This window comes from Acinetobacter lwoffii (genome assembly GCF_019343495.1).
GTDB lineage: Bacteria > Pseudomonadota > Gammaproteobacteria > Pseudomonadales > Moraxellaceae > Acinetobacter > Acinetobacter lwoffii_P.
Genome location: NZ_CP072550.1, coordinates 114,139 through 229,481 on the forward strand (window position 1 = coordinate 114,139; position 115,343 = coordinate 229,481).

At 36.8% G+C, this 115,343-nt stretch carries 83 protein-coding genes and 2 pseudogenes (2 of these 85 only partly in view); 41 read left to right on the forward strand and 44 right to left on the reverse strand.

The window, feature by feature from the left end; all coding sequences use genetic code 11:
* The 12 genes from J7649_RS14940 to J7649_RS14995 all read right to left on the reverse strand — a co-directional run.
* Nucleotides 1-1,760: the 5' portion of a hypothetical protein gene (locus J7649_RS14940; RefSeq protein WP_005005919.1), read on the reverse strand. It extends 1,033 nt beyond the left edge of the window; the window shows 1,760 of its 2,793 coding nt (coding positions 1-1,760); its start codon is at nt 1,758-1,760; the stop codon falls past the left edge of the window.
* A 122-nt stretch (nt 1,761-1,882) separates the two neighbouring features.
* Entirely contained in the window at nt 1,883-5,065 is a 3,183-nt protein-coding gene (locus J7649_RS14945; protein ID WP_005028612.1) for a hypothetical protein, read from the reverse strand.
* A gap of 61 nt (nt 5,066-5,126) precedes the next feature.
* Nucleotides 5,127-6,326, reverse strand: coding sequence for a hypothetical protein (locus tag J7649_RS14950; protein ID WP_005028615.1), 1,200 nt, complete (start codon nt 6,324-6,326; stop codon nt 5,127-5,129).
* A gap of 10 nt (nt 6,327-6,336) precedes the next feature.
* Nucleotides 6,337-7,224 (reverse strand): HNH endonuclease signature motif containing protein, encoded by an 888-nt coding sequence (locus J7649_RS14955; RefSeq protein WP_024160797.1) that lies wholly within the window; start codon nt 7,222-7,224, stop codon nt 6,337-6,339.
* A 110-nt stretch (nt 7,225-7,334) separates the two neighbouring features.
* Entirely contained in the window at nt 7,335-7,748 is a 414-nt protein-coding gene (locus tag J7649_RS14960; protein ID WP_024160796.1) for a hypothetical protein, read from the reverse strand.
* 167 nt (nt 7,749-7,915) lie between these two features.
* Nucleotides 7,916-8,491, reverse strand: a complete 576-nt coding sequence (locus tag J7649_RS14965) for a hypothetical protein (protein ID WP_024160795.1) — start codon at nt 8,489-8,491, stop codon at nt 7,916-7,918.
* A gap of 10 nt (nt 8,492-8,501) precedes the next feature.
* On the reverse strand, nt 8,502-9,383 hold the full coding sequence (locus tag J7649_RS14970; protein WP_024160794.1) for a hypothetical protein: 882 nt from the start codon (nt 9,381-9,383) through the stop codon (nt 8,502-8,504).
* Between the two features lie 5 nt (nt 9,384-9,388).
* A complete protein-coding gene (locus J7649_RS14975) occupies nt 9,389-10,900 on the reverse strand; it encodes a DotG/IcmE/VirB10 family type IV secretion system protein (protein ID WP_024160793.1) in 1,512 nt (503 codons plus the stop codon).
* Nucleotides 10,901-10,921: 21 nt separating this feature from the next.
* Nucleotides 10,922-11,869 carry a DotH/IcmK family type IV secretion protein gene (locus J7649_RS14980; protein WP_005005900.1) on the reverse strand — a complete coding sequence of 316 codons (948 nt, stop codon included), beginning with the start codon at nt 11,867-11,869 and terminating at the stop codon, nt 10,922-10,924.
* Between the two features lie 13 nt (nt 11,870-11,882).
* Nucleotides 11,883-12,566 carry a DotI/IcmL family type IV secretion protein gene (locus J7649_RS14985; protein WP_005005897.1) on the reverse strand — a complete coding sequence of 228 codons (684 nt, stop codon included), beginning with the start codon at nt 12,564-12,566 and terminating at the stop codon, nt 11,883-11,885.
* Nucleotides 12,567-12,576: 10 nt separating this feature from the next.
* Complete coding sequence (locus J7649_RS14990; RefSeq protein ID WP_024160792.1) at nt 12,577-12,864, reverse strand: hypothetical protein; 288 nt, start codon at nt 12,862-12,864, stop codon at nt 12,577-12,579.
* Nucleotides 12,865-14,085 carry a hypothetical protein gene (locus J7649_RS14995; RefSeq protein ID WP_228199015.1) on the reverse strand — a complete coding sequence of 407 codons (1,221 nt, stop codon included), beginning with the start codon at nt 14,083-14,085 and terminating at the stop codon, nt 12,865-12,867. It abuts the gene before it with no gap.
* Between the two features lie 1,087 nt (nt 14,086-15,172).
* Between J7649_RS14995 and J7649_RS15000 the strand changes: the two genes are divergently transcribed.
* The 5 genes from J7649_RS15000 (at nt 15,173) to J7649_RS15020 (ending at nt 20,025) form a co-directional block, all read left to right on the forward strand.
* On the forward strand, nt 15,173-15,619 hold the full coding sequence (locus J7649_RS15000; protein ID WP_219310158.1) for a DotD/TraH family lipoprotein: 447 nt from the start codon (nt 15,173-15,175) through the stop codon (nt 15,617-15,619).
* Between the two features lie 37 nt (nt 15,620-15,656).
* On the forward strand, nt 15,657-16,466 hold the full coding sequence (locus tag J7649_RS15005) for a type IV secretory system conjugative DNA transfer family protein (RefSeq protein WP_024160789.1): 810 nt from the start codon (nt 15,657-15,659) through the stop codon (nt 16,464-16,466).
* A gap of 27 nt (nt 16,467-16,493) precedes the next feature.
* A complete protein-coding gene (locus J7649_RS15010; protein WP_024160788.1) occupies nt 16,494-17,789 on the forward strand; it encodes an ATPase, T2SS/T4P/T4SS family in 1,296 nt (431 codons plus the stop codon).
* 305 nt (nt 17,790-18,094) lie between these two features.
* Nucleotides 18,095-19,201, forward strand: a complete 1,107-nt coding sequence (locus tag J7649_RS15015) for a ParM/StbA family protein (RefSeq protein WP_024160787.1) — start codon at nt 18,095-18,097, stop codon at nt 19,199-19,201.
* Nucleotides 19,198-20,025, forward strand: coding sequence for a hypothetical protein (locus J7649_RS15020; protein WP_024160786.1), 828 nt, complete (start codon nt 19,198-19,200; stop codon nt 20,023-20,025). The genes J7649_RS15015 and J7649_RS15020 overlap by 4 nt, the downstream gene beginning before the upstream one ends.
* Nucleotides 20,026-20,070: 45 nt before the next feature.
* Here the strand turns inward: J7649_RS15020 and J7649_RS15025 are convergent, their stop codons facing one another.
* Both J7649_RS15025 and J7649_RS15030 read right to left on the reverse strand, forming a co-directional pair.
* Nucleotides 20,071-21,132 carry a ParB/RepB/Spo0J family partition protein gene (locus J7649_RS15025; RefSeq protein WP_024160785.1) on the reverse strand — a complete coding sequence of 354 codons (1,062 nt, stop codon included), beginning with the start codon at nt 21,130-21,132 and terminating at the stop codon, nt 20,071-20,073.
* 9 nt (nt 21,133-21,141) lie between these two features.
* Nucleotides 21,142-21,978: a ParA family protein gene (locus J7649_RS15030; RefSeq protein ID WP_005028640.1), complete on the reverse strand. Its 837-nt coding sequence runs from the start codon at nt 21,976-21,978 to the stop codon at nt 21,142-21,144.
* A gap of 1,269 nt (nt 21,979-23,247) precedes the next feature.
* Here J7649_RS15030 and J7649_RS16825 point away from each other — a divergent pair.
* The 7 genes from J7649_RS16825 (at nt 23,248) to J7649_RS15070 (ending at nt 29,828) form a co-directional block, all read left to right on the forward strand.
* The gene (locus tag J7649_RS16825; RefSeq protein WP_024160802.1) at nt 23,248-24,777 is read left to right on the forward strand and encodes a secretion/conjugation apparatus DotM-related subunit; all 1,530 of its coding nucleotides are present in this window, start codon (nt 23,248-23,250) and stop codon (nt 24,775-24,777) included.
* Nucleotides 24,778-24,899: 122 nt separating this feature from the next.
* Nucleotides 24,900-25,805: a hypothetical protein gene (locus J7649_RS15045; protein ID WP_005028646.1), complete on the forward strand. Its 906-nt coding sequence runs from the start codon at nt 24,900-24,902 to the stop codon at nt 25,803-25,805.
* A 12-nt stretch (nt 25,806-25,817) separates the two neighbouring features.
* Nucleotides 25,818-26,492 carry a hypothetical protein gene (locus J7649_RS15050; protein WP_005028648.1) on the forward strand — a complete coding sequence of 225 codons (675 nt, stop codon included), beginning with the start codon at nt 25,818-25,820 and terminating at the stop codon, nt 26,490-26,492.
* A 12-nt stretch (nt 26,493-26,504) separates the two neighbouring features.
* On the forward strand, nt 26,505-27,074 hold the full coding sequence (locus J7649_RS15055; RefSeq protein ID WP_005028650.1) for a hypothetical protein: 570 nt from the start codon (nt 26,505-26,507) through the stop codon (nt 27,072-27,074).
* Nucleotides 27,074-27,631 carry a hypothetical protein gene (locus tag J7649_RS15060; RefSeq protein ID WP_005028652.1) on the forward strand — a complete coding sequence of 186 codons (558 nt, stop codon included), beginning with the start codon at nt 27,074-27,076 and terminating at the stop codon, nt 27,629-27,631. The genes J7649_RS15055 and J7649_RS15060 overlap by 1 nt, the downstream gene beginning before the upstream one ends.
* A gap of 3 nt (nt 27,632-27,634) precedes the next feature.
* Nucleotides 27,635-29,191, forward strand: a complete 1,557-nt coding sequence (locus J7649_RS15065) for a UvrD-helicase domain-containing protein (protein WP_044100668.1) — start codon at nt 27,635-27,637, stop codon at nt 29,189-29,191.
* On the forward strand, nt 29,184-29,828 hold the full coding sequence (locus J7649_RS15070) for a hypothetical protein (protein WP_005028658.1): 645 nt from the start codon (nt 29,184-29,186) through the stop codon (nt 29,826-29,828). Before J7649_RS15065 ends, J7649_RS15070 begins: the two co-directional genes overlap by 8 nt.
* 52 nt (nt 29,829-29,880) lie before the next feature.
* On the opposite strand, the gene J7649_RS15075 is transcribed toward J7649_RS15070, so the two are convergent.
* Genes J7649_RS15075 through J7649_RS15085 form a run of 3 tightly spaced genes read right to left on the reverse strand, consistent with a single transcriptional unit; the run spans nt 29,881 to nt 32,766 of the window.
* Nucleotides 29,881-30,306 (reverse strand): hypothetical protein, encoded by a 426-nt coding sequence (locus J7649_RS15075; protein ID WP_005028662.1) that lies wholly within the window; start codon nt 30,304-30,306, stop codon nt 29,881-29,883.
* Nucleotides 30,307-30,320: 14 nt separating this feature from the next.
* Complete coding sequence (locus J7649_RS15080; protein WP_005005820.1) at nt 30,321-30,731, reverse strand: hypothetical protein; 411 nt, start codon at nt 30,729-30,731, stop codon at nt 30,321-30,323.
* A gap of 22 nt (nt 30,732-30,753) precedes the next feature.
* Entirely contained in the window at nt 30,754-32,766 is a 2,013-nt protein-coding gene (locus J7649_RS15085) for a peptidoglycan DD-metalloendopeptidase family protein (protein WP_005028664.1), read from the reverse strand.
* Nucleotides 32,767-33,009: 243 nt separating this feature from the next.
* On the opposite strand from J7649_RS15085, the gene J7649_RS15090 reads away from it, so the two are divergent.
* Nucleotides 33,010-33,504: a hypothetical protein gene (locus J7649_RS15090; protein WP_005028665.1), complete on the forward strand. Its 495-nt coding sequence runs from the start codon at nt 33,010-33,012 to the stop codon at nt 33,502-33,504.
* 61 nt (nt 33,505-33,565) lie between these two features.
* On the opposite strand, the gene J7649_RS15095 is transcribed toward J7649_RS15090, so the two are convergent.
* Nucleotides 33,566-36,571: a DotA/TraY family protein gene (locus tag J7649_RS15095; protein WP_005028667.1), complete on the reverse strand. Its 3,006-nt coding sequence runs from the start codon at nt 36,569-36,571 to the stop codon at nt 33,566-33,568.
* A gap of 266 nt (nt 36,572-36,837) precedes the next feature.
* Between J7649_RS15095 and J7649_RS15100 the strand changes: the two genes are divergently transcribed.
* Complete coding sequence (locus tag J7649_RS15100; RefSeq protein ID WP_005028668.1) at nt 36,838-37,251, forward strand: hypothetical protein; 414 nt, start codon at nt 36,838-36,840, stop codon at nt 37,249-37,251.
* 49 nt (nt 37,252-37,300) lie between these two features.
* Nucleotides 37,301-37,702, forward strand: coding sequence for a hypothetical protein (locus tag J7649_RS15105; protein ID WP_005028669.1), 402 nt, complete (start codon nt 37,301-37,303; stop codon nt 37,700-37,702).
* Nucleotides 37,703-37,750: 48 nt separating this feature from the next.
* Here J7649_RS15105 and J7649_RS15110 read toward each other — a convergent pair whose 3' ends face one another.
* From J7649_RS15110 to J7649_RS15195, 18 genes are all read right to left on the reverse strand, one after another.
* On the reverse strand, nt 37,751-39,607 hold the full coding sequence (locus J7649_RS15110; protein ID WP_005028670.1) for a phosphohexomutase domain-containing protein: 1,857 nt from the start codon (nt 39,605-39,607) through the stop codon (nt 37,751-37,753).
* A 97-nt stretch (nt 39,608-39,704) separates the two neighbouring features.
* Nucleotides 39,705-40,187 (reverse strand): hypothetical protein, encoded by a 483-nt coding sequence (locus J7649_RS15115; RefSeq protein WP_005028671.1) that lies wholly within the window; start codon nt 40,185-40,187, stop codon nt 39,705-39,707.
* 8 nt (nt 40,188-40,195) lie between these two features.
* The gene (locus J7649_RS15120; RefSeq protein WP_005028672.1) at nt 40,196-40,984 is read right to left on the reverse strand and encodes a hypothetical protein; all 789 of its coding nucleotides are present in this window, start codon (nt 40,982-40,984) and stop codon (nt 40,196-40,198) included.
* Nucleotides 40,938-41,510, reverse strand: coding sequence for a hypothetical protein (locus J7649_RS15125; RefSeq protein WP_005028673.1), 573 nt, complete (start codon nt 41,508-41,510; stop codon nt 40,938-40,940). The genes J7649_RS15120 and J7649_RS15125 overlap by 47 nt, the downstream gene beginning before the upstream one ends.
* Before the next feature lie 272 nt (nt 41,511-41,782).
* Entirely contained in the window at nt 41,783-42,214 is a 432-nt protein-coding gene (locus J7649_RS15130) for a hypothetical protein (protein WP_005005806.1), read from the reverse strand.
* A 9-nt stretch (nt 42,215-42,223) separates the two neighbouring features.
* Entirely contained in the window at nt 42,224-49,450 is a 7,227-nt protein-coding gene (locus J7649_RS15135; RefSeq protein WP_228198722.1) for an LPD1 domain-containing protein, read from the reverse strand.
* A 265-nt stretch (nt 49,451-49,715) separates the two neighbouring features.
* Complete coding sequence (locus tag J7649_RS15140; RefSeq protein WP_005028677.1) at nt 49,716-50,375, reverse strand: hypothetical protein; 660 nt, start codon at nt 50,373-50,375, stop codon at nt 49,716-49,718.
* An 83-nt stretch (nt 50,376-50,458) separates the two neighbouring features.
* A complete protein-coding gene (locus J7649_RS15145) occupies nt 50,459-57,745 on the reverse strand; it encodes an LPD1 domain-containing protein (protein WP_077170157.1) in 7,287 nt (2,428 codons plus the stop codon).
* A gap of 208 nt (nt 57,746-57,953) precedes the next feature.
* Nucleotides 57,954-59,195 carry a hypothetical protein gene (locus tag J7649_RS15150; protein ID WP_005028681.1) on the reverse strand — a complete coding sequence of 414 codons (1,242 nt, stop codon included), beginning with the start codon at nt 59,193-59,195 and terminating at the stop codon, nt 57,954-57,956.
* Nucleotides 59,196-59,207: 12 nt separating this feature from the next.
* Nucleotides 59,208-60,398 carry a hypothetical protein gene (locus J7649_RS15155; RefSeq protein WP_005028684.1) on the reverse strand — a complete coding sequence of 397 codons (1,191 nt, stop codon included), beginning with the start codon at nt 60,396-60,398 and terminating at the stop codon, nt 59,208-59,210.
* Between the two features lie 5 nt (nt 60,399-60,403).
* The gene (locus tag J7649_RS15160; protein WP_005028686.1) at nt 60,404-61,240 is read right to left on the reverse strand and encodes a hypothetical protein; all 837 of its coding nucleotides are present in this window, start codon (nt 61,238-61,240) and stop codon (nt 60,404-60,406) included.
* Between the two features lie 12 nt (nt 61,241-61,252).
* Nucleotides 61,253-62,215: a hypothetical protein gene (locus J7649_RS15165; protein WP_077170159.1), complete on the reverse strand. Its 963-nt coding sequence runs from the start codon at nt 62,213-62,215 to the stop codon at nt 61,253-61,255.
* A gap of 25 nt (nt 62,216-62,240) precedes the next feature.
* The gene (locus J7649_RS15170; RefSeq protein ID WP_024160804.1) at nt 62,241-63,041 is read right to left on the reverse strand and encodes a hypothetical protein; all 801 of its coding nucleotides are present in this window, start codon (nt 63,039-63,041) and stop codon (nt 62,241-62,243) included.
* Nucleotides 63,042-63,050: 9 nt separating this feature from the next.
* Nucleotides 63,051-63,479, reverse strand: coding sequence for a hypothetical protein (locus J7649_RS15175; protein WP_005028693.1), 429 nt, complete (start codon nt 63,477-63,479; stop codon nt 63,051-63,053).
* Between the two features lie 68 nt (nt 63,480-63,547).
* On the reverse strand, nt 63,548-64,441 hold the full coding sequence (locus tag J7649_RS15180; RefSeq protein WP_032055064.1) for a hypothetical protein: 894 nt from the start codon (nt 64,439-64,441) through the stop codon (nt 63,548-63,550).
* Nucleotides 64,442-64,443: 2 nt separating this feature from the next.
* Complete coding sequence (locus J7649_RS15185; RefSeq protein WP_077170160.1) at nt 64,444-68,886, reverse strand: hypothetical protein; 4,443 nt, start codon at nt 68,884-68,886, stop codon at nt 64,444-64,446.
* Between the two features lie 312 nt (nt 68,887-69,198).
* Nucleotides 69,199-75,831: a strawberry notch C-terminal domain-containing protein gene (locus tag J7649_RS15190; protein WP_005028698.1), complete on the reverse strand. Its 6,633-nt coding sequence runs from the start codon at nt 75,829-75,831 to the stop codon at nt 69,199-69,201.
* A 31-nt stretch (nt 75,832-75,862) separates the two neighbouring features.
* Nucleotides 75,863-77,497, reverse strand: a complete 1,635-nt coding sequence (locus J7649_RS15195; protein WP_005005782.1) for a hypothetical protein — start codon at nt 77,495-77,497, stop codon at nt 75,863-75,865.
* 1,525 nt (nt 77,498-79,022) lie between these two features.
* Between J7649_RS15195 and J7649_RS15200 the strand changes: the two genes are divergently transcribed.
* The 6 genes from J7649_RS15200 to J7649_RS15225 all read left to right on the forward strand — a co-directional run bounded on the left by J7649_RS15200 (nt 79,023) and on the right by J7649_RS15225 (nt 85,358).
* On the forward strand, nt 79,023-79,499 hold the full coding sequence (locus J7649_RS15200; protein ID WP_005005780.1) for a hypothetical protein: 477 nt from the start codon (nt 79,023-79,025) through the stop codon (nt 79,497-79,499).
* Nucleotides 79,500-79,666: 167 nt separating this feature from the next.
* Nucleotides 79,667-81,457 (forward strand): hypothetical protein, encoded by a 1,791-nt coding sequence (locus tag J7649_RS15205; RefSeq protein ID WP_005005779.1) that lies wholly within the window; start codon nt 79,667-79,669, stop codon nt 81,455-81,457.
* Nucleotides 81,450-82,052, forward strand: a complete 603-nt coding sequence (locus tag J7649_RS15210) for a hypothetical protein (protein WP_005005776.1) — start codon at nt 81,450-81,452, stop codon at nt 82,050-82,052. The genes J7649_RS15205 and J7649_RS15210 overlap by 8 nt, the downstream gene beginning before the upstream one ends.
* Before the next feature lie 125 nt (nt 82,053-82,177).
* On the forward strand, nt 82,178-83,023 hold the full coding sequence (locus J7649_RS15215; protein WP_024160863.1) for a hypothetical protein: 846 nt from the start codon (nt 82,178-82,180) through the stop codon (nt 83,021-83,023).
* Between the two features lie 684 nt (nt 83,024-83,707).
* Nucleotides 83,708-84,838 carry a hypothetical protein gene (locus tag J7649_RS15220; RefSeq protein WP_005005771.1) on the forward strand — a complete coding sequence of 377 codons (1,131 nt, stop codon included), beginning with the start codon at nt 83,708-83,710 and terminating at the stop codon, nt 84,836-84,838.
* A 7-nt stretch (nt 84,839-84,845) separates the two neighbouring features.
* Nucleotides 84,846-85,358, forward strand: a complete 513-nt coding sequence (locus J7649_RS15225) for a hypothetical protein (protein WP_077170163.1) — start codon at nt 84,846-84,848, stop codon at nt 85,356-85,358.
* A gap of 65 nt (nt 85,359-85,423) precedes the next feature.
* Here J7649_RS15225 and J7649_RS15230 read toward each other — a convergent pair whose 3' ends face one another.
* A complete protein-coding gene (locus J7649_RS15230; protein WP_005005764.1) occupies nt 85,424-86,077 on the reverse strand; it encodes a hypothetical protein in 654 nt (217 codons plus the stop codon).
* Between the two features lie 164 nt (nt 86,078-86,241).
* Here J7649_RS15230 and J7649_RS15235 point away from each other — a divergent pair, with 164 nt between their 5' ends.
* The 8 genes and pseudogenes from J7649_RS15235 to J7649_RS15270 all read left to right on the forward strand — a co-directional run bounded on the left by J7649_RS15235 (nt 86,242) and on the right by J7649_RS15270 (nt 92,124).
* Nucleotides 86,242-86,664 (forward strand): hypothetical protein, encoded by a 423-nt coding sequence (locus J7649_RS15235; protein WP_005005760.1) that lies wholly within the window; start codon nt 86,242-86,244, stop codon nt 86,662-86,664.
* Nucleotides 86,665-86,669: 5 nt separating this feature from the next.
* Nucleotides 86,670-87,179, forward strand: a complete 510-nt coding sequence (locus J7649_RS15240; protein WP_005005759.1) for a hypothetical protein — start codon at nt 86,670-86,672, stop codon at nt 87,177-87,179.
* A 9-nt stretch (nt 87,180-87,188) separates the two neighbouring features.
* Nucleotides 87,189-87,677 carry a hypothetical protein gene (locus J7649_RS15245; protein ID WP_005005757.1) on the forward strand — a complete coding sequence of 163 codons (489 nt, stop codon included), beginning with the start codon at nt 87,189-87,191 and terminating at the stop codon, nt 87,675-87,677.
* Nucleotides 87,670-88,449, forward strand: a complete 780-nt coding sequence (locus J7649_RS15250) for a M48 family metallopeptidase (protein ID WP_005005756.1) — start codon at nt 87,670-87,672, stop codon at nt 88,447-88,449. Before J7649_RS15245 ends, J7649_RS15250 begins: the two co-directional genes overlap by 8 nt.
* Nucleotides 88,450-88,464: 15 nt before the next feature.
* Nucleotides 88,465-89,400, forward strand: a complete 936-nt coding sequence (locus J7649_RS15255; protein WP_005028393.1) for a hypothetical protein — start codon at nt 88,465-88,467, stop codon at nt 89,398-89,400.
* 37 nt (nt 89,401-89,437) lie between these two features.
* Nucleotides 89,438-90,348, forward strand: a pseudogene (locus J7649_RS15260) (IS3-like element ISAba14 family transposase); the annotation flags it as partial.
* Between the two features lie 88 nt (nt 90,349-90,436).
* A protein-coding gene (locus J7649_RS15265; RefSeq protein WP_223155595.1) for an IS3-like element ISAba14 family transposase occupies nt 90,437-91,569 on the forward strand; the annotation gives its coding sequence in 2 pieces (ribosomal slippage) (nt 90,437-90,689 and nt 90,689-91,569; 1,134 coding nt in all).
* Nucleotides 91,570-91,824: 255 nt separating this feature from the next.
* Nucleotides 91,825-92,124, forward strand: coding sequence for a hypothetical protein (locus J7649_RS15270; RefSeq protein WP_005005752.1), 300 nt, complete (start codon nt 91,825-91,827; stop codon nt 92,122-92,124).
* 175 nt (nt 92,125-92,299) lie between these two features.
* Here the strand turns inward: J7649_RS15270 and J7649_RS15275 are convergent, their stop codons facing one another.
* Entirely contained in the window at nt 92,300-92,662 is a 363-nt protein-coding gene (locus J7649_RS15275) for a hypothetical protein (RefSeq protein WP_005005750.1), read from the reverse strand.
* A 60-nt stretch (nt 92,663-92,722) separates the two neighbouring features.
* Between J7649_RS15275 and J7649_RS15280 the strand changes: the two genes are divergently transcribed.
* Nucleotides 92,723-93,469, forward strand: coding sequence for a hypothetical protein (locus tag J7649_RS15280; protein ID WP_005005749.1), 747 nt, complete (start codon nt 92,723-92,725; stop codon nt 93,467-93,469).
* A 99-nt stretch (nt 93,470-93,568) separates the two neighbouring features.
* Here J7649_RS15280 and J7649_RS15285 read toward each other — a convergent pair whose 3' ends face one another.
* Nucleotides 93,569-93,922 (reverse strand): hypothetical protein, encoded by a 354-nt coding sequence (locus J7649_RS15285; RefSeq protein ID WP_005005748.1) that lies wholly within the window; start codon nt 93,920-93,922, stop codon nt 93,569-93,571.
* A gap of 74 nt (nt 93,923-93,996) precedes the next feature.
* On the opposite strand from J7649_RS15285, the gene J7649_RS15290 reads away from it, so the two are divergent.
* From J7649_RS15290 to J7649_RS15325, 8 genes are all read left to right on the forward strand, one after another.
* Nucleotides 93,997-94,515 carry a hypothetical protein gene (locus J7649_RS15290; RefSeq protein ID WP_005005747.1) on the forward strand — a complete coding sequence of 173 codons (519 nt, stop codon included), beginning with the start codon at nt 93,997-93,999 and terminating at the stop codon, nt 94,513-94,515.
* Nucleotides 94,516-94,605: 90 nt separating this feature from the next.
* Entirely contained in the window at nt 94,606-95,928 is a 1,323-nt protein-coding gene (locus J7649_RS15295; protein ID WP_005005746.1) for a hypothetical protein, read from the forward strand.
* A 1-nt stretch (nt 95,929) separates the two neighbouring features.
* Entirely contained in the window at nt 95,930-96,697 is a 768-nt protein-coding gene (locus J7649_RS15300; protein ID WP_005005745.1) for a hypothetical protein, read from the forward strand.
* 6 nt (nt 96,698-96,703) lie between these two features.
* Nucleotides 96,704-97,087, forward strand: coding sequence for a hypothetical protein (locus J7649_RS15305; RefSeq protein WP_005005744.1), 384 nt, complete (start codon nt 96,704-96,706; stop codon nt 97,085-97,087).
* 18 nt (nt 97,088-97,105) lie between these two features.
* Entirely contained in the window at nt 97,106-98,746 is a 1,641-nt protein-coding gene (locus J7649_RS15310; protein ID WP_005005743.1) for an LPD1 domain-containing protein, read from the forward strand.
* 228 nt (nt 98,747-98,974) lie between these two features.
* A complete protein-coding gene (locus tag J7649_RS15315; protein WP_010591556.1) occupies nt 98,975-99,781 on the forward strand; it encodes a hypothetical protein in 807 nt (268 codons plus the stop codon).
* Nucleotides 99,782-100,675: 894 nt separating this feature from the next.
* Nucleotides 100,676-105,901: an AAA domain-containing protein gene (locus J7649_RS15320; RefSeq protein ID WP_077169794.1), complete on the forward strand. Its 5,226-nt coding sequence runs from the start codon at nt 100,676-100,678 to the stop codon at nt 105,899-105,901.
* A gap of 3 nt (nt 105,902-105,904) precedes the next feature.
* Nucleotides 105,905-107,281: a hypothetical protein gene (locus J7649_RS15325; RefSeq protein ID WP_005005738.1), complete on the forward strand. Its 1,377-nt coding sequence runs from the start codon at nt 105,905-105,907 to the stop codon at nt 107,279-107,281.
* 145 nt (nt 107,282-107,426) lie between these two features.
* On the opposite strand, the gene J7649_RS15330 is transcribed toward J7649_RS15325, so the two are convergent.
* On the reverse strand, nt 107,427-108,359 hold the full coding sequence (locus tag J7649_RS15330) for an IS5-like element ISAba12 family transposase (RefSeq protein ID WP_053579251.1): 933 nt from the start codon (nt 108,357-108,359) through the stop codon (nt 107,427-107,429).
* A gap of 145 nt (nt 108,360-108,504) precedes the next feature.
* On the opposite strand from J7649_RS15330, the gene J7649_RS15335 reads away from it, so the two are divergent.
* A complete protein-coding gene (locus J7649_RS15335; RefSeq protein WP_005028412.1) occupies nt 108,505-108,831 on the forward strand; it encodes a hypothetical protein in 327 nt (108 codons plus the stop codon).
* A 146-nt stretch (nt 108,832-108,977) separates the two neighbouring features.
* Here J7649_RS15335 and J7649_RS15340 read toward each other — a convergent pair whose 3' ends face one another.
* From J7649_RS15340 to J7649_RS15355, 4 genes are read right to left on the reverse strand one after another with little or no spacing between them, the layout of a single operon-like run.
* A complete protein-coding gene (locus J7649_RS15340; protein ID WP_005006366.1) occupies nt 108,978-110,603 on the reverse strand; it encodes an SAVED domain-containing protein in 1,626 nt (541 codons plus the stop codon).
* 2 nt (nt 110,604-110,605) lie between these two features.
* Entirely contained in the window at nt 110,606-111,106 is a 501-nt protein-coding gene (locus tag J7649_RS15345; RefSeq protein WP_005006362.1) for a Mov34/MPN/PAD-1 family protein, read from the reverse strand.
* A complete protein-coding gene (locus J7649_RS15350; protein ID WP_005006360.1) occupies nt 111,091-112,749 on the reverse strand; it encodes a ThiF family adenylyltransferase in 1,659 nt (552 codons plus the stop codon). The genes J7649_RS15345 and J7649_RS15350 overlap by 16 nt, the downstream gene beginning before the upstream one ends.
* 9 nt (nt 112,750-112,758) lie before the next feature.
* Nucleotides 112,759-113,772 carry a nucleotidyltransferase domain-containing protein gene (locus J7649_RS15355; protein WP_005006358.1) on the reverse strand — a complete coding sequence of 338 codons (1,014 nt, stop codon included), beginning with the start codon at nt 113,770-113,772 and terminating at the stop codon, nt 112,759-112,761.
* A 706-nt stretch (nt 113,773-114,478) separates the two neighbouring features.
* On the opposite strand from J7649_RS15355, the gene J7649_RS15360 reads away from it, so the two are divergent.
* Both J7649_RS15360 and J7649_RS15365 read left to right on the forward strand, forming a co-directional pair.
* Nucleotides 114,479-115,045 (forward strand): recombinase family protein, encoded by a 567-nt coding sequence (locus J7649_RS15360; RefSeq protein WP_006581699.1) that lies wholly within the window; start codon nt 114,479-114,481, stop codon nt 115,043-115,045.
* A 182-nt stretch (nt 115,046-115,227) separates the two neighbouring features.
* Nucleotides 115,228-115,343, forward strand: a pseudogene (locus J7649_RS15365) (IS3 family transposase); it runs 857 nt beyond the window's last position.

Here is a 115,343-nt window from a genome sequence, read left to right on the forward strand (position 1 = left end):
GTTGATATGAGCAAGGTAAATTCGCCGTTGTGCTGTCCGGCAATTTGTTCAATTGTCACACGTTTTTCTTTGGCGAACTGGACTTCTGTTTGTGGTACCGAACGGTTGAATACTAGACCTTGATACATATTGATTGAGTTAACTTTACCTTGCCACTCTTCACCAGCAAAACCATCAACCAATTTGTATGTTGTACTTTCAGCACCCGAAGTAGTACGTCCAATGGCTTTAACGGTCGTGTTACCCCATGTAGCAGCTGCTTCCTCTTTAGATCCACGTTCAATATCTTCAAATGTTTGAGCACCGAACGTAATAGAGAAGTTAAGCGAACGTGCCTGAGCTGGTAAAACCGAAGCACCGACAATAACGATGTAGCCCCATTCGTCCAAAAATAGCTTAAATGAAGTAGAGGCGTTGGTTGGTCGTGCGTCAATAATGGCACGGCGTAAACCTTCCATTTTGTTACCAAGGGAACCAGCCATCATTTGTTTAATTGAGCCAATGATTAATTTTCCGAGCATTTTGAGTGAGTCTGGTGAACGCTCAAGAGCTGGTAATGGCACAGTTAAGATACGGCGGTTAAGTACAACGTCAAAAATATCAATATCACCGCCATGCTCTACACCAAAGATGTGACCATAGTTAAACGTCAAGTCGTTAATCGCCTTGGTTAACTGCATGGTGATATAACCGTGTTGCTCACGGGTTTTGGTTTCTTGTTTCTTTAACTTTTTAGGGTTGCTTGAATAACCAGGTAATGAAACGAGGTAGCCTTGAAGCTGTTCAGCCACACGTTCAAAGTCAATCCCGTATTTATCGTTATGACAAAATACCAATTCTTCAAGTGCTTCAAGTTCCATGTATTGCGTGAATACTTTTGGTGAAAGCTGAATGAAGCCATTGTCACGTAGATAGACCAAAACTCGTGTAAGTGCAGCGATAAAGGCCATCGCACGACCTTTCCACATGTCACCACCGCCACCGCCTGAGTCATCAAGCAAGTTGATCAAGAATTCAATCAACATCCCTGAGCTGGTGTTGCTCATTTGGTTCATTGAGTTGGTCATCTTGTCGGTTTGTGCACGTAGCATGTTACGACCTGAGGTAATGAAGTTGATCGTTAATAGATCCTCATTACGCCCAAAGCGGTTACATAAACGATAGTGGTCTTGTTGAGCCTTGGTATCACCTTTTGCGTCTACAAAGATATAACCTGAGTTTTGTACGTACTGGTTGGCACAGTTACCTAGCATGTATTCTGTTTTACCCGAACCCGTAGTACCTAACACAATTTGATGTGTACGGTCATCGGAGTTGGATGCATAAACAGGTAGACCAGTTTCACGGCAACGACCAAGGTAAGTCACACCCTCACCTTGTAGCTTATCGCGATTGGTACGTGCGTATTCCAAAAAGGCTTTTGGATTGTCCAGTACGTCATCTTTTACGCGTGATGTAATGTCAGTTGACGCATCCAGTGAGTTTGAATGCAACGGCGCACGGAATGGCCACTCAAAAAAGTAATCATTCGGATGTGTGTAGCGTTTTAATAGGTAATACGCGATCCCTATAAATATCTCACCGCCAAACGGAACAACAAACAAAATAACTGCAATAGCACCAAGAACGCCAACCAAATAATTAGCGCCGTCTGGCGCTGTAAGTTTTAAATGGATTTTCTCTAAGCCTGATCGTGTATCACGCTTAAGCGAACTAGGTCTGAACTTTGTTTGTGTGCCGTATTTTTGTGTAGAAGCCATACTTTGCGACCTACTCTTTTATCTTCAGGATAATAGGCAAAGTCGTTGTTTAACGACCTTACCCATATCCAAGCACTTCAATGTATATACCAATTAACGCAAATCTATATAGCTGATTGGAGTTAAGAAGAAACAGCTTCAGACTTACGTTGGTTCAGTAATTTTTTCTTCATGTTTTGCTCAAGTTCATAGCGTTGATATTCAACAACCATCTCTTGTGCCATGGTAGAAATCACTGAAGCAGTTGCTTTGTTTTCGTCAAAGTCCGTGCCTTTATTTTTGGCATTTTTCTCAATCATGGTACGCCGTGTCTTAATCTGGTTCTTCGCACCTTTTGGATAGAATTGTGCAAGGACCTTCAACGCCTTACCACGTTCACCGATAAGGTCATACGTGTAGTTACGGAGCGCACGTTCATCGGGATGTGTACTGAGTGACCATAAAAGGATTGGACCAAGTGAAACGGTATATAAGCCCGAACATTCCATTTTTTCGAGTTTAATTTTACTGAAGTACGTTAAGCCTTGATCTGAGAAACCTACGTTACCTGAACCAAGCGCATCCATTTCTAGTTGAGTTAGACCGATGCTGTCACGAATAGCTTCACGAGATTCGCGTGTACCAGGATCGACAATCACATACGCCGTAGCAAAGCCCACCAAGTCTTTAAAGTCTTCTACTTTGTGAGATGCCAAGTTAAGACGAGCACCCCATTTACGCAATGTACGTGCGTCTTCAGCCAATTCTTCTAATAGGATTGGATCGCCTTTCGCAACGTGCAATTCGTCATAAGACATAATTTTGCGGTCTTCAAGAAGCTCATTAATCAGTTGGGTTGCATATTCACGATAAGCTTGTGGGAATTTTGGAATATCGTCACGGCTCACGGCGAACTTACGTTTAATGAACATCCGTACAATCTGGAAGAATAGCGATGTAGTTTTAGGATCTGATGATGTCGCAACTTCGTTTAAGTCGATAGAAGCTACACGAGCGTTACCAATGTCAAAGTTGGTGTGATAGAAGAATGCTGGATAGGTATTTTGTGCAGCCATAATCTGATGCGCCAAAAAGTCCAGTGCTCGTTCATTATCAATATGAACATCACTCCAAACATCTAAAATTGATGAATCAGAAAGTGTTTCAATCATATCGCCAATAGTCGGCATTGCGTAACGGTGAGCCAACGTGCGTCCACGGATCTCATTCATTGAATGGAAAAGATCACGTAGAGCGTAATAAGAAATATCCTTACCTTGTTCAGAATGTGGCTCAATCAGTCCGTGTTTTTCCATGATGCGATCTAGTTCTGGATCTGCAAAGCGCATGTACTTACGTGCTTTATGATCAGCATTCGTATCATCAGCAAAATAGAATGTACGGCGTAGGACCGCACCAATAACGTCAGAAGTGTTTTTGGCTGGTTGCCCTTTCAATTCAGGCGGTGTTACCAATGAACTTAAAAACGCTGTCATTTGACGCATTTCGTAGTTCAACGGGTAGCGTAAGCCCATACTGAATTCAAGCGGATTAATCGCTTCTTCTTTTGAGTTTTTAATACGCTTATAGATGGCATAGTGACGTAGCTCTTCAGGCAATGAATCTTGCACTGTTTCTACTAACCCACGGCTTGACTCACCCACATCGACAATATAGGTCAACGGGATACGTTCGTTACCAGGCATCATGATGTCCTCAAGCATGCCTTTGTTCATTGTGACCGATTTACCCGTACCCGGTTTACCAATGTTAATAGTCGTCCATACAGTCACTTCATTTGAGAACGAATCAAGAATAATCAGTTTACCGTCTAAGGTTTTGTTGAGCTGATGCCCTTTATGGAATGGTGAGTTAATACGTGTCAGCGGTAACATGTAGAACACATCAAACAACGGTGCTGGTGAAATAGGTGCGTGATTACGTACCATCAAGCCCGGTATATGTGATGCCCAAGTCAAAATAGGATCGCCAGCCTGTTCCATGACTTTTGCACCGCCCCACGCTTCAAAACTCTTCCAAAGCTTTTGGCGCCGTCCTACAAGAATGTTTACACCATCTTCGGTATTCGGTGCCCATGTCATCATGGTCATTTGCAGACCAGCAACAGTGTCTACTTGATCTAGGTCATTTTTAGTGGCCATCAAAATGTTACCAGCATTACGAATGGCTTTGTTTTGTGCCGTCATAAAGTGAATAACGCTTGATAACGTGCGTTTCATCATGGTTCCAGCCATACCATCACCAGTAATACAGTAACTCACCGCATATGGGATAGAACGGATGTTACCGTTAGTGTCGTGCGTTTTGGCCTGGTGTAGTAAGCGGAATAGCGTTTCAAACGTATTCGTCTTAGCTGGATATATATCTACCATCAATGGCGCATATACAACGCCGTCAGTGATAACACTTCCCACTGGATAGAATGAACCTTGACTTGTACCAGGTAAGATCGCATTCGTCATGAGTTGTTCTGAGATCGGTTGATACAAAACGTGTGACGCATCATGTTCTGATGGTATTTCTTTCCAACGCATCGGTAAGCGTGTATTCAACATCGGCACAGACAAGGTGAAGTCATCTGAAGTTGAATGTGAGGCAATTTGTTTTTTAATCGTTAGACCAGCTTCAATAACATTCAATACTTCATAGATTGCTGGAAATTCTTCAGTTGAGAGTGAGTTTAAGAATTGTGAGACAAAAGACTCATGGTGTACGTATAAGCTGTCCGATGATTTAAGCATGTCTTGAGCATTGACCGTACTTGGCATTGTAATTTGCGACAGTAGCTTTTTACGGTTTTTTGAGTCTTGAGCTTTATCGATTGGCGATAGTAAGGTTGGCTCAGAGATTAAAGCGATATAACAGCTTTCGTTAAATACACCGCCTGAAATGGTTTCTGTCATTTCATCAATGATGATGTCTAGATTCATCGCACAACGCGCCGTGGTCGCCTTTTGCATGGCGTTCAAGTCATGAATGGCGTATGGCGTCTCATGGTCTACTTTGAACGCTAGATGAATCGTATGTCCACGGTCTTTGAAGTAGTTACGCATGTTGCTCGTCATCAAACCAATTTGACGGCTGAATGCATCACCACTAATTAAACTCTTAATCCCCTTATATTCGATGATCGTAATCATTGCACCAGTTTTTGTGACAAACGTATGTTCGTCCGATACTGTTTCTAAATCGCAATAATCCTCTACGTCAGCTTTCATGCTTTGTAGGAATAACATCAATATAATTTCAATCTTGGAGTAACCAGTCTTATTATAACCAGACTTCTCAGCTTTCTTCTTACTCATTTAAACACCTTTATTAATTCACCTTTCTACGTCTATCTTTGATTAGACATGTCTTTAAGCATTAAGCACTAAAAAACGGTAATTCTCTTAAAACGTTAATCGCACTGTCGAAATCCTTTTTTTGAATTGCGACCTCAAGACTTTTAACAGAGGGTTTTAAGCTTGTATCTAAAACCAACCTTAATAAAAGCTCATAGAAGGTACTGTTAAAAGGGATATTATCATTTTTTGAATTAGTAAATACATCAGTTTTAACGGTTTCGTCCTCTTTTAATTCGACATACTTCTTAAAACTATTTAGGTCAAACACTAAACCCTTATTAAGCAGTTGCCAAAACGCCGTTTCTAAAACCTCTTGGCTTTCCCCTAAAGTACCCACCTTGAAGTTTAAGGAACCTGTATTTTTAAGTTGGAAGTGAACCTTATCAAGCTCTATGTAGATCTCTTTGTTCTGGTATAAGCCCTGTTCGTGGAAAACTTTAGACACCGATAGCTTTAAGTTTTGGTATATACAAAAAGATTGCAGCGAACTCATTTTTAAGTTGCCCGTATCTATCTGGTTTGTCGCATCTTCTACGGACGTTGGTAGGTGTATCATCGGAAAGTAGCGTGTCAGTTCTTCAGACAGTTTCTTTTGTTCCAAAACGCTTATAATTGATAATGGATTGTCAAATCCAAAGTTGGTGCTCAGTAATTTCTTATGCTTCACACTCACACTTTGCTTAACCTGTATTTCAACGTCTAAGCCACTCAGCGCCGTTATTTTGTTTAGGTGTACCAAAGTGTCATCCAACAGCAAACAATCGCTGTTAACGGGGATATTCATCAACAGTAGCGCTTTAATCAGTGGATCTTGAAAATGCCCCGTTGTGTCTTCACCAGTTGTTGTCTGATTCCCTATCGCTATATGTACAACATGGAGTAGCAATAGCGTGTTAGATGTATGGCCAGTGTCCCGTGTCGTTGGTATATACAAATCGTTCAGGAAGTTGAAAGCCTCAGTACCTATAACGCATAAGCGAAATATCGATAGCTGATCGTGCGTTTCCTTTGGTAGTGCATCTATCCCAAGTTCCCAATATTTGTAGATGTATGGACCAATAAATGAGTATTCATCATTCAATATGTCCGTCTCAAATACGCTATCCAATACCGCTATATCATTCACTATGTCAGGCTTAAATGGCTGTAACACTATGCCCGATATAACCTCTTCTAAGCTCATATCTATGTATTCGGTATCTGCTAAGCATTCTGTCATTTTTGTGAGCTCACTTATCACCCAAACCCTTAAATACATCTAGTGTTTGGTAGTACTCATACTGCTCGTCAGTAAAGATATTCGGGGAAAATACTATGTAGTGGTTTGGCAGATTAAAGCTCTCGTATGCTTCGTCTGATACCTTTTCCAAAGCTTTTGCGAGTTGATACAAAGAAAAGTTTTTGTTCTCTTTGATGGCATTCAAATACCACTCTTTGTACTTGCGGAGCTGGTCTACGTAATCAACGTTCGCTACCAACATATCTTCTTGCTTGGCTTCTTCATATTCAGCCATTGTGTTGAACTTAATGTCCGTGAAGTACAGTTGGGTATCAATTGTTTGGGTTCGTGTCTTAATCGCATTAAACGCCTGTATATCCTCAAACATATTACGTGCGTATTCTGCTTCAGACATCTTTGTAGGATTAGGGCGTTGATGGCGCTTTAACGGCTCTACAAGCAAGCTTTGGCGATGTCGCCGTGCGAACTTAGCAAGCTCAGGATCTTGGTTGTCAGACTTATGCGATAACACCAGTAATGCACGTTGATATTGATTAAAGATCTCTTGAGGTATGTTCGTACTCAATACGCATATTTCAGCTTTCTTTTCCAGTGATAGTGCAAAGATGTGGTTTTGTGCATGGCATAGCGTACAGACCGCTACAATGTTCTCAGCCGTATGGTTGCTATGATCGCCGTCTAAGTGATGTGGCTCTAAAAAGTATTCGTCATAGAAATCACAAAAATAGCATTTAGCTGGTTGTGAAGACATTATTTGCTTTATTGTCTCATTGGTTTTAAAACCATCATGGATAGTTTTATCTTGACGTATCTCTTGCTTGTCGTTTACGCCGTTAATAGGTCTTAAAATACCAAACTTACGGTTTATATGTTTCACTTAAACCCCTTAATACTATTAAGTAAGGTCTAATTAAAACATGTATATACTATTTTTAAAATAAAAAAAGCGCAGCCTAAGCCACGCTTTTAAACTTATTTATTATTGTATTACGCTTTACCAGTAATAGTGTTCGCAGCAGAGAACATGATGAAGCCTACGATTGATAACGCACCACCCACACCAATACAGATCCAAGCAGTTTTCTTTTTCTTTTGTTGATCTTCTTCTGATGTATACATCATATACAAACCAGTACCAACTAAGCCTAAACCAAGCACCATGAACACTACGATTAAGAATTTATAAACGTTTTGACCTAATGTTTCACCACGGCCTAAGATTTCATTCGCATCAGAACCAGCAGCGTGTTTTCCGTAAGCTGTACCACCTGGGTTCCATGTGCCAGTGTTTGCATATGCAACTTGACCCATTAATGCAGAAACAAAAGCTAAAAACATTACTTTTGCGCGGAATGCAGTCGCTTTTACAGTGCGAACTGAGTGTTTTACTAATGATACCATTGTCATTTTCCTTTTATTTAATATACGGGAGCTAATCTCCGCACTGTAATTAAACATTCTTAAAACCCTATTGCTTTAAGTTGCTTAATTTTAAACTTCTCGTTAAATATCTTCAATATCTTATACAAGGTTTTTAAGAAACTCTCACCCTATTTTAAGAAGATTGTTTAAAATATTGTAAAAAAGGTTCCTCCTATTTGTGTTCCAAAGGTATTAACAAAGACATCGTGTACGTCCTGAACGTATACGCATAATACACCTGTTATAATTAAAACCCATGCTTTGCGGTATGTCGCATTGCCTTGAGCATCAATTTTCTCTACAAAACCATATAAGCCACGAGCTACCGCTATAATCCCTACCAGTTGCGTAAAACCTACAACCGCCGTAACGATATATGCACCTAAATCATTAGCACCAGCATTAGGCAAGTAACTTTGTACCGTTACAAGTTCTATGCCATTACCACCAAACAATGAAGAACCTAGTGCACCAATGATATATCCGTCATATCCAAGTGATGCAAAAGCACCACCGATAAGAATCTTCAACAATGCCCCACCAGTGGTAGGCTCTTTCATTCCATGACCAAAGAACTTTTGTTGAGGTGATGATGCTTGCACTAAGTCAAAAAGCGCCGTGCCAGTAATCACCAACCCCGTTACAACAAAGCAAATGCGTATAAAGCTTAGTAGTGGACCGTATATGTTTAATATCGCTTTAACTATATCTAATGCATCCACGCTATTTTCCTTATTTCACCCAAATGGCTTGTTCGTTTTCGTCAACAGCATAGACCGTGCGATTGTCTGGCATCTTCTGACCTACATAGACTGTATATGTATGGTTTTGAGAATCTGTCATCCAAGCGCGATCGCCTACAACCGCAAAAGCATCCAAGCGTTTTGCACCTTTTGGAATTGATAAGGTTTTAGATCCCGATGTACTTAAAGCCTTTTGCTTAGTCTGGTCTTTAGCTATTTTGATTAAACTAGTCTTTAATTCCTTAATTGCCTGTTCTTGCAATTCAACAAGGTTTTTAAGATCGTCATTTTCAGCTTTCAGTTGTTCATTTTTGATTATGGTTTCTGATTGAGCAACTGCAGTTTGTTCGCCGTTTTGTACTTGCCCATGCGCTTGCTCTTTTTCTTTCAAACGTTGTAATAAAATAAGTGCATTCGTACCCTGACTTTGATAGAAGTTAACTGCCTCTATTCCTAGATCAGAATCAATCGGATACGACATGGATTTGTACATAATCATGTATTGACCAGTGGTAGGATCTTTAAACACAATATTTTCATCAACAATGAACGCCGTATCATCAGCAATACTATTGTCCTTTAAAGGTTGTTGATTTTGGTTGTATGTTGCTTGTGTTTGTTGAATGCCTTGACCAACAGTATCAATGGATTCTGGTGTTTGTTCTGGAGCAACTGCCGTGCTGACGTCTTTTGGTTTACTCATTTGTATCCAAAAGAAAGTACCAATCATAATTAAGGCAATAACACCAATAACAATAAGAAGTTTTGGAGGAATACCACCCTTCGCACTACCTTCGCCTTTTTGGGGTTTGCCTTCAGCATCTTTTAGATTTTTCTTTGCCTGTTCAGCAGTCATTTGATTATCAGACATTTCGCTTACCCCTTATTTTTCGGTGTTGTTACGTCAGCATCAAAAAAGACTTCAAATACTTTTCCGCTGTTAACGATATACGTAGTTGGTCGAACTGTTGATGTACGTGCCATGTTCGCCATTTCCGTACCAACGTTACCAATGATGTTCCCGGCAATTTCTTTATCGTTTGGCTCTTCCTTCGTGCTTACAACATTGCCAGTATTTGTGATTTGGGTTGTACCAATGTTTTGATAGGCTTGTCCGTAACCCTCAAAGATTCCAGCAGTAACCATACCGCCAAGCTTTTGCAAAGTGTGTTTTTGGACTTTATCAGCCATGCCCGATTGTTTTGTTCCAAGAGTTAAAGCTCGTACTTGGATTGCATACTCTTCGCCCTTAAACAACATACGGGTAAAGTTAAATTCAATATCCGCAGTATTCAGACCAACAGTACCAATAAGTTTTGCGCCGTTAAATTTACCGCCAATAACAGTAGCAAATAGGTTTTTACCTTTATCAGTATTCACACCTGTATCTAAACGCGCTTTCATTGTTGTACCAGCTTTAATGATTGCTAGTCCTTTAGTAGATTCGCTAGTCGTATTCGCAACGTTCAAGCTTCCAAGGTTTTGTTGCCCTTCCGATGCTTTAGTGTTGTGTGAATATTTATATGTTGAATATCCGTTGACCTTGTTCTTTGTATTAGAAAACGCAGCAAGTTGATCAACAAAAGCAGTTTGACTTAATTCACGCGTTGCAGCATTACGTTCTGCATAAGCAGCTGCTTGTTGGCTATATACACTAGCAACATCATTAGCAGCAGATGAAGCATGTTCATATTGTTGCGCGTAGTTAGTTTGATAAATCGGTGCGTTTTGATTAGCACCGTTTTGTGTTTGTGGTTGTTGTGGTAGACCACCGCTAGTTGGTTGAGGTAATGCACCACCTTGATTTGCCATATTAGCTCTGGCCATCTGGTCAAGTTCAAGCGTAATATTTGGTGTACCACCTGTTGCAGAACCGTTTACAGGTTGCCCATTTGGACCTGTAATAAAATTCTGATCGTTCAGATCGCCGTTTGGATCTTGTGTTGCAACTGTTTTAAATTCGGGCAAATAGCTTTCACCATTTTTGCCAGCTCGAGCAGCTTCTTCAGCTTGTTTTTGACGTTCATATTCTACATATTCAGGAGGGATAACATTTGTACCCTGTCCTTGGATTTCTGGTGTAGCAATAGCAACCTGATTATCTAAAGCTAGTTGGTCACTTTTCCCCATTGGGTTAAACATAAAAAAGCCTAATCCACCAACTACTACCAAACCAATAATTGCAACAACGCGAAAGCGCGTATCTGCAAAAACACGTTTTTTGTTAGCAGTTTTAATACTTGTATTTTTCAGTTTTTTAGGTTGGTCTTCTTCTGAATGAACTTGGTTTGCAGAAATAATAGTTTCATCGGTAGTACCTACTTCAGTGCTACGACTAGAATTCTCTTCAATGTCATTCGGGTTATTTTGTTGGTTCGTTGAATCCATTTTTAATTCTCACTTAATGACTTAAAATGCGTCTTCGAGGTAAACAGTTTTAGGTGTACCGCCAGTCGTTGAAAATGTGATGTACTTCAGATCTTCAGAATCTTCATAACGGAAGATCTTCATACCGTTGTTAGCGCGGAAAGAACTCAAAAAGGCTGGTTGAATAACACCAAAGTTACTACGCACATATATATAGCCACCAAACTTCCAAGCACGGACATTAGGACTATCGGTTCGCATTTCAACAGCACCCTCAGGCGCTAAGCCATCCATAAATTGCAAACTCACACCATCTGGAATAATCGATGTTTGATTGCCTGTTGAATACATAGCTTTGGCTGTTGGGCTTCGACCAGGTATACGTGCGTCTACACGAACATCTAAATCACGTTGGCCAGTAGCTAACATCAAAATTACTGGAGCACCCAATCCCTTTAATGTGACCGTTACGTTTCCGAAAGCAGCTGGATCTAATGGTTCGATTGAAAGGATGTTAGTTTCAGGGATTTCGTCTGGCTCTTTTTCGTTTTGCTCACCTAAGCCATCTGAGAAACGTCCACGGTCCAAAGAAATCTTTTCAATGTTCCATGGATTTCCTGAAGAATCGGTAAAGACAATAGTAGATAGCATGCCAGCGCTTAAACGAATTACTGGCGGTTCCTCACCAGGGTTTAATGAAATACCCAAACTACGGGTTTTCGCTTGTGGCGTATTTACATAAGGACTAGAAAGGCTTCGTTTTTGTTGCAACAAAAGTCCTTTAACTATTTTTGTTTGCTCAGGTGTGAACTGCAAACCAACAAGATTGTGAACCTGTCTGTCAATTTCCGATGCTGTATCAACTACCTCAGGTGCAACCAAAGGAGATTGAGCATCCGCAAAAGTATTCGGAGGCATATCAGCAGCATTAACTATTGTAGTTAATGCAGTAGAAGCAAAAAGAGCCAAAGATAATTTTTTCAATTTCATAAGTATCATCCAATTAACGCGCTGGAGTTAACGTAATTGTCTTAACAGCAATACCGTTGTAGTTCAGATAAGAACGTGGATGCTCAACAATAGTAACTGTCGCAATGAAGCGGTGAGTCTCTTTAGGTTGTTTGTCACCTAAGAAGAATTGAGTAGTGATAGGAACACGAACAGTCCAACTAGGTTCTGCAGCATGTAAATCACGGTTTTCGATTTGTGGAACATCAGTAGCAGTAGTTCGCATCGTTAGGTTGTTTTGTACGATTGTGCCAACTGTTTGTGATTGAGCGATTTGCTTCATCAATGAATCTTTACCGCCCTCAGTGAAATACATTGAACCAGCATTGTTAATAACGTCACGCCAGTTCAAGAAATCAAAGTTGTAGACAGAAAGAATTGCACTCTTACCGAATTCAGAAATAACAACGTCAGTAACGCGAGGGTTTTTTGATGCTTCGATTGGACAGATAACCGAGTTATCTACTGTTTGAACAGCTTTGACTTTTGGGTATGCATTAAAGGCAGCAAAAATAATCATCGCAAGAACAGCACTCACGATAAAAGCGAAAAACACGAAAACAAGCCATCGTCTTAACTTTGCAATCTCCTTATCTTTTTCATCCACCTGTTTTCTGAGCCAAAGACTAGGATCACAAGAACCTATTTCAGCGTTTTCATTAGATTTGTCTTTAGACACAACAGCACTCCTATTTCGCTGGCTGATATATAACAGATGGAATTGGACGATCTGATTTAGAGCTAAGCACACACTTAACTGGTGTGCCGTCATCAAAAACCAAAGATTCAAAATCTGTTGTGGTGAGTTTAAAAGCTACAAAACTAAGCGTTGTTAAAACGGTTAAAATGCACAATGAGGCAAACGTACTAACCAACACTCTTAAAAGCCTTGCGTATTTTCTTTTACCTATTATTGATACTTCAGCGTAAGGAGAACCCCATGTTGAAGTAGTCAAATTAGTTTTAGAGTTATCCATTTAGTCAATCACTAAACCCGACTTTAATTCGTCCTTATAATAGTCGGTATTAAACTCATTTGCTATATTAAGATCAAAATAATAAAAGGTATCTAGGTTATTAGCTAAAAGTGTTTTAACAAATTCATGGCTACCATTAACGTTTTCAATAGAATCTAAAGTAGGCTTTATACTAAAACCACTATGGCCTCTCCACTTTCGCCCATAAAAGTTAGAAGCAGTATCTTTACCAGCATGTCCAAAAGCACCAGCTATCACAAACTTATCAATACCCTTTACCTTAGCATTTGCAATACATTGATGCCTTGTACTGTATAAAGTAGGTCGTTGATCTTCATTAGTTAAAACCTTGCCTCTAAGCTTAAAGTAATTGATATAACTTAAACGTAAACGCTCTTGCAGTATTTTAATAAAAGTCTGTTTTTCATCCCATCCAAAGGTATAGCCACTAGTTTTATTTAAACTAGATACCTTTCTCACATACCTATTTAGCAAGTTCCAATAAAGGTATATCTTTTCTTGATCTTCATGTTTAAGGTCATCAAGTATTAAATACCTTTTAAGTCCATTAGCCCGACCATGTGTAGCCTTGCCATTTTCCACAATCATGATCAGTTTTGGTCCTTTTACTGCACAACAGAATGAAACGGAAAACCACTCAACAGGACGCAATCCAACAACAAGATTGGCATCAACAAAAGCAACCATCATCCGATCAAACTCACTAACCCTGGTGTTACTCTCGTTCTTATGCTCGAATTCTCTTACCAAGTAGTTGTAAAACGTGCGTTCAAAGTACTTTGTTTTCAGCTCAGAAGTACGCTTAGGTTTGTCCTTATTAGCTGTATATTTTGTGTTAATGATTCTTAAATATAATTCTTCTAAAAAATATTCATCAAAACCAGCATCTATATCTTCATCATTAATAGAGCCATTATTTAGCTCATTAAGCTTTAGACCGATTCCATACACTAAATATGCACGATATGTTCTAAATGTAGATTCCGCGTAATAACCATTTTCAGATTTAGTTTTAAATTCAGAATATATGTTTTCATATAACATTTTTAAATCTAGCTCTGAACTATCTAAATGTTTATCAATTTTTTGCTTAAGCTCAATATCATATTTGGTCTTAGTAGAATACGGAAAATCTTCTATACGACTTGTGTATTCTTTTAATGTCTTTGGATAGCTATTAGGATTCTCAAAACTGCTCACCACTACCACCCTTTATCCACATGCAAAACATGAGCACATACTACAACGTTAAACACCTTTCTAAAAGTACTCGTTAAAACGTTTTTCACTTTAAGCAAAATGTTTTTCACTTTTAAGCCCAATAAATGCGAATGTCTTTTTTGACTCCTCTCTTGTTAGTACAGTGGAAAAATCAAAAAAATGAAGTTGAGAAATCATAAAAACACAGTGGTCCTTTTTTACAGTGAAGTGCTTGATATGCATAGTTTCAATAGTCTTTTGCCAGTTGCGATGCCTTAAATTTTTAGGGAAAAATACGACTCTAAGCCTATCATTATTGCAGTTTAATTGGTGTTTAAGGTGTCAAATCTTTATATTTAAGATGCACAGCACTAAACCATAAGATAGGTTTTTATAAGTAGCAGCTTTAATGTCTTTAAACTTTTAAATTAGGAATGGTATATACCAAGATGCATTTTTTCTTCAAACAGTTTTTATCAATTTATTTAATATTAAAGAAGCTGGCTTATAAATAAATTGCATTATCACCAATAATATTTTTAATATTAATTAAAAAAAGCATATTAACATCTTTATTAATATACTTCTATACTGTAAAATATAAATTACAGTATTAATAATATTTTAATTAAAAAAAGAATAAATGTACTTTGTTATTTTCTGTATAAATTATATTCTAAAAAAAGAACAAAAAAGAATAGAAAAGATAATAAAAAGAAAGAATAAGACTATAAAGGAATATAAAAGACGTCTAGCAAACTATAAGAGCTCATTTACTCTCTATAATTGATTGAAAAAAGTACGTTGTATTTCCATTTCAGATAGGTACTACTAAAAAAAAGCATTGTTTTGGACAGACAATGCACTTAAAAAGAGTATTTTTTACAGATTTGTCTTGTTTAGGCCAGGTACGACTGCCTGAAGAACGCCCTTAGATATACGTTAAAGCTTATAAATTAGGTTTAAGCGAGTGCCTAAAAGTCGGCTTTATACCTTTTAAGGGATTTTTTATAATTAATAAAGTGCATTTTAATAGTTTTTAGACTAAAATCATTTTGTCTTTATACCCACTTAATCCGGAGTAAAAATGAAGCACAATAAAAAGCTTTTAAGCGTTCTTGTAATTTGTTTAATGATGTCTGGGTGTGCTAGTCGTGATGTAACGCAATTAAACGTAGCAAGCCCTTTATCTATTATATCTGAAGCATCTCAAGAGGCTTTAATTGCACAACAGAACTTAAAGAACTCTTCTGCAATTCAAATGCAAACTGTTCAGAAGAAACAAGGTAGCATCAACCATGACCTTTTAAATATCGACTACATAGGCGATCCAATACCTTTAATTAAAAGTATTTCTAGCCAATACGGATACCGTTTTGTAGAAGCTGGTCCTACTCATGAGCTTCCAATTGTTAATTTTAATAAAAAGCGTCTTACTGGTGTAGAAGCTTTACGCGATGTTTCTGCATATTTAAATACTGCTTCGATAACTCTAGATCATCAAAATAAAAGTATTTTATTGACTTATAACTAATACCCTTTAAATCCTTTTATACATATCTGGAGTTTTTATGGACTACTCTAATAATGCTTCATTACAAGAGCTACTAAACCCATCTAACCAGTCTTCTTTAGAAGTTCATGTTAGTAATGTTGAACAGCAAGCTCGTTATGAAGCCATGCTTGAATTAGTTAAGCAAAAAGGTATTAAGTTAGGGATCAATACTTATTTAAGCAACGCTCGTGAGGTCATCAAAAGCCAAGAGCGTAACCTTGATACAATCTTTAACTTTAAACCTTACATGATCAAAGATGTTGTTGTTCCCCCGGTTATTATTGAATCAAAAGATGTAACTGAGACACCTAATGCCATGTCGTACAAGACGACTAAGCAGACTTATAAAATCTTGAAACAAGCTCGTTTCAGTACTCGTGCACCTGATTGGCGTCAGTACCTTGTTTTCCCTACACTTGATAGCAATGTTGATTACGTGACTTTCATTCCGAAAGAAATGTTACCAGCTAACGAACAAGAACGAAAAATATGGAAAGAGACTGCTGCTAAGTCTTATGAAATGGGTTTAGTTGAGGGCCGAAATATTGTTGAAGATGCAGTAGATCGTCTTAAACGAGATTATTTGGGGATGGTTACTTTCCATAAGTTTGTTTTAGAGGGCAAGTTATCAATGCCAGCAATTAGCAGTCAATCACTGGCTGTTTCTTCTACACAAGACACTATTGCTCTTGATATGAAATTGCTTCAAATCCAACAATTACCGCAGTTCAATTCAAATATTGAAACTTGGAAACCAATTCTCCAACCTGAACAAATTGCACCTAGCTATCAAATTCCAAAAATTAACCTTGTTAGCGAACCTTAAGTTCGCTAACTCAATTGGAAGTTTTAAATGCAAATGAAGGTTTCGACATTAAAAGCAAAATCTGCATTATTTGATGTTAACAAGATTAAAGGATCTGAAAATAAGATTCTGACAGCTACCAAAGACATTCGCAAAGACTACGATTCTAGCCGTGGTTTTGGTTTGGCTACATTAACAGCCATAACGACATACAAAGATCCGAAACAAGGGTTTAAAAGTCGCGATGAATTTGAAAGTCTTCTATATGAAGCATTAGCTCATGGTGCTTCAGATATTTTCATTAGTCCAGATCGCCCCATCACAATGATGAAAGACTTGGAGTTATATTCGTTAACACACCGTATTATCAATCGTGATGAAGCTCTACACATCCTAAGAACGATTGCTGATGAAAATGCCTACTTAGTCCTTATTAATAATAAGTTTATTAATAAGGCATATCGTATTCTGCAGAAAGACGCTTCAGGTAAGGAAACTCGTTATAACTTTCGTGTGAACGTATCTCGAACTTCGTATCGTGGATCTGGAGATTCTTTTCAGATAACGTTACGTACAATTTCTGGCATTCCCCCTCACTTTTCAAAAGTGGGTTTAGATGAAGATTTCATTAAAAGATCGCTACCTCACAATGGTTGCTACATCATTGGCGGAATCACTGGTTCTGGTAAAAGTACAACACTAGCTTCAAATATTCGCTATGTGTTGGAAAATAATACTCATATTCGTGGAAATATTTTGACTCACAACGAGCCTATCGAATACGAGTATGACGCAATTGAAAGCACACACAGTATTGTTAGTCAAAGCGAAATCCCCAATAACTTCGAGACTTTTGCGGATGCAAATAGAGAGGCGATGCGTAGACGTCCTGCTGCAGTTGAAATCGGTGAATTGCGAGATAAAGAAACAATTTCTGCAGCTCTAGAACTTTCTTTAACTGGCCACCCTGTTTTTGCAACGGTTCACGCAACCACCGTAGACAAAATTATTCCACGTATGTTGAAGCGCTTTAAGCATGAAGAACATCTTCAGGCTGCAGCTGACATTATTGGTTCAGTTTATACATTGATTGCTCAACGTCTTGTTAAAGATGTGAACGGCAAGGTATTTGCTGTAAGGGAACACTTAATTTTATCACCTCAACTGAAAGAAGAATTGCTTTTAATTGATGATATTCATGCTCAACAGAAGTTTATTCGAGAGTTAATGATTAATTCTGATGGTTCAGATCCAAACATCAGTAAGAGTTTCAGGAAACAAGCTGACGATCTACTCAAAGCTGGTCGTTTGCATGAAGACTACTATTACAAACTGATTTATTAAGAGGCGAATATGGATGATCAATATGCACACTGGTCGCAATTTAGATTAAATCTAATCCTATGGGGCGGTTTAAACGGATATTTGTTTATACCTTTTCTAGCTGTTGTTATTAAGTTTTCCTTGTTCAAACTTATGCTTTTCATCGGCTTGATAGTAGCAACATTGGTTATTGAAAAAGTATTTAAATACAAATACAGCTATATCCCCTCTGCTCTTAGACGCTTAGTTTTTGGGGGCAATAAATACACTAGACGCGGTAGAAGACGTTACTCGTTGTAAATCTTGAAAAATTGAAAGGTAAACTTATGAAAAATACTCAAAATGAAAAACCAGCGATTGAAGAACGTTATATTGTTCTAGGTATTGATGATGGACATGGCGGTACAAAGCTTTATGCTGGTCTAGATCAAGATGGAAATGAAATCAAACTGACTATTCCTAGTATTGCTTATTCAGGAAAAGTCCTCACTGGCGAAGAGGATTCTACTGACTATTATGTGGTTAAAGTAAATGAAAACTTTTATACAGTTGGTAAGAAGATCAATAGTAGTGTTCCTCTGGATACCAGAACAGACGAATACCCGACATCTGAATATAACAAGGCACTAATACACCAGGCAATTAAGGCCTATATTGACCATATCGGAACATATGATGGTAGAGCGTTTGCAATCGCTACTTCACTTCCTGTTAGTCGCTATTACACACCTGAAAAAACCAAAAACATGCCACTTATTGATATGAAAACTAATTTTCTACTCAATGGTGATGTTTGCTTCAACTTAAAAGATCATAAAGCTGGTAAACCGCTTAATATCATTAAAAGACATATTGTTAAATGTGAAGCTCAAACAGCTTATTTTAATGAGATTATTGATGTACACGGAAACGGTTCAGAAGATAGTGATCTTTTAATAAGTTCTGAATGTGCTGTAATCGATATTGGCGGTAAAACCACTGATATTGTAGTCACATTAGATGGAGGAAACATGCTTGATGGCCATCGTTCTACATCACGTAACCTTGGTATTCTTACCATCTATGAACGAATCACTAGCTTAATTCTTGAATCTGGCTATAAAACAGTTAACGCTAACTGGCTAGATTTCGCACTAAAATCTGGAACTTATGGTATAGGATCTCAAGCCAAAGATATTACAGGTTTAATTCAGCAAGCTAAAAACGAATTCATGATCGAATTAAATAACTTTATCTCTAAACAGATCGGTGGAGGCGATGATTTAGCATTAGTATTATTTTGTGGAGGCGGTGCAGCTTTTCTTGAAAAAGAGATTAAAGAAAAGTACGACTTACCGAACGTAAGAATCGCTGAATCACCAGAGTACGCCAATGCTAAAGGTTTATATAAGTTAGCTAAATACATGTATAAAATGTACGCAGAAATCAAATGACAGATTCAAACTACATACAACTATCCTATCAATTAATTCACTTAACAAGAGAAGATCTTGATGTGATTAGTAATGTTAATAGAAATCTACCAGGTCTAGACTTAAACGCTTTTAGTTTAAGTCTGCTGTATTTAGGATTTATCTTTTGTACTGACAAGCAGAAGATTTTTCTAAATGCGCCAGTGCAAAATGAAATAGACGAGACGTTTGCACAGCCTGTACGAATGAAAATAGATAAAAATGCAAATCAAAAACTATTTAATTCAATTAAAAAACATCCTCAAGGAAAGCTTCGTAGAAATTACATAACTGCTGTTTTACATGCTGGTATAGCGGTTCTAATTGAGCTTTCATACCTTTATAAGTTGTATGAAGTTAATGAGGATATGGCAAGCCTATATTCTGTCAATTCTTTCCTATTAAGGTTTGGCTTAAGTACTTGTGTTGAAACATACACCAAGTTTAATACTGCTTACTATGTGTACGATATTGAATATCTTGAAAAAAAGTATCTTGATCATATATCCATACAAATACCAGAAAGTAGTAAGGAGCAAATTGAACAATCACCTAAAAAGCCCGTAACTAATTCTATCAAGAGCAAGGAGGTTCCTGTTCAAAAAGCAGTTAAGATAAAGGAAGCTAAACATACTGAACATAAAAACATTCAGGACCACTCCCCTACCGTTGAAACATCTCAAAATACCGAAACGTCCGAAATTAACAATGCTAAACCAAGTCAAAACGTATCTGAATCAAAACCAGTAACCAATCCAAGTAGTTCGGATTGGCTTAACCAGACTTTTAATCCAGATCTATTATAAAAAAAACCGGCAATGCCGGTTTTTTTCATTCAAAGTTTTGAAACTTCAATCATTCAAGCTCTTAAAAAACTCTTCAATTTTTCTAGCTTTCTCTTCTGTAATATCTGCATCCAAGGCTACTCGCAACTTAAGTACACTCTTACCTTTGGTACCACATTCAGAACTCATAGAACCAAATTTAACGCCCTTATCTGTCTTAAAATCGAATTTAATCTTACTCGGTTGTTCTTCAGTAGTAGCTTCTTCAGTTTTTTCAGGCTTAGTCGCCTTATTTGCTTTTTCTTCTTCACTCAAAATAGCTATAAATCCTTTATGACGCTTGCCCGTGGATTTAAATTCTTCAACGTATTTATCCCATTCTGGTCTTAACAAGTCGAAAATTGCTTTTTCAGTTTTAGTTTCTAAAGCTTTATTTATTGCGGTATTCACTTCTTGAGCAATATATCCAGAAATTAGCTCAGGATCTTCGTTCAAAGAGTCCAAAATGAACTCAGGTAAGTCTAGAATATATTTGAGACGGAAATACTTCGACTTATCAATCGCAAATTTTTCAGTAACAAATTCATAACTTTCAAAAGGATAACCAAACTCTTCACATAATTGCTTGATTTTTAATATGCTTTCAAAATCTGAAAGATTTTGTCTAGCAGTATTATCCAATAAAGCTGTTATAGCAGCTTTATCATCATTCATAGATGTTTTAACTAAAGCAGTAATTCTCTTGAGCTTTAAAATCTCTTTAATTGCTCTAAAACGTCTCTCACCAGCAATTAACTCGTAACGATTACCCTTCTGTCGAACTGTAATCGGGTTAATTTGTCCATTAGTTTCTATATCAGCAGCCAAAATTGGCAACTTCTCATATACACGTTTATTCATGATACGTGGTTGATAAGGTGATGGATCAATTAAATCAATGTCGATTGATTCTAAATGAGATCCGCTAACAATATTTTTTGTTTCTCGCTTAGCTAGTGGGTTAAGACTCCCCTCTTCTATGGTTGGAGTCGCTGTATTTTCTTTTACATCAGTAACTTGAGCATCACTCCCTGTTGCATTAGCAACAGATGTTTTTTTCATGCTTTTTACTTTATCTTTAAAGTTCATATCAGCACCTTATAATTTTTTGTATTCAGAAACCATTAGATCTACAAGTTGATTAATTGCTTGTTTTGCTGGTGTTTCTTTTCCAGCATCCAGATCAAATACGGAACACTTAACATATGATGCTTGACTAAAAACCGTAGCATTTGGAATACAGATTAATTCCTTATTTACCAGTTTTTCTTGCAATTTTGGTTGAGCATATTCATTGCGAATATCTTCAGCCAAGGTAAGATCCACTGTATTACGCTTGTTATAAAAGTTTAGTACTGGCGATAGAATTTTTAAATCTGGATTGCTTGTCTCTAAGTCATCCATAGAGTTAAGTATATCTTCCAAACCCTGAATACTGTATTCACCCTGTAATGGAATTAATAAACTGTTTGATGCTAACAAAGCATTAAAAGTTAGAGTTTCCATTCGCGGTGGACAATCTAACAAAATAAAGTCGAAATCCCCTTTTATCTTTCTTAATACACTTCTAATAATTTCATTAGGAACTGGACTAGAACGCTGAATATTGATTTCAACATCACGAATGTTATTAGCACAAGCAATCAAAGACACATTTTCAAAGTTGGTTTTATCTGGACCTTGTATAACATCGTGAATGTTAATTGTTTTATAGTTTTCAAAAATATCTTTTAGAGTGCCATCTATATCGTTAATATCTGGAACATTTGAAATATGTTTTGTTGCATTACGTTGGCTATCTAAGTCGATTACTAAAACCGTATAACCTAATTTTCCAAGCTTAGCAGCACAATTCACCGTAGATGTTGTTTTGCCCACACCACCTTTAAAGTGGATGCTTGTACAAATATAAGTTTTTCCTGAGTTCTTTTCCATTTTTCAATCACCTTTCAAGTAAAGTCAAACAATACAATATTTGAAAAATATTTAAAATACTTTTTCACTTTATTTTTAATATATTTCAACTTTTTCAATCTATATGCCTAACATGTGTCCATATCTTATGTGTTTTTCATTATCAGACTGATAACAGCTTTAGATTCCTTGGCGTGGATTTTTTCATTATCAGACTGATAACAGCTTTAGATCCCTTGGCGTGGTTTTTTACATTATCAGACTGATAACAGCTTTAGATTTTTAATCGTGGATTTTTTCATTATCAGACTGACAACAGCTTTCGATTTTTAATCGTGGATTTTTTCATTATCAGACTGATAACAGCTTTAGATCCCTTGGCGTGGATTTTTTCATTATCAGACTGATAACAGCTTTAGATCCCTTGGCGTGGTTTTTTTCATTATCAGACTGATAACAGCTTTAGATTCCTTGGCGTGGTTTTTTTCATTATCAGACTGATAACAGCTTTAGATCCCTTGGCGTGGATTTTTTCATTATCAGACTGATAACAGCTTTAGATCCCTTGGCGTGGATTTTTTCATTATCAGACTGATAACAGCTTTAGATCCCTTGGCGTGGTTTTTTTCATTATCAGACTGATAACAGCTTTAGATTCCTTGGCGTGGTTTTTTTCATTATCAGACTGATAACAGCTTTAGATCCCTTGGCGTGGTTTTTTTCATTATCAGACTGATAACAGCTTTAGATTCCTTGGCATGGTTTTTTTCATTATCAGACTGATAACAGCTTTAGATCCCTTGGCGTGGTTTTTTCATTATCAGGCTGATAACGGTTTTTCGATTCTAAATCGTTGATTTATTCATTATCAGACTGATAAAAATGGAGTTGCCAAGAAGAGGGGAGGGCTTACTACTACTTACAGTTAAATAAATGAGTAGACGTTGTGAAATGCACAACTGAAAATGATCTATATTAGCTGAGTAGGGGAGTGCCCTATTCAATAAAAAGACTACCAACAATATTTATAGAGAAATTTATTATATAGGCGGTTAATCCACTTAAATGTCTAGTAGGGGAGGGCTTCTTATTCATTCTTTTTAGTATTTGACCAAGAATACTGGCTTAGTGTTGAGATTGACCTGATTTAAGCTTTAAAAGGTATTAAATGCCACTTTAGTCAAGAGCTTAAAACCAGACTTAAAATCCTTAAAAGGTTTAAGGGGAATTAGATTAAAACCAATATTAACTATATAATACCCAACAATACACATATTAATAGGCTATAAAATGGCAGATCCAAAAGATAAGCTTGTACATGAGAATCATATTTATATATTTACTGTTGTTATGGTTTTAGTGGCTTTTTTGGCTGTATGGTTTGCTTATAAACCTCAAATTGTAGGGTTTTTAGTATACACAAAAGGCATTTTAATTATTCCTCTATGGTGGATACATAGCATATTCAAAGCTATCGGGCTTAACTACGTGCCTTTACTAAGTGAGTTGGTGTATTCAACAGAACACCTATGTAAACCAACAAACAATTGGCTTCCATTATTTTGTCAAAATAAGTTTAGCGAAGTCACTATTTTTCAAATTTCAAAAGCCAGTCAAGCATGGAATTTATTAATATTTTTGCTGGCAACACCTTGGATAAAGAAAGCTTATGACCGCTTCAACAGCGAGCATCCAGCACGGGGCTTTATCAAAAGCATGAACCTAGAAGAGTTCATAGAGGAACAAATTCCAAACCAAAGACACTTACAGGTTTTTGGTCCATTAGACTTGTCAAAATATGATACGAACAATGGTCATTTTAAAGCGCTAGATTCAACTTATGAGTTTGCAAATAGGCATGAGTTAATTACAGGAACTAAAGAGCGCCTTGTGAACATTACAATCAACGGAGTAACGAAAGAATATAATGATAAAAGTGAAACAGTACCTATCATAGATGAAGAGAAGTTTTTAAATGTCTTACGTGAACAACTAGGGGATCTTTGGATAACCCTTGATAATTCAAAAGAAACATCACCCGATGAATTATCGTATTTATCCGATGTTGATACAATTTTGCTAGCTTTGTATTTACCAGTAGCATGTGCAACCGATGAATCTATGGATGATGAAGAGTTCCGTAAAATCAAAAAAGATTCAACAACATTAATTAATTACTATTGGGATATTTGCACAAAAAATATACCTAACAACCCATTGTTTGCAATTGAAAATCAGTATGTTGAGGGCGATCGTAAGCTTGTAGGGTTTAATTTTGATTTCCTTAGAAAAAGAATTCACAAATACATTAAACATCCCGTTGCTACTAAGATTTTTAAAAACCATGCATATGTAAGAACTATTTTGTGTGAGGTTGTATTAACAGCAAGACAACTAGGTGTAATGCCACCAACAGATATACGCTGGTTAAAACTATACAATCGAACTGCATACGCATTCATACAGAATATTGGTAGACCGTCTTTGTTTAGTGAGGGTTTAGGTCCAATCTCGCATTATCTAATTGAGGTGAAATTAGGGAAGCCATTAGAAGAGCCAGACTTTAACATTGGCCTTGTTGGTTTTGAATACGAATTATTGAGTTTTGCCATGACTGAAGCTAGACAAAAAGCTGCTGAAGATGTGAACAGTATTATTCGAGTAGTAGAGTTTACGGACAAGGAATTAAACAACGGATCTTATAACTCTAAAAACAATGATAAAGATGATTTTAAGTATAGTGACGATCATGTTTTTGATATGGTGAGCGTAGAAATACCACAGGATGAAATACAAAAAAACAAGCAAAAAGGGTTTTAGTCTTAAACTTATAAGTTATAATTGACCGGTATTAAAACACCGGTCTTTTTTATTTAACTATTTTTTTAAAACCATATTTTAACTATACTGCTAAAACATGGCTTAAAAGGTAATACTCTAAAATGCTTTTAAATAATTTCACTAAAATAGTAGCAAGTTGCGCTATTAGTATTATTACAATCTCTACTTACGCTGCACCATCTCAGGACCTTACTTCTAAGATGCAAAAAATGGGCAAAGTAAAAGAAGTTAAACCCTTTAGTGGAGGTTTAACTTCTTGGATTCTTGAGGCACCTAATGGGAAAAATGCGGTGTTTTTTACAACATCCGATGAAAAAGTCATCTTACATGGTACAGCTTGGGATTCTGCTACTAAAAAAAATATATCTGAGCCTCTTAAATTAACTGCAAAAAAAATGAATACACCAGCACGACAACCAACAGCTTCCGTTGGGAATTTGGCCAGTGCATACAATCATCCAGTCTTTAAAGCTGTAAAAACGCTTTCAGGGTTTAAAGAGGGGAAAGCGAATGATAACAACACTGTTTACATCATTTACGATCCACGCTGTAAATATTGTCACGAAACATTCAACCTTTCTCGCTCATACGTTAAAAGCGGTGCAACTATTAAATGGATTCCAGCTTTAGTTCTAAACCAAAGTGAAAACGGAAAACAATTAGCAGCTGGAATTCTTCGTAAACCATCTGAAGATACTATTAATAAAACCTTTAATGGAACAGATGAAGAAATTAACTCAATTAAAGTGATTCCTACACCACAGGAACTTGCTGAGTTGGATAAACACTTAGGCGCTCTTCAATCTATCTTCTTCTATCACGAAGATATTGTTGCAATGCCAAAAGAAGATCGTGAACAGCGAGAAGCAATTCGTAGCGCTGGACAAAAGCCACAGCCACTAACTGCTGGTGTACCAGTTGCTATCTTTGTAAATAAAAAGACTGGAAAAGTTGAAGCTCGTAGAGGAACTTCAGAAACAGCCACTCTTGACTATATTTTCAAATAAGAGGGAATTGAGATGAACAAAACTCAATTGAAAGCTTTCCAATCGATTGTCGGAAACTTTTCACCTTATTTCTCTAAGATAAACAATGAGTCTATGTTTTTAGATTCTGACCTTTCTGGAGATACGGATAGAAATCGCCAGGTGAGCATCTTCAATATAGATGCAAAGGCCACGGATCTACTATTAACGATCAAAGGATTTGATCAGGTCGAGAATAATTTGTTTAGAGGACAAGTTTTCTTAAAGTCTGACGAAAACACAGAAATTCTTATAAGTGAGCCATGCTATTACTTAAACAAAAGCAAGGTTCGTTTCAGTACATATGAACTTCAGAGCTACATAAAGGAAGTTTGGCATCAAGCTCTAAATGAATATAAGGCTGATGTTACAGACAGCCCTATACGTTCTAATGAAGAAAAATACAGCTTATCTTTAGCAGATAGATTCTCTAGTTTTAAAACGTCTTGGCCAGCTATGGGCATTGTAGCTGCAGTAGTTGTTTTTGCTGGAGGCGGTTACTTTTTAGGTTCAGGTACTAATGAGAAAAATGCATCTTCAGAAACAAGTTCGCAACAACTAAGCACATCTGATAACCCTGAACTTGACGGTAAAGCCTTGGCTCTTAAAAACATGGGGTTAGATCCTAACTCAATGGCTTTTGATAACTCATGCTTTCAAGAAAAATAAGGTGAAATATCTATGAGAGCTAGACGAATAGAAAACCTTGAAGCATTACAGCTAAAGGCCTCAGAAATAGCACAAATAACCGTTAAAGAGTTGGAAGCACGACACTATTTAGTTTGGTGGTTGAGCTCATATGACCGAAACATGAAACGTGGCTATAACAATGAAACCATTTGCTTAAGCACCTATCAGGTGAATGAGTTTTGTTTTTCATATGCAATCACAAGCGAAGTTGAAAAGTTTTATTTACTAATACAACCCGAAAATTGGTTTTTAAATGATTTAACTTTCGAGTCTGCTTCTATAGATGAAAAAGGCTTAGTTTTAAATTTAGCTGAAGTAAATGATCAGTTATTCAAGCTGTATATATCGCGAATGCAAATCAGATTTAATCTTGATGAAATTCATGCTGAACGTTTAACACACGCAAAGAAATATGCAAAAGAACTGGTCTTTATTCAATACAACCCACAGAAAAATCAGGTCATGAATGTAGGTGTTTCTATCAATTTAGAAAACAACACAATCACTCGAAAATCATCAAATCAAACGGCAAAAAATAAGCGCTTGAAAGGGGCATTCTAATGAAGAAATCAAACTATTTTAAGGTAATTGGTGCAATAGCAGTTTCAACAGTTGTTTCACTTGCTTATGCTGGCTTTACTGAAATTAATAGTTCTGGAGACATTGTATCTAAAGACAGTGCAAATGCTTTACGCACCAGTTTTTCAACACCAAATCAAAATATACCAGCGCCATTACGCACATATTCACTATGGGATAAGATCTCAGAGACAACCAAATATAATGGCACAGTACAACCAAAGCCAACACCTGTTGCAATTGAGAGTACATCTTCTCAAGCACAAAATATTCAAAGCAAGAGCAATATTAATGTGGCTAACATAGAGAGCCAACAGGAAATCAAAAGATTACAGGCAGCACTAAAAGAGAAAGAAACTGAGAATAACAAGCTCAAATATTCAAACCTTGAGATGCAAGTGCAAGTAGTTGAACTAAAAAGCGATATAAACGAACTGAAGCAACAAGTTAACTTTTTAGCAAGCCAGATGCAAATTGTTGAAAGCGATGTGCTTGTAATGAAAAACAAAAAACCAAGTTCTTTTTTAGCACGAAATTAAGCAATGGTTGTGAAGAAAATTACTCAAAAACCTACCAGTGAACAGCAACGAGCAATTGATAAAGCAACACGACTAAAAACCAGTTTTAAATTGATTGCTTTTGCTGGTACTGGTAAGACTACGACATTGATCCATTGTAGTAGTGCTTTGCAACAACTAGGTAAGCTTGGACTATATCTATCATTTAATAAAAAGATGGCAGATGAAGCTAATCAAAAATTCGCTGAATATGGGCTGAATTCAGTCACATGTTCTACATTCCATTCTCTAGCTTACAGAAATATACCTGGTTGGCTGAAAAATAAGATTAACAAACCTACGTTACTTCCTAAAGATATTGTTCAAAAGTTTAAGCTTGAAAACATTCGATTTCAGTACAACGGGAAAAACCGACAACTCACCGATCTAACATTAGCGCTGATTATCCTTAATACATTACGTTATTTTTGTATGACAGTGGATCAGACTGTTACCAATGATCATGCTTACATAGCTTTAAAAGAACAAACATCAATTAAGCGCAATGACGTTCTTGAAGATAAAATCACTTCAATTGCGAAAATGATCTGGAATGATGTAGTTGATCCAAACGGTGATTATGGTATTACACACGATTACTATCTCAAGTGGTGGGTACTGCAAAAACCACAACTTGATTTTGATTACGTGATGGTAGATGAAAGCCAAGATAGTGACCAATTAATACTAGACGTACTCAAACGTCAAAAAGCAAAAGTTATTTTTGTTGGAGATCCATACCAAAGCATATATGGCTTTAGGGGTGCGAAAGATATTTTACAGAACCTAGATCTTGAAGCATTGTACTTAGAACAGTCGTTTCGGTTTGGTAATGCAGTTGCAGATATAGCTAATCTACTTCTCAATAAACTTTTTGGTGAAACCAGACAGTTAAAAGGTTTACCAAGTAAAACGTCAAAAGTTACCACTTTCAGTACATCAAGTTATGCACCATCTTCATTGAACGCGATTATTTGTAGAACAAATGCTACGGCTTTTGAATACTTTTTTAAGTTTCATGGCTACCTTAATGGCGAAAAGAAAATACGTCTTGAGGTTGATGGAAAGCGCAGTAAAGATATTTTCAGTGGGATTTTTCAACTGAGAGCAAATAAACGGCCAACGTGTAAAGAGCTTCAAAACTTTTCTTCCTACCAAGAGCTTGTGGACCATATACAAGTGTTTGGAGAAGTGGAGGGGGCAACTACAGAATTAAAAACCTTTCTGAATCTAACAAACCAATACTCATGGCAAGTGATTGAGTGGGCGTTAGAAAATAGTATGGCTGATGATGAAACTGACCCAAAAAACACTTTGGTCATTAGCACATCACACAAGAGTAAAGGTTTAGAGTGGGATAATGTCCTAATCGCAAAAGGCTTTAACTATAAAATTCTCGATAAAAAGCTAATGATTTCTGCAGATGAAAAACGGCTGTTGTATGTGACCGTAACACGAGCCAAAAACATATTATTTACAGATGGCATTAATGATTTATTGGAACACTTAAATTCAAAAAATACGGAGATTTCAAATGCCTAATCAAGTTGAAGTTCTGCAAAATAGAGTGTTTCAGGCATGTCACAATGCTAGTTATATTCGCGGAGAGTTTCATCACGAACCGTATATCATGGAGCTTGTTAAGAAAAAGGGCTCACAGGTCGCAGATATAATCACACCACTTCTTGAAATGTTTCATCTAATTGAAAAGGAAACAAAGTCAATCTTTAGTTTCACGGAAGATTTTAATTTCAAGCAACGCCATTTTGAACCAGGTGTTTATCTCAAAACTAAAGAGATATTAAATGGTGTAGAAACGTTCGATGGCCTGGCTATCGTTGATATTCCTTCAGGATCTTTTAGAAGCATTGTCATAGATTCAGGCGGTGGAATTGCTTCAAGTAAACATACAATTGAGCAGTTTAAGGAATTAAAGGGGAGATATTTAATTCCATTTTATTTTGATGGAATATATGTGCACCCTCACTGTTATACATATTTTTTCATCGAAAATGATATTAAGAGGGTGATGCCCCTTGAGGCTTATGATTCAAGCAAAGTAGGAAATGAGCAAAACATGGGCTTGCATTGGGTAGAAGAAGCAATTGAATACGGTAATCTTCACTTTGGGTTTGAAGTTGAAACACCAGATACCGAAACAATTATAGAAAAAGTCTAAAACCAAACGACAAAAAAGGGCATCTTATAGATGCCCTTTTTATGTTTTGAAATTAATAAGAAAGGTCGATTGCCACTTGTGCTAAAGATGTAAAAGCAGAGGATTCACACATAAAAGATTGACGAATAAAAAACGATGGATTGTATGAGCTCACCATAGTTTGACTATCACAGTTTTGGCTAAATTTAATATGTTGTGTATTGATTGCTTGCCAAGCTGCAGCATTCTTTTGACTTTCCGCACGAACGTCTTTGATGAAACGTGTTAATGATTGGTTGTATGGTGTATTGCACTTAAGTTCTGGTGAACCGTACTCAGAATCACGCGCTTCATTATAATTAAACACGCATTTTTGATACTCAGCTTGTACCTTGTTATAAGCTTGAATAGCTTCAGCTTTGGTCTTATAACCAGCGTTGGCAGATGACGTAATAATGGTAGCAGCACATAACAAAGCTAAACTTAAAAACTTTTTCATAACCTGATCCTTTATTACTTCATTAATGCCGGAATAAACATTGCCCAACCTAATTTATTGGTCGCTTTACATTGCATGCTTAGTGTTTTGTACTTTGCAGTCTGGCCAGCGTATAACTGATCGCAGTTAGCAAGTAACTGAGTAAAGTTTCGATTGTGATCAGCTAGAACACGCGGAGCTTCTTCATTATTAATATATTTAGAAGCAAGGCTACCAAGCTGACTTGCGCGGTTATAAACATTTGTATAGCAATTTAGGTGTTTTGCATCAAATGGATCGTTAGAAACCGCAGCACATTTAACGTTTACTAAGCGCAGTTTTTCAAGTTCAGCACGAATAGAGTCTGAGCTAGTATTAGCACTAGCATTAAAAGATGCACATGCTAAAAGGCTAAAACCCAATAAAGACAAAAATCTGTTTTTCATAATATTTCCTTTAATTGCTCTATTAAGGGTATTCAGAATAGTAAGGGCATAAACGCATAACAATACCTTCAAATGTAACGGCTTCAGCTAAAGTCACAACACCATCTCGAGGGTTTCTATCGAGGTTTCTGTTCGCATTATATTCACGACTAGGGCTTTTATATGGTCCACCTAAAACTAGAGCATAAAACCCAGCTATTGTTTTATTATTATAGTCGCTTTTACGTTGTCGTGCTTTTACTGCAAGATATAAATCTAATAATTCGACTTGTTGTTGAGCACTCAGTGTAGTGATTTGCTTAGGGTTTGATTTAATTGAAGCTGGTATTCCTCTCGCTGTTAAATCTGAAGCATTAATATCTGTTATACCAATTTTAGTCCATTGACTTAAACCATATGCACCAGCGTTGTTGTCAATTTTAAGATTAAAACCGGCAGATTCAAAACCAAGAATAGCTGCAACGTCATTAGGGTTATAACCATGTTTTAAAGAAACACGTTTAATACCATCTTTAACCGCACCAAAAGCACCTGGTATACCCCAACCACATTTACGATCTGGAGTACCTTGTCCACCTTTTAAGATTTGTGCATCTGAATAAACTTGCCCGTTTCCACCTTCCTCAAAAAGCTGTTTCATTTCAACTACTGCTACTTCAGGAATAACAGTTGGTTGTTCAGCTTTCGTATAAAGTTCATCTACACGGCCAGAATAGCGTTGAGTTTCTGACGCTGTATAAGCTGCCAAAAGAGCCTCTAAGCGTTCATTTTGTTTATGGATCTCTTTAGTCAAATAGTTTTGTGCATTGATAATGTTTAGCTTTTCAATCAAAAGCCCCATCATCGACATAGTTGCTAATTCATTAAACCATTTAGAGTTGCCATAACGTCCAGTACCAATGTTTTCAATTAATTCTGCTGGCGTAGAATTAAGTGCACCAATATCAAAACCCACATCATCAGCCGTACCACCAAAAATAGTTCTAGGCGGTGCATATTGAGCAACATCATTTGCATAAATGGTACCGCTTGCAGCTGCTTCAGGTGAGATAGTACCGTCAGCAATCATTTGAGCGACTTGCACTTGTGCAGATCCATAAGCATCCATCGAAACATCGCCACTAAATGCAAGTGCTGGAAGCTTTTTGCCTTGTTTTACTGCAATGCCATCTACCGATGAAGAAACGGGGAGGGTGATTCCTGTTGATGATGAATATAAGGCATTCCATTGAGTCCTAATGGTGTTACCCAAGTACGGTGTGTATTTGTTTTCTAATGCTTGTCCTTGTGGCGAGACACTAATCACAACGTCTTGAGGTAAATATGGCGTAGGATCTGTTAACTTATATTCAGAACTACCCACATATGGCGCAGATCCTTTAACGCGTTGCTGAAGTGCAATGGATGGATTTTTAAAAACTTGATCTAAGTTTTTATTCAGCCAAACATCTAGCCCACGTTTTGCCTTTACACCATATTCAATGTGCAAATGCACGGCACATGAACCACAGCCTTTATTTGACATGTGTGCGATGTTTTGACCAGCTTGAATACGTTGACCAGGGTAAGCGTTATATTTTTTTTGATACGATGGATCAGTATGGCGATACATGATTCGATCGCCAGTATCCATCTGCATAATTAGTGGGTTAGTGGTTGATTGGTTGCTTGCACCAGATGAACGTGTGTCATAAGAGACAATAGAACCTGAACCAATTGCTTTAAGTGTAAGGTCATTAGGATTCGCACGACTAATATCAATACCGTTATGACTACCAGCAGCGCCCCCTCGCAAACGAAATTCACCAAAACGACCAGCACTACGGCGCCCATCATTCGGCATGATCGAATATTTATGGAAAATCATTTTTTGAGCGTTGTTAGGAACTTTTGCCGTATTAGCATTTGTAGCGGTTACGTTTTCAGAAATAGGATCGGCGTTAGCGGTATAAATAAAAGCCGAACAAGTCACTAAAATTGCGACTTTAATGCCACAGCTCAAGGGCTTTAATTGAAATGAGGGTTTAAATTTCATAAGTGAATCGCCAGGCTTAAAGGAAGTTCTTAAAATAAATTAACTTCTTATTAAATGTCCCTAATAGCTAAGTGGACGGATTAAGTATATACGATTAAATACTTATTTTATACTTTAAAAAAAGTTTTTAGGTTTTGTTTTAAGATAGTATATACATATAGCGTTAATCTTATTGATAGGTTTAAGAATAAGGTTACATGGTTTTAATATTTTAATTTAATAAAAGTAGTGAGGTATCTAAATATGTTAAATCACGCACACGTTTTAAGCGCTACTTTCGACCAAGCGATTGACCGTGCTTCAATGGGATTAGACTTTTTAATCCAAAACAAAGTACACATGAAGAATGAAAATGCCTTGTTAGCTCACATTGAAATGCTAGAAAACAGAATCAAAGGTATTACAAATCAGTACAACGAATTGGTTACTGAAGCGAACGCACACATTGATGACGTTACAAGCAAGCACAATGAGCTGGCGAACAAGTACAACAATGTTTGCGCCCAAATGAAAGCAAAAGACATCGAGCTTAATAACAAGCAAATTGAGTTAGAAGAAGAGCGTATCAACAACTTTGACTTACTTGTGCAAAACCGTTCATATAACAATTTGAACCGTGCTTACAGTCATGCAGTTGGTCAGCTAGAGAAAGATCAACAGCAACTTGTTAATATCGGCGTTCGTAGATTTATTTTTAACTCTACAAACAAAAACAACATTCAGAAAATCAACTTTTAATTATGAATATTTTGATAAAAAAAATGGTGCTTATAAAGCACCATTTTTTATTGTCTAGATTTTAAGGTTTACCTTTAAACTTAGACAGAGTTGAACTTAAACCTGAACGCACACGATTAGTCATAGTGCTACGGCCAGAAATATTAGATTTCTTGGTTGCACTAGAACTAGCACCAAAACGTGCATTAGGAGTCGAACCAGTACCATACGTATAGCCAGTACCACTTGCAACATTCACACTACCGAAAGTAGAACCAGTCTTAGATGCTGATGCTTTAGCTACACCACGATTAAACGTAGAAGCTGTTTTTCCGTAAGCATTTGCACCATATAGACCACCACCAGTAGTAGGCGTATTATTTGTACCACTTACACTTGTAGCACCCATACCGAATGTAGATTGACCTTGGCTTGGGGTAGGTGATGTTGGTTTAGCACCAAGACCAGTTCTACCACCCGTACCACCAGTGACACCACTTGGAGTAATACCACCTGTACCACCAGTTGCAGCGCCAAAAGAAGCGGATCTAGCTGGCATGTTTACAGGGCTATATGCAGTCGTACTACCAGTACCGCCTAATGTATTACCACCTGTACCACCATTGCCACCACCACCACCTTTCGGATTATTTGGACCACCCTTACCACCATCAGGACGTCTACCAGGCGGTAAAGGACGGCGAGATGCTGGAGATGGACCAGACAACGTACTTGCAGCGCCACCAAACTTTTGAATAGCTTCTTTTGAGTTTGTTTCACCCCACTGACCGCCATTCAATCCAGAACCAATCCATTGTTGTACTTGGTCAGCAACACTAAATACCAACCCGTAAATCAGGTAGATCGCTGAAGTCATCAAGAATAGATATAAGAAGAACTTCCAGATAAACGTAATCAGCTCAGTAAAGATAACTGTAAACGTATTAGATGAATAAGCGATGCTCATTGCACCTTGGTAGCTAAAGAACATATCAGTAAGCGTAACAAGAGCTGGCCCGATAATAATTTCAGCCATCCAGAAACCAACAATGATAAATATTGGTCGCATGAACAACGTTAATACCGTGACATAACCTTGTGTTTGGCTACCGACAAAAGTACGCTCAGGGATCATGTGCATTAGCGCCCATAAAGGCAAACCACACACAGCGTATAGGATATGGATGATCCAACCTACACAAGCTAGACCAAAGAAGATCATTGGCATATATGGAATAACAACCGCCATCCACACACCAAGAATCGTCAAATACGTTACTAGCTGACCAAGGATAGGAGCAAAGATATTTTCAACGGCATATTCTAAAGCGTTGGTGCCTTCTTCAGTTACGCCCTTAAGCCCTGGTACCCATTGAACAAGAGCAGAACCAGAACGAGCAGTAAGCACGACTAATTTCATGCCGACAACAGTACCTTGAGCCACAGCTTTATAGACTAAGATTGCTTCACCAGTATCTTGAATATTACGGATAACATTCGTATTGCGGTGCAATGTAGTAGGGCTGATATTTGAGCTTGACGAATTATTATTTAATAATTCCGCATCGCCTTTTTCACCGACCAATACACCCATTACCAATGATTTAGTAATGTTTGTTGCCCAAGCAGAACCATATGCCGAAAACTTTTGATCGATGTTGGATACTTTGTTTGAGTCACCACCATCGGTAGACATTGATATTAAGTTGGTAGAGTCGGCAATATCGCCGTTTGCCACCCAATTATTGTTGGATGTAATGCTACCAACAGCATTATCCATTGCAACATAAACGGTGTTATAAATTGCTTCACCTTTTGAGTTGCTCATGATTGCTGAATTCAGTGTAGGAGGGCTGAACGTCCACAAAGGTTCAGTAATATACTTCTCAACAATAGCGCGATATTGACCTACTTTAATACGAGCTTCAGGCGTCATCATCCAACCGCGCTGATTTAGCGTATTAACAACAGTTTGAACCGCAGTATAGCCATTTTCAGAAGTCAGAACATTATTCGTTACGGTATGACTCTTATTCACATAATTATCAACTAGCGCATTGAAAGCATCCATAGCAGCTTTACTAATCGGGAATGTTCCTTCCTGTTCAGTGGCATTAGGGCTTACTTGATATGCGATATACCACTTTTCTAAATCGATAAAGAATTGACGATATAGATTGTTCTTTTCTTGTTGTAACTTAGCTTGAACATTTGCCAAAGCAACGTTGATCTTGTTTTGATCTGATTGGCGAAGTTTATAAACAGGAATGTCCATTAACTCAGCATTAACCGCAGCTGGATTAACAACGTTCATTGAAGCACCGCCACAGATCGGCTCTTTTTTGCCCCCAACTTCTAAACGGCTGTCAGCGTAAGCGAAGTTATAAGTAACAGATGTCCAGTTACTTGCAGTTTTAGCGGTTTTATCAATGTAGTTTTGCTTTTTCTCTACTGCAGTCATGCTAACACCAGGATTAGCATTCGCCCCATAAGCACCATCACTAAAATAGCGCCCGAATGCTGGCGGTAGAGTATAAAACTCTTGGTTTAGAACGTTAATACAATGCAACTGGCGAAGCATAACAGGCGCATTTTTCCTAAATCCAAAGATGTCACGCTGATGATCGTGCGTATCTGACAAACTAGCCGAAGCCATTAAGGATTCGCCTAACGTTCTATTATTAATTGTATTGGATACATTATTTGACCATAGCACCATACCTAGCACGACTACTTGAATGAAACAGTAGCCGGACGCCGTAGGTAAAAGTAAAATAATCGAATATAATATTCGGGAAAACATCGTAGTGACTTTTGAATCTTTCCCGAAAGCTTCACCGTCCTGGGCGCTTTTCAAAAGTGCTGTTAAACCAATACCGATCGCAAAAACCAAAACCAACGACATTGCCACACTAGCTACACCGCCTAATAATATATTAGTGAGTAAACCTGATGATGGTACTGTCGAGGCTGGTCCAGACGCATTGATAAACGCATTGATGAAGTCGTGTCCAAAGATAGATGAGAGAAGAGTAACGGCTTGGTCGCCATCACAATTCGGATTTGTCGATTGACAAAATAAACTCATAGCTAACTCACCGTTTTTCTTAATGCTTCTTATACATCGCTTACTTAAGACGACTAAAAGCAAAGTGTTATAAATTACAAGTTAGACGTTTAACTAAAAGGCTTAATACCTTTTAACCAAAGAATCATTAAAACCATTTTATTACAAATAACAATGGTTTTTAAATTAGCAATAATGTACCACAAAACTGTTATTGGTATATACAGAAAGTTTAAACATGACTTGCTAATTGTTTTAATGATTTAGTTTAAATACAAGAGACTATTATGGATAAAGCAAAGTTTACATCTCACTTAATTTTACTGTCGGAAATTAAGAAATCTGTATCTAAAGATATGGGGAAAGATATAACTGTTTTAGAGTTATCCTACATACTCAACCAAAGCATAAATCCTTTAATGGCAATAACTTATAAAGAAAAACTAGATAAAATAAATACTTTTGAATTAGATCCTATTGAAGTTCTCAAAAAACGGAAGAACCTAAAAATATTAAAAGTATTAAACCTCATGCTTACGTTAAATCTAGACAAAACCATTAAAAAAGACGATATAGAAAGTTACAACGAGTATAAAGACAAGTTTTTAGAGAACATCGCAACAATAGGTTTAGACAGATTAGAGCAAGAAGCGTTAAAGGTACAAATTGAAAATTTATTGAAGTATAATTGGGTATCTTAATACATCTCTTAATTTTAAGATTCTGACTTTAATAAAGGGTTTAAGCCAAATGGAAAACATACAGAACGAAGAAGATATACTTCAAGACGCGACCAGAGCCGTTTTTAATTGTGGCACTAGTTTTAGTGAAGCTAAAGTAGTTTCCCTTACTGACGAGTTTAACCCACAACCTACACTACAAACACAACGAACCAACCTAAAATATATCTACGACAATAAACTACCGAATGAAATTGGACGTCAATTAGCGCAAGAACCAGAATACCAAGAAGAAACACGTTCATTACTTGTTGGTCACTTTAAAGAAATGGCTCTAGAAGATTTAATTGAGCAGCAAGATTACCAAAACCGCTACAAACAAACAGATCCAGAATTGGACCAAGACAATGAATCTGAAAACAATATGGATAATGAATACACATCACGCCCACCAGAGCCTAGACCTTGGTAAGCCTAACCATTAAAAAGAAAATGCCCGAATGATGGGCATTTTTTATATCTACGTAATATCTAGCTTCAAAAGTTCAGATGGATCTATGCGCTGACGGAATGAACATGCGAGTTCTTTTACAATTTGATTTTGATATTGTTTGCGGTCGAATGTGTCAAAAGCTGAAACCTCAATTTCAGGATCAGTGATTGCATTTAGAAGATCCTTGGTTGCATTGAGTGATGCTGTAGGACAAACATAGATAAGGTTAAGCACTGAAGTACGAAGCAAAATATCTAATAAGTGATATTTGGGCGGTTCCAGTTCCTTATCTACATTAGAAAAGTAGTTCACAAGATAAATGTCATTTGATAAATGCAGATTGATATTGTCAATGAGATCTTTGGTAACACCGTCAAGAATGCCATTCACCTTCAACAAAAGTTCAGTGTTTTCTATGTCTTTAATTTTTTGCGTATCGACACGTTCATTAAATAAGTTGTTTAGATTTCTCAAAAACTTTGGTTGTGGCGCCGTAGTTTCAAAATACATCTGATTTTTAATACGGTTCTTCATGTAAGTTTGGATCATCTTAGCTTCAGAAGAAAGAAACTCAATCTTAAACGTGTCGTATGACACTAGATCAATAAATACTTGCTGGCCAGCACCCGACTTAATATCAAACCAGTTCATAAAAATACTGGCTTTGAGTGATTTCAATTGTTTAAGAATAGCCGTCTTCTCAAAATCATTCATATTGAAGTAGCTACTTGAAAAAGTATCGAGATAAAACTTCCATTTATCTTGCACTATATTCCACGCTTGATTAATAGAAATGATTGGAGCATCTATAATTTCATCTTTGATGAATTTTGACAGCTCATATAATTCATTTAAACGTGCTTGGTAGTTGAAGTCTTGAGTAATCACATTCTTTTCTGATGTTGTGGACTCAGAATCCTCAAGATCCGCACCAACCAATAAATAAGCATCGGTTACTTTTGGTGTTTCCTTATTTGACGGTGCTGGTACTGGAGCACTAGAAAGTTCAGTGGAAAAAGTTTCATCATCTTCCGCTGGCGTATACGGCGGTGTAGTCTCTTCATTAGGAGAACGTGCGTCTGTACGTTCAGCAAAAAAGTAAAACAATTCTTCTTGCGGTGCAACTTTAAACGGCGTCACATTATTATTGATGATTGCTTTTACAATATGGTTTGCCAGTTTAAGCGTGTAGGATAGGGCATGTATATAAAGCTCTAATGTTGCAAAGTTACTGGTATCAACTTCATTAGCACCAAACCAAGATAGGTTACGCAGTTCAAGCCAGCTCGTGAAAGAAGCGTGAGAGCTATTAAAACTTAGATCTACGGTCTTGGACAAATAGATAAAAACGCAAAACAAAAACCTATTTTTGTACTCATACTTAAATACATCAGAATCGGTCCAGATCTTATTCTCAATGAGAGCAAGAATGTAATTTAAAAGCTCATGGTGTTTAATCGAATCGATTAAGTTGTCTGGTAATACTTTTAGTTTATTAAGGTGTGGTTTTACAGGTGCATCATTGGATGGTTTAAGGAAGTGGTAGAACAAGTTAAATGTTTGCGTATCATCTATATCAATTACAGGTTCATAATCATCTTCATCTACGTTATTTAGATCCTGTTGAATATCGACTATTTGCCCGGTGTGACCTTCTGAACGGTCAATCTGGCAGATACTAAAAAGAACAGGCAAAACCCCGACAATATTACGGTTGTCAATTGTTTGATAGTGGGTATCAAAAAATATCGTATCAGCTAAAAACGTACCTTTATGATAGTTGAGAAAGAAGAATAGTACGTTATTTAAAGAACGGTGATTTTCACCAGAAGAGGTGTTAGAAGTAGCGTTAAAGTCATCGAAAAAAACTAAATTTGTATCCATCTAAAAATACTTTAAACCACACCCTTAAACTATTACTAATAAGCATATAAGTTTTAAGAGAGGGTTTAAAGTTAATTTTAAATATATTTAATGGAGTTTAAGACATGGGGCTTTGTAAGCGCTCTACATTTGATGAAAGGTCAGAAACATCTTGCTCTAAAGTCATTGCCTGGTCTATCGCACGTTTCATTAAATATTCTTGATTAATTTCTTTAGGCTCTTTACGAGTAGCATTCTTTTGTTCTTCTTCTAATTTGAAACGTTCAAAAGCGAAAATAGAACGAATAATACATAAGCTATCTTCAAGTAGGTCTGAATGCACTTTAGGAAAAATTAGATCAGGATCTAAATCAGATGCGACTTGGTTAAACAGCATAAATTGATCGCGATGTTCGATAAGAAATTCATCATATGTACCGAACTCAGATTCGATCATATCTGGACAATTTGCGAGAGTAGAGACTTTCGTATCTTGTGATAACAGAATTGAATCACCTGATGGCGCAACTAAAGCATGAATAGGTTGTTCTGCAATAGGAGCCAACAACACTACAGTAAATGGGCGTGTTTGGTTTTTCATGGTTAGTCCTAATTAATATAAAAAAAGCTTTGGCCAAAAAGTCTATTTTGAAATTTTGGTAGGTTAATGGAATCGAATAGAAGGTCCGTCTCTTTAGTACACTTCTGATTAATTAGATAAATGATATTTTGAAGAAGTGCAATTAATTTAAATGGACTGTTGTATTCATTGAATATGGGTGCAGCAATGCAAAGAGTCTTTTTTCTATCGGTTGATAATGCCCATGGGTTCACCAGGGTAAAGCTCACCTTGGCATTATTATGTTCAATTGGTCGTGCATAAATATCAAGAACATCGGATAAAGTAGATACCTTTAATTCTTTTGAAATGTCAGTAAGAATCTCACTGACTTGAAGCGCTGTTTTATCATGAATATCGCTTATAGTGATGCAAACACCACTATTACTATTCATTAAATTTGCATAAAGAACTTCAATAACCATGGACTCGTCTTTGGATAAATCCTTTAAATTGGCATTGACTAAATCTATGATCCGATCTGATTTTTGTTCAAGTTTAATTTGAAGCAAAAGCGGTTCATTCTTTTTTGAAACAGGGAGTACTTTATAATCGCTAAGATTGTAATTTAACCGCTTCATTTCAGTAATCAGTGTTTCTTTGGCATTATCAAAAAGCTTCTGATCTCTCTTGGTTAAACCAATAACAAAATTTGTAGACATGAGTATATTCATGATCCACAAAGCAGTAGATAAGGATAAAACACTATCCTTAACAACTTCTGAATCTGAATCAGAAAACCCAGATATTTGCTTGATTTTGTCGGTTATCGAAATCATGTGAACCCTTGTTTAATTCGGCATTTTCATCTGAAACTTTGTCAAAAAGATTAGTTTGATTAAGTACGTCTTGGATATTTTTTTGTGGATCATCACTGAGTAAACATTGGAATAGGGCGCTAATTAAAGTAGCAAGTGATGTTCCATAGTCATTGGTACACTTGATTAACTGGCCAGCATCTAAGCAAATTGGTGTTTCATCATCATAAAGCAAGTGTAATTCTGGTGATTCAGCATAAACCAACTTTACATGAGTATCCGTGATGATTAACTCAACTTCTAAGTACTCATTATTTTCAACAAAATATTTAAAGCGCAACATCAATGCATCATCGCCACGTTCTATATATACAATTTGTCGATCGGTCGTATTGGTATGGCTGACGAATCTATTCTCTTTTGTGATCTGATCAATGTAGTTCAAAAAGATGGTTTTGAGTGACGCACTTAAAATACCTTTGGCAGCGAGTTCACTTTTCAAGTAAGGCAGAAAGTTTTCAAGATTTTCATGCAATGGTTTTTGCATTCGATCATCTCCAATGGGATTAATAAAAGGGCATACACATCAAATGTACAGCGACTCAGTTATGACTATTTCGTTACAACAGTTACTTAAAAGACTGCAGACTGTTTGACTTATAAAACTGATACTTTCGCCACACTTTTAATTCAGAAATATCTAACTTGTTTCTAAATCAATATGGCTTTATTTGATTATAAAGCCACATTGAAAGTTTAAATATTTAAAAATTATTTTTAGTATATACCTAAATCTAAGATTTAAAATGGATCTAACTTTTAACTGGCAAACTTTGTTGCTTTGGTTAAAAGGGTTAAGTCTTCATGGAATTGATTTTTTAAAAACCCATAGTTAAAAACGTAACTAATAAAGGTGAAAAACTCTAATTGGTTCGGTATTTTGTCTTCAAGAATACTGACCTCTAATTGCAATGTTCCTGTTGCACGTTTCTTAGAATGAAACTTAAGACCATCAAATGTTTGACCGTAATAAGTTGATATTTCCAAGAAAACTAAACGGAAAAAATAAGGGAAGATTTGAGAAACAACACGCTCAGGATCATCAATTTGAGTTAAACGTCTACCGTTGTGATATTTAAACTTAATACCATCAGCCATACTTTTTTCTACCAACAGGCGAATATAGGCATGACTACGAGTAATCATGCTTTTAAGTGGCGTTTTTGCTTCATGAATATTTTCGTATTGCATTTAGTTATCTCACATCTCAAGTCTTAATTGGTCAGCTTCATTTTCTTTTTCAATCGAAACTTCAGCAATAATTTTTTGGGTATTTTCGTTTTGCAGATCTTGATCAAATATTTCATTCACACAAGTTTCGACTAATTGTTCAGTCAAGTTTCTGCAGATCTCAAACTCTAAACCTTTAGGTTGTACGGTAGGGTAGCCGTCAATTAAAAATGAGTTTTTCATTTCATTTTCATTTGAAACTTTAGAGTACAAATAAGTCTCAAAATAACGAGCAAACATTTCGGTACTGGTCGCGTAATACGGCGTTGCACGATTTTCAGCACTGTCGATATTTAAACAGTCCTTTTTATAACGCGATAGATTGTCACTAAAACGAATATCACCTACGTTAACTTCAACGTCTTGCGACTTATCAAAGAAGTTTTGCATTTGAGTATGAGGATTTTTAACTCCCTCAGGCATGTACTTCTCTACCAGGTTATAGAACTTGTATTTAGATGACTCTATCAAGTATTCAGATAGGTTTTGCGATAGTGTTTTTAAATCCACATTCGCTGCGTTCGCAACACCTGTAATTTTTTCTTCCAAACCGGTTGTAGGTAAATGATGTTCTGGCTGGCGCATATCATTAAGTTTTTGCTGATAGCGCTCAAACGACTTAAAGCTTATAGCATTAATGTCAGTGTTAATTTTAGAGACAATGACATCCACCTTGTCTTGAACTGTACTGAAGAAAGATAGGTTTGTATCAGCTTTATATTCACGCTCATACTTCTTCAAGTACTCTTCAATTTTCTCAAACTGACGGCGAATGAGATCTTCATAGTGCTTTTGGTACCAGTCAAAGAAGCTGTTTAAGGTTTTGCGCGTAGAATTAGGATAATTCTCTTTATTCTTAATCACTTCATCATGCATTGAATCAGCAACAGTGTGGTACGCCTTGATTGCAGTCTCAGCATTCTCATGAAGTACTTGACCGTAATTTTTCATTGGCTGAACTGGCTCATTCATCATCGCACGATGTACCTTTTCAAAAGCACGACCGGACTCAGTAACAGGGGAGTATCCAGCATCCAACATATTTGATAAGAAGTGTCGTGCACCTGGTATCTCAAAATTAGGGATGTCTTCATAATAGTCCTGAAGTACAGAACGATTCATTTGAGCGTGATTTTTATATACTTCCGCTTTTTCCAACATTCCCAAGTGTGCATCTAGCGCATGGCCATACTCATGAGCCAAACTTCCAGATCCGCTATCACGAGTTAAGTTAACCACGTTCTTAGACAGTTCAAAATGCGCTGCAGATCCTTTAATTCCGCGTGAAGCCAAAGCAACACCCAAGTTCAATAAACCATTGTTTGATTTAAAGCCCATGAGTTGTTTTAAGTCAGCCAATGAGTCATACACGGCATTAACCAACTGTTGAGCCACAGGACTAACTTTATTGCCTACTTCAACACCACGGATAGAAAAGTCATCTTTAAGCTTGAATGAATCCACATCGGCACCTTGGCGATGATCAGGACCAGTACGAGAGTAATTTAACAATCCGTAAATACTTGATTGGACTTTTTCAGTCACAAAGCCATTTTCAAGTTTTTTCACTTCACTGGTAAATGACGGCAAACGTGGTGCTTTAGGTGTATTCACAGCTTCAGTCGTTGCTTCTATAACTGGTGCAACAGGATCTTTAACATAAATAGGTGCAGATTCAGCTTTAACTAAACCACTTTCAATCGCACTTTTCAGAACGTATGGTTCAAGCACAGTTGAATATAAGCCAGTACGTTGCATGTTGCTGATCGCATCGCTCACATCTTTAGTGACTTTCGACTTACCGTAAAAATCAAAGATCTTACCTGTTGATAGAATCTCACTGAGTTCTTTATCAATCGTTTTTTCGATGATTTTCTCAAGCTGAACACTGATACCGCCTGTATGTTCTGGCATAATGTAGTACTCATTCAAATTGCTAAGCAATTCGAAGTAGTTTTTGTAGTTGTTCTTGGTACCTTTACTATAAAGCCCGATATAGTCTTTACGTTGGCGATCAGTCATACCAAGACTTTCAGCAGATAAGCTTTTATTGTTTCTTACCGCATGAATCAACTCTTCTTGAGTATCTACCATCAAATTTCTGATGTTAGAAACAACAGCCACATACGCACGTAATTCTGTCGCTCGTTGGCTATCAAGCATCAACGCATTTTTAGAGAATAACGGTTTAGTTGGGCAGTAGTCATACATTGCCTTTACGAATATTTTGTCATCAATACCGAGTGGCGTATTGGTGTACCAAGCTTGGAATTCTTTATTTGCAACGATTTTTGCTTTTCGATAGTCCGTAGCTGTTTGATCGGCTGATGTCGCTGAAATATATTCCAATGAAATGTATTCACCGTAGCGATCTTTATGTGCACCGCCAAACTTGGCACCTACATCACCTAAGTACATAGCAGGGGAGTCACTTGGCTCTACCTTTACATCAACAGGCACATATTTGTCTTTTGGTACCAATTGATCGATAAACGTGAAGTCAGTAAACACACGGTTTTGAAGTTGTAAGACATCTTCAACTGAGCGCATACTTTTAACAGGAAAAACGCACAGAGACTTGTAATCACCGTGAATATCGGACTTATCACCAAAAAGTTTAACCGATGCATATTCATTGTCGGTCGATGGCTTGATGGCCAAAAACAATTTGTGATTTTCAGTTTTGATATACGGCTTTATGTGTGCGGTTTGATCGTATAGAGCACCAAGCGTATTCGTAATCAAAGTTTGGAAATGCAAACTTGCTAACTGTTTATTCTCAAAGTCAGTTTTGTGTTTAATCTGAATTTCAGGCAAGTTAGATAGTGCTAATTGCTCTAAAGTGGTACCGAAATTAACCTTAGATTCGATAGCATTTAAGATTTCGTGACTAAACTGGTCTACATCATCAAAACCAGTAATCAATTGATACTGATAGTCATGAGACGGTATACGAAGAAGCACGGCAGTTAATTGAGGCTCATAGTCCGTATCAACCATAAACAATTGCGGTGTTTCATCTTGTTGAGATGATTTGTTTAGCAACTTGTATTGGTGAACTTTAGGGTTGGAACCTACAAAATGCTCAGCATAAGCCTGTTTAATCGTATCTTGTAATGCTTTGACATGCTCAAGCATGACGGCATTGACTTCATTTAAAGCGGTTAAGGTTTTATATTTTTCTGCAAACGCCTCATTCACGGCGATCTGCTCTAACATAAATCTAGGCTGAATATCCTCAAGTTCTGGATTACCTACACGGTTTAATACAACACTAAATTTGAGCTTATTAATGAACGGATCAGGTTCACCATTGATACCATTGCTAAAAAGTTCTTTAAGATCACTTTTCTGAAGTTTAGAGTTCACCAAATCAAACGGATGAACTTCTTCAAATGCCTGAACATCAAAAACTTTGGTTAAGTTTTTAGGCATGATTGCTGTCTGGCCATCTACATGAGCGATAACATAGGTGTACGCTGGAGAGATGTTGCTCAGAAGCTCAGTGACTTCATTCGGTTTTTTATCGTAGCTAAGATCCTCAAACTTTTCGTATGTTGCAGAATTAAGATTGCTGATGAAATCTAATTTAGAGTTGAAATTAGATGGATGATCAGAAATGTACTGGAACATCTTGTTTGGTAAAGACGTAAACACTTTATTGATTAAAGTTTGCTGACTATCTTTAGCTTTGAAGAAGTTGAGATCTGACTCGTAATATTTTTCAAAAGTGAACTTAGCTGGAGGCATAAACGTCATGCTGTTGCGTGAAGTCGATAACTTAAACAAAGCATTCGCAGACGTTTTAACCGCATCTCTATCATTAAAGCCAGTAGCCTTATGTATATTGGCATCTAGGGAAACTGAATGCCCAATAAACGGCGCATTTTTGTCTTTATGATTGTAGAGGCGTATATACTGAAGATCATTCTTTTGAAACACAGTTATAAACAAATCATGATCAGGGATCTTGATTGCGCCGTGGTGATCTTCATAGTGCTTTACAGCATTTTCTAGCTGAGTGTTAAAGTATTCAGATTCACTATTGAACTGTACGTTCTCTTCTTCAGCTGTTAGAGAAAAATATTTAACGTTATTCTGAAAAGCTACATTAGGTTTGAGAAGATCCTTAATCACCTCAAATTCTTTTTGTACTTCAACATCAAATTTGCCAAAAACTGTACGCTGATTAATATCAATCAGGTTCAGATAGTTGAATAGCTGAATGTTGTTGTAGTTGTGGTTCGGTAGGGCAGTTTTGTTTAACTGGAGCTTACCATCTTCTAACTGCATGCTTTGGACTTGCTTCAAGTCATCTGCAGTCAGCTCTACACCAAAGACTTTCTTAGTTTCTTGTTTGAGCTCTTTATCTTCACCAGCAATCACTAAGGCAGCTAGTTTTTGTGCCTTGTCATAATCGCCATCTTCTAGATATAGGGTTTTTTCAACAAAATACTTGGCAATGTTCGCATACGCTTGATTTGTTGCTTTGTAGCCATCGGTAGACAATGAAAAATGTTTGTTTTCATCAAATTCATTTGATTTAACGGTTTTAACTTTTAAATCGTCAATGTCACCCGTTGGTTTAATCTGAACATAGATTTCATCTGCAGCGAGATCCATGTTCGAGACAAATAAGGTCGAATTTTTAGAATAAAACTGACGTTCGATACTCGACAACAGATCCTTTGCATCTTTACGGTCTTCTTCCATGTCAGACTGCATATCTTCAGCAATCGACTTGATGTTTTCGCCACGGTCATCCTTTGTGATAAATGACCAGTCTTGTTGCGGATATTTGGCTGTTAATGCCTTTTGGAAGCTTTGAACTTCAACAAAGCGATTGAACTGACGGTCCAGACTAAACCCATCTGTATGTGATGAAGTTTTAGCAAGAATATCCTCAGGAACAGAATCAGATTTAGTCTTACGATTGAAGTTTTCACTTGCATTTGGCACCAATAAATTACGGAATAAAATCTCATTTACACCGTTCTTTAAGAATGACGCACTTTTAGTTTGTGATAGAGATTGTTTTAAAAATGCTTCATCAAAGTTTGATTCATCAAGAAGCCGAGTAAACTCTTCAAAATACGCTGAAGCTAATTTATCGTTATTAGCAAGATCAGCCGTGCACAGATCGCTTAACTCTAAACGCTGTACATCTTGCTCTAGCTCTAAAGGCGCAGAAAAATCACCAGCAACAAAATCATTGATATTTTGCTCAACATAATTGTTCGTGCGTGACATCAACATATCAACTGCAGTTTCATTATTCACAAATTCCTGAAGCTCAGGCGTGTTAATTGAAACCAATTGATTGTCGAATTGCTTAGATAGTAATTTGAACAGATCCGCTTTATGTTGATTGCTTTCTACTTCAGATTCAAAACCTACAAATTTGCCGTTTTCATCTTTAGCGTAGTAGAAGCTGTTTTTATTAAACAAAAAGGTATTTGTTGCAGACGTAATGCCAGATACCAAAGTTTCACTTTGCCATAAGACTTTTTTAACTTCATTGTACTGTTTTGAGATCTCAACATTGTGTGTGTCGATTTCGTCAGAGATCGCTTGAATATCATCTACGCTGAAGTTTTTTGTTTGTGTAGCTGAGCGCACGACATCTTGAATTTCAGCATATTTCTGATTTAGATAATCACTATATTGCTTCTCAATTTGTTGAGCTTGTTCAGTAGCCTTAGGAATGACATAGACATCCAAGATCTGTCTAATTTCAAGCATAGACGGCGCGAAATCACGCACCTTGTCATTGCCTCTTGCATCCAATAATTCTTCAGGAAACTTTAAGAGCTCTTTAAGTACGGCAACATCATCAATTTCTGGAGTAGGGAGGTCATTTGCAATGTTGAGTAGATCAGACTCAGTAATAGATGCCTTCTCAGTTGCCTCAAAATTAACATCAAGGTCATTCAAGATCTCGTTAACATTTGATTCATTGAGTTGTTCTTCTAGTTTACGCTGTTTGATTTCAGCAGATTGGTGATCATAGAGCGCATTAAACTTAGGAACGATGTTTACAGAGAATTCAGAGAACTCTTGGCTCAGATCGGCAAAGAAAACTTTACCTGTTGGCATCTGGCGTACCATTTGTTGTAAGACATCATGGCGAAGCATGGCAGCGTCATACACCATCTTATCTACAAGGCGTGTTTCAATACCTTGTTTAGACGCCATCCATGTGCCGTGTTCATCTTTATAAAAAGCTGGAATACCTTGTTTAGCTGATTCTAATAGCTTTGGATACGGCAATTGCTGTTGATTAAACACACGGTCTATCACAACAAGATCAGAAGCTAATTTTTGTACATAAGCATCAACATCTTTAAAGCTCATGTTAAACATTCTGTTGCCACGGCCATGCTCAATCAGCTGATTAAAAGTGGACTCGTATTCATGAGCAAAATGCACCAGGTTAATATTGTCATTTAACCCCAATGCTTCATACGGATCATGAGCAAAGATTTCAGGAATATGGCGCAAGTCATCAATAATCAGTAACGAACCATCTTTTTCGTAATTGACGGGTACTGCAAATGGAGACAACTTAATTTTGGCTAGATTATCTAGACTTTCGCCACTGGCCATCGCCGATTCTTCATCTAGATAGACTTTAGAGAAGATATTTTCATAGCCATAATCTTGAAGACGATTAAAAGGAATTTTTGAAGACTGAAATTGAGCCAAGTAGGATTTGTTCGATTCCTGAAGACTGGTTTTCAGCGTATCAAGGATATTAGATCCATTGTTTAGCTTACTGACATACACTTCAGGGAAAGCAGAAAGGCGTTCGGTCGCTGATGCGAAGTAACTTTTCCAGTTCGGAATGTTCTTCTTAAACGGTAGATTGGTGAGATAAATATCTTCTTGCTTAGTCGGTACTTTCATATCGTTGGTAAACGCTGGAAAGACCTTCTGAAGATCGTTTAGATCGATACCAGACTTTGCCGGGTTCTTATAGTAGTACGCATGAATACCATCATCATTTTGCACTTCATAAAAATGGGCATCCATTAACACTTGTTCAAATTGCTTAGAACTGTTTTGTTCAATAGATTTTTTGAATTGCTCAAATTCATTAACAACAAGCATCGCCGTTTTTGGGCGAAAATTGTTGGCTGGCGATACTACAAGACGCGCACCAAGACCAGTTAAATTAGGCCATTTAACTTCATTCACTTTATAGTCTCCTACTTGGTCACATAGCATGATCCAAGACTTTAAAACGACTCTTACGAGTACTTATATGTGCTTATATTAAACTAAAAAATTAACTTTGAGGGAGGGTTTAGGCGTTATTCTTTAAAATAGTATATACCGAGTAAATAGCACTGTTTAAATACCTATCATTTTTAATAAAACCATCTAAAACCGTGCACTATTCTTTCTTTTTTTATAAATAAAAATGCCACCGTATAGGTGACATCTTGCTTAAAGCTGATGGTTACATTTTAACAAATTCGTTTTTAGCGAGTTCGTCTGGTTGGGTGCCATCTTCTACACCTACAATAATTCCAGTACCACGAATAAAGTAGCCACTATTATTCGGATATTGGACCAAGGTAACATTATGCTCAAGGTTACTTTCTAAAAAGGTAGTGCCGTATCCCCAAAACTTATTTAATCCTTGCCATGGAGCATCCTTAATATAATTGTTTTGGGCATATTGAATGGTGTATTGACCAATTGGAAGAGATATATTGACAGTTTGCTTTTTGGGTACCTGAACAACGGCTCGTAACCTTTTAGTGGCCTTATCTCGAATGATAAACACAGTATCAACATTTTGAGATTCCATTGAAACAGGACCAAAATGTTGTGTGTTTTCCATACTGGAAACATTAATCACTTCTTTTTTAAATGGCATGGCTGCACTATTGGCTACCATTTTTTGATGTTCAGCATAGTCTTTTGCCATTTGTAGACCGTTTTCAGGTTCATTCGGTTGGCCTGGATTGGCTGACTCTACTGATTGAGCTTGTTTCGATATTGCCCGTGTAGCACTTTGAGCAAAGAGATCGACCAATCCGAAATGATTAGCCACAGATATAATTGCAACTGCTAGACCAAAACCAGCAAATTGCTTTGGAATTGCTATTGCCATAGTGCCCCCTGATTCCATTTATAAGATTTAAATAAAAAAAAGATGCCACCCACAGGGGATAGCATCCAAGATCTCAAAATTGCTTATAGTGCCAATTCAGGATCGCTATTCTTTTGTTTGCTTAATTCTGGATCTGCTTGTACTTCAATGTTGGTCATGAGCTTAGTCCAATATTCATCGTATTCAGCTTGTGACATCTCATTAATGACTTCATTCCATTTAACTAGGTTCTCATGTTGATCTGTACCCGGTTGGAAGAAGTGCATTGCATTTCTGACATACTGCTGATGATCAGCAAAACGCAGTTCAGCAATATTTTCCTGAATATAGTCCAGGCCTTTCACCGTAAATTCGCGAATCTCCTTCATGATTGCATCTTTTTCTATACCATGCGGTTGAGTTACAGAAGATGAACCACCTTCAGGACATGGGTAAACAAGCCAATCATTACGCAAGTTCATTTCTGCTAAGGTCACTTGTAAGTACTGCTCACCACTACGGGCAAACATTTCATGTGCGGTCGTCCAATACGGCTTCTTAGCACTTGTTAAGCCCTCTAATACCATCGCATTTTTGTAGAAATCAGTTTTTAGCTGAGATTGATTAGTTGATGTTAAGCGATCGTTCGTCTGTAAGCTTAAAGAAATTAACTTTAAGTGTTCATCTGACAATGGTTTAGGGCTGTTTTCTTTGATGAAGTCGAGTGCACATATCGCAAACTGACTACGCAACATTTGTCGATAATCACGGAATACAACTGATCTAAAGACTGTACTGTTCGCTGCACCAAGTACTTGCGCTGCAAAGACACGATCATGATCAATTTCAGAACGAGATTGCGAGATATATTTGTTGAGCTCAGTCCGTGGGATTGGATACTCATTTTCAGACAAGAACTTATGCAAGCCTTGGGCAACGTGCATATAACGTCTATGTTGTATGGCGTCCTTTTGGAAAAGTTCAGGATCTTCATGACGATTAGCGAAGTTAATCAATGAAGATAGTTCAGTATGCAACTTGCCACGTTCCGCAATAAACGTATTAATTTTCTCTTTTATGCTGTCTCTATCTGGCGTAAACAAATCAACAATGTCAGGTTGATCTACCAATGTTTTATCCAAAATCGTTTTGATGCTGGTTTCATAAAACTTGACTTGATTCTCAAGATTCGTGCGAAGTACTTCTATCGAGTCATCCTTTTTCATTGGCAAGTAATACATCGCTTGATTTACTTTGGCTGCAGCTTGCAACAAATCTTGGTTAATGTTGGCATACTTCTCAGACTTAATGTTATTCAATTCTGCAAAACGAGTTAGATAAGGCTGTACGTTTTCCATCATCATTTTTGGTTGATTGCGTGTCATCGCACTAAAAATGAGATGGTCATAGGCATGGAAAAATTCATGACCAAACGAGCCAAAACCTGAATTCTTGGTTAAGTTAATCACACGGTTAGATGGCTCGTAATGTGCCATCGCAGCGGAACGTCCACGCGAACCAAAAGCAACACCCAACATACCGTTAAAGCCAACAAATTTCGGATCTATATCAAGTGCCTTAGCAAGAGCGAAACAACCGTCATATGCGTTATTTAATGCGATTTGACGATCGCTCTGGTTCAAGTACTCGCCAAACTCTACGGCTTTAAATCCAAAGGTCGCTTGCAAGGTATGTGCTGTAACATCTTGGCCATTACGTGAAGCAATGTTTTCCGTCACAACCACATCACTGAGCTTGAATGCCTTACGCATAGTACGAGGCTTAGCATACTCTTTGAATAGGGCATCTAAGGTACTCGCCGTGTCATCTACAATGTTCGATACATTCTTTTCAGATAACGAGACTTCTTGAGTATCATCATTCTCTGCAGTTGCGTCTTTGGTTTTTTTAGCAGTTAACAGATCCATTACTTGTTCAGATAGACCAGCATCAGATCTGCTAAATAGCGTACTCGAATCTATAATGTTGCCACTTCTAAAAGTAACAGTCGCTTTTACTTTGTCTTGGAACGGTTTGGCATCAATCGCACTACGTATTTTTTTATAGATAGAGTAGGTGCCTTTAACTGGCGGTAACTCTTTCCGTAAATGATGAAGTGCTTCAGTGAGCGTTTTACGTGCTTCACTACTATCGGTTTTCGCCAATTCAGAACTAATAATCATGTCAGTGGCAGCATATTCAGCATAGCTTTCTACCAATGAAAATAATGACCGATCTAATGATTTAAACGCCGTGAACAGATCTTTGTCTTCATTCAAACGAACGTATAAATCACATGCATTAGGAATAAATTCACGAACTGTTTTTGCTTCCATTAAAGCATCACGCATACTTAAAACAGCGTCATAGTATCCAGCACCTACTTTTTTAAACTGTTCTTCAGTGGCATTTTCAAGCGGATAACGTGGCTGATCATTCGTCATCTTGCGTACAGCGTCAGTCAGCAAGTGAATGTAAATATCTCGACCAGCTTCTTTTGCTTGTAAAACCGATTCCTTTTTCCAAATTTTGTCACGCGTAATTAGGTTTTTGACTTGCAAAAGCGACATATCTTGAATCTGACTGAGCGATAAACGTGGACCATACAGATCCTTTTTCGCACCAGGCATTTTCATACCCGTATCTTCAATAAGTCCAACTTCAGAACGTGACTCAGTGGCTTTCGGTTTGGTTGTTTTTGGCTCTTTTGGTGCTTCAGCTTCAGGCTTACCCTCAGACTCAAACAGTGATGTTTGCTCTGGAGCAACTGGCTCAGTCGGCTCTACAACTTCTACCGTTGCTTCCTGTACTTCTGGTTCAGTAGGCTTTTGAACTTCAGGTTCAGTTACGATCGGTTCTTCAACCAATGGTTCTTGGGCAACTTCTACAACAGGTGCGCTTTGAACCATATGTTCAGGTTTATATACTTGATCGCGAGACTTAAATAATTCTGCTTTTTTGAATGATTTTGCAAAATCAGTAATTAAGAAGTTCTTAGAGTTCGGGTGCTTTGGCGTAGGAAGAATTTTATAGCCTTGATCAACAAATTGCTGATGTTCGGCATTATTCACAATGGCCAGTTTTAACGGAGATTGATCATCGGCAACTTTAATCGCGAGATCGAACCGGTCTTTAGATTCAAGTAGCTTTTCACCAAAGGTAAAATCAATTTTATTGACCAATGTTGAAATATTAACAGCCACAATCTCATTAAGGCCTTTAACATCAATATTTTCAAAACCGGGTGATAATGGCACCTTGATTGTCTGCAGTATGTTTTCACGTAACCCAAGATCATTTAATACTTGGTCCACAAGATGCGCTTTTATCCCGTTTAACTGGAAGTCTTTAAACAATCCACCACGCTCGTTGAATTTAGCAAACTGCTCAACATTATCAAAAACCCGTAATTGATCATGCTGTAAAACTGGTGTGTCTTTATCTATGACAGAAATCACTAAATCAGCACCGTCATTGGCCACAATAATTTTGGAGCCGTTTTCAAACGCTTGATCCATTTCTTTTTGATGGATGTAGTCGGTAAAGACGTTCATCAAATCAACATTGGTCATCACATCATTGCTTTTCACAAAATCGATTAGATCTTGTTTCGCCGTTGGATCGATGTATTGATTATCGGCATCACGCAAAGTTAATGCCTTGTAATCGTCCAACTCAGGGTTAAACAATACCTTTTCTTTAAGGTGTAGGTTTTCGATCGACTGGAAGATCTGATAGCGTTTTTCTAATGAGTCGATCAAGTACTGCATTTGCTCTTGCGTACTTAAAACTGAATCATTGCTAAGCGTCAAAGCTTTAAACAGCGCCTTATCGTCTGCAGCTAAGTCATTCAGACTTGATTTAACGATTAAGCGATCGGTAGACGGAATCTGTTCACCGCTGAAATATAAGTTAATCGCACCGTGCTTTTGTTCATCAGCTGGTGAAACCGTGAGATAAAAATTTATCTCAGGAAACTCAAACTCTTTGATACGTTCTGGATTGGTGATAATGCTTAAAAGAGATCCCGTTTTTGTCTCGAGAGATTTATTTTTTAGTGCCGTCCATTCTTCAATAGAACGATTTTCAAATGACTGCAGTAGGGCAGAATTGATTAAATCACGGTTGAGGTTAAATCCATTCTTGAGTGAGTCTGGAGTCGATTGTAATGCTTCAAGCACAAGCCCATGTTTAAAGAGATTGCCAAAGTCATTTTCACTGTTAACATCGGTCTTTTCAAGTGGCAAGAAACTTGATGCATGCTCATAGACATTCTTAACTTCAATATCAAGCTTTAAGCCTTTTTCATATTTCGGTACCGCTTCCTTGGTCAAAATACGATTAAGAATTACATTCTTAAGGTCATCATAGGTCAGCTTGTTTTTGCTGATCGGATTAGAGCTCAGGATATGTTCAAACGAAGAAGCACCATTAATCATAATGGTTTTTTGCTTTTGTAATGAACTAACCTTTTGACCTAGATCCATCGGCAGTAAGCGAATGAAGTTCTGATCAGATGCTATCGTACTGCTATACACCGCCAAAGAACGTGCGCTAACTTCAGGCTCAACCATCAAAGCGTTACCTTCAGCTAGGTAGGTTTTTACCGCTTCTTCAGTCAACGTGACGACATTTTCAATTTTCGAGTCTTTTGGCGCCGTGACTTCATTGTAGGTCGGTGTTAGATAACCTAGTGCCATCAAAATATGCTTGTGCTCATTATTAATAATGGCAGTAACCGCTTCAGATTTAGACTCTTCACCCACGGCATTTTGATAAAAGTCTTGTAGATAGCGCTTATACGCCATACTTACCGCGACCTTTTTATTTAAGGCAAAAAGCTGTTCTTGTGTATTTGAGTTGAAGTGGTCTTTATGTATCACCTTAGGCAGATAGTTTTGAAAGCTGTCTACCACATAGATTTCATCTTTTTCGAGTGTTTCTTTTAAAGACAAAACTTCATTGGTCGCAGCAAAAACAATCGCGTTGGCCAGTGCATTACCAGGATTCGTGCGTACACGTAATTCCTCATTTATCGCATGATTGAGTTGCGACCTAATATCAGGTAATCGGTTAAGGATAGGGGAGTCAGGATTGTTGCCAATATTGCTACTCAGCTCAGAAAGCACATGAGCCACATCGATACGCTTATTAAAACCCTTGTAGTTACCGTCCTGTTCTAACAGGTTATAGAATCGCTCTAAGCTTTCATCCGATAAATATTGTGATGCAATGCTATGGGCATCACCATCACCAAGCGCCGTAAATTGGCTATTAATACTATGCAGTTGTTGAAGAATACGAGGCATTTGCTGATGAAATGAAAAGTAGTTTTTACCTACATTTTCAGCACTGGTCGCAATCATGTCCTCAATACTGTTATCCAGCACTGATACAGCATTCGAGAACACCATATCGTTAAAATCTGGCATTGCAGATTCTTGAGATGGTGAATATCCCAAAATAGAATATTCAAACTTTTCGACTGCAGATAACTCTTGATCTTGTTCATCATAATAATGAACCACATCAAACTGGTTAACAGCTTCATTCCAAAGCCCGTTAGGTTCTTCACCTAGATCAACGTTGAAATGATAAATGTCAATGTCATTTGAGGTGTGAGTAGCTTCAAACTCGTTCGCCTCATCCAATAGACGTTGCATTTCATCTTGCAATTCATCATCGGTGACAACGCTTTGTAGGAAGTTATCCAGATCCGTGCCGTATTCTTCACGGTCTATCACTGAATCAAAAAAACTATCATAAAGATTGTTCAGACGCGTAGAAGCAATGTTTAACTGACTTAATGCCAATTCCATTTCATAAGCTTGATCGTCATAGGCTTGCTGATCCAAAACATACGCATTTTCAGTAGCAACAGCGACTTGAATCGCAACCGCTTTTTCAATACGCTCACTGATGGTATGTGTTGCTTTCGCTTCAACAATCGCTTGACGTTCTTCTTTGAGCTTTGCAATTTTTTGTAGGTATTCTTGCTTAATTTTTCGCATTAAAGCGAGTTTAGTCAAAGAGTCCTTAATGACTGGTTCTGGAATGTTCGGCTTAAACTTGGTGTGTCTAAAAAAGTGATCAATTCGATTGAACAAACGTTTTACTGGAACCTTAGGTTCAGGCGGTATGGTTTGCTTAATTTGATTGAGATCCAAGCTTTCTAAACTTGTACCGATGTCATCCAAACTTTCATAAATTAATTCACGATCAAAACTGCTATCACCAATTGAGTAGGGATCAAATGTTCTTAAATTATTAATATTATTTTGAACGCTTTGGATCAGGTCCTTAATCTTATCGGCAAGGTCGAATTCTTCTACATCTAAAGTTTGGTTGTTGTATTCCCAAACTTTCCAATCATTGTCCACCAGCTGTAACGCAGTTGTTTCTATACCAAATGGTGCCAATGCTGACGGGATGCTGTTTTCTTCGTATGAATACAAACAGTCATTGATTTTCGTGACTAAGGTTTGAAGCTTGATCAATCCTTGGTGATTAACGGCATGATCATCCGATCTAAGCGCATTCACAATTGGATCAATGCTCGTATTCAGCCCCTTATTCAGCTCTCGAATATCAATAAATTGCTTCGGTAAGCTGTTATACGCTGGCCATGCTGGATGTGAAGATATTTTATAATTGGTCAGCTCAGGAATTTGCGTAATATCTTTTAGGGCAAGTACTTCACCGCCTGAATTAACCGAAATCACTAGCTGTTTGCTTAGTTCAATAGGCTCTATCGTATCTTCTATGAGTCCAGCATTTAGCGCTGCTTCTTTATCAACATAATAACGAGTCAGTGTTTTATCTGCTTGGTACCCGTAATGGTCTAAATCAGCCAACGGCAATGGATCTACGGACTGCAGTAATGTCGGTAGCTTATTCCAGCCTAAATCTGCTTTATTGAATTGTTTAACCGCACCCATAATGGTTGTATTTGGGGCAAACGGTTTTTGCTGTTTTGCTTGGTAAAGCACAACGGACTTTTGATTATTGAGTTCAAATAGGGATTGCCACTGGTTTTTTTCAGCACTACTCATTGGGTTTTGCAGATATATATCTGACATATCCATTTCAATGAGGTCATTTTTAGAGTCGTAAGGAAAAACAGATTTTATGTCAGCAAGAGAGAGACTATCTTGCGAACTCTTATACATAAAACTAAGGTCGTTATTTTGCTCATTGGTGATATAAACAAACTTTCCAGTCTGTTTTAAACCTGTTAAGAAGCTGTTTAAGGATGTGTTCAACTTTTTCTCTAAAAGCTCAACATCTTTAATCTTAATAATGGCTGCTTGGTTTCTTAAATCAGTTTTAGGGGTTACTACAAGTTGAGCGCCAAAGCTACTCAGATCCAACCATTTCTTTTTAGTTGACATATAAACTCCATGGCAATATGTATAAGCATCTTTTAATTAAAATATCAAAGCACCATCGGTTACTTTTGAACGGTATATACTAAAGATTATAAGAGAATTTATATAAAGAAACTATCTAAAAGGGTTTTAAACAAAGAAAGGGATGGCTTAAAACCATCCCTTTTTTTTAAGTTTTTTTCATTATCAGCCTGATAATGAAAAAATCAGGCTATTTACTTGCCATTGCTTGTGAAAGTGCAATCCTACGAATGTTACCCGTAGACTTAGAACGATCAGTCACTTCAATTGAGCCGTCAGTTAATTTGCTTTCAGCAGAAACTAGCGCAGCCAATACCGCTTCTTTACGTTCATTTGACTTGTATTGTTGATATTGCAAGTTCAAGCGTTCAGTACTTTGAATTAAACCATCGACCATCAAACCACGTTCATCTTTAATCGCTTGTGATTTAGCAAAGTCTTTGTAATCTTGCCCTGAACCTAAATAACGAGAGACACTTTTTTCCAAGTGTTGCATCGGTGCAAGTTTGGTACTTGAATCATGACTATTGGTACCACCACCAGCAACAGGGGAGTATTGCGCTTGAATTGCTTTCAAAGAGGTAATTGCTGGAGAAGTTAAAGCATCTTTCGCCAGTTTAGCCATCACATAATCTTGACCAGCAGATGTTTTCGCAATTCTACCGTCAATTGGAGCATCAGGTAGACCAACCATGTTGTTGATCAATGCATTTTGAGCACGAGCCATCGCCGTGTCTGGCGCTGCAGTCGTGAATAAAGTTGAAGCTTGTAAACTTAGACCAGCATTTTCACCAGCAGCACCACATAGTCCAGACGCAGCCTGAGAAGTGGTACAAAACTCATTATGAGCTTGTAACATAGCTTCTTGTGCTTTGTGAGGGTTCATGTAGACACCAGGCGCAGCAACCACTTCAGAGCCAACTTTATTTAAAATTGAACTATCAGCAGATTTATTGTCTTGTTGAGCTTGTTCACGATCGCCTAAAACTTCACACGCTTTAAATGCTTGGCCATGTGCACCAAACTCAAATTGAGCTTTTTTCATTTGCTCACTTTGTTTAACAGCTTGGTACGCCGTTACAAGACTTTGTGCGTTTTTATGTGCGTTATCTGAAATACCTTGAGCAGATACAGCCTCTTGTTTCGTCAGGATCTTAATCGCTGCCGTCACATCATCTTGTTGCTTTTTAATGCCCAAAGATAAGTTTGTGTCCAACGCACGTAACGCAGCGCTTTCCACCGCATCAGCCTGTTGAATAAGCATATTCAAGGTATTTACTGCCATCGGGTTGCCCACGGAAGCACAGTAATAAGCAGATGCAGAACCGCTAATAATGGCGAGGGTTAAACCGAGTGCACTAATTTTTGAACGAGAGCCGTGCGCTTGTGGCGCTTTCATAACTTTACGTGATGTTCTTTTCGGAGTACGCATTATTTAGTCTCCTTAAAATTGAGGCATAGTTTGTGAAAGCTTAACTTTCACTGACTGGCCGTATTTCGTTTTCACATCATCTTTTATCGGCTGAGATTTCGCTAAAAGTAATGCAGACAATAAACCTTCTTCACGCAAACTTTGCTTGTAAGTTTGAAGATCTAAATAAACAGAAACACCGTTAATGATATTGGCTTCTTTAAGTAGACCGCGTGGATCTTGCATCGCCATCGCCATTTGCCATTTTTTAGCTTCAGGACCACCGTAGTAACGTGCGATTGTTTGGTCGATCAAATCGTTGGCAGACACCATTTTGCCGTCAATATCTTTGAATGATTTTGTATTTTGCGCGTCAATAACCGCCAAGCTATACGCTGGCATAGCAAGTAAAGCTGTTTTTTGGTTTGTTGCTTGCAAATAATCTCGACCAGCTGGAGTACGTGCCGTTGCATTAGACAATGATTTATCTGGTGTACCTAAAATGTTTTCACGCACGTAATGTCTTGCAAGAGCTTCTTTTGAACCAGGTGCAACAGACTTAAACAGTAGGGAAGCATTGGTATCGCCACCCGGTAATTTAGACAACGTACATTGACCAGCTTGTGCTTCAGCAACCGTACAGAATTCAGCTTTATGCACGTTTAGGCGTTGATTAATCACTTCCTGTTGAGAGCCAACTAATTTACCGCCGACTTGAGAAGTTTGAGTCGCCATATCAGCTGCTTGATCAATCACTTGACCAGATGCACTCGACATATTTGTATTTTCAGCCAAAACCTCACAAGACTTAAAGCCTTGACCAGTATTGGCGCCATAAGCAAATTGTGCTTTTTTCATGGTATCTGACTGTAAAAGCGCTTGAATACCAGAGGCAATAGTTTGGGTGTTTTTAGTTGTCGCATCGGTAATTTGGTTAGCAGCTTGCGCCTTTTGCTTCACCGCAACTTTAAGCGCTGCAACGATGTTTTCAGTCGAATCATCTAACTTTCTACGGGTACTTTGAGATACTTGTTGAATATCATTTGCTTGGTTGCTTGCATGCTTAGGAATCTGAGAAGACATCTCGCTCATAATCGTACCCAAACCAACCGTAGCCCATTCAGCAAAAACAGGACTACTAATCACCAAAGTTGCACCTAAAATGACAGGTACAAACTTTGATTTTCCTTTAGGCTGTCTTAAAGTATTTTTACGCTTTCTCATAGTCATTACTCAAAGAATTTGGCTGAAGCATTGGAGTTTGGTGTAGTGCGTTGCATCACATTATTAGCCACCGAATAGTTAGCCAGTGATGAAAGAGTACTTCCAGCCATGTATTTATTTTGAAAATCAACGCAAGTTGATGAAGAGCATTCCATCAATCCGACTGGAACAACGTTGTTAGATGCAATTGACGAGTAGTTCAATGCAACAGTCGCTTGCTGTTCAGAAAGTCGAGAACGAGAAAAAACAAAAGCAGTATCAATGTCGCCATACTGCAGACCATTTGGAATCAAATTACAGACACCCATTTTTGCTTCTTCTACGCCACACGAGGTCGCCAAGTGAAACGCATATGGTGAGGTTGCTTCATCTGTTGAATTTGAGAAAAGTTTCCCTGAAACATCTTGCATGTATTTAGAAACGTTAAAGTCTTTTAAGTTTCTATTGAGATCGGTTTGTTCACGTTCTTCAAGAGCCGTACAAAAAGCTGAATCAGGGAGGGCAGCATTCGTACCAGAATTTAAAATCGCTTTTTTGATCTCAATATTTTTATCGACACTTTGAATACCAGCAACGATCATTTCTGAATCACGCGTTTGGTTATCAACAATTTGATTTGCACTGACCGCTGTTTGTTGAGTAGATACACGCACAGCAGAACGTACCATCAATTGCTGAGCTTGTATTGCAAGCTCAGAAAGGATAGTGCCAAGACTAAAAGCATTGGTAAAAAGTGGTACGGATAATAGACCAACCGTTAAAGTACCCACCGCAATTGCTTTAACAGGTGAAAACTGATTAACAGTAATTCTTCTTTTACGCAGATTATTTCTATTTTTCATACCACCCCCAACTTAAGAGAAAAAGTCTTTAATTGATTGGGTGACAGAAGTAGATTCTGAACTTGAAGTTTTTGCGTTAGACGGTGTGCTAGTACTGGTTTTTTGATCAGTTGAATAAGAAACTGGACTAGTCGAGCTACTACCATTGATTGTATAAGTATCTCCACCCTCAAAAGCACCGCTAGGCATAACTAGACCAGGATCAAGTTTACCAAGTTGACCATTCACAGCAGTACCAAGCGCACCCGATACATCAGTATATTGACCAGCTTTGTTGATTTCACCTATAACATCATTCAATGGACCAACAAGTTCAGTACTTGCAGTTTTCATTGCGTCACACGCTTTTTTAGTCGCGTAATCGACAACCATTTGTTGCGCTGCATTGATGATTGTATCAAGTGATGGAATAGTCACAGAAAGGTCAATGATTTTACCGATGTCAGCAAAACAGCCACCTTGACTAGCTGGACTGAACATTTTGTTAATATCGATTGGACGACCCCAAACCGTCATTTGTAGATCTAAGTTGTCTTTAACGACTTTACCGATCCCATCAGTTGCACATGATTCAATATTGGTTTGAATGTTTTGAGCAGCTGCTTGTTCACCTTTTTTAACCGCCATGAAGTTGTTTTCAGCAGCAGTAGAGTTGAATGACGAATTAGAACTGGTAGACGAATAATATCCGCTATTTGAATTCGACAAAGGCGTATCACCACCAGAGCTACTTGCAATGGTCGATGATGTTGCGATGTTTAAGTTACCCATGTTTTGAGTATTACTGGTAACAGAAGCAACGGAACTTTGTTGAACTGCAATAGCACTTGAACACCCAATAACGGTAGCAACAAAAATGCTTAAAGCACTTTTAGTTTTAAAAGCTGGCTTAACATTTTGTAGATTAGGGTTAGTCCTTAAAGTCTTGCCCCGAACTTGTTGTAGCCTTTTAGCTTTCTTGTGATTGTTACGCATATCTAGCCCTTTAAAAGAGTTATGATTAATGTTTTTTAGAAGCAAGTTCGCAAAGCACTACAACATCTTTTACTACAGCTTCACTACTTAAATATAAGGTAGCTATAAGGTGTTTTAACTCATATATCCTTTTAGCGAACTTATATATAGAATCATAATACCATTCTTCACCATATTGTAGTATATACTTCTCATTGGTTAAACATAGTTTTATGAATTCTTTTAAAATAGGACGCTTAAAAATAATAGCTGTCGTAATATATATAAACTGAGTACTAACCAAACACATTAAAGTATTAATTAGCTCTACTTCCTCTTTTAAGCATTCCTGTAAAACCGATGGCTTTAGGGTTTTAGAAAAACCTTCCTCAGTCACAATATCTTTTAAAAAACCTGAATCCGAGTACTTATTTTTCAGAAAATTACTTAATTCATGCACGTTCTTTAAGTAAATATTGATCTGATCTTTAGACGCAGTTTTGAAATGTTCCTCTACACGTTTTGGATCGTTTAACGTGATGTCGAGCATTTCAGATTCATTATTTTTTTGATTTAAAAGCACAAAAGCGGTGAAGCTGGTAACTTTGCGTGTTTCGCCAAGATAGCCACTACTGCAAGCATTCAAAAAAACAAGGCAATGCTGTTCAGTAAGATACAAGCCGTATTCTTTTGGTGTACCTGGTTCAAAGAAATTGAGTGAACGCTTATCAAAATGAAAAGTGTTCTCTAAGGTCTGACAAAAGTAGTTAATAGAGTGTACAAAAGCTTCTGGTACAAAGGTTGTAGGCTCTTGAGACAATGCTATGTTTTGGCTTTCTATGCTCATTCCCACGATTTAGTCCTCTTTGAGAGGTAGGGCGTAATAGCCCATTTGACTTAAAACACGTAAAGGAATATCAAAGTTAAGACTTTGCGTTAGACCAGATTTAGGGTTAAAGGTTTTAGCTGAAGCTATAAACAAAGTTTGCTCATTAATAAACACTTGAATGCTATTCGTGACTTTTTGTTCATCAAGTATGACGCCACATACAATATCTAATTTCACATCAAACGTATAAGCATCCATTTGAACGTCTATTGATTCCCAATCGATCGTCATGAACAAGTTTTGGTTTTCAAATTCCAAATTACCTTCTTCAAGAGCTTTATGGATTAATCCCTTTTCTAATAATTCCAAGTAAAACGCATGTAAAGGCGTTGCATCTGCAAAACCATGAGGATTAAACGGCGTTCTTGTCGGTTCAGTGATTTTAGTTTGAATCATGTTTAACTCCATTAAAGGGTATTTAGATTCTATCTTAAAACACCCTAAATGTTTTTATTTAAAATTAATTAAAACCCATTGCTATAAGTTGAAGCGCTTTCTTTAGTTTTAACGTTTTCAAGATTGCTTTGCGTAATAGTATCTTTGTAATGCTGACTAAACGTATTTTTACCCGTTTCGTTTATGTTCTTAAGCTCATTTTTAATGACCTTAAGATAGTCTTGATATTTTGGTGACTGTTCTACATAAACTTCGGTCGCTGCAATTGAGAACATGTTCTTATCATTGGTTGCGATCGGAAATAGGGCAGTATAGGAAGCATCTTGCTTGAGCTGGTCTACAGTTGTTTGTTGCTCAATGATCTTCGCCTGATAGTCCAACAATGTTTTATTGATATTTTCATGACTATGGATAACGAAATTCAACTGTCTGTCATTCGGACGTTCAAGGGTAAACGGCTGATCGATACCAGAAAGCTTATTACAGATCTCCATATTGTATCGGTAGGCTTCAAACGAGTCTGAAAAGTGATTAAAGTCTTTTCGGAGAGCATTATTGTTTTCTAAGTCTTGCTGAAAGTCTTGAAAGCATTGCAATACATATTCATCTTCATTTTTCTCAACGAATAATTGAGCGATGTTGGAGCACTGGTGCCGTTCGCAGAGATCCGCAAGCTTTTGAATGCTTTTAACCTCATTTTTCTTTTCTAAGATGTTGCGTAAATGTAGCTGAGTTGCCCGATACTCTTGCATCAACATATTGTGATGCTCGACAAATAGCTCATAATCGCTTTTAAGGTACGGACTGGCACCTTCAATCTCACGCTCTACCTTTTCATGCTTAGAGTTGGTTTGAACACGCTCACGCGTGGTATTCACTGTATTTTGACCAAAACCACCTAAGATTTTATCAAAAGCAATCATCGCATCGATGTCGCCAGTTACGTTTTTATAGAAATCCATGATTAACGCCCCAATGTTTGATCATTGTCATGATCGTTTCTACGTGCGACTTCTAAATCTATATGCTTATCAAGGTCACTCAAAAATTGAGATGTCGTATTTTTCTCAAGCTTTACTTGGTCTAAGTAGTTTTTAGTATTGAGATTCAAACCATCTTGGAGCGCTTCTAAGCGTAGGCCAGTTTTATCAAAATCAGCTTCAAGGATCTGATTCACTTCTTTGATTTTTTCCATGTCTTGCTGTTCTAGACGGTGTAACTTCACATCCTCATGAATCGCAGCGATATAGTGATCGGTTAAGATCTCTTGCTTTAAGTGCTGAAGCGCAATTTCCACGTTTCCTGTTTCGGCAATCACGGCGTTGAAGCTGTCAAAGATTTGACCTGTTTCAGCCGAGTTTCTAAATTCAACAATACGAGGCTCAACACTATTAAGGTTTACAAACTTGGCATCACCATACGCAGTAGGTAGTACTAGATGATCATCCATACATTCAAAAAGTTGCTTATATTCAGCATTCATAAGATTTGATGCTGCTTGAAGCTTTAAATCTTGTTGTAACGTGTCTAGGCGTTGGTTGAGATGTAGAAAGCTTTGAACATACATCTCGTTTTGAGAGTTTTCAGGCGCAACAACGGTTGAGGCCATACCTTTAACAACATTTTTCAGTTGCGTATTTTGAATCTGATCAGCAATTTGATTAAGCGCGTTAATGTGATCGGCTTTCACAAGGTTATTGTTTTTCAGTTGTTCAATAAATTGATTTTGTTCAATCACTTTTTCACTTTCCTTTTCGCTGAATAACGAATCTTTAATTTGTTGTTTCACCTGGTCCAAGTTAGAGAAGAGGTGAAGTACTTCTTGTTCATTGCTGTTATTGACTGCATTTAGCAATGTAACAAACACATCATGGCTGATTAGTTGTTGCTGATTATTTTCCGCATTCTGAAATTCAGCAATTTGGCTACGGCTAATGACTTCAACACCAACATCATTGATATAGCTTGCACCAATCGGGGAGAGTTGATTATCTGGAGCTTTTACGGCGTAGTACTCGCCTGATTTGCCATCATCTTTGGCGCATAGACCAATATATGTATTGCCATCTTGCGTAATGATTTTTGAACCGATGCTATTGAGTGCTGCAGAGGGTTGTAACGTACTCAAGGTTTGAATCAATTCTTTTTCGCGATTTTGATGAATTGCATTACTTACTGCTTGGTAAACTTCAGGATCTAAATAAGTCACCTGATTGGCAGATTCTTCATTGAGCGCCGTGACAGTATTCCACTCTAAAATATCTTTACGCGGTATCGTTGTAATACCGGCATTAATAATATCTTCCGTGGTAATTTGACGATCAAGGTTGGTAATGGCCACGGCGTTGTATTCGGGTGCAATTGATTTATGACCTTCCGAATCTGAAGTCAGTACCACGAATTGACCGTAATCCGTTTTCACCATAGCACCTACAACACTGAGCTTGCCTTCCAAAATCTTTTTTGAAAGTTCAAGTTCACGTTCGGCAGATCTGGCGTAAGTATTAGTCTGTTCTGCAGTATTGTTGATGGTATCGGCTTTGAGCTTGTCTAAGTATTCGCTTGAAAATTTACCAAGCGCATTTAACTCGTCTATCGGCTCGACAGACTCCAGCTCATACAGTGGAACGGTAGAGGATTCATTCACGATGTCTTTAAGATAAAGCACATCTTTTTCAGTGATATTTTCGAGATCTTCAATCACCGAAAGAGGCACAACGATCGCACGTTTATCCAGATTATCGGAAGCTATATCCAAAACAACCATATTGGTTTGGGTTGTTTCATCTTCATAAACCATACCGACAAACTGTTCAATTTCAGCATAAGAAACATTGTTGTGACGGTCTTTAAAGAATGCTTCTAAGTCAGAATCATGATCAACATAAATACTGTCATAAGGGTTCATTGGTTTACCGTCATTGTTTTGGTCTTGGCTTTGCGGTGCTGATTGAGTTGCCGACTGTTCTGCAGTATTGCCTTTAAACTTACCCAAAAGGTTTGAAAGTTTAGATTTGACTTTCTTTACTTGATCCGAAATTATTTGACCTGATTGATAGGCACGTTGAATAAACTGATCTTTGTATGAAGCTTTGGCTTCTTCAGTCATTTGTTCTGGATCTTGCCCTAATGGATATTCGGCACCAAGGAACATACGTGCTTGTTCTAAGTACTGAGAACAAATGGGTTCAAAAAAGCGACCTTCAAACTCATGGATCTTTTCAGACTTAATGCCTTCATGCAGTTCTTCAATTGAGAGAAACGTTACTTTGTCTTCAATCGCTTCTAAATAGAACGGCGTAATCGGGGTAGGTGCATCGCTACCTTCCACTTGAGGCGGTAAATCTGCTTCTTTAACTAGTTTGATAAATGGGGTAGAGGATTCAACACCTTCGACAGAATCCTTACCGACTACATCAATCACGATGTATTGTTCACCGTCAATGGCATAGACTTTACCGACATTTAGATCGAATTCTTCTAAGGTAACGCCGTCACGGTCTTTATTCAGTTGAGTGGTATATGGATCGTTTAAAAGAGGCAACATTTGCTCTTTAGAGATCGGTTTTAAAATATCGGCATTCTTACCAAGTTCAGTCAATTTTGATTTATCGGCTGTATTGGCAAGCTGTTCGGGTTGTTGTGCGTCTGGATGGTTACTTTTAACGGTAACATCAGGATTGATTGGTTTATCCCAAATGTTTTTCAGGTTATCAAGGCTTTTGTTCTTGTTGAACATGGCCATAATCGCTGCAATGATCAACTTGATTGTTTTCTTAACCAGTTCAATCATGACTGCAATCATTTTTGCACTGAGCGCAGCGAGTTCATCAGCGACCGTTCGTGGATGGCCGTGGCTATTTTCACGCGCTAAAGGAGGACGTTCGTTACCTTCCTCATTTCGCATATCCTTAAAGCTTTTAGAGGCAACGCTACTTGCAGCCAAACTTGCTTTGTCTTGTGGACCACCAGCAATGTTTAATGTGCTCTTTGGTGTACCTTTTGGTGCATTCGGATCAGCTGATTCAACATCTTCCTTTACTGTCTCTTTAGTCTTCTGATTTTCTTTATGTTCTTTCAAAAGTAGAGCAGCTTGTAACTGGTCGCTATGTTCACGGGTTTCTAATAACTGAATTACTTCCTTGGTTAACGTGTCCGTATTGAATTCAAGATAGTGAATCTCAAGTTGTTCAAGTCGAGCAGCTGTATGGTCGCTATTCACACGCCATTGATCCATGACGATAGATTTTGGCACTAAGCCAAGTTCTTCAGCTTCAATCCCACGAATTAAGCAAAAGTCACGCACTTGGCGCATCAATGCGTTAATTTGGTTTTTATCGGTTAATTCACCTGAAAAATAGGTATTCGGTGCACCCGTAACTTCGTTGTAGATCTGCTGTTTTGCTTCACGCACGACTTGGTTTTGGTTAATCAGGCCTTCAATCGCGAATTGACGATTACTCAGGAAGTTGAGGGCATTTTCTTTAGTTGCACCCTTCAGGCTTAAACCATAGTAGGGCTGAGTGATAAAAGATTTTGTCTCAAAGTTAAAGAGGGTTTTTTCAGCCACTTGAACGGCTTCAAATGGATTCTCTTCTTTGGAAAGGAGGAAATCAGGATCATTGTCTGATAGGTATAATTTAGAGTCTGCAGTTGTATAAACACGGTCTTCAACTGGCAATGAACTGTTATTTTCAGCAATATTGCCTAATCCTTGGTCCAGTGCGTTTTTAGTCTGGATTTTATTCAGAGCCGCAATAAACTTAAGATCATCATCATTCTGCAGATCAAGCCCGATGTCTGCAAAGAATTCTAATTGACTGGCTGGCTCTCTTTGCTCAAGTGCATCAAATACTTTACCAATCAGAACAGGATCAAGTTCAGCTAAATCATTGACAGTGACAGCGGAAAGATCAAACGTGTTTTCAGGAATGATGGACCGTTCATTCTCGTAATTCGGGTAACTACTACGCTCATAATCACCTTCGTCAAAAAACATCGGTTCATCATCGTTCAACCGAGTATCTTCAAGAGGGGGAGCGTAATCATAATCTGGGTGCCCAGGAGGTACAGAGTTACCGCCCATAGGCTGATCATATTGTTCATACTGATCATACTGATCATACTGATTATTTTGATACCCATCATCTTGCATGACTGGCGGTTCTTCCATTAATGGAGGTTCAGATAGGGGATCATTGGGATATGGTTCAGACTGGTATTGTTGCGATTGATCTTGTGCAACATTGTTTTGTTGTGGCGTAGGCTGGATGGATTGAAATTCCACGCCGTCCAAACTTAAATCATCCCACTGTTCCAGGCCCTCATTGAAAGTTAATGATTGGCCGTCTTGCAGTTGATCAAGTGTTTGCTCGTCAAAATTATCTTGTTTAGGGCTTTGGTCCATATTTGATCCTTATGACAGGTGGCCTTCCTGGTTTTAAGAGTCCTTTTTAGAATCTGTATCAACATTCCAAATAAAGTCTTCTTTAAAGTCAGAATTAAAACCAGTTGTGATGTCTAATTCACTGTCAAAATCCACTAAATCTGAGTTATTAGAAGATTCCTCTAAGGGATTAGAGTTGCACATAAAATACCTGTATTTGTTTTTTAAAACGTCAATGTGATCGTCACGGATATGATACATGGTATATACGAACTAGACCACACGTAATTGTTATTCACGTATGGTCTGGTATATACCTTTTAAGGGAGGGTTTTAGAAAGATAATTGCTGGATTTCTTGATCGTTATCTAAGGTTTTACCCTTAGGTAACTCAGCCTTATAAGCTGGCTCTTCTGGAGGATTAAGCATACGGTTAATTTCATTTAAAAAGTAATCATTACCATCAGGAAGCTTAGATTTTAAATCCAAAAAGGCAGCTTCAATTTTGGTTGTACTGTCCAGCTCGTCAACAAAGCGTTCAACATCCTTGAGATCAAGCGCAAATCTAAACTCATTACGGCCTGGCTCAGTAAAGTGGATGTTCAACGATTCATCTGTTTTACCGCCTTTAGGATCATGGAATACGTTGGTATTCGACATAAAGCGATTGAACTGTTTTGCAACAGATTTCACCGTCACATTAAAGCAGTCTGACCCGTTGTAGTAGAACTCAATACTTGCTTTCTTGTACGGGAAATTAACCTTAGTACCCACATAGTTATTGCGGTTGAAATCAATGTTTACAGGCAATTGATTAAAGAAGTTCGCAATCTCTTTAACTTGCTTAAACGTCACTTGGTTTTCAAGAGAGCTTTCAAACAAGTCAGTTGGTGTATTTGATGGCAATAATAACGCACGGTTACGCATACCATCAGCATCGGTAAATATAACGGTTGAATGTCGTAGATCTAGTGAGCTGACAATCTTATGTGCCTTGAACATATTGCCCGTTAAGGTAATCGCTTGTCGTGTGACATCACCAGACGGCGCTTTCTCAAAATAGGTACGCGTATAACGGGAATAATTGTTTTGTTCAGTAAATAAGTTCACCAAGGGTTGACGATCCTCAACATGACGTCTATTCACATCAGCATAAGAATAAAATTCAGGATTGAAGCGTTTTAGGATAATACGTCCTTTTTCACTCACTGGAGCTACCCAATCCAAGTCTTGCTTGGCATTTTGCATGGTGTAATTGATCAGTGGAACTTTAAACGACTTCTTATCACCAGGGTAAACCAAATCAAGCTTAACCGCATTCGGTGTGATTGCACCTACACGTAACGGCGGTAGGTCTAGACGTAGCAAAGCACCTGTTTTGTGATCTGGCGTCACTTCATCATCAAAAAGACTAGGTTTTGAGATAAGGAACAATAACCCATGCGCTGAATGACCTTCTTTTTCGTTCCTTTCCATAGAACGAGCCAAGAATTTTAGATCCTGAACAATTCGATACATGCGATCAAAGTTAGAGGTCAAAATAGGATCATTGGCAAGATAAACCGCTTCAGCTACTTTTTCAAAAGCATCTGCAGAGTGATCATCAGGTTTACGAAATTGAATATCATCAATGTGTTTTACATTGGCTTCAACAACACCGAAATGATCAAATACTTCGTGTCGATAATCACGAATCACTTCACCACGCATTTGCCCATTTTTGAAAAATAACTTTTGCTTAGCAAAGCCTTCATATTTTTGGTACATCAATGCCTCAAAGTTATAGGCATAGTGTAGTAGTCCGTGTACCGTTTCATTGATGTTTTCATTGATACGTTTAAATTGACGCACCAGATAATCATCACTTTCTTTGAACATGAGTTTTAGATTGTCAGCACGTAATGGCTCAACATGTTCAATGTATTGCAGACCTTCAAAACGCACAGGTAGATCAAAGGTATTGATCTTGGCTGCTTCTGTTTCTGAAGTCACGGTAAAGAAGTTGTCCTTCACTTCAAACTCACGGACTTTTTTAGCTTTCCAGTCTAAAAAGTTGGTCTTGAGAGGGTTACGACCCAACAAGTCTAATTCACGGATCTTATCGTTATAGTCAACAACCAAGTCTTGATAAACCTGTTCTTGCTGACTAATCGGCATCAAAATCAGTTTAGATAGCAACTGGTTCACATGATAGTTTTGCGCCGTGCGATATGATGGTCCTTTTTCATCATCCGAAATATCAATATCAAGTGTGTTCGCCAAGTTTACGTTATTTTTTAAATAGTCCAACGCTACCCGGTTGCCAATGTAGTTGAGCATGTCAGGATAATCGTTTTCGTTAAACTTGGTTTCTGAGTTGGCAGAGACGTTCGCTGATAGGGTAGACAGTTTACGCATCATCATTAAGTGCATACGTGTTTCTGCTGGAATACCCGAATCTACTGTCGTCATAATCGGATGTGATTCTTCACCACGGCGACCCACACGACCGATCATCTGAATCGTATCGGTAGAGTTCTCAGGTTTTTGCAAGAAAAACAACTCACGTTGGCGCAAGTGATCCGATGGAATTGTAGGATCAGGGTTTTTGGCTGCATGTAGAGAAATACCCGTACAACCAGAGCGAGTCACAATAACAACATCGATTTCACCAGATTGGAATTTTGATTGAACCAAAATCTTACCTTGTGTCGTATTGTTCTCTTGTTTATTAACCTTCCATTTGCCGTCTCTTGTTTCCGTTAAGTGGATCTGACGGCCAGAGATTTCATCAATCTTGAAGCCAGCTTTTGTCACCTTGTTACGTAGTACGTCCAAAGGCATCAAAGGTAGGTCAGGGAACTTTTGAATCTTTTCTTTGATACGATCCAAAATGATTTTATACGGACTTACCACTGGATCGCCGTTTTCATTAAATGTCACTTCCGTACTGAGCTTCTTAACGAACGAGTTACCGTAGTTATCTTCAGCTTTCACCACATCGATGCGATCTAACATCACTTCAAGCAAGTCACGGAATTGTGGGAGTTCATCTAAAACAGAAATTTGACTTTGCAGATAGCTACCGCGCTTATATTCAAGCTTAGTCAATTCCTTTTGAATATTTTTCGCTGCTTTTTCATCGCCAGCGTCACGGTTTTCTTTGATCATGAGTTTTTGAAGCTCATTTTCAAGAAATTCAATTTCTGACGATACCGACTTGAAGTTATTAAACGCTTTTTCTTTTTCAGGCGAATCAGCGGTAACGTCTTGCGCCGTATCTGCTTTTAAAATCGCTTCCATGCGACTTTGCATCAAAATGTTGAATAGACTCTCACCCGTATTTTCCAAACCAATCACGGGCTTTCTACCCTCATGTAATGCCTGAATCACAGCATCACTTGTAGAGTCAGTTTTCAATGCCAATAGGAATTGCTTTTGGATCTGGTACATTCGAGATCCAAAGTTCATCACACTCAAACTTAAACGGTTTTTCGGATCGTCTGAATCCTGATGAAAGTCTAAATTGGCAACAGCATCATCATCATTGGCAATGTTTTCTAGCGCATCGAGGCGAATATCTTTAGAAAATTTCACCATGTCCGTCAAGATGTCAGAAAGAACATCTGAGTAATTGTGAAATTTCTTAATTTCCTCTTCAGTTGGCACAAAGGTTTGAATGGTAATGTGCGAGAGATCTTGCTCTCTACGAATCATGGCAGAGCTGTCTACCAAACCTTCAGAAATAAACTCCAAAATTGGACCATCTGCATTATCGATAACCTTTTGTAAGTCATTACGAGATACGGATCGAGGGAACAATTTATGGAAGAATTCAAGATTTTCAGGTTTCTTAATTGCCGATGCAGACTGGAAATTAATTAGATTGGTCTGATCAATAACATCTAAGAAAAATTGACTTGTAGCTGATTTCAAGGATGCTGCACGGTGCGTTTCATCCATCACCAAAACAGTGTCTTGATTAATAAAACGAGTCAATAACGCACGTTTCCGGTTTGGTCGGTTAAATTGGCTATACGTTGCCAATACCAAGTCATGTTGCGCTGGAATATCTTCAATTTCCTTAGGTAGATCTTGGCCAGTGAATAAAACCTCTTCAGTACCAAAGCGGTTAATCACAGCATCCGAGTTAAAGATAAACGGATCTTTAAAGAACTTGTCACTGTCTGTAGCAACAATATCACGCCAAATGTCGTTCAAGAGTTGCGTTGTATCTGTAAGGAAAACAGGGGGCTTTCCTCTTAACGCACTATATCGTAAACACGCAGCTGCAATACGACCTTTACCTAAACCCGTCTGGTCGCCAATAAGCACAGGTAAGTTTTGGTCAAAACGTAAAATGATATGGGCAACCGCATCGACCTGTTCACATGCAAAAGCGGACTTTAGTGCATCAAAATTGTCATATTGCAATTTCTTAGCGACATAGGCATCAACAAGAGTAGGGTAGTTACCATTATCGACTTCAGCTTGGAAATTGATACCCCCAAAACCTAATACATTTTGGATGTGTGTAGTCAATTGAGCATTTGCCTGATTAATCGCTTTAATCTGGTTTTTAGCCACTAAAGCAATTGGCTCAGATGCCATAGACATCGGTATATACTTAACTTGGTATATATTTTCCGGAGTTGGTTCTGTTGTGTTTTCAGCATTAGGAACAGGAACAATCGGCTGTAAATTTGATTGGTCAGATTCAACAGTCGGTTCTTCTTTTTGCTCAGTACCGATCGCTAATTCAGAATTTAACTTAGCAATCTCTTCAGCAGTTAAACCCGGTTCCTGTTTTACTTGCTCTACCGCTGGTTCTTCAGCTGGTGTTTGTTCAGGTGTTTCACCCTCATTGGTCGCCGTGGTATCACCTACTTGAAGATTAACGTCATCGTCAAGGTCTTCATCCAGATTTTGGTTCTCGTGCGGATTCTTTACCTCAGGCACGAAATCATTGTCATTTTCATTTTCAAACGTTGGTGTAGCTTCAGTTGGTGTAGGTACATCATCATCTGAACTGGTTGTTTGCGTACTAACTTCAACGGTTCCGAAGTCAAAAGAAACTTTATTCGGTTTTGATTTAGGTTTACGACCAAACATCGGTTTTGGTTTGACAGCTTCCTCTTGCTTAATCTCTTCTTCTTTAGCGACCACGACTTCATCAAACATAGTGACTGCAGACGTAGGCGTTACACTTGATGCAATATCTTCAAGTGGCGAAACAGGCTGTTCATCACCTAGACTGGCAAACAAATCGTCATTTTCTTTTTCAACAGGCTTAACCTCAACAACAGGTTCAACCACTGGTGCTTGTTGTGCTTGTTGCTCAACTGGAGTCGGAGTAGTTGGCTTGAAGTATAGATCCTTATTCGGATTCAAACGATTATAGATTACGTTATTAGCCCATCCCCAAAGTTCGTCATAGTCCGTAATGACTTTCAACTTATCTGGTACCACAGAAGATTGGTAAGTTTGTAGTAACGCTTGTTCGTTTTTACGATTGCCTACCACTAACATACGAACATTTTGATTAGCGCCGTTTCGTGCATATGCATTGCCGTGGATTTCTACAACCGCCTCAACTTCATAATGCTTATAGAGATAATTAAGTAAATTCTTTGATTTACGCTCAACCGTACCATCTGAAATCTGTTTATCTGAGCCAATAATGAAAACTGAACGCCCTTGATCGTTTCGTGCGTTTAGTGATTTAACCAGAATGGCATGGTCCAATTTATCCGTACTGAACCAGACGTTTTCTGATGGATCTACCAATAATGGGTTTGGATCTACGCCGTTACGCTGTTGAACCAAAATTGGTGCAACACGTTCTAGTTTATCCATAGCACCAAAAGGAGGGTTGGCAATCACATAGTCAACTTTTTGCTTAAACGTTTGCTCAAAATCAATTTGTGTAGCATCTGCAGTAACAACCGTGCATTCATAATTTTGAGTCAGTGCTTTTGTACGTTCAGCACGTTTGGGATCTAACTCAACCGCATAGACAGAAGCATTACGCTCTTGGGTTAATAAACCGATTAAAGATCCATTACCCACAGTTGGCTCGAGCACGGAAAAGTTTTGTTTTGTTCGGTTATCACCCTCAATCAATAAGCGCTGAGCCACAAGTGACATCGGGATTGGAGTCGAATATTGCTGTAACATACGAATCGTATTGTTTCGCATGGTCTTAGTCGGCATGCGATTGTATAACGCTAAACTCGTTTTAAATGAGCTCTCAGTAAAATCAAGCTCACCTAACTTTTCGACCATCACTGTTTCAAGCGCTTCTTCTGCAGTATGGATCTGTTTATCTGTTACCTTGGATACATCAACGTCAGCATTTTTGGCTTGCGTGATTAGAGCTAAAAACTTTAAAAAGTCCTGGTGATTATGGCTCTTTGTTTCATGTTCTAATTGATAGATATAGCCTCTTAAGCATTCTTTTAAATCTTTTTGCTTGGTCGCACGTAAGTACAGACTAGACGGCTGATCATTAGGACCTTCAGGTATTTGCGTACCTTGGGCATTCACGTAAAAACGGTTATGAGCTGAAGCATAGATTTTGTTGCCATCAGAGTTATAACCGAGTGGAGTTGCACTATTCAACGCAACGTTCAATCGTTGTGGCACCAATGTTTTTGCTTGGGCATTGAACAAATCATGCAATTCTTGGCGAGTCGCAAGCACACTACGGATAAATTCTTTTGGAATACCCAAAACTTCATGAAACAGTCTTGGTTTGATCGTTTCATTCAAATTGTATTGATACAAGTGACCGTCAAAGTGAGGATAAGCCTCAAACTTCATCGGTGTAAAACCAATGTTATTCAAATTTTCTTTAGATAGTTTTTTTTGAACGTCCAATAAGAGTAATTGGCTATCCGTCTGGCCAACACGCCGTACATCGAGATATACACCAGCTTGTGATAAGTCGATCCATTTAATTTTTTCGTTTAAATCATGAGTAGTCATAGCGAACCTGAAGAAGAATTATTAAATTTGATTAAAAAGTCATGTCGTTATAGACATCAGAAGTCGCAGCCTTTTCTTGGCTTTTCTTAACATCCATTTCTGGCTGTCTGACTTTCATCATTAACTCTTGTGGATCAGGTAAAAGATCGTGGTTGAAGTTCTTAGATAACGGACTATCGATTGAAGCTTTATGTTGCTGTACATGCTCTACCGTAATTTCTGAAAAGTTCAACGCATTCATACGGGTTTGAGTAAGTTCAACAGGCTCGATAAACGAGACAAAACAATTATTCGAGTTCCGTTGGTGTGGTTGAATAACAATAAACGCTTCAGCAAATTGCTGTTTTGCATGCGTCAATTTATTCATGGTCTGACGATCAACTTGACTTAAAAATTGAGGATTTAAGTCGTGCGGTTTTGGATTGCCGTAGTCATCGGTAAATTGATTCACTAGGGGAGGTGCACCAACACCACGAACACCCTCACCAGTACGTAAATCTATTTCTGGATCTACCTTGCGAAAACCAGCGTGAGGCGTTTTATTGTTGAAAAATTTCTTTAAGAACGTGTCTTTGTAAAGCGCACCTAGTTGTAGTTGTTGGCCATGATAAACCTCAGGCAGTAATTTTTGACTCACCAAGCCAGCGTAAAGACGTTTTAAATTTTGATTTTTTTCTTTGTCTACATCTTCATTGTAGAACACTTTAATTTGTCGATCGCCAAGTAATGCAAACAGGGCAATACGGGCCTGGTCCATAACATAAACGTTCTGAGCCTGTTTATCGAACTGGTCTTTTTCATGCTGGTTGGATGGTACAAAATTTGGATCAAAAGTTGCGGTGTGAAAGTCATTGCCGTTCAAAATATCTTTGATACTTTCAATCGGATCTTTAGCAACCCGATAAGACTTTTTAGTTTTATCAATACCGCCACGTTGCATCAACGGATCTGGCTTAGCGAATTGCTTAACACTTTCACGATCAGCACTGTCATAGGTTGGAATCAATGGGATTGTAGTTAATACAGAACCAGACTCATAGCGCACAACAATTTTTGAAAATGGAATGCGCTCAGGTTGGTTGTCAGTACTATTCGATAAAGATTTAACAAGAAGCTGTAAATTATTTTTAATAATAGCGTTATGAAGTGCTGGAGAATTAATTTTTACATTGGGCACTTGCATATGTGCTGCATCTTCAATGATTTGAGCTTTAACAAAGAAATCGCCGTTTTTTTGTTGATGCACATTGATAGAAGTGACTGCTTTGATTAATTGTGAATTCGGGTTGTTACTCATTACGTTGCACCACTGAGCAACATAAGTTTTATAACCGTCAAGAGATTCGTAGGGTGAGTCAACACATTTGTCAAAACAGATAATTCGACCACGGTTAGCACCGCGATTATGTGTGTCTAATGAAGTACGTTGGTTACGTCCAGAATCAAATTTTGCGTGGACTTCATCTACTGAAACATTCTCAGTATGATGCTTGTTGAGTTTATTAATGATCTTCGTGAATTCTTCAGATGAACTCATTCGTATGCGAACTGGTTCATTGGTAGACATATCAAAGCCGTATGCATACAGCTCGTCTTGTTCATCATGTTTGTAAAATTGATCTACAGTCATGACGATACGTTTAATCGTATTATCACTTTTACTCATTTCTTAAATTCCACGCTTTATATTTTTGATTGCTGGTCATTGACTCAAGCTATTTATAAAATACTACAAAACCTCATTGGTATATACTAAGGAGGCAAATAAAAAATTAAAAAATATATTAAAAAGTTTAAGAGTAAATTTTTAAAAAGAAATTTTTTGTTTATTATCTTTCTAATTAAGGGAAGTTAATTAGGGACATTTTTTATGCTTATTTTTCATGATATTACAGGATTAGTACGGAAAAACACAAATGGTACGAGCGAAAATCAAATTCATTTGAGCGCAAATTGAATTTGAATTTTTAGAAAATAAGGCGTTTTTAGCTGGTTTTTGATGTTTTTATCCACTTTCCTATTAAATTCTATCCACAAATTAAGTTCTTGTATATTAGAATGAATTTAAAAATATGAGTATAATATTGTTCATTTTTTAGCTTTTTGCAATATTGGAAATTTGCAAACTAGCAAGTGTTGTAAGTCGCTGTTTATAATAAAATTAAATAGAATAAAAAATACTTCCAGCGCAAATTAAATTCATTTGAGCGCAAATTAAATTCAAAACGTTGCGGATAACTTCTCCAATTTCCTGAGAGCCTTGATAATAAAGACTTTCAGATTTTATGAGGAATAGCCCTTATATATGACCCAACGATCGCTATTTAGCTTGTTTTACGACAAATCAATAACTTACGCCATTAGGACGGAAGAAAGTTTACAACCCATTTATAAAAAACTTTCGCTGGAAGTTAGGTACAGCCAAAAAGTTATAACCTAACCTTAAAACATACTAAACATACTATCTATGATAGTTGAGCTATTGGATCTGGACATAAAAGTAAAATCAATAACTTACGCTATTAGGACGGAAGAAAGTTTACAACCCATTTATAAAAAACTTTCGCTCGTATTTTGGCACCACTATAAATCAACAACTTACATCATTAGGACGGAAGAAAGTTTACACCCACTTATAAAAAACTTTCGCTCGAAATTTGCCAGCAATATAAATCAACAACTTACATCATTAGGACGGAAGAAAGTTTACAACCCATTTATAAAAAACTTTCGCTCGAAATTTGCCAGCACTATAAATCAACAACTTACATCATTAGGACGGAAGAAAGTTTACAACCCATTTATAAAAAAGTTTCGCTCGAAATTTGCCAGCACTATAAATCAACAACTTACATCATTAGGACGGAAGAAAGTTTACAACCCATTTATAAAAAAGTTTCGCTCGTATTTTGGCACCACTATAAAACAATAACTTACGTCATTAGGACGGAAGAAAGTTTACAAACCATTTATAAAAAAGTTTCGCTGGGTGCCTATCTTGAGCACATATTTATTTGATCAAGTATTACATTGGTTAACTTACATTGTAATTGTGAATATTACTCATATAAGGCACTGTTTTTCATAGTCTTATTTATTAAGAAATTACTGTTAAAAATGCTTTTAATCGTAGTCTAATTAACGAATTGATGCTATAATGTCTACTCAGAATGCCTATGGGAATTCGAGATATGCAATATCAATCATTTAGTCTTAGACATCAAAAAATACTCATTGACTTCAATGTGTTTAGCTCTGGCTCGTCTGATATTTTGCTAAAAGGTGTTTTATCTGCCGAATTGCTTATTCTAGTTGATAATTTAAATGCATTTTATTCTGCAGAAGACGGTAGATACGTTGTATCAGCTGAAAAAGTTAACCACGTTACAGGTCTAGATTTTAATAAGAAAACTATCAACCAGATCATGCGTGAAGCTTGTGATTTATCATTTATGATTGATACAGATGCGAAGCAAGCTGCAGCACCTATGATTGACGAAATTCAAATCTTATCAAGTGGCGATATTACTTTTAAACTCACTAAAAGCTTTGATTTTTTTAGAAATTCTCTTAGTTTTAAAAGCATATATGAGAAGCTACCATACAGGTTCACTACTTCTAAACTAGAGTTACCGCAGATCGGTCAACAAATAATGTTAATTGCGTAATTAAGCCTCTGACGAGGCTTTTTTATTGTCTAAAATTTAGTTAGTATATACACAGCTTTAAAGCGAAAAGACTACAACGTTAGTTGGGTTGCAAATATATTTTTATTTTTATTTTTTAATTCAATCTCAGGCAATGTACGTTGTACGTTGTCTAAAGTGGAGCAGTTATGCAAGATTCTTCACAAGTCTGCATAAGTAAAGGAATTTCAGAAGATGAAATTTTTGGACTATCGCAGTCAATCAAAGACTCAATTATTAATGCCGAAACAAAAACCATGGATCTCTTGGGTTACGGCAACAAAATCAGTAATTTCATAGTCGAATGTTATCTAGATATTCCAGTTGTTGATCAATTCATTTTTTACTTAATGTTGGTGAATGCCAAAAATAAGTATGCACATCAGCTGCAGCGCGTTATCGCTGAAAAACCTGAATTATCCCAAATTGAAGCATTACAACTAGCGAACAACTTTGTTCTGAATTTTGAATACATCCGTCAAATTCTTTTATTCAAAAATAAAGCTAATTACCTTAGCAATGGCCGTATCAAATCTTTGGCATGGAATACGCTAAATAGTGTTGGTAAAGTGATGCTACCAATGAGCTCTTTACGCCAAATGGACAGCGAACCATTTTCAAGAAATGACGTAGACAGCGTAACTCATAAAAGAATGTTTGCCAGTACGGGCTATTTTGAATTAGATAACAATGCGTTTATTTGCTATCAGCTTGAAGAAACGTTGATTGCCAATCTATCTGAATTAGATTTTGATAAAAAGGGGCGCTACACAGTTCTCGACACTTTAACGGTTCTTGGATTTAAGGACCGTTTTGATCTTTATATGTATAACTTGATGAAGATCAATGAGTTTCGTGGCGAAGTGGTTATTCCTTACATTGACTTCAAAGCATTAACCGAGTTTTCAGTAGAATTTAAATACAAAGCAAGTGATTTTTACCGTAAACGACTTCTTGTTTCATTAGAAAGACTGAATAACAATCCATCTATTGAATTATTTATTTCTGTTAAGTATGAACCATGCAATAAGCGTACACCAGATCGTGACAATTTTTGCAATTATCGTTTTCAGATTCAGTTGAAGTCCAACTATCGTAAAGCGCTTAATACATTAAATGAAATGTGTGCAAAGGTTCAGGATGAACAGGGCAATGAGCTTAAAATCAGTAATGCGCTCTTCACTTCAGCAATTCGATTGAATAATGGTGAACCTGAAAAAGTAATAGAACTTGTTAAGGATCGTTTAGCTGCTTATACAACTAAGAATGGACCATCATATTTAGCTAAAAATCTTAATTTGGTTGCGTCTTATGTTACGCGAGCTCTAGAAGATCTATATAAAAGTAATCACTTCTTTGAAAGATTCCTAAACGATATGAAGCAAGCAGATAATTTACTTTATCTGAGAAATCGTGATAAGAAAGTTGAGATCGAAAACAAAAGTGCATCTACTTTCTCAAGCGAATTCATTAATATTCGCGACAAAGTTGATGTTACCACTTGTGAAATTCTTACAAACGCTGAGTACATTTCAAAGAAAACGGAAGCTACTGTAATTATTGATTATGCTTTCATACGTAATTCTATTTTTATTACACATCCTCATTTGCGCCACCAGCGAAATGCAGACGAGAAAAAATACATAGATCTCGTGTGTGAAAGCACAAAGCTTTGCCAAATATTCTTTGGTACGGGTAATGAAAATAAAAAAACGTTAACTCAAAACTATTTAACAGAACTCCTGTTTGAACATTTTTTTGATGATAATTTCCACTTGAACTCAGATGTATTAAAGAATCTTCTAAAAAAAGATAAGGACTATTGGGTACAAGAAAAGCAAAAGACATTTATGCGGTTGTGGAAACTTGCAAATGAGTTCAGTTTAAAAGCTATTAGTCCAGCGAACTACAACGGTAAAGAGAGTTCAGACAATGAATAATAAACTTTATTTATGTGCAATTTTTACGGCTACTATATTGAGTAGTAGTGCAAATGCCGATTTTAGTGATTGGTATAAAAAAGCAACTTCAAATGAAGATTCAACTCAGCAAGTGCCAGCTCAACAACAGCAAGCACCTGGTCAAATTCAACAGCAAGCACCAGTTCAGGTTCAGCAACAGCCGATACAGCAAAGACAATATAATTCTAATCGGAACACCACAGCTACGCGTTACCAAAACAATAATGCAAATGTCACTGGTGATTCTGGCCTTGAAGCACGAATGAATAACTTGAATTCGACCATTGAGAATCTAAACAAGTCATCAAAAAGTGGTGACAACCTCACGAATAACTATCTAAATATTGTTCAATTCATAGTGATAAACGAAGAAACACGTAAATTGGATGGTAAAGACAATACATCACTGATCAATAACATGTTGGCTGGTATTGTGAGTTGTCAGAATAAATACAAAGTCGATGTTATACAAAAAGTGAATAATCAACTCCCAAGAGATGTTGCTAACACCGTACAACGGTATTTAAGCCAGAATGGACGCTCTATTGGTGCAAACGGCAACTGTTTATACTAATTAAACCCCCTTTTAAAACCGTCCTTAAAAGGCGGTTTTTTTTATTCTTAAAACATACCTATTTATTTTAAAACCACATTCTATATACTACTAACAGTTTAATGAATATTAATGTGGGTTTTATCATGATCAGTTCTAAAACAATATATGAACTATATCAATTGCTGAATCAATCCGAAGTACAAGAATTAAAATCATCTATAACTGAGACTTTTGGTGCAGATGTGGAAAGTGAAGTTGATAAAAGCCCGGTCTTACAGCAAAAGATCAATTATTTTATTTATCAATATATACATCTCAAGCATCCAGAAAGAACAGACAAGATCTTATTCGATGCAAATGAGTCGGCTCACGAGGTTGTAAAAACAGAACACCTTAAAAGTGAGCCAGTACCCTTATTAAAAGATTTTGTATCAAACAGCAGCAATAAAAGTTTAGCACCTGAAGAACAAAAAGATGTAATTGCAGTCACTTTACCAGCCGAATTATCTGACATTCCTGTTGAACCAACAAATCAAAACCATACAGGAAATAATGAAGTAAAACATGACTATAACATTATCCTTGATGGTCGAACTAAGCTAAATATATTGCTCGAAAGATATTTAAGTGGTGTTGATGATGTGGCTCGTGAAATCATTGTGAAGTGCTTTCTTGTTATCTCTATATTTGTAGCACTGATCTCTCTTGTTATGGTTCTTCTGAATACGACCAATATTAACCAGATCCAAGAAATGTATGATATTGGCCATAAAACATTCCTATTCCAATATGCTGAAGTCTGCAATGTAAATGTTGAAGTTGCAAAAGCGAATCCATGTGTTATCTCAGAAATCAATAAACGTATTTCTGAACTATCAAATAGCAGATTTTGGAACACGTTCGGGGTGGTGCTTTTCTCACTTTTATCGTGCTTTTTCTTCTACCATATCTCTACTTACCGTGATTCTAAAGATAAGCACAACGGCTAGTCTTAAAAGGAGGGTAGGGTGTTTTAAAATGGTCTTAAAAGGCCATTTTTTTATTTTAATAACAAAGTTTTATAGTTGATAAAAGGTATTCTAAAAGTATAATAGATACACTCTTAAAACTGGAATGCGTTGTGCTTTTTAAAATTCCAAAAACGGGTGAGATTGATTCAAGTGAACAATCGATGACAGGCCTGGTACTCAAATCGGCATACAACTTAGTTGCCATTTTCAATATTTGCTACATCTTTGTAGTTGTATTCTTTGTGTTTGAAATGTTTTTAAATACAACGATATACAAGATTAAATATCTACCAGAAACCCTCAATACTCCATCATATATATTGCAAATCATCATATTCATTTTATGTTTTTCTTCACTTCTGTATGCGATAAACAAAATGTTTGATGAAAAGTATATCCCTACACGCAAAGAAATCTATCTATTCCTTATCTCTTTTACTATCAATAGTTTATCAATGTTTAATTTTTTAGCTACCAAATAACACTGTAATACCAAGTTCCCACCGTAGCCTAAGCAAAAGTTACCTGTTTTTTTGGGTTTTAAAAGCAGTGAACAAGGGCAGAATTAAAACACAAAAAAATAAAATTAATAGTTTTAAAAAATATTTTTAAAACTAAATCAGTGATAATATGTAACCAACGTTAAGTTTAAGAAAGTATATTATGTCTGATATTCGCAGCATCTATTTTTACGGTAATAATAAAAGCATCAAATTGGGTAAAAACCCAATCTTAAATACTGTCTTTGAAATTTTTCCAGCCACTAAAACCCCTTTAAAGCGGATTCTTAATCATAACCACCAGTGGGTTAGTAATTGCGCTTTTTACGTGCCTAACGATGTGAAAAGTGAATGGGTTAAAACGGTAACACTTTCAATTTTGACAATCTCAATTATGGCTTCCTTCCGTAATGCAATTGCACAGCAAAAAGGGTTGTCACCAAACGATGAAGCACTTGATGAAGAGGTAGAGAACCTTGTGCCAGATTCGTTATTCAATTCTGCTATTGAATTATCGGATCTTAAAAAAAGTTTATTAGAAGTTCTGCCAAATTTAATGAGCGAATACCTTGCACAAAACTTTGGTGAATACGAAAGCATTATTACAAACGGTGTAGCTAAGCTTTTTATTGATAACCATGAATTTTTGGATAAGCAACTTGATTCTGATGCTGGAACAGATAATCAGATTTCAATGTTAAATTTTACTGACAATGCAGATGAATTATTTCACACAACAAACTATATTTTAGTCCGTATTGCTGATTCAAATGAAAACTTGAAAATCAACTTTACTAACAGCAAACCACATGCAGAACACTTAGGCCGAATTCTGCATACATTGTTGGGGGATGAAAGTTTTGAGATCTCAAAAGGTTCAATTGAGATACCTAATGACGAAGATGGCCAAGAAATTTTCATCTTTGAAAAAGAAACGAACTTTATTGATTTTTACAATTCATTATTGCTGGAAGTTAGTTTTTTTCTAGATCATGCAACAGTCTTAGAGCATATAGAAAAGTATGCACCAATTAACCAAACACTAAGCAGTTTGAGTGAGAATTTAGAAAAGAATATTAACTTTGTCATTTCTTCATTCAAAGAAACTCGCGATCTATCTGCATATTTAGAAAGCCGTGCTCAAATCATAGGGTTAATTCATGAAGCTGCACAAATCGCCAGCATTGAAATACAGCCAGTTGCTCAGGCTAAGGACCTTAAATCGTTAATTGAATCGCATCACCTGGTTACTTTTAATGATAAAGACACCTTTAAACAATTTAATTTATTTTGAGGTGAATATGAAATTTGTTATTAAAAATGGCATTGGTACACGTAAAGTCGAAGTGGATCTCGCATTAGATATACCATTGGTGCTACAAAAATCCATTTCTGTAATTGAGTATGAAGATTTCTTTAAATATTTTAGTGAGCAACATTTTCACATTTGCAAATTTAGAACGTTGAACTTTAAAGATAATAGCGTAGAGGGAAGTAGTAAGGAATTAAATCGCTTTATCTGGCTTGCTATGGCACATCAAGCTTATATGGAGCGTAAAGCTTTACTACCAAGTAAATATATTGCGGATCTAGAAGCTTCAATTTCAAGCATGTTTAATTTAGAGAGCGAATCGCGAGAATGGTACCGAGCTATTCACAAAGCCATAGATGCTTACCTTAAATCACAATTTCCTGAAGCAATAGATTTTTTACCTTCCAACATTGCACCACTGGATGAAGTGACTAAAATTCTTATGCAAGAAGTACAGCCAGTGATACCAGTTGCAGACGAGCCAGCGAAGCTTTATAGCTGATTCTAGAAATAATTAAGACATAAAAAAACCATCTAAAAATTAGATGGTTTTTTTTGTTTGTGTTTTTATAATTTTGCGAATACTTCAGGATTGTCATTCATAAACTGTTCAATGAAATCATTGTCTAATTCGACATGTTTTGGAAGCTTCTCATGTTCACGAACAATGGATTTTATAGATTCAATATTTTGCTGATTGAAAACAGGTGTTGTACGGCTCTTATAGCCAGTATCAGCCATCGCATAGCGATCATCAAACATACCTGAAGAGGTATTAGAATCGACTTCTGAGTCGCTTATAGATAGTGTTAAGTTGCGGTCTTCAGCTAACTTTAAAATGAATTCGTCAGAGATAAAGTTACGTAGCTCATGCAGCATAGATTCAACTTTATTGTGTTTAAAAAGCACCTTTGCAATTGAACGACAAGATAAGAAACCTTTTGTGATGTTTAGATCTAGTAATTTTTGAGGAATGATTGGATCGCTTTTCTTGTTGCTATTCGCGATCTGTTCAACTTCTTCATCAGTCATAGAAGCTATAATGTTTTTAAAGAAATTGCCATATTGAAACTTTTCAATTTTCTCCAGCATTGTCACTTGTTCTGTATCTAATAAGCAAAAAGAAATAGGTTTAAGCTTGCGTTGGTCGGTTTTGCTTAAACTGCCATTTTGGTTTAAGCGGTTCTCTTTGGTTTTAGCGTTAGTTTTAGAGTTAGTCATTTTAAACACCTTTCAATATGTTTTAAACTTTGGTTAATACCAATAATCATATTATAAGTGGTTTTAGCTAAAATACAAAAAATGAACATTTTGTTTTTTTAAAAAAATCTTTTAAATGTTTTTCGTATATACTATAAGAATATCTATCTTAAAAGGTATAACTCGTGATTAAAACTGATACAGGCGATACGGTTGGAGGGGGTTTAACGAATCCTCAGGATGAAGTTCTAGCATTGTTAGAAGAGTGCTTAAACTCTGAACAATATACAGCTCGTATTACTTATATTTGTGAAGATGGCGGTCAATTAGTAGGTAAAAAGGCAGCTTTAAAGATTTTAAAGGAACAAGAGGACAATGGTTTAATGCTGGTTCCAATACCAGTCTTAGGAAAACAACTAAGAGTCTGGAGTGGTTTAAGTAAAACCAAAATGTCTAGTCACACAGGATTGTACAACAATATACAGTGGTCAAAGTTTGAAAGTGGCGAAAAGTTAATAACAAAGCAAGCGTGGACATTACTTCAACTTAGACTTGGGGTTCATCCAAAATACAAATTGGTTTTAAAAAATGAATTAGATGTCGAGTGAATTATATGTTAGTGAAATTAGCCCTTAGTGGTCATGCTTCTCCAGAAGCTTTAAGTAAATTTGAACGTATCAAAGCGTATGTGCCAGATAGCGCACCTGTTTTGGTCACATACTTTAATAAACAAGTTTTATTAAGTGATCTACTGGTTAATTTTTCTAATTTTTTACCATCGCTCGAAATCACAAAAGATAAAGACATGCTGGTTACGATTAGAGGAAATGAAACACCTTTAGTCGAATTTATTGTCAATTTAAAACTATACAGCATGAAATTAGGCAAACTTTTCTTTGAATTTGAGAATCAATTTAAAGAAAAAGAGCAAGACTTTAAGGGCTTTATTAAACGTCACAAACTTAAAGGTTTTGATCATGCCAATTTTGTTAATTACGTGAAACTAGGTGCATATGATAGTGCTTTAGACATTATCAAACACCAGTACGAAAGCGTTAAAAAAACATTCTTTGTACTGTTTAAAGATCGTTTCACCCTATTAGAAAGCAAGGGTTTTATTTAAGGATATTCTATGGAAATGTTAGATCCATCAAACACAAACCCTGGGCTCTTTTTAGTCATAATGGCTACGGCAATTGGTACCATACTTTTTGGTTTTTTAATTGTCGCTTTAATTGCACGATATAAGTTCAAGATTAGAGTTACGGTATCTAGTTTTATAGCTGCAGTTACTTTATCTGTATTTAGCTTTATATGCTTTGGTTCACTTGGTCCGATGGAACCTAAATACAGTACTTCAGTTGTTCAGCTTTATGCGTTGGGCTTACTGGCTGGTACTTTAATATTAAATATAGTTCTTCTGAAATTATTCAGCCCTAAAACTATTGAACAGTTAGCTTTGAAAGGTTTTAATAAGTCAGAAAATGAACAAAAAGAGCATTACAAAAACATCTTAAAAGAGTTTAAATGTATTACTGATTTGGAAGATAAAAACAAGCTTAATAAGCGCAGTTTTAACTTGTTAAATGTTTTTAAACATAAAGGAAAACAAAATGTTTGATTTTAAGATGAAATCTTTGTGTGTTTTGGCTGTTGCCGGATCTCTTTTAACTGGTTGCGTATCTAGTACTATTGATGGAATGGGTTCTAAACGCAAACAAATCATGTTGTATTCTGAAAAAGAATATCTTCAGCAAAGTACTCAGTCTTACAACAACATCATCACGACTGCTAAACAGCGTGGATTGATTGTGAATAACGCTCAAGTAAATAGAGTAGCAAAACGTCTTATCGCACAAGTTCCACATTATCGAGCTGACGCAGCAAATTGGAATTGGGAAGTTAATACAATCCGAGATAATGAAATCAACGCGTTTTGTCTATCTGGAGGCAAGATCGGTGTGTTGACTGGTTCTATCACAAAAATTAATGCAACTGATGATGAATTGGCTGCACTGATCGGCCACGAAATTGCACATGCTTTACGTGATCATGGGCGTGAAAAGGTAAGTAAAAAGCTTTTAACTGGTTTAGGTGTGCTTGCAGCTAGTTCGGCTGGTCTTGGTGACATGGTTGTATCTGGCACAAGTTTACTAGGCGATTATGGGGTTAACTTACCTGGTTCGCGCAAACTTGAAAGTGAAGCGGATCTTCTAGGTGTTGATATTATGGTTCGTGCTGGTTACAACCCACAGGGCGCAGTCAGCTTTTGGAATAAAGTAGTAGCCCAAGAAAAACAGGGCACTAAAATTGATTTCTTATCAACGCATCCTACTTCAGAAAAAAGAATTGTAGCGATCCAAGAATACATCAACCAAAATTACAGGAAATAATATAAGGAGCTGGTTATGGATATTTACACAGTTATCCGAGTGAGCAAAAAGTTGTTTGACCACGGTTATGTTGTAATACCAGAACACAAAGTAGATTTTAAATCGGCTTTACTGCTCTTAAATGAACAAACCGTTGATGATCGATTTCTAATATCTAAAGATATAGTAGGTGCTGAAATCAGAGGGAATTTTGCCTTAATTGAAAAGGAGGGGAAGTTTCAATTGTTTACCAAAGGAATAGATTACTTTTGTTTGAATGTTGAGCCTGAAAAATCCAGTACTGATCCTAAACCTGAAAAAGAGGTAAAAAAGAGTAAAGTAGTTCTCAAAAACCGTTATTTATATAAAAGTGGCGTGAAGAAGATAGGGGAGCTGGACACGTACAAGAAAAGAAGCGTCAAGATTACGAATGTAGGAAAACCATTTGTACTAAAACAAAAATTGCATGACGTTCCAGATTGGCTTTTTGAAAAGCTAAAAGACCAAGATGTATGTTGGATCTATTTTGAATATGCTGAAGAACAATTATCAGAGGCACCAATAGAAACTGCACCAATCAATTTAAAAAGTGACATTGAAAGTTGTGTTAAATACTTTAAGTTACATGGTGAAAAAACAAGAAAAAAACCAATTATCAATGCTGAAGCACCAGGTAACGTAAACCTATTCAGATATTGTGATTTACGGCGCATTGATCAGGAATTAAAAGTCTTATTTGTTTGTAGTGAAAACTATCTTTGGTTACTGGAACAAAATAGACAAGATCCACTACCTAACATCAAATTAAACAATATTAGTTTTGGCGGTTGGATCATTCCCAAGACGACAAACCAAGATATGTTGAATAAGCTAATAATGTTAGATAAAGAATTAAAAACGAATCCAGATGCTTATCTTCTAAGTGTACGAGAGAGAGATGGATCCGTAAATTTGAACAACTCCTATAAGTGATATTCTGCTCCTCAAATGATGTTATAAACATCAATATATGGAGTATTTTATGGCACGTAGACCAAGAAGAAATCATTCAAATGATTTTAAAGCTAAGGTAGCACTTGCTGCGATTAAAGCAGAAAAAACACTTGCTGAATTGAGTGCTGAGTTTGATGTTCATCAAAACCAAATTATTGACTGGAAAAATCAATTGATCTCAGCTTCCTCGCAAGCTTTCGATCAATCAAAAGCTCCAACAGAACCACCCATCGATCTAAAAAAACTACATGCAAAAATCGGTGAGCAGGCATTAGAAATTGATTTTTTAGAAGGTGTGTTGAAGAAACTGGGCCGCTTCAACCACAAAAGTTAATCGACGACTCACTTCAGATTTCAGTATCTAAGCAAGCTAAGCTGCTGAAAGTCTCCCGTGGTTGTTATTACTATCGCCCAAAACCTGTGAGTGCATCAGATCTGAAGCTGATGCGATGTATTGATGAATTACATATGCAATATCCTTTTGCAGGCAGTCGTATGATGCGTGATTTGTTGAATCGTCAAGGACATCATATAGGACGACGTCATACACGTACTTTAATGAAGAAAATGGGTATTCAGGCGTTATATTGCAAACCAAATTTAAGCCAGGCTAATCAAGCTCACCGTAAATATCCATATCTGCTCAAAGGGTTGGCTATTCAGCGCAGTAATCAAGTGTGGTCTACGGATATAACGTATATCCCTATGGCAAAAGGCTTTGTTTATTTATGTGCTGTGATTGATTGGCATAGCCGCAAGGTACTTGCGCATAGGGTATCGATTAGTATGGAGGTGGATTTTTGTATTTCGGCTTTAAATGAAGCGATTGAAAAATATGGTCGACCTGAAATATTTAATACAGACCAAGGCAGCCAGTTTACCAGTGATGCATTTATTGATGTATTGAAATCAAATGGCATTCAAATCAGAGATGGATCCGTAAATTTGAACAACTCCTATAAGTGATATTCTGCTCCTCAAATGATGTTATAAACATCAATATATGGAGTATTTTATGGCACGTAGACCAAGAAGAAATCATTCAAATGATTTTAAAGCTAAGGTAGCACTTGCTGCGATTAAAGCAGAAAAAACACTTGCTGAATTGAGTGCTGAGTTTGATGTTCATCAAAACCAAATTATTGACTGGAAAAATCAATTGATCTCAGCTTCCTCGCAAGCTTTCGATCAATCAAAAGCTCCAACAGAACCACCCATCGATCTAAAAAAACTACATGCAAAAATCGGTGAGCAGGCATTAGAAATTGATTTTTTAGAAGGTGTGTTGAAGAAACTGGGCCGCTTCAACCACAAAAGTTAATCGACGACTCACTTCAGATTTCAGTATCTAAGCAAGCTAAGCTGCTGAAAGTCTCCCGTGGTTGTTATTACTATCGCCCAAAACCTGTGAGTGCATCAGATCTGAAGCTGATGCGATGTATTGATGAATTACATATGCAATATCCTTTTGCAGGCAGTCGTATGATGCGTGATTTGTTGAATCGTCAAGGACATCATATAGGACGACGTCATACACGTACTTTAATGAAGAAAATGGGTATTCAGGCGTTATATTGCAAACCAAATTTAAGCCAGGCTAATCAAGCTCACCGTAAATATCCATATCTGCTCAAAGGGTTGGCTATTCAGCGCAGTAATCAAGTGTGGTCTACGGATATAACGTATATCCCTATGGCAAAAGGCTTTGTTTATTTATGTGCTGTGATTGATTGGCATAGCCGCAAGGTACTTGCGCATAGGGTATCGATTAGTATGGAGGTGGATTTTTGTATTTCGGCTTTAAATGAAGCGATTGAAAAATATGGTCGACCTGAAATATTTAATACAGACCAAGGCAGCCAGTTTACCAGTGATGCATTTATTGATGTATTGAAATCAAATGGCATTCAAATCAGTATGGATGGTAAAGGTCGATGGGTAGATAATGTGATGGTTGAACGATTATGGCGGAGCGTTAAATATGAAGAGGTGTATCTCAAAGCTTATAGCAGTGTCACAGATGCGAAAAAGCAATTAAGTGCATATTTTGAGTTTTATAATTTGAAACGACCTCATTCGAGTCTAGACAAAATGACACCAAATGAGTTTTACTATGATCAGCTACCCCAACAAAACAAGGTGGCTTAACTAGAGCGGAATATCACTTATAAATACGCTTTTAGTTGTTCAAACAAGTGGGACCACCTCTAGAGTAAAGTACTCTCGTACAATAACTATTGTAATGCTACTAATTAAGTTGCTTAAATCTAAATAATTAAACATAGCTGCAAACATGAATCTCAATTTTTTATTCGGCTTTATCATAATTATTGTTGGCGGTGGTGCAGCAATAGTTGCGCTTCGTTCAATGTTAGAAAATGAAATTTTTATGAAGGATAGTATATGGCTATGAATAATTCTAAATTCGATAAATACTTATTGCGCTCATTTTTAAAAAATACTGGACTTGCAATAATTTCAATTAGTGCAATAGCATTGGTTATATTTGCATGTTATGTGGTTTATATAGGAATAGGAAAAGCATCAACTTATGTATTCAATAACTTTGTACTAACTCTAAAAACTATTGGCTATATCGTATTATTTTTAATCGCTTTAAATTTAGTTATCTGTTTTATTGAAAATGTTATCAAAGAAGCCAATCAAAAAAGGAGTGAAGATAGTTCAGAAGATAATGTATGAGGGTAATAAAAAGTATCATACTGGCTTACTCTCAACACTTTGATTTTTTGGTCTTTATCTCCATCAAGTGTATTTTCTAAAATATAGTATGAATCTTTTACCCTCATACACTAAGGGGTTAAGAAAGGTTTCGGCAAGAAACGCCCCTCAACAAAACACCTACGATAAAAAAGTTTTAGTGATCGTGGTGATCTGTATCAATTACGTCATTATTGTTTGCATTAAACTTAGCCTGCTCTTTATAAAAATTATAGTCGGCATTGTCGTATACAAGCTCTTTTGGGTAAGGGATACCCATTTCATCAAGCTTTAAAGCGTAATAATGCGGTATTGGCTTGGTTGGATTGAAGTATGGTTCAGGGTAGTACTGAGTAACGACTTTAGCGGAGTAGGAATTAACGAGTTGATCTACATCGCTTTCTATTGTTTTTTGTTGGTCATTGTAATAAGAGTCAACAAGCTCTTTGTCTGAGTGGCTTGCTGCACAACCTGAAAATATTAAAGGTATTAAAATAGCGATAATTCTATAATGTTTCATTTTAAATAGGCCCAGGTGTAGTGTATATTTAATGGAACGTTAAAATACTTTTGATTATACATGACTTTTAAAGATGCTGTAACACCACCTTTTAGCAGAGGAAAAAGAGAACATAAGTTCTTGGCTAAAATGTTAAAATCTGAAAAAGATAAGATTAAGCTTTATACCAAAAGTTTAAGAAAAATTACTTTTAATGAGCTTTTAATTAGAGCAACTTTAATTTTAGTTGTGGTTTTTGCGTTAAGTTTTTGTATCTTTGGCGTATACCTATCTTTGAACGGTTTATTCTCAAAAGATGTGCATTTAGGAATGATTGGCATTATAGGTGATAGTAGTAGAATAATATTATGTACCATCTCAGCTATATTGTGCGCGGTTACAGCTTTCAAACTGTTTAAGAAAGCAAAAATTGACTGGAAAGAACATCAGTCATCAAAACGATATGCCAAAGCAATAACGAAAGAGTACCAGTCATTAAATAATTTGATTTTGGAACAGATTAAACAAGATAAAACAGGCAGTTATTGGCTGAACAGCAAAGAGATCCTGAGCATAACAGAGCAATACGAAGATAACATAAATGAAAACACAAAAGATTATCTGGTAAGTTTTACGCAAGATACGACTAAAAAGTATGTTAGGTTTTACATATATAATAATTCGCATATCTCTAATGGGTATACCAATGTTTTACATATACACTCGACTACTTTAACAATTTATTCACACTGTCTAAGTTATTCGGATTCGTTGAGTGTTAAAGACCTTTTAGATATTTCTGTTAAAAGTATTTGCATAAATTATTAGTTTTACTATAATACTTTTAAGAACAAAATTTAAATGTTTCTTACGACATTAAAAGAATGGGAGGCTTATAGCTTCCCATTTTTCTTTTTAAAATAACTATTATTTTTCTAAAACATCATTTGCCTTTTTCTCAAAACCCTTAACTTCTGCTAAAAGTTCTTCATTTTGGGCCATTGTGTCAGTAAAGGTCTGTTTCGAGAATTTAATGAATTCCAATGCATCATTGATCGATTGCTCTTTGCTTGGCTTCACGTACTTCGGGAGCTTATTGAATTCAGTATCCACATTTCTTTTGATCGCAGAAAAGTCTTTATCAAGCGACTCGAATGCTGCACTGGTTGACTCAAGCTGTATACGTTCAGAAACTCTATGGTCGATGTTTTGGAACACCAGGAACACACATACAAAAACTAAACTAGCAATTAAACTATTTTTTAGAACAACTGTATCCATTTTAAAACCCTTTAACATTTCTTTGATATTTTTAGTATAATCACTTTAATGTCTTTAAAATTTTTTTAAAAAATATGTCTAAAGCCTCCAACGTTGAGCTCTTAAACTTTTATAGTCTTGTTAAAGTACCTTTTAAATATGCTCACAAAGAGGTGTTGTTCTCCATTTCTATTTTATATTTTAACGGTAAAACTAAATCATACGTTCATTATCACAAATTTGAAGATGAAGAATTGCAGACTGTTCTAGGGTATGTGGTTTCGGAGAGTCTGGCGTGGACCTTTGGATCTTTGAAAACTGATAAATTCACTGTTAATCAGAATTTTATTTTCAATACTGTGCAAGAAGTGGAAAAAAGCCTTAAAGAACAAATAAATGCTTTATATAAAAGCACGGGTATAAATGCTAAGTTTTCCATGCAATATGCCTTAAAGGATAAGCCATCTGCAGAAAACAACGACTTATTAGAGAAGATATTTGCGATTGATAAAATGCTACCATTTGCTTTTACATTTAATAATAACGGCGGTTATGAAGTTGCATTAAAAGAATGTTCGTTAAAACTAATTAATGATATTGGGTTTTTCGCTTAAAAGTCCTTAAACTATTAAATACCACTTCATTAATACTTATTTTTAATTATAATGTGGGGTATTAGTAGTTTTAAGTTAGGTCATTAATTAGTGAATAAGAAAACCCTTACCATAGCGATATTGTCAGTTTTGCTATTTGGTTGTGATAAGTTAAAGCCTTCAAATACTGATACTGCATCTCAAGAAGAACAAATAGATCCCATTGAAAAGAAAGTTGAGGAACAAGTTCGCAAATATGATGAACGTGTTACCACTTACAATCCATCTAACTACAAATTACCTCAATCAAGCCTTTCTACCACCAGCCACAAAGTAGCGTGTAATTTTGGTGTAGGGGGAGATCTACCAGCTTTGGCATCAAATGGCATGTTCTCACAGCCGTTATATCGTATTGAAGCTGAGCAGATCATGGATAAAGTTCAGGGCGATGTGATGTATGCCCCTTATTCAATCGCGACATCTGTTGAGGGTGATGTTTTATATGAATCTGAAATTGATAGCTTTGATCGACAGTTAAATACATTACGAAGTTATCAAATTAAATCATCTGAACAAAATATCATTTCGTCATCTGGCTTTTACACCAATTCAAACAAAGCTGTTCGTATGGCACCTATCCGCAGTTACCCGGTTGCTTATGTGAAGCGCTTGGACGGCGATATTGTTTCTACATCTATGTTTAATGATGCATGCGACAAAGAAGTAGGTGTACGTAACTACAAATGGCGCGAAATTGATGTGTCGGGCAAACCATATGCAAGTTTAGCATCCACTGTATCTGAGCAAATTGTTCGGGTGAATCAGTTTGGCATGTTCACCAGTGCATCAAATTTTTACAGCTACTTCAGTAGTGAGTTTGGCAACTTCTTGGATGCAAATAACAAGTTTAGATCCGCATTGGAGAAATCAGGACGTTTCCCTAAAGGTTCAAAAATCTACGTTCCATCTGAGATTAAAACGACTGATGAAACACTGGTGATTACGAAGAACCCTGAGCTTGAAATTACAGACTTCCAAAAAGACAAGGTTTTAGAGGCATACAACAAAGAGGCCAAAATACGGAATCTTGGCCAGATCGTATTCAAGGTCTACAACCTCAAAAACAATACTGTTTTCTATACACCATGGAATGAAACCAAGCACCGTGAAGCGGTCGAGTTTGAACCTATTGTTGTTATCGATGGCAAGGCTTATTCAGCAGTTTGGCATGTTCCTAATACTTTGACATTCAATGATTCGACCAGTGCTGGAAACTTAACGTATTACAACGCTACGGCGCATAACGCATTCGTCAATGCTGTTAAAGGTATATACCAAGGTCAGCAAAGCATGGTTGGTACAGAGCACGAAGATGATACCGAATATTCAATGAAGACTGCAGTTGAATACCAGAAAGCCCAGGCAGAGAAATAATATGGAATTAAGCACTATTGAAAAGAATACCGAAGCTCAAGACATTCAATCTGATGCGTATGACCAGCGTGTACATTCAGTATTGATAGTACCTGAACATGCCCTAAAAAAAATTGAGTCGATGATTTTGGCTACTGGTCATGTACAAAGTGACAGTACCAATCTTTTAGAAGTTTTAAGGCCAATGCCTGAAGAATTCAGAAAAGACGTTGATAACACCGAATTTACAGAAAAAGAAAACGGCGACATCGGTGATGCAGCCGTGGTCATTGTTGATGGTTTGATTCACGACACAAAACGCGGTGTTTGGATCTCTCAAAATTGGGGTTGTGGTAGTCCTAAATTCACCAAGCTTATTCAGGCTGGAGCTGAGCCACCAATTGAACTGATTGCCAAAAATAAGGGGGATAAGTTTAGTGCGACTTTAACGCACGAATTTCAAAAAGCGTATGAGCGAATGGGTTATACCCAAAAACAGGTCGGTTATATACACATCCTATCAAATGGTACACCAACGACTTTCTTTAACTACCTGAGTGACGAATTGCTGTGCAAACTGGAATTCATATCAGTAGACAACAACCGTTTAAACGCCTCACAAACTAACTTTTATAGTGCCGTAGAGCGAGGATCTGTTTCAGATTGGGGAGTGAGCTATCACAGAAAACCTTTTAACTTAGAAAATTACCCGATCAATTCTCTATTGGTGTCGGGATTAACAATAACTTTTATTTTGTACCTGATTTACAGCTATCTCTTTGGAGCTTAATACCAAATGAAATATTTAAACAGAACATCTCAAGATCGCGAAAAACATCATTACTTTAATCAACAACAGGGCGACAATAGAAAACAGCACAATCCGAACCATCGTCACCACTCTATTAGCTTAAATGATGTATTTCGGTCGTTATTAGCCCTTACTCAACTAGACAAAGACATCCCGACATTGATCAAGCTTTTTGAAGAACAAGGGCTTGAAATATGCGAAACGCGTGTACGCACTTGGTCAACACCCGTGCATATCAACAATAGACCAATACCACACATTATTTTTGTTGGTTTTATGAATTTACTTGAGTGCATCAATGCTGAAGCAAAACTCAAAGATATTAATCTGTTTGATCTGTCAGAAATCTTGGACGATATACGCAACTAACAATTATGTGGTTTAGCTATGACTGAAGAAATAAATAGTAATGAAAAAAAAGATGGTCCTATTACGGATGTAGGTAAAAAGTTTGCTGGTGCACGTAAAGACAACCCATCACCAGACTTCTCAGGCAACATGAATGGAATTAAGTCTGACAGCCTAGTGACTAAAAAGGAATATTGGCAAAAGCCTGATTTTAGAGCTGATGCCCAATCTGGCCATAAACCTGTAAAACATGCACTATTATTTTCTTTGGTCTATGCAAACTTAACCAACAAGCCTTTAGGGGGCGGTTGGTTTAGCATAGGTCAAAAGCAATGGGATGATGCCTACATTGCTACGCTACACTTCTTAAAAAACAAATATGAAAGCTCACACTACGAACGTTTAGAACAACTGACAGACGACTTTAATGCGTACATGACCGTTAAGTTTGGTGCTGGACGAAGTGAAAAAGATATTTTAGAACGCTACTCAGCTGGACGACATACCAATCGCAGAGTTAAACACCCACTATCATTTAGTTCAGACACACGTTTACGCTTAAAAAACTTAATCCCTTTAGGATGGCCAGACGATCGTGTACTTGATACGGATAATTATGGTGCCAAAAAATTATTAAACACTGAGACTGGTCAACATAAGTGGTATGCCGTTAAATCCATTTCAGCAAAGCGGTTTCAAACACTAGATGATTGGACGGAATACGACACATTCAATGCAGCACTAGAAAAAGTAAAAACATTTTTTCAGCCAATTTTAGATGAACGAGTCATAGAACCCAAAAAAGGACGCGCAAAACCACCCAAAAGACCGCGCTACGACAGAGTTGAAGTGCGCGAGGGTAAGGACCATCGAAAGGGTGAAAACATCGATAGCCAGTTGCTTATGGACTATTTCAAATTTTCTGGAGTCGAGTTCGGCAATTGGGTAAATCAAAAGGAACGTGCATGGTTTCTGAATTGCACGTATGACTCACTAATGGATCTTGTCGAACTTCTAGGTCTACCCGTTACGTTCGCATCTTTAGGCGGTAAGCTAGGAATAGCATTCGGTTCGCGTGGCACAGGCGTTGATAGCGCAGCAGCTCACTTTGAACCAGGTAATATGCTTATTCATTTGACCAAGACGCAAGGTGTTGGAGCACTAGCCCATGAGTTCGCGCACGGATTTGATTGTGTTTTGGCAAAACGAAACGGACTCAATAATAACTTTTTTAGCGAATACTTTCTTTACACCAGTAAAGGGCGTTACTCAGTACAGAATCATCAAGAGTCAGCATACAAACATCTTAAAGATGGCCAGACTGCAGATAAGTTTATCAAGCTGGTTAATTATCTTACTTTTAAGTCAACCAAATACCTTGATTACGAAGAAAGACAAGGCGGTACGGGCTTTATGAATAACGCCATGCACCTAGATCAATCACGGTCAATGTATTGGTCACAGCCAACAGAAATCTTTGCCAGACTGTTTGAATGTTGGGTGACGGATAAGCTGGCTGAAAATGATCAACAAAATGGGTTTTTGGTGCACGGCACAGAAGAGTCGGCAAATAGTTGGAATATGAAGTTAAGCGCATATCCAACAGGCAGAGAACGGGCAATTTTAGTTGATTTGATGGATGATTGGCTAAAAGCATTAGTGAGGTCGTGGACGAAATGAATGCAATCACTAAGACCTCAAAAAAAGAACGGATCTTATTCAATAATCCCAAAGCAACACGACTTTACAGGGAAGCAATAACAGAGCTTATTGCGTTTAAACCTTGGGAAGTTAACGCCACTGAGAATATGCTTACGATCTGCAACACCTACCGCTATGTCGTGAATAAACGTTGTTGTTTAGGGTACGAGTTTTGGTGTTACGACCGAAGCGAAAAAGAATGGGTACGTGTTAAGCCCTCAAGCGGTCGCCACAACTATGGGAAAAACTGGTGCAAAACAAATGACAAAAACAATGGTCTACAAGGCAGTAAAACGAGCAGATTTTGAGTATTCAAACGCAGCGCGTGGATACGTGTATCGGGGAGAGAAAATATCTGATGCTGAAGCGGAAAAACTAAAGCATAAATGGGCTAAAAAAGACCTGATGGACAATGCAAAAAAAGATGGATCGTTCACACCAGAATCATTAGAAATGTTCAAAACCTTGGTGAATCATGTATCACCACGGGAGTTGACCGCCAAACAGCAAGCTTTGACATACCATAGCCTTAAACGCTACACAGATTGCGTATTTAACCTTTATGAAGTCACCGCTAAACAAACACCTCCAGCAAAACTAAAACGACCGTACAGCATGCCTAGACTGGATGGTACGGATAACCCTTGGAACCAAGGCAAACGAGAAAACGATGTCTATATATACAAGGGGATTGAGTACAAAGGCATTGAAGCGGAAACAGCAATGCATAAAGTGGTGATTGCATCAGAATTAACGGCAATTGCCGGATTGGATAATCAGTTAGCGAATCTGGCCAACGAAACAGGTGTAGCGTTGTTTTCAGAATTTATTGAAGTTGCACACCAGAACAATGATTTAAAGGATTTAACATATGTAGTTTTTGATTATGTAAAACATCTAATTGTGACGATTGATCGCTATTTTGATTTAAAACTGAAATCTAACGTGTCGGTCAGTATTTCAGTGAACCGAGTAGCTGGCTATTCAAGGTATAGCATAGTTCAACGGAAATAGACGCACGAACGCAACCAGTGACATTACATGTGTCGTCAATGACAGCTTATGTGTCTCGAACGTGCACGTAATTTTGGATTGATTGGTTTGAATGCAGAAAATGTAAATTATGCAAAGTAACACCATGAATATAGCTGATGATTGTACGGTAGTACGTAGACCGTATCAAAGAATGACGACAGCTAACATGCTTAAGATTTGTTATAATAAACAAATTGTTAGTATCTAAACGACACATGAGCTGTCATTTTTTGGAAATTGCGACTACCCTATTCATTTTAATTCGAACTTTAACTTATGTTCACCTGAAGTCTAGTTAATAAAACTTTTAATAATTTTATTTATTATTTTCAATAACTTATATAAATAAAAAAATAATTATAAATTTTTGGTTCATGAACCTAATGAATTTATTGATACTTTTATAAAATAGAGTTAATTTGTCCGAGAGATATGGGTAGATATCTATTTTTGGTCTTTTTAGTGATTAGAGATATGACCATTGTCATCAAATTTTAAGGAATTCCTTAAGTTTTTTTCTTATAATTCAATAAAATAATTTTGAATACTCAAAAATTAAATGTAATATAAGTCACATTATGAACCGTTAAGTGAAATACGTTTTGCTTAAACGAATGATTGAGTTAGATCATCTAAATGATGATCGTGCTAGAAGACTCAGGTTTTACACCAAAATATTTGGCAGACTTTATTTTAAATACAATCCTAAACTGAATATAAAAAACCTTCGGAGGGCTTATTTGGCCAAACTAACCATCAACCTGAAAAAACTAAATTCTTACGCTAAGTATTTTTTCTAAAAGACACCGTACATATAGCATTACTTTATGTTAATAAAAATTTAGCATCATTTTTGACGCTTATTTGTTGTATGTGCAAAAGCAAGACATTTTAAATAAAGAATCTTTTAATATGAAAGTTACATATCCAGAGACAGGTATATACGAGCACGAACTCAAAGCAATTGATAAGATTAAAAAGGTCTTTGATCGTGGCGAAAAAACTAAAAACTGGCGAGCATATGCTGGTTTTGAATTTATGCATAAAAATGGAAAAAAAGCAGTAGCGAAAGGTAGTTCTGAGAAATTTGAATATGATCTCCTAATTATTACTCATGCAAACATTTTGGTCATTGAATTCAAGGACTGGAACGGTAAGGAAATTACAAAAGTTGCAGGAAAATGGTACGTAGGTAATAAAGAGCAAGATTCATGCCCTGTAGCTAAAAATGTAAAAAAAATGCAAATTATAGTTAATAAACTAAAGGATAAAGTTTCAGAAAAGAAAGCTAAGGGCATTACATTTCATTACCAAAGTGTTTCTCACTTTGTTGTCATGTGTGGTAAAGCAGATTATTCGCGCCTGCCTCCAGAAGATTTAGAGCACATTCTTTCGATAGATGAGTTTATACAATTAGCTCAACAGAAGAATTTTAATAATATGTTCCGCAAGCATCTGGAACGTGATGGTCGCATATATGATATTAAAAAAGAATATCACGCCATTATTGATGAAATTTTTGCGCCTGACCAAATTCAACCACGCTCTTTGATTATTAATAATCATGAACGAGGTGACTTGATCTTACCGCATCCTAAAAAGATTTATAGCGAGTATAAAGCGCATTCATTGACCATCGTTGGTGAAAAATCTTTAATGCGTTGTTGGGATTTTAATGAATTCAAGTTGAGTAACTCAAGAATGAGTCAGCCTCAACATCGATTCAACTTGATCTGCAATGAGCGCCGGGTTTTCCAAAAAATTAAAACAGAAAAGCCTGATCTTTATCAAAGTTGTTTGCACCCGATTACAAACCCAAGTCTTGATGACATGACATCAAAATATAATGAGTTGTATGAGTTGCCTGAGAACAGCTATCGAGTCAACGAATTCATCGGCGCTTATGCTGAGAAAATGTCTGAATCTGAGAAATTGGATTTATTCCAGATTTTGCTTGGTAAATTTAATCACCTACATCAAATGGGAATTACTCATGGTGATGTGGGTGATCATAGTGTGTGGATCTCTTATAAAAAGGAGATATTGCTATCCAATTTTTCGGCAGCAAATGATCAAACACAGCCCTCGAAAATTGACCCTGAACTGGCTAACGAACTCCCATTTTTGAATACAACAGCTCATCTTCCGAATCTTGCGCTGACAGCTGCACAAAAGGATGTGTATTGGTTAGGGCAGTTAATCCTTCATATTTGGAAGAATGCTCGACTGAGCCCACGTTCATTGAAAAAATTTAGTCTTGAGGAGCGAGATCAGAACCACTGGTTAGAGCGTATTTTAACACGAGCTTTGACAGGGAAATATGATAATGCATGTGCAGTATTCCAAGATTTCTTAGCTCAAAAACCTGCTGAACAAGTTAGTTATGAACTTGATGCAGATGTACTGAATCCATATTTAAATCAGACAAATACCTATATCAGTTACCCGATATTTGGCGCGCCTATTGATGCTAACCAAAATTTTACACTCTATGCATCAGGCAACATGTTAGTCAAAACATGGATGGGTAAAGTTGCATCTGCAATGACAACTTATCAAAAGAGTTGTTTTAAGCGATTCTTTGAAGAACTTAAAATGACGCAGGCTCTCAATTTGCCATACCTTCCTAAGATTATTGATTTTGGTTTATCAACTAGCACAGCATGTGTGTATCTAGTAACTGAAATGGTAAAGGGTGAAGCTTGGTCAACGGTTATTGAGGGCTTAACTGAGGATGAAAAAAATGAACTTTCACTTCAGTTATTGCATTCTCTGAAAAAATTTCATGAGCATGGCTTTCAACATGGAAACTTGGATGATGAAAAGATTCTAGTAGATAAAACAAACTTGAAAGTTAGTTTTAATGATTGCTTCCATCCTGAAGTACCACAACCTGATTCTTCTAATGCTTATTTCCCATCTGATATTGAAGATCCAACAGTCATTCAGTGTGACAACTTTACTGCATTGAAATTAATCGCAGATCTATACGATATAGACTTGGCTGTGGATGATGTGGCTTCAATGGATCCTACTTTATCCTGGCTAAATACAGCCTTGAGCATAGAAGGAATGGAAGATCCAAGTGTACGCTATATTGATAATTCTCGCTTTATAGAGGCATTTGAATGTAAGGGTGCTATTGTAAAAGAAGCTCCTCAGATTAGTATTTATACAAGTAAGGTTGAGACGCCCTTTACGATTTATCCCGAAAACGGCAAAGTTTATATCCAACTTGAGGCAGCAAGTGAGGGGGATTTTCGATTTACACTTAGCGGAATCAATGGCATGTTAAAAGGGTTTTATAAGCCCCATGAAAATCAATTAAGTTTCCTTGATTTTGTCAAAAAACAAGACCTGTGGTGGAAGGCTAGTAGGGATGCAGATCTGACTATTGATGTTAGCATTGAAGTCCACCCGATATCTGGGATGAGTAAGCGTGACAACATTGTAGAGTTAAATGACTTCTTAGCAAAAGATCAAAACTTTAAGGATGCTATTGAACAGTTTAAGCAAGCACAGCTCAAAAGGACTCAAGAGAAAGAGGAAACATTACGGGCTCTGCGTGAACAAAAAGCATTACAAGAAGAGATAGGCGATGTTATAGCTACTGATGAGCTTATGGCACAGCCAATGAGTCATCTGCCTACACATAGCCACTTAATTGATATTGAAACGAAAGAGTTGTGGAAAAAAGTCATGGCGACTGAGCGTCATGCACATCCTACAATCACTCTGTCTGAGCCGTTAAAGATAGTTTCGAGCAAACATTTTAAAGATTCAAAGAGTGCTATTGCATACTATGACTCTGCAGAAGATGTTTCAGCTAAATTTTCAAAGACCGATAAAGTCGATGTAATGTGCACTAAAGAAACTGGGGCGGGAGGTGATTACACTTTCTGCATAGGTACGGTGAATATTGCGCAATCAAAAGTCGGAGAATTGTGGATCGATTTTTGTAAAAAAACAAATGAAGTTCCTGAAGAAGCAACACTGTTTCTACAAAGCAAGGCAGATAAGTCATCTAATCGGAAACGTGCAGATGCTCTGACAAATATTCTGAGTAATAAGGCTGTCATTGAAAATCTCGTAGATTACTTTGAACCATCATTAGTGATTGAAGCAAAAGATTATGAGATTGAAGTGCCTGATGAAGATCTAGATCACTATAACAAATACAAAAATGGGGAATTGGTTAAAGCCCTCAATCCATTACAACGTAAAGCGTTCCGTAATGTGCTTAAGTATGGACCTGTATCACTATTAAAGGGACCACCAGGAACCGGCAAAACTGAATTTATCTCTATACTGGCTCACTATCTCTATGATAAACAAAATGTATCTAACATCTTAATTGTTAGTCAGTCGCACGAAGCTGTAAATACAAGTGTTGAGCGTATACGTCAGCTATGCACAGAGTATGACACACCATTAAGTATTGCTCGAATAAGCAATAAAGAGAGTGCTGTGTCTCCTGAATTAAAAGATGTCTATACAGGCTCAATTATTACGAGCCAGATAGAGCTGTTTAAGTCTAATATTAAAGAAAGAGTGCTTGAGCTTGCAAAAGATTTATCACTTGAAGCTGAATACTTGAGCGATCTTTATGAAATCAGAGTCACTATTTTAAATAGTCTTAAATCTGCGTATCAGTCAATCGACCAAGATGATCTTGATCAAAAGTTTAGCTTCTCATTAGAAGAGTATACCCAGGCTTTCAAATCAGCAATGCATAAGCTGAAGAGCATGTTTGACGGAAATCAAGACTTTTGGGATCAACTGGAAGACTGTATCAATGATAAAGAGATAACAGTATTAAACCAGTTAAATAAGATCGACATGATTACGTTCGCAGCACTTAATCAATACTACGGGGTATCTAATGAGGAAGGACTTAAAGCGAAAGCCTTGATCAATATTGCCCTAGATTATGAACCATTAATTGAAAGCCAAAATGCTAATTATGAAAGTTTCCTGGTCAAAACAAGGCAATTAGTCTGTGGCACATGCGTTGGTGTTGGCCAACAAAGTATTGGAATCGCCAATCACGTATTTGATTGGGTGATTATTGATGAAGCAGCACGTTCAATCGCTTCAGAATTGGCAATTGCAATGCAGTCAGGTGCACGTATTTTATTAGTTGGGGATCAAGACCAACTTCCTCCACTATATTCGAGCGATCATAAAAAGGCTTTAGCTAAGCAACTTAAGATATCAGATGATGATTTGGAAGATAAATTACAAAGCGACTTTGGCCGTATCTTTAATTCACATTATGGACTAAAGGCTAGTTCAGAACTCTTGTCACAGTACCGAATGAGTCCGAGCATCGGCGAATTAGTTTCAGACTGTTTTTATGAAGGAAAACTTGAAACTGAAGTTGTCGATTCTCGTGGTTTAAGTGATGAAGAGCTGAAAGAAATTAAGTTAAAGCGGATTGTGCCTGATAACTATGCATCCGACATCGCAATAGAATTGAATTCAACAGTTACTTGGGTGGATACTGGGAATGCTGAGCATTTCAAAATGGAGAAAGGTAGTAGTATTTATAACCCACATGAAATTAATGAAATTATCGATTTTCTTCAGCGGATTGACCAAGACAAACTCTTGTTAAATAAATTAGTGCCAGAGCCTGATTCCCTTAAAGAGCCTGCTATTGGTGTAATTTGTACCTATGCTGAGCAAAAAAACCGGTTAAGAAAAGCCTTCTCTTTGTGTGAAGTGTCAGATGCATTGAGATCAATTGTGCGTATTGATACGGTGGATAGTTATCAAGGTAAACAGAATAAGATCATCATTCTCTCAGTTACGCGAAATGATCCAACTAAGTTTCCTGCATTTTTGAAGTCACCAAATCGTGTGAACGTGGCTTTATCTCGCGCAATGGATCGTCTTGTAATCTTTGGTGCGTCAGAAATGTGGCAAGGAGTCAACAGTAACTTACCTTTAGGACGCGTATTAAATTACATCAAGTGCCGTGAGAATCAGACTTTAGAATATCGATATATTTCAAAACGCGCCATTGTCAAAATAGTACAAAACAATCCGCACATTAATAAAAATAGATCAAAAAAATATAGAAAGGCAGGGGTATAACTCATGGAAAATTCACTAAGAAGCTATCATGACGTAGATGTTACATTGCCATCACAACTATTCAATGTGGCATTTAGCTATACCACAACAGATACCTTAGATTTTATTGATTCTATGGTATTGCGCCTATTGGTAATTGCACCACTTTCTGCTGAAAAAATAGCGCGGTTCTTAGGGTTATCTAATCATGAAACAGATGTGCTATTAACTAAATTATTAAAACAAATGCAGATAAAACATCTTGAAGATGATCGATTTGCTCTGACTCAGCGACTTGAGAAAGCATTCTCGGATGTTTGTGCAATTCCTTATGTAAATAAGATTGAGGACAATATTCAAAAGATGAGTTTTGAGATGATTGGCTTGAATCCTGAGCCAGTTAATCCCAACGCATCTGACAATGGGGCAAATTCAATTAAATTAGATGCTTCTAACCAATACCTTTCAAATGGTGAGTCTTTGGTTAGTAAGGAGTTTCAGAAAAATTTTCGATTTTATTTCAGCCAAGGATTAGTTAAGTTGAATCCATCAGTGGATGAAAAGAAGCTGCAACTGTATAAAATGAGCCAAGTGGAAAAATTGCGAGACCATTCTCGTCGTTTTACATTACCATTGACGCTTGATGAGAATTATACACCTACAGAGATTAGTGATTTTAATCACATGGAAAATCTTAACAAAATCGAAGATTCTCTTTACGCTGCTCTTAGATCAGCTAAGAAGCCACAAAATATTGAGGATATTCTAAAGGTACTCCATGAATTAGATATGGAGGATACTTTTTCAGTTGAATCTATTTTTAGCGAGAATAAGCTTAATTTAGATCGCTTATTTAAGCTAGAACACAAATCCAATGAATACTTTATCGGGCCAATATATTCTAAGGAAAATTCAGACCTGTTTTTCAAAACAATCAAACAATATCAAGACCAGAATAATGATGATAAACAGCTGTATTGGTTAGCTCCATCAGATGAATTTTGGGGTAAGTCAGATAGATTTAGTGATTTTATTGATCGTTTATCGACAACCACAATTACCAAAAACTTTAAATGCTTCTTACCAGTGGCATACAGAAATGATAAACAATCAATCGCAAGTTATAAAAAACTAATCACAGCTGAGGCAGGAGCCAAGCACTTTCTAACGTTTAAGGAAAGTAGTGTAGTTTTTGACGGTAATTTTGAGCTTTTGGTTATGAAAGACTCTTTTTGTGTTTTGATTATTCACGTTAGTGATTCATCCACAAATATTTTAACAACAGTGCCTGTGGGTATTATTGTCAAAAATAAGGCTATTGCCCAATCGTTTTATAAGTTTTTTGAAGACTTAGAGAACGATGGAGAGAACTTCTTTGGTTTATTAAATTCTAAAAAATAGAATAATCATCTTAAAAAGCTAGCAGATTTGCTAGCTTTTTTAAACTCAAATTAGAGTGGCAACAATCCAGACCAGACATTTCTACTTTGAAGTGGCTTTGTTGCACAAAGATTTGAAATGCAAAGCGCCCCTAATTGAGCCAAATTTAAGGCGTAACTTGGGTAAGTGGTCGACCTAATTCCGTAAATCTGTTAAGGACTGCTACACGTGCATGGATCTCATTCACTTGGCTATCAAAACTCCTTGCACTGAGTTTATCTCCTAATAATTTGATGCAATGCATCTTAGTTTCAACCAAACTTCGCCGATGATAGCCTGACCATTTTTTCCATAGTGTCCTGCCTAAACGTTTAATTGTTCGAAGTAATTCATTTCGCTCTAGCGAGCTACTCTTTGTATCTTTCCATGGTTTCGCATTTTTTCTAGGTGGAATCACCGCATGCGCTTGCCGATCTGCAATGACCTGACGGCATTGCTTGGTGTCATAAGCCCCATCGGTATAAACAGAGTCAATCCGCTCATCTTGTGGAATCTGATTAAGTAAATCACCAAGCACCTGTGAATCACTGACATTATTGGTTGTAAGCTGAACTGCTCGTATTTGTAGGGTTTTAGCATCTATACCAATATGAAGTTTACGCCATTGGCGACGATATTCAGGTCCATGTTTCTTGCGTTTCCATTCGCCCTCACCTAGAAACTTCATGCCTGTAGAGTCCATGAGTAGATGCAGCCCATCGCTACTTTTTTGGTAGCTGATTACAATATCAATATGCTTTTGTCTTCTACAAAGCGTGGTGTAATCTGGAGCTATCCAATTTAATCCGCAAAGTTTAATCAGACTTTGCACAAAGCCAGTGACCATACGTAAAGACAGACGGAATAAGGATTTAATCATTAAGCAGCATTGGATGGCTGCGTCGGAGTAGGTTTGATTTCGCCCTTGTTTGCCTTTTGATGGCGCATACCATTGCGTAGCAGGATCAAACCAAATGGCAATATTTCCTCGACTCATGAGTGCTCGGTTATATGCGGGCCAATTGGTTGTGCGGTAGATTTTGTGTGTAGGCTTCTTCATTTGAAAATTATATCGCTGAAAAACCCTTTACAGATAGGTTTGTGCAACAAAGCCATTCAGAATTGAAATAGAAAAATTTAAAAATAAATAACTTGGAAATAGATTTTATGATAAAATTCAATCAGCTATATTAATTTCTACACTTATGTCTGCACTACAAAAAATTAATGAAGATATGATAGTGAATCTTCCTAAGGGTGATTTACACGTTCATTTAAATGGAGCTATTCCAACAAATTTAGTTAAGGAATTATTAGCAAAAAATACAAATGGAATTCCCTCAAATTTTGATATTAATAAAGATTTAAATATTCTCGAACCACAAAAAAATCTGCAAGATTATTTAAAACCATGGAAAGTCTTAAATTTAATACCTAGATCGCAGAGTGATTTAAATAAAATAGTATTACAAACATTTTTTAGTTTAAAACGGCTTTGTTGTATAAACATTCTTCAAGATACTGATTTTTAAGGATTTGTTTAAATTTTAATCCAAAAATAAATTAAACAAAATCATAGTCTTAGATATTTATGCAACAAAGCCCCATTAGAGCTAAACTCCATTTACTAATGTCATATTTAAATCTAATGGTATGAAAGTACTATCAAATATACTGTTTAAATTACAGCGATTTCATTCTTGCTTCCATTATTTCGAATTTGAAGTCTTGGAACCATTGAATTATTTAAGTAATCATAAATAACCATTTCAGGATGATGCAGATCAAATGCTTGTCCAAACCATATACAAGCAGCATTGGATGCACATGGTAAGACATGAATTTTGGTAATTCCTTTATCTGTTAGACTATGAAATAACGCATGAATATCTTGCATGAAACTTAGTCCTCGTTCAGGATTTCTTATTGCTCCATTCCCCATATATTCTGGTTTAGCAGTAATGTTAATTACCGGATGTCCTAATTCAACAGCCTTATTTTTAGAGGTTTCTGGATCAGCAGTGAGATTCAATCTAATAGTAATTTCAGTACAATCTTCTATTTCACTGAAATTATTAATTTCATACGCTTTGGTTGTACATATAAGATCAGGCCACATCCAACAACTTCCATCCCTATACATAAGCATAGGTATAAATTTCCCTTTATTTCCTAATTTACTTCCTAATGCTATTAGGCATGGCATAGGGCCGAAGCCAAAAATAGCTACTCTCTTATCATCAAATTTAGTTTCCCTAAGTAATTGTTCTGTTTGAACTTCAAATTCTTCTAAAAAATACTTTTTATAGAACTCATCAGCTGAAGCTCTTAAATGAGCTGGTAATGGTTCATGAATTAGTGTCTTATCTTTATGCAAAATAGATTTTAATGGGAGAAGGCAGCTTGCAATATCACGTCGTGAAGGAGACTGAGGAATATTGCGATTCACGGGCCAGAAAAATAAATACACTGGCATAGGAGTAAAGCTTAAAGAATCTAATAAATCTTCGCATTGTGCTGTGAAATTACTTCTCATTTGCGAGAGTCTTGAAGCTGTATATTCTGCGCCAGCAACTTTATCAATTAACCTATGATGTTTTTCACATAATAATAAAATATTCGTTGGATCATCTGATAGTTGATATGAGAAGAAGGGGATACCGCGAGTAGAATTTTCTGATGCTGCAACATTATGAGCTAAAACGCCATATGTACCTTCAAATCCAGTTATTTCATCTATGTTTAATTTTGCACCACATCCTTTAAACATACATCGGCCATGACTTGAGAGATAAATCTGGTTTTTATCTTTTTCAGATAAATCGTTACCCCTACCTGTAAGATGCTCAAAATCAAAAATTCTTTTTATGAAATATTCTAATTGGTTTACAGGGTTTGGTTTTTGTTTAGGAATCTTTCTAGGAACAAAATCTACATCTTTAACTTCGCTCTCTTGAGAGGAGGTTAAATTCCATGTTTCTTTTAACTTTTCAAAATCATGTAGAGTGTGGGCATCAATTATGTGACCTTGAAGAAAGCGTGCATAAATGGAAATTTTTTTGGCAAGCAATCTTCGGACAAAAGTTAAAGTATCATCATAATTGAGAATTATACGGAAAAAACTTTCAGGGCTTTTATTTTTCAATAAGACAAAAATTATATTTTTACGTTCTTCATCAACTAATACACCTAATGAATCTATACAAATATGCTTTAAAATTTCTTCTATATATTTATTTGCATTTGATAAATCATCTATTGCTGATAAAGAAGTCTGTAAACTTAGGGATGGGTCTAGTTGCATTTTCAATTTAACTCAATATAACCTAACAGTTTGATTTTAAAATTTTTTCTACCAATCCAGATTCCAGTTTTTACTCTTCCGATTATTAAATATAAAACTGGGTCATTAAGATTGGTAATGCCATTTAGAACAGTATCTATATCCCTTAAATCGGTTGGAGAGGGTGTTGGTACATCTTCAGGATGTGTATGCCATAGGCCTTGAAAATTATAGAATTTTTTAGATTCGTTCCAAGCTTGTATTAAAGCATATTGGTGGGACTTTGACCTAAAGAAAGACATACGTGTTTGACAGTCTCCTTCCATAGGAGAGGTAAAGCTTTCAATGATTTTAGCTTTAGTTTCTATGTCTGTTCTTCCAATTAGAATGCCACCCGATTCTGGAGAATCTGATTCTAATTGTATAAATTGCTTTAAACTCTTTAAAACATTTGCTTGAATAATAAAGACTTGGCCTGTAGGTGTGTCACATTTAATCCTCCCTTGAGTTATGTATTGCAACATGGGCATACTTCTTTATAAATTTCTTTTAAATTCAATATATTAATTCCATTTGAATTATTTACTGAATTATAAAAAGGGGTAGTAATTATTCCATTTTTATTTGCATTCTGATTGTCGCCAGAAATAGAAACAAATCCTAATTGTTGATTCAGGACATATTCAGAAATATAGCTTGCTAGCTTCATGCAATTTAAAGAAGAGAAGGGGGTAAATGCACCAGCACACCCTGTAATATTTTTAGCAATTAGCTGTCCAGATTGTACATATTTATACATAGGGGTAAGACTTTTATTTGATTTTTCATCAAAATATAAGCAGTTTAAACATCCTACATGTTTATTATTGAAAGAAATAAAATGTCCACCTAAATCATAAGGTTCTAACCAGCCTATTATTACTTGAATGTTTGCACTTATTTCATAAATAGTTTTTACGAGAGAAATCTCAGTAGGAGTATGGCCAATTGCTATGATGATAGTATCAATATCTTCAGTAATTTTTGATTTTATCCAGCTTTCACCATGGCTTACGAATGGAAAAATAGTTAATCCGGGCCTTTCTATTAAAAACTTATTAGCTAAAGAAGTAGATTTATAGGTATTAACATACTGCAAACCTAAAGAATGACGATAAATATTATCTGTTTTTAAAAGCTCTGGATCTATGAAAGAAAATTTATTTACGCCTGTTTGAGCTAATATCTCTGCAATCTTTGAGCCTAAAGCCCCACATCCGATAATCGCTATATGTCTTGTTTTTTTCTCTTGCCCCGTTCTATTTAATAAATAATCTATCCACGCTCTTTGTGTTAAAGAGACTTTAAAGCCTTTGAAGGATACTTTTTCTTTGAAAGAATACCAAATGGCATAATAAAAAATCACATAAGCAAATCCATGTTCATTTGGAATTCCCACTAGGGCATAATGATTGCCTTGTTTTAACAAAGATCGTTTGTTCTCATTAGAGAGGGTATTAACAATTTTTAGAAAATAGTCCTCATTAAAATAATCTCCTATATCTGGTATGGGGAAAACAGAAGCATCTTCTAATAATATCTTATGAATTTTTACTTTTGTGAGCTGGTTGTGGTTTATGTAAGAACTATCGCCATCATCAATATGCTCTAATATTTGATGATTCCCTTTTGATGATTTTCTTAACCAACCATATAAATTAAATGTAGAAGTAGGGTCGCAATGTAATATTACATCCTCATTTATATTTTGAGTGCTGCCTAAATATCCTTCTAGTTCGTTATACAAGCTTACTCGGTTGTTTAATTGAAAATTAATAAAAGATTGCTTGAGTATATCTATAGCCCTTTCAAAGAATTCAGTAATAAGTTCTTTATGTCTATAGCCTTCAAAGTTTTCACCTTGATGATCCGTAGTACAAATTTCCCCACTTTGACTCACATGATCTAAGGCAGACATTGGTCGTGTCAATATTCTAAAAATGGGAGGTATCGTCCAATTAGCTCTATTTTGAAAAATTAGACCAAGGCAAACCTGTTGTGTATTAATGAGAAAATCAAATTTTAGATTAACCCAATCCTTAGTAATAGAAGTGACATGGATATTTTGAGCTCCATGTTCACTTAATAGCTTTTCAATATTGTCTAACTTTGGGTTATCAAAAAACATTGAGTTTTCCTAAGCAGATTTTCCTTCTTGAGTGTAATAAGTTTGTACTACTGGTTCGGACACTTCTTGTATTTCAGGGATAGGGAATTGTCTTCCAAAAGTTTTATTTAAAATTTTGCAAGCTTCTACTGTATCAGTTTCCTCATTTACAGCTTCTAAAGATGATTTTAAATCTTCAAGTTTTGATTTTAAGTGCTCCATTTGTTTTCGGGTCAATTTTTCGAGTAAGTCTACACCTTGATGTGCAGGTAAATTAATTACGAGTCTGAAGTAATACTCGTTATTTTCTGGATCAATGCTAAAGGTAGTGAATTGATCTAATACATTATTTACTATAGAAAGTAATACCTTATTATCATTCTCATAATCTTCAGCTGTTATATGCTCATATACAGCTGTAGTGATAGCAATACTCTTAAAAAAATCTAGACCTTTCTCATTTCGCCATTGTTTCAAGTAGCGAGTACATCGTCTAAACTGATGACGTAAATCTGAATCATCTTCAAATTTTCCCAAAATTGTATCGGTAAGTTCAGTAGGATTTGAAATATCCCAAGTCTTAAGGTCTTCAGAGGAGAATTCCTTACCTCGAGCTAGATACATATTGCCTTTGTCGTCTTCAGCGTAGATGGGCAGATCTACATGATAATCGGGACTACCATTTTTGAGATAAGTGACAGTTACGCAAGGTCGTTTGATCGTTACAGTTCTATTTGAATGAGTTAAAGCATCTCTAACAATTTTTTTAATTTCTACTGAGCCATATTCCTCTTTGTCACAATCTAATAAAACTCCTACATCAATATCATAATCTCCATTCTTAGGCTTAATCCCTGTGCCCAAGGCATAACTACCTTGATTAAAGTATTCAACAAATTGAGGACCATTTGGATCCTTTTTGAGTTCATCTTTTAAGGTGCTAATCAAAAGGTCACGTTTTTCACGTAATGTACTTTCTTCGTCATAACGACCTAATCGAATATTTGTGTGGAACTTAGCATAGTGTTTTTGTGGATTCGCCATATTGTTGTATTCCTGTAGTGCTTTTGTTGTTATGGGGATCTCCTATATTAAATACAAGTTAAGACATTAAAAAAAATAGAATTTTTAAAGGGAAAATTTAATCAAAAAATATTTAAACAAACGATGAGATGTATCAATCTCCAATTTTTAGCATTCCTTCCCAACTAAAATAGTTTTGAGTCAAATTCTTTCTGGACATCGCCCATACACGACCATGCATCTTGCAAGGTCCAATTACGGCATCGCCACCACAGAGTAAAAAGAATGTTCAAAATAAACAGTCTAAAAATTCTGAATAGCCTTTTAGAACAGAGAGTTAAGGCACACAATTTAAAATAGTCAGTGAGCCTATCAAAATCCTCATGTATGAAACCTAAGAAGTTCCACATTTTTCTGGGTATACAAGCCTAAATTTTATGGAAAGAATTCATATGCTGCTCCTTTAGCTAAAAGAGTATTCAGCTTACGATTCGTGGTTATTTTCAACAGTGCCTTCTGGTAAGGGTCGGCACCTGCACATCAAAAAAATCTCCCCCCAGAGTACGGCTGTTTCTATCGGGGGTAGAATATTCATTCTGTTACTTTAGACTATAGCCTAACGGAACAAAATAAAGTCTTAAAAAGCAACTCAAAAACCGTATTTATAGACTTAATATTTAATTTCGGTACAATATGTATTTAATTATCTAAACTCTAACGGTACAGAATGCCTAATCAGGTCGGATATATTCGAGTCAGTTCAACTGAACAAAATACTGAACGTCAATTAGATGGAATCAGCCTGGATAAGACCTTTACTGAAAAGGCAAGCGGTGGTAGCCGTGAACGTCCTCAGTTAAATGCAATGCTCGACTATCTGCGTGAAGGTGATACGGTGCATGTTCATAGTATTGATCGTCTGGCACGTAATACAAATGATCTGAACGAAATTGTGAATAGTCTGAATGATCGTGGTATAACCATTATTTTTCATAAAGAGAATTTGACCTTCAGTCATGATGTAGCACAATCGGCAATAAATAAACTCATGTTTCAGATGCTTGCTGCATTTGCAGAGTTTGAACGCTCCATGATCCGTGAGCGTCAAAAGGAAGGAATTGCAAAAGCCAAAGCGAAGGGCTTATATAAGGGAAGAAAGCGGAAGGTTGACTATGTTGAAATACGAAAAGCAATGGCTGAAGAAAATTCAACATTTAGAGGTGTTGCAGAAAAGTTTAAAGTAGGGATAGCAACAGTACAAAGAGCTTTAAAAGAAGAAACTAATAATCAATAAGGTTGATTAATGAAGACGCTTAGATATTCAAATTTAGAAAAGATCATGACCATTTATACTGAAATTTCTACTTATATTACATTTCATAATGCGACTGGTTTAACAGATATAAATAAATCAATGGAAGATTTTTGAACCGTACCGGGTTTGTCGGAGACCAAGCTTTCTGAGAGAATGTCCCGATGAAAAAAGTAAAATATACCCCTGAAATCAGAGAAAGAGCGGTTCAATTATTGATTGAATCCGAGAAAGATTATCCATCGAATTGGGCTGCGATCACCGCTATTGCTCCCTGAGC

Coding starts and splice junctions, on each gene's coding strand:
- J7649_RS15140 (WP_005028677.1), bottom strand. CDS start 50,375: ATGGCAATAGCAATTCCAAAGCAATTTGCTGGTTTTGGTCTAGCAGTT.
- J7649_RS15150 (WP_005028681.1), bottom strand. CDS start 59,195: ATGCGTACTCCGAAAAGAACATCACGTAAAGTTATGAAAGCGCCACAA.
- J7649_RS15105 (WP_005028669.1), top strand. CDS start 37,301: ATGGAAAACATACAGAACGAAGAAGATATACTTCAAGACGCGACCAGA.
- J7649_RS15275 (WP_005005750.1), bottom strand. CDS start 92,662: ATGAAACATTATAGAATTATCGCTATTTTAATACCTTTAATATTTTCA.
- J7649_RS14975 (WP_024160793.1), bottom strand. CDS start 10,900: ATGGATTCAACGAACCAACAAAATAACCCGAATGACATTGAAGAGAAT.
- J7649_RS15170 (WP_024160804.1), bottom strand. CDS start 63,041: ATGAGCATAGAAAGCCAAAACATAGCATTGTCTCAAGAGCCTACAACC.
- J7649_RS15030 (WP_005028640.1), bottom strand. CDS start 21,978: ATGGAAAAGAACTCAGGAAAAACTTATATTTGTACAAGCATCCACTTT.
- J7649_RS15360 (WP_006581699.1), top strand. CDS start 114,479: ATGCCTAATCAGGTCGGATATATTCGAGTCAGTTCAACTGAACAAAAT.
- J7649_RS15230 (WP_005005764.1), bottom strand. CDS start 86,077: ATGACTAACTCTAAAACTAACGCTAAAACCAAAGAGAACCGCTTAAAC.
- J7649_RS15115 (WP_005028671.1), bottom strand. CDS start 40,187: ATGAAAAACCAAACACGCCCATTTACTGTAGTGTTGTTGGCTCCTATT.
- J7649_RS15335 (WP_005028412.1), top strand. CDS start 108,505: ATGTCTGCACTACAAAAAATTAATGAAGATATGATAGTGAATCTTCCT.
- J7649_RS15110 (WP_005028670.1), bottom strand. CDS start 39,607: ATGGATACAAATTTAGTTTTTTTCGATGACTTTAACGCTACTTCTAAC.
- J7649_RS15070 (WP_005028658.1), top strand. CDS start 29,184: ATGCCTAATCAAGTTGAAGTTCTGCAAAATAGAGTGTTTCAGGCATGT.
- J7649_RS15120 (WP_005028672.1), bottom strand. CDS start 40,984: ATGATTTCGATAACCGACAAAATCAAGCAAATATCTGGGTTTTCTGAT.
- J7649_RS15325 (WP_005005738.1), top strand. CDS start 105,905: ATGGAAAATTCACTAAGAAGCTATCATGACGTAGATGTTACATTGCCA.
- J7649_RS15065 (WP_044100668.1), top strand. CDS start 27,635: ATGGTTGTGAAGAAAATTACTCAAAAACCTACCAGTGAACAGCAACGA.
- J7649_RS15250 (WP_005005756.1), top strand. CDS start 87,670: ATGTTTGATTTTAAGATGAAATCTTTGTGTGTTTTGGCTGTTGCCGGA.
- J7649_RS14960 (WP_024160796.1), bottom strand. CDS start 7,748: ATGGTATCATTAGTAAAACACTCAGTTCGCACTGTAAAAGCGACTGCA.
- J7649_RS15300 (WP_005005745.1), top strand. CDS start 95,930: ATGGAATTAAGCACTATTGAAAAGAATACCGAAGCTCAAGACATTCAA.
- J7649_RS15180 (WP_032055064.1), bottom strand. CDS start 64,441: ATGGATTTCTATAAAAACGTAACTGGCGACATCGATGCGATGATTGCT.
- J7649_RS15175 (WP_005028693.1), bottom strand. CDS start 63,479: ATGATTCAAACTAAAATCACTGAACCGACAAGAACGCCGTTTAATCCT.
- J7649_RS15245 (WP_005005757.1), top strand. CDS start 87,189: ATGGAAATGTTAGATCCATCAAACACAAACCCTGGGCTCTTTTTAGTC.
- J7649_RS15060 (WP_005028652.1), top strand. CDS start 27,074: ATGAAGAAATCAAACTATTTTAAGGTAATTGGTGCAATAGCAGTTTCA.
- J7649_RS15020 (WP_024160786.1), top strand. CDS start 19,198: ATGACAGATTCAAACTACATACAACTATCCTATCAATTAATTCACTTA.
- J7649_RS15045 (WP_005028646.1), top strand. CDS start 24,900: ATGCTTTTAAATAATTTCACTAAAATAGTAGCAAGTTGCGCTATTAGT.
- J7649_RS15010 (WP_024160788.1), top strand. CDS start 16,494: ATGCAAATGAAGGTTTCGACATTAAAAGCAAAATCTGCATTATTTGAT.
- J7649_RS15195 (WP_005005782.1), bottom strand. CDS start 77,497: ATGAGTAAAAGTGATAATACGATTAAACGTATCGTCATGACTGTAGAT.
- J7649_RS14950 (WP_005028615.1), bottom strand. CDS start 6,326: ATGACAGAATGCTTAGCAGATACCGAATACATAGATATGAGCTTAGAA.
- J7649_RS15080 (WP_005005820.1), bottom strand. CDS start 30,731: ATGAAAAACAGATTTTTGTCTTTATTGGGTTTTAGCCTTTTAGCATGT.
- J7649_RS15160 (WP_005028686.1), bottom strand. CDS start 61,240: ATGAAAAATAGAAATAATCTGCGTAAAAGAAGAATTACTGTTAATCAG.
- J7649_RS15075 (WP_005028662.1), bottom strand. CDS start 30,306: ATGAAAAAGTTTTTAAGTTTAGCTTTGTTATGTGCTGCTACCATTATT.
- J7649_RS15280 (WP_005005749.1), top strand. CDS start 92,723: ATGACTTTTAAAGATGCTGTAACACCACCTTTTAGCAGAGGAAAAAGA.
- J7649_RS15090 (WP_005028665.1), top strand. CDS start 33,010: ATGTTAAATCACGCACACGTTTTAAGCGCTACTTTCGACCAAGCGATT.
- J7649_RS15285 (WP_005005748.1), bottom strand. CDS start 93,922: ATGGATACAGTTGTTCTAAAAAATAGTTTAATTGCTAGTTTAGTTTTT.
- J7649_RS15100 (WP_005028668.1), top strand. CDS start 36,838: ATGGATAAAGCAAAGTTTACATCTCACTTAATTTTACTGTCGGAAATT.
- J7649_RS14980 (WP_005005900.1), bottom strand. CDS start 11,869: ATGAAATTGAAAAAATTATCTTTGGCTCTTTTTGCTTCTACTGCATTA.
- J7649_RS15305 (WP_005005744.1), top strand. CDS start 96,704: ATGAAATATTTAAACAGAACATCTCAAGATCGCGAAAAACATCATTAC.
- J7649_RS15185 (WP_077170160.1), bottom strand. CDS start 68,886: ATGGACCAAAGCCCTAAACAAGATAATTTTGACGAGCAAACACTTGAT.
- J7649_RS15220 (WP_005005771.1), top strand. CDS start 83,708: ATGTCTGATATTCGCAGCATCTATTTTTACGGTAATAATAAAAGCATC.
- J7649_RS15215 (WP_024160863.1), top strand. CDS start 82,178: ATGATCAGTTCTAAAACAATATATGAACTATATCAATTGCTGAATCAA.
- J7649_RS15290 (WP_005005747.1), top strand. CDS start 93,997: ATGTCTAAAGCCTCCAACGTTGAGCTCTTAAACTTTTATAGTCTTGTT.
- J7649_RS16825 (WP_024160802.1), top strand. CDS start 23,248: ATGGCAGATCCAAAAGATAAGCTTGTACATGAGAATCATATTTATATA.
- J7649_RS15200 (WP_005005780.1), top strand. CDS start 79,023: ATGCAATATCAATCATTTAGTCTTAGACATCAAAAAATACTCATTGAC.
- J7649_RS15000 (WP_219310158.1), top strand. CDS start 15,173: ATGAAGCACAATAAAAAGCTTTTAAGCGTTCTTGTAATTTGTTTAATG.
- J7649_RS15095 (WP_005028667.1), bottom strand. CDS start 36,571: ATGAGTTTATTTTGTCAATCGACAAATCCGAATTGTGATGGCGACCAA.
- J7649_RS15055 (WP_005028650.1), top strand. CDS start 26,505: ATGAGAGCTAGACGAATAGAAAACCTTGAAGCATTACAGCTAAAGGCC.
- J7649_RS15255 (WP_005028393.1), top strand. CDS start 88,465: ATGGATATTTACACAGTTATCCGAGTGAGCAAAAAGTTGTTTGACCAC.
- J7649_RS15330 (WP_053579251.1), bottom strand. CDS start 108,359: ATGAAGAAGCCTACACACAAAATCTACCGCACAACCAATTGGCCCGCA.
- J7649_RS15210 (WP_005005776.1), top strand. CDS start 81,450: ATGAATAATAAACTTTATTTATGTGCAATTTTTACGGCTACTATATTG.
- J7649_RS15025 (WP_024160785.1), bottom strand. CDS start 21,132: ATGAACTTTAAAGATAAAGTAAAAAGCATGAAAAAAACATCTGTTGCT.
- J7649_RS15345 (WP_005006362.1), bottom strand. CDS start 111,106: ATGTTGCAATACATAACTCAAGGGAGGATTAAATGTGACACACCTACA.
- J7649_RS15085 (WP_005028664.1), bottom strand. CDS start 32,766: ATGAAATTTAAACCCTCATTTCAATTAAAGCCCTTGAGCTGTGGCATT.
- J7649_RS15015 (WP_024160787.1), top strand. CDS start 18,095: ATGAAAAATACTCAAAATGAAAAACCAGCGATTGAAGAACGTTATATT.
- J7649_RS15145 (WP_077170157.1), bottom strand. CDS start 57,745: ATGTCAACTAAAAAGAAATGGTTGGATCTGAGTAGCTTTGGCGCTCAA.
- J7649_RS15125 (WP_005028673.1), bottom strand. CDS start 41,510: ATGCAAAAACCATTGCATGAAAATCTTGAAAACTTTCTGCCTTACTTG.
- J7649_RS15205 (WP_005005779.1), top strand. CDS start 79,667: ATGCAAGATTCTTCACAAGTCTGCATAAGTAAAGGAATTTCAGAAGAT.
- J7649_RS15240 (WP_005005759.1), top strand. CDS start 86,670: ATGTTAGTGAAATTAGCCCTTAGTGGTCATGCTTCTCCAGAAGCTTTA.
- J7649_RS15155 (WP_005028684.1), bottom strand. CDS start 60,398: ATGAGAAAGCGTAAAAATACTTTAAGACAGCCTAAAGGAAAATCAAAG.
- J7649_RS15310 (WP_005005743.1), top strand. CDS start 97,106: ATGACTGAAGAAATAAATAGTAATGAAAAAAAAGATGGTCCTATTACG.
- J7649_RS15225 (WP_077170163.1), top strand. CDS start 84,846: ATGAAATTTGTTATTAAAAATGGCATTGGTACACGTAAAGTCGAAGTG.
- J7649_RS15005 (WP_024160789.1), top strand. CDS start 15,657: ATGGACTACTCTAATAATGCTTCATTACAAGAGCTACTAAACCCATCT.
- J7649_RS15130 (WP_005005806.1), bottom strand. CDS start 42,214: ATGCAATACGAAAATATTCATGAAGCAAAAACGCCACTTAAAAGCATG.
- J7649_RS15165 (WP_077170159.1), bottom strand. CDS start 62,215: ATGCGTAACAATCACAAGAAAGCTAAAAGGCTACAACAAGTTCGGGGC.
- J7649_RS15050 (WP_005028648.1), top strand. CDS start 25,818: ATGAACAAAACTCAATTGAAAGCTTTCCAATCGATTGTCGGAAACTTT.
- J7649_RS15350 (WP_005006360.1), bottom strand. CDS start 112,749: ATGTTTTTTGATAACCCAAAGTTAGACAATATTGAAAAGCTATTAAGT.
- J7649_RS15355 (WP_005006358.1), bottom strand. CDS start 113,772: ATGGCGAATCCACAAAAACACTATGCTAAGTTCCACACAAATATTCGA.
- J7649_RS15340 (WP_005006366.1), bottom strand. CDS start 110,603: ATGCAACTAGACCCATCCCTAAGTTTACAGACTTCTTTATCAGCAATA.
- J7649_RS15270 (WP_005005752.1), top strand. CDS start 91,825: ATGGCTATGAATAATTCTAAATTCGATAAATACTTATTGCGCTCATTT.
- J7649_RS14990 (WP_024160792.1), bottom strand. CDS start 12,864: ATGGATAACTCTAAAACTAATTTGACTACTTCAACATGGGGTTCTCCT.
- J7649_RS14945 (WP_005028612.1), bottom strand. CDS start 5,065: ATGAGTAAGAAGAAAGCTGAGAAGTCTGGTTATAATAAGACTGGTTAC.
- J7649_RS14970 (WP_024160794.1), bottom strand. CDS start 9,383: ATGTCTGATAATCAAATGACTGCTGAACAGGCAAAGAAAAATCTAAAA.
- J7649_RS15190 (WP_005028698.1), bottom strand. CDS start 75,831: ATGACTACTCATGATTTAAACGAAAAAATTAAATGGATCGACTTATCA.